The organism is Pseudothioclava arenosa, from assembly GCF_002358085.1.
GTDB classification, from domain to species: Bacteria; Pseudomonadota; Alphaproteobacteria; order Rhodobacterales; family Rhodobacteraceae; genus Pseudothioclava; species Pseudothioclava arenosa.
This window is the reverse complement of the sequence record NZ_NTJD01000001.1, coordinates 333,224-444,064: the sequence shown is the minus strand read 5'-3', so window position 1 is coordinate 444,064 and position 110,841 is coordinate 333,224. Positions and strand designations below refer to the sequence as shown.

107 protein-coding genes, 4 tRNA genes, 1 other RNA gene, 1 pseudogene and 1 riboswitch (1 of these 114 running past the window's edge) are annotated in these 110,841 nt (G+C 66.5%); of the genes and pseudogenes, 44 read left to right on the top strand and 69 right to left on the bottom strand.

All coding sequences use genetic code 11. The annotated features are described in order from the left end of the window. Positions 1-101 precede the first annotated feature (101 nt). The 15 genes from CLN94_RS02200 to CLN94_RS13890 form a co-directional block, all read right to left on the bottom strand. Complete coding sequence (locus CLN94_RS02200) at positions 102-326, bottom strand: helix-turn-helix transcriptional regulator (protein WP_096430634.1); 225 nt, start codon at positions 324-326, stop codon at positions 102-104. Positions 327-581: 255 nt separating this feature from the next. Next, positions 582-657: transfer RNA gene (locus tag CLN94_RS02195), tRNA-Phe, on the bottom strand. Positions 658-832: 175 nt separating this feature from the next. Next, entirely contained in the window at positions 833-1,018 is a 186-nt protein-coding gene (locus CLN94_RS02190) for a DNA gyrase inhibitor YacG (RefSeq protein ID WP_096430631.1), read from the bottom strand. Continuing rightward, complete coding sequence (locus CLN94_RS02185) at positions 1,015-2,055, bottom strand: ribonuclease E/G (protein WP_096430629.1); 1,041 nt, start codon at positions 2,053-2,055, stop codon at positions 1,015-1,017. Before CLN94_RS02185 ends, CLN94_RS02190 begins: the two co-directional genes overlap by 4 nt. After that, positions 2,052-2,624 carry a Maf family protein gene (locus CLN94_RS02180; protein WP_096430627.1) on the bottom strand — a complete coding sequence of 191 codons (573 nt, stop codon included), beginning with the start codon at positions 2,622-2,624 and terminating at the stop codon, positions 2,052-2,054. The genes CLN94_RS02185 and CLN94_RS02180 overlap by 4 nt, the downstream gene beginning before the upstream one ends. A gap of 5 nt (positions 2,625-2,629) precedes the next feature. After that, complete coding sequence (infA, locus tag CLN94_RS02175) at positions 2,630-2,848, bottom strand: translation initiation factor IF-1 (RefSeq protein ID WP_096430625.1); 219 nt, start codon at positions 2,846-2,848, stop codon at positions 2,630-2,632. An 81-nt stretch (positions 2,849-2,929) separates the two neighbouring features. Further along, the gene (locus CLN94_RS02170; RefSeq protein WP_096430623.1) at positions 2,930-3,832 is read right to left on the bottom strand and encodes a carbon-nitrogen hydrolase family protein; all 903 of its coding nucleotides are present in this window, start codon (positions 3,830-3,832) and stop codon (positions 2,930-2,932) included. Next, a complete protein-coding gene (locus tag CLN94_RS02165; RefSeq protein WP_096430621.1) occupies positions 3,829-4,416 on the bottom strand; it encodes a GNAT family N-acetyltransferase in 588 nt (195 codons plus the stop codon). The genes CLN94_RS02170 and CLN94_RS02165 overlap by 4 nt, the downstream gene beginning before the upstream one ends. Next, positions 4,416-4,823, bottom strand: a complete 408-nt coding sequence (locus CLN94_RS02160) for a ketosteroid isomerase-related protein (RefSeq protein WP_096430619.1) — start codon at positions 4,821-4,823, stop codon at positions 4,416-4,418. Before CLN94_RS02160 ends, CLN94_RS02165 begins: the two co-directional genes overlap by 1 nt. Positions 4,824-4,826: 3 nt before the next feature. Then, complete coding sequence (locus tag CLN94_RS02155) at positions 4,827-5,282, bottom strand: arsenate-mycothiol transferase ArsC (RefSeq protein WP_096430616.1); 456 nt, start codon at positions 5,280-5,282, stop codon at positions 4,827-4,829. A gap of 3 nt (positions 5,283-5,285) precedes the next feature. Further along, positions 5,286-5,765 (bottom strand): UPF0262 family protein, encoded by a 480-nt coding sequence (locus CLN94_RS02150; protein WP_096430736.1) that lies wholly within the window; start codon positions 5,763-5,765, stop codon positions 5,286-5,288. 1 nt (position 5,766) lies between these two features. After that, the gene (gene hisD, locus CLN94_RS02145) at positions 5,767-7,077 is read right to left on the bottom strand and encodes a histidinol dehydrogenase (RefSeq protein WP_096430613.1); all 1,311 of its coding nucleotides are present in this window, start codon (positions 7,075-7,077) and stop codon (positions 5,767-5,769) included. Between the two features lie 158 nt (positions 7,078-7,235). After that, positions 7,236-7,712, bottom strand: coding sequence for a DUF2948 family protein (locus CLN94_RS02140; RefSeq protein ID WP_096430610.1), 477 nt, complete (start codon positions 7,710-7,712; stop codon positions 7,236-7,238). Further along, positions 7,709-8,977 carry a UDP-N-acetylglucosamine 1-carboxyvinyltransferase gene (murA, locus tag CLN94_RS02135; protein ID WP_096430607.1) on the bottom strand — a complete coding sequence of 423 codons (1,269 nt, stop codon included), beginning with the start codon at positions 8,975-8,977 and terminating at the stop codon, positions 7,709-7,711. The genes CLN94_RS02140 and murA overlap by 4 nt, the downstream gene beginning before the upstream one ends. A gap of 4 nt (positions 8,978-8,981) precedes the next feature. Further along, positions 8,982-9,143 carry a hypothetical protein gene (locus tag CLN94_RS13890; RefSeq protein WP_179300206.1) on the bottom strand — a complete coding sequence of 54 codons (162 nt, stop codon included), beginning with the start codon at positions 9,141-9,143 and terminating at the stop codon, positions 8,982-8,984. Between the two features lie 115 nt (positions 9,144-9,258). Between CLN94_RS13890 and CLN94_RS02130 the strand changes: the two genes are divergently transcribed. Then, positions 9,259-9,333, top strand: a tRNA-Thr gene (locus CLN94_RS02130). Positions 9,334-9,494: 161 nt separating this feature from the next. On the opposite strand, the gene CLN94_RS02125 is transcribed toward CLN94_RS02130, so the two are convergent. From CLN94_RS02125 to gatC, 11 genes and pseudogenes are all read right to left on the bottom strand, one after another. Then, positions 9,495-10,568 (bottom strand): DUF1513 domain-containing protein, encoded by a 1,074-nt coding sequence (locus CLN94_RS02125; RefSeq protein WP_096430603.1) that lies wholly within the window; start codon positions 10,566-10,568, stop codon positions 9,495-9,497. A 9-nt stretch (positions 10,569-10,577) separates the two neighbouring features. Next, the gene (locus CLN94_RS02120; RefSeq protein WP_096430600.1) at positions 10,578-11,582 is read right to left on the bottom strand and encodes an imelysin family protein; all 1,005 of its coding nucleotides are present in this window, start codon (positions 11,580-11,582) and stop codon (positions 10,578-10,580) included. After that, on the bottom strand, positions 11,579-13,099 hold the full coding sequence (locus CLN94_RS02115) for a di-heme oxidoreductase family protein (RefSeq protein WP_096430597.1): 1,521 nt from the start codon (positions 13,097-13,099) through the stop codon (positions 11,579-11,581). The genes CLN94_RS02120 and CLN94_RS02115 overlap by 4 nt, the downstream gene beginning before the upstream one ends. A gap of 36 nt (positions 13,100-13,135) precedes the next feature. Then, positions 13,136-14,403, bottom strand: a pseudogene (locus tag CLN94_RS02110) (imelysin family protein). Positions 14,404-14,562: 159 nt separating this feature from the next. After that, entirely contained in the window at positions 14,563-14,730 is a 168-nt protein-coding gene (gene rpmG / locus CLN94_RS02105; protein ID WP_011750518.1) for a 50S ribosomal protein L33, read from the bottom strand. Positions 14,731-14,872: 142 nt separating this feature from the next. Further along, positions 14,873-15,583, bottom strand: coding sequence for a DUF533 domain-containing protein (locus CLN94_RS02100; protein WP_096430594.1), 711 nt, complete (start codon positions 15,581-15,583; stop codon positions 14,873-14,875). 76 nt (positions 15,584-15,659) lie between these two features. Next, an RNA gene (gene rnpB, locus CLN94_RS02095) (RNase P RNA component class A) lies at positions 15,660-16,070 on the bottom strand. A 129-nt stretch (positions 16,071-16,199) separates the two neighbouring features. Continuing rightward, the gene (locus tag CLN94_RS02090) at positions 16,200-16,883 is read right to left on the bottom strand and encodes an N-acetylmuramoyl-L-alanine amidase (RefSeq protein WP_096430591.1); all 684 of its coding nucleotides are present in this window, start codon (positions 16,881-16,883) and stop codon (positions 16,200-16,202) included. After that, on the bottom strand, positions 16,884-17,486 hold the full coding sequence (locus CLN94_RS02085) for a hypothetical protein (protein ID WP_096430588.1): 603 nt from the start codon (positions 17,484-17,486) through the stop codon (positions 16,884-16,886). A gap of 10 nt (positions 17,487-17,496) precedes the next feature. Next, complete coding sequence (gene gatA / locus CLN94_RS02080) at positions 17,497-18,975, bottom strand: Asp-tRNA(Asn)/Glu-tRNA(Gln) amidotransferase subunit GatA (protein ID WP_096430586.1); 1,479 nt, start codon at positions 18,973-18,975, stop codon at positions 17,497-17,499. Further along, positions 18,972-19,259 (bottom strand): Asp-tRNA(Asn)/Glu-tRNA(Gln) amidotransferase subunit GatC, encoded by a 288-nt coding sequence (gene gatC, locus CLN94_RS02075; RefSeq protein WP_096430584.1) that lies wholly within the window; start codon positions 19,257-19,259, stop codon positions 18,972-18,974. Before gatC ends, gatA begins: the two co-directional genes overlap by 4 nt. 139 nt (positions 19,260-19,398) lie before the next feature. Here gatC and CLN94_RS02070 point away from each other — a divergent pair, with 139 nt between their 5' ends. Next, positions 19,399-20,091 carry a metal-dependent hydrolase gene (locus CLN94_RS02070; RefSeq protein WP_096430581.1) on the top strand — a complete coding sequence of 231 codons (693 nt, stop codon included), beginning with the start codon at positions 19,399-19,401 and terminating at the stop codon, positions 20,089-20,091. A gap of 133 nt (positions 20,092-20,224) precedes the next feature. On the opposite strand, the gene CLN94_RS02065 is transcribed toward CLN94_RS02070, so the two are convergent. Both CLN94_RS02065 and CLN94_RS02060 read right to left on the bottom strand, forming a co-directional pair. Then, a complete protein-coding gene (locus tag CLN94_RS02065) occupies positions 20,225-20,665 on the bottom strand; it encodes a DsrE family protein (protein WP_245845024.1) in 441 nt (146 codons plus the stop codon). A gap of 106 nt (positions 20,666-20,771) precedes the next feature. Then, positions 20,772-21,221, bottom strand: a complete 450-nt coding sequence (locus tag CLN94_RS02060) for a nucleoside deaminase (protein ID WP_096430575.1) — start codon at positions 21,219-21,221, stop codon at positions 20,772-20,774. 117 nt (positions 21,222-21,338) lie between these two features. On the opposite strand from CLN94_RS02060, the gene CLN94_RS02055 reads away from it, so the two are divergent. The 8 genes from CLN94_RS02055 (at position 21,339) to CLN94_RS02020 (ending at position 30,619) form a co-directional block, all read left to right on the top strand. Beyond that, complete coding sequence (locus CLN94_RS02055; protein WP_096430572.1) at positions 21,339-23,189, top strand: pseudouridine synthase; 1,851 nt, start codon at positions 21,339-21,341, stop codon at positions 23,187-23,189. Between the two features lie 222 nt (positions 23,190-23,411). Beyond that, positions 23,412-24,341, top strand: a complete 930-nt coding sequence (locus CLN94_RS02050) for a 5-bromo-4-chloroindolyl phosphate hydrolysis family protein (protein WP_096430569.1) — start codon at positions 23,412-23,414, stop codon at positions 24,339-24,341. An 18-nt stretch (positions 24,342-24,359) separates the two neighbouring features. Continuing rightward, positions 24,360-25,526 (top strand): toxic anion resistance protein, encoded by a 1,167-nt coding sequence (locus tag CLN94_RS02045; RefSeq protein ID WP_096430567.1) that lies wholly within the window; start codon positions 24,360-24,362, stop codon positions 25,524-25,526. 30 nt (positions 25,527-25,556) lie between these two features. After that, entirely contained in the window at positions 25,557-26,510 is a 954-nt protein-coding gene (locus CLN94_RS02040; RefSeq protein ID WP_245845022.1) for a DUF2927 domain-containing protein, read from the top strand. 10 nt (positions 26,511-26,520) lie between these two features. Continuing rightward, positions 26,521-27,639, top strand: coding sequence for an SPFH domain-containing protein (locus CLN94_RS02035; RefSeq protein WP_096430561.1), 1,119 nt, complete (start codon positions 26,521-26,523; stop codon positions 27,637-27,639). Between the two features lie 6 nt (positions 27,640-27,645). Then, complete coding sequence (locus CLN94_RS02030) at positions 27,646-28,776, top strand: TFIIB-type zinc ribbon-containing protein (RefSeq protein WP_245845020.1); 1,131 nt, start codon at positions 27,646-27,648, stop codon at positions 28,774-28,776. Positions 28,777-28,786: 10 nt separating this feature from the next. Beyond that, on the top strand, positions 28,787-29,236 hold the full coding sequence (gene dtd, locus CLN94_RS02025; protein WP_096430559.1) for a D-aminoacyl-tRNA deacylase: 450 nt from the start codon (positions 28,787-28,789) through the stop codon (positions 29,234-29,236). Positions 29,237-29,287: 51 nt separating this feature from the next. Then, positions 29,288-30,619, top strand: coding sequence for a DEAD/DEAH box helicase (locus CLN94_RS02020; protein WP_096430556.1), 1,332 nt, complete (start codon positions 29,288-29,290; stop codon positions 30,617-30,619). Here the strand turns inward: CLN94_RS02020 and CLN94_RS02015 are convergent, their stop codons facing one another. Further along, complete coding sequence (locus CLN94_RS02015; protein WP_096430553.1) at positions 30,620-31,081, bottom strand: phage regulatory CII family protein; 462 nt, start codon at positions 31,079-31,081, stop codon at positions 30,620-30,622. 217 nt (positions 31,082-31,298) lie between these two features. On the opposite strand from CLN94_RS02015, the gene CLN94_RS02010 reads away from it, so the two are divergent. Then, entirely contained in the window at positions 31,299-31,880 is a 582-nt protein-coding gene (locus CLN94_RS02010) for a thymidine kinase (RefSeq protein WP_096430551.1), read from the top strand. An 88-nt stretch (positions 31,881-31,968) separates the two neighbouring features. Here CLN94_RS02010 and CLN94_RS02005 read toward each other — a convergent pair whose 3' ends face one another. From CLN94_RS02005 to gltX, 12 genes are all read right to left on the bottom strand, one after another. Beyond that, the gene (locus tag CLN94_RS02005) at positions 31,969-33,087 is read right to left on the bottom strand and encodes a beta-ketoacyl-ACP synthase III (RefSeq protein ID WP_096430549.1); all 1,119 of its coding nucleotides are present in this window, start codon (positions 33,085-33,087) and stop codon (positions 31,969-31,971) included. Between the two features lie 54 nt (positions 33,088-33,141). Continuing rightward, positions 33,142-34,083: a 2-hydroxyacid dehydrogenase gene (locus CLN94_RS02000; RefSeq protein ID WP_096430546.1), complete on the bottom strand. Its 942-nt coding sequence runs from the start codon at positions 34,081-34,083 to the stop codon at positions 33,142-33,144. After that, the gene (locus tag CLN94_RS01995) at positions 34,083-34,418 is read right to left on the bottom strand and encodes a tRNA-binding protein (protein ID WP_096430543.1); all 336 of its coding nucleotides are present in this window, start codon (positions 34,416-34,418) and stop codon (positions 34,083-34,085) included. Before CLN94_RS01995 ends, CLN94_RS02000 begins: the two co-directional genes overlap by 1 nt. Then, entirely contained in the window at positions 34,415-35,227 is an 813-nt protein-coding gene (gene proC, locus CLN94_RS01990; protein WP_096430540.1) for a pyrroline-5-carboxylate reductase, read from the bottom strand. Before proC ends, CLN94_RS01995 begins: the two co-directional genes overlap by 4 nt. A 26-nt stretch (positions 35,228-35,253) precedes the next feature. Beyond that, entirely contained in the window at positions 35,254-35,757 is a 504-nt protein-coding gene (locus tag CLN94_RS01985; RefSeq protein WP_096430537.1) for a type III secretion system chaperone family protein, read from the bottom strand. Positions 35,758-35,990: 233 nt separating this feature from the next. Further along, positions 35,991-36,755 carry an enoyl-ACP reductase FabI gene (gene fabI, locus CLN94_RS01980; RefSeq protein ID WP_096430534.1) on the bottom strand — a complete coding sequence of 255 codons (765 nt, stop codon included), beginning with the start codon at positions 36,753-36,755 and terminating at the stop codon, positions 35,991-35,993. 178 nt (positions 36,756-36,933) lie between these two features. After that, positions 36,934-37,009, bottom strand: a tRNA-Ala gene (locus tag CLN94_RS01975). A gap of 97 nt (positions 37,010-37,106) precedes the next feature. After that, on the bottom strand, positions 37,107-37,550 hold the full coding sequence (gene trxC / locus CLN94_RS01970; protein WP_096430532.1) for a thioredoxin TrxC: 444 nt from the start codon (positions 37,548-37,550) through the stop codon (positions 37,107-37,109). 139 nt (positions 37,551-37,689) lie between these two features. Next, positions 37,690-40,521: an aminomethyl-transferring glycine dehydrogenase gene (gene gcvP, locus CLN94_RS01965; RefSeq protein ID WP_425439432.1), complete on the bottom strand. Its 2,832-nt coding sequence runs from the start codon at positions 40,519-40,521 to the stop codon at positions 37,690-37,692. A gap of 10 nt (positions 40,522-40,531) precedes the next feature. Beyond that, positions 40,532-40,891: a glycine cleavage system protein GcvH gene (gene gcvH / locus CLN94_RS01960; protein WP_096430526.1), complete on the bottom strand. Its 360-nt coding sequence runs from the start codon at positions 40,889-40,891 to the stop codon at positions 40,532-40,534. Positions 40,892-40,902: 11 nt separating this feature from the next. Beyond that, positions 40,903-42,003: a glycine cleavage system aminomethyltransferase GcvT gene (gene gcvT, locus CLN94_RS01955; RefSeq protein ID WP_096430523.1), complete on the bottom strand. Its 1,101-nt coding sequence runs from the start codon at positions 42,001-42,003 to the stop codon at positions 40,903-40,905. 150 nt (positions 42,004-42,153) lie between these two features. Continuing rightward, positions 42,154-42,241: riboswitch (glycine riboswitch) on the bottom strand. A 186-nt stretch (positions 42,242-42,427) separates the two neighbouring features. Then, a complete protein-coding gene (gene gltX / locus CLN94_RS01950; protein WP_096430520.1) occupies positions 42,428-43,756 on the bottom strand; it encodes a glutamate--tRNA ligase in 1,329 nt (442 codons plus the stop codon). Between the two features lie 89 nt (positions 43,757-43,845). On the opposite strand from gltX, the gene CLN94_RS01945 reads away from it, so the two are divergent. From CLN94_RS01945 to CLN94_RS01935, 3 genes are all read left to right on the top strand, one after another. Continuing rightward, positions 43,846-44,250 carry a metallopeptidase family protein gene (locus CLN94_RS01945; RefSeq protein WP_096430517.1) on the top strand — a complete coding sequence of 135 codons (405 nt, stop codon included), beginning with the start codon at positions 43,846-43,848 and terminating at the stop codon, positions 44,248-44,250. 62 nt (positions 44,251-44,312) lie between these two features. Beyond that, the gene (locus tag CLN94_RS01940; protein WP_425439431.1) at positions 44,313-45,266 is read left to right on the top strand and encodes an MBL fold metallo-hydrolase; all 954 of its coding nucleotides are present in this window, start codon (positions 44,313-44,315) and stop codon (positions 45,264-45,266) included. Positions 45,267-45,366: 100 nt separating this feature from the next. After that, the gene (locus CLN94_RS01935; RefSeq protein WP_096430515.1) at positions 45,367-46,314 is read left to right on the top strand and encodes a 1-phosphofructokinase family hexose kinase; all 948 of its coding nucleotides are present in this window, start codon (positions 45,367-45,369) and stop codon (positions 46,312-46,314) included. Here the strand turns inward: CLN94_RS01935 and CLN94_RS01930 are convergent, their stop codons facing one another. Next, positions 46,315-47,973 (bottom strand): NAD+ synthase, encoded by a 1,659-nt coding sequence (locus CLN94_RS01930; protein WP_096430512.1) that lies wholly within the window; start codon positions 47,971-47,973, stop codon positions 46,315-46,317. It lies immediately after the preceding gene. A gap of 217 nt (positions 47,974-48,190) precedes the next feature. Between CLN94_RS01930 and CLN94_RS01925 the strand changes: the two genes are divergently transcribed. From CLN94_RS01925 to CLN94_RS01890, 8 genes are all read left to right on the top strand, one after another. After that, complete coding sequence (locus CLN94_RS01925; protein ID WP_096430509.1) at positions 48,191-49,558, top strand: MORN repeat-containing protein; 1,368 nt, start codon at positions 48,191-48,193, stop codon at positions 49,556-49,558. 299 nt (positions 49,559-49,857) lie between these two features. Further along, a complete protein-coding gene (locus CLN94_RS01920; RefSeq protein WP_096430732.1) occupies positions 49,858-51,417 on the top strand; it encodes a 2-isopropylmalate synthase in 1,560 nt (519 codons plus the stop codon). A gap of 299 nt (positions 51,418-51,716) precedes the next feature. After that, a complete protein-coding gene (locus tag CLN94_RS01915; RefSeq protein ID WP_096430506.1) occupies positions 51,717-52,754 on the top strand; it encodes a rod shape-determining protein in 1,038 nt (345 codons plus the stop codon). A gap of 69 nt (positions 52,755-52,823) precedes the next feature. Continuing rightward, positions 52,824-53,747 (top strand): rod shape-determining protein MreC, encoded by a 924-nt coding sequence (mreC, locus tag CLN94_RS01910; RefSeq protein WP_096430504.1) that lies wholly within the window; start codon positions 52,824-52,826, stop codon positions 53,745-53,747. After that, a complete protein-coding gene (locus tag CLN94_RS01905) occupies positions 53,740-54,279 on the top strand; it encodes a rod shape-determining protein MreD (protein WP_096430501.1) in 540 nt (179 codons plus the stop codon). The genes mreC and CLN94_RS01905 overlap by 8 nt, the downstream gene beginning before the upstream one ends. Before the next feature lie 9 nt (positions 54,280-54,288). Further along, on the top strand, positions 54,289-56,232 hold the full coding sequence (gene mrdA / locus CLN94_RS01900) for a penicillin-binding protein 2 (protein ID WP_096430498.1): 1,944 nt from the start codon (positions 54,289-54,291) through the stop codon (positions 56,230-56,232). Positions 56,233-56,241: 9 nt separating this feature from the next. Continuing rightward, positions 56,242-57,381 carry a rod shape-determining protein RodA gene (gene rodA, locus CLN94_RS01895; protein WP_096430495.1) on the top strand — a complete coding sequence of 380 codons (1,140 nt, stop codon included), beginning with the start codon at positions 56,242-56,244 and terminating at the stop codon, positions 57,379-57,381. Between the two features lie 3 nt (positions 57,382-57,384). Continuing rightward, positions 57,385-58,326 carry a 2-hydroxyacid dehydrogenase gene (locus CLN94_RS01890; protein WP_096430492.1) on the top strand — a complete coding sequence of 314 codons (942 nt, stop codon included), beginning with the start codon at positions 57,385-57,387 and terminating at the stop codon, positions 58,324-58,326. Positions 58,327-58,390: 64 nt separating this feature from the next. Here CLN94_RS01890 and hisG read toward each other — a convergent pair whose 3' ends face one another. From hisG to hisS, 3 genes are read right to left on the bottom strand one after another with little or no spacing between them, the layout of a single operon-like run. After that, a complete protein-coding gene (gene hisG / locus CLN94_RS01885; RefSeq protein WP_096430489.1) occupies positions 58,391-59,083 on the bottom strand; it encodes an ATP phosphoribosyltransferase in 693 nt (230 codons plus the stop codon). Continuing rightward, complete coding sequence (locus CLN94_RS01880; protein ID WP_096430486.1) at positions 59,080-60,150, bottom strand: ATP phosphoribosyltransferase regulatory subunit; 1,071 nt, start codon at positions 60,148-60,150, stop codon at positions 59,080-59,082. Before CLN94_RS01880 ends, hisG begins: the two co-directional genes overlap by 4 nt. 9 nt (positions 60,151-60,159) lie before the next feature. Continuing rightward, positions 60,160-61,659, bottom strand: coding sequence for a histidine--tRNA ligase (gene hisS / locus CLN94_RS01875; RefSeq protein WP_096430483.1), 1,500 nt, complete (start codon positions 61,657-61,659; stop codon positions 60,160-60,162). A gap of 123 nt (positions 61,660-61,782) precedes the next feature. On the opposite strand from hisS, the gene CLN94_RS01870 reads away from it, so the two are divergent. The 3 genes from CLN94_RS01870 to CLN94_RS01860 are packed head-to-tail and all read left to right on the top strand — an operon-like array spanning position 61,783 to position 63,532. Continuing rightward, a complete protein-coding gene (locus tag CLN94_RS01870) occupies positions 61,783-61,989 on the top strand; it encodes a SlyX family protein (protein WP_096430480.1) in 207 nt (68 codons plus the stop codon). A 4-nt stretch (positions 61,990-61,993) separates the two neighbouring features. Beyond that, positions 61,994-62,452, top strand: a complete 459-nt coding sequence (locus CLN94_RS01865; protein WP_096430477.1) for a hypothetical protein — start codon at positions 61,994-61,996, stop codon at positions 62,450-62,452. 12 nt (positions 62,453-62,464) lie between these two features. Further along, positions 62,465-63,532 carry an AbrB family transcriptional regulator gene (locus tag CLN94_RS01860; RefSeq protein WP_096430475.1) on the top strand — a complete coding sequence of 356 codons (1,068 nt, stop codon included), beginning with the start codon at positions 62,465-62,467 and terminating at the stop codon, positions 63,530-63,532. 2 nt (positions 63,533-63,534) lie between these two features. Here CLN94_RS01860 and dnaE read toward each other — a convergent pair whose 3' ends face one another. Beyond that, complete coding sequence (gene dnaE, locus CLN94_RS01855; RefSeq protein ID WP_096430472.1) at positions 63,535-67,053, bottom strand: DNA polymerase III subunit alpha; 3,519 nt, start codon at positions 67,051-67,053, stop codon at positions 63,535-63,537. Positions 67,054-67,275: 222 nt separating this feature from the next. Between dnaE and xdhA the strand changes: the two genes are divergently transcribed. The 8 genes from xdhA (at position 67,276) to CLN94_RS01815 (ending at position 78,128) form a co-directional block, all read left to right on the top strand. Then, the gene (gene xdhA, locus CLN94_RS01850) at positions 67,276-68,664 is read left to right on the top strand and encodes a xanthine dehydrogenase small subunit (protein ID WP_096430469.1); all 1,389 of its coding nucleotides are present in this window, start codon (positions 67,276-67,278) and stop codon (positions 68,662-68,664) included. Beyond that, the gene (gene xdhB, locus CLN94_RS01845) at positions 68,661-71,006 is read left to right on the top strand and encodes a xanthine dehydrogenase molybdopterin binding subunit (protein ID WP_096430466.1); all 2,346 of its coding nucleotides are present in this window, start codon (positions 68,661-68,663) and stop codon (positions 71,004-71,006) included. The genes xdhA and xdhB overlap by 4 nt, the downstream gene beginning before the upstream one ends. Beyond that, the gene (gene xdhC / locus CLN94_RS01840) at positions 71,003-71,944 is read left to right on the top strand and encodes a xanthine dehydrogenase accessory protein XdhC (RefSeq protein WP_096430463.1); all 942 of its coding nucleotides are present in this window, start codon (positions 71,003-71,005) and stop codon (positions 71,942-71,944) included. The genes xdhB and xdhC overlap by 4 nt, the downstream gene beginning before the upstream one ends. Then, a complete protein-coding gene (locus tag CLN94_RS01835; RefSeq protein WP_096430459.1) occupies positions 71,941-73,464 on the top strand; it encodes an ABC transporter ATP-binding protein in 1,524 nt (507 codons plus the stop codon). The genes xdhC and CLN94_RS01835 overlap by 4 nt, the downstream gene beginning before the upstream one ends. Next, positions 73,461-74,543, top strand: a complete 1,083-nt coding sequence (locus tag CLN94_RS01830) for an ABC transporter permease (protein WP_096430456.1) — start codon at positions 73,461-73,463, stop codon at positions 74,541-74,543. The genes CLN94_RS01835 and CLN94_RS01830 overlap by 4 nt, the downstream gene beginning before the upstream one ends. Further along, entirely contained in the window at positions 74,540-75,472 is a 933-nt protein-coding gene (locus tag CLN94_RS01825; protein ID WP_096430453.1) for an ABC transporter permease, read from the top strand. Before CLN94_RS01830 ends, CLN94_RS01825 begins: the two co-directional genes overlap by 4 nt. 72 nt (positions 75,473-75,544) lie before the next feature. Further along, a complete protein-coding gene (locus tag CLN94_RS01820; protein WP_096430450.1) occupies positions 75,545-76,627 on the top strand; it encodes a BMP family ABC transporter substrate-binding protein in 1,083 nt (360 codons plus the stop codon). Positions 76,628-76,844: 217 nt separating this feature from the next. Beyond that, positions 76,845-78,128 carry an NAD(P)/FAD-dependent oxidoreductase gene (locus tag CLN94_RS01815; RefSeq protein ID WP_096430448.1) on the top strand — a complete coding sequence of 428 codons (1,284 nt, stop codon included), beginning with the start codon at positions 76,845-76,847 and terminating at the stop codon, positions 78,126-78,128. A gap of 122 nt (positions 78,129-78,250) precedes the next feature. Here the strand turns inward: CLN94_RS01815 and CLN94_RS01810 are convergent. Beyond that, positions 78,251-78,327, bottom strand: a tRNA-Met gene (locus tag CLN94_RS01810). A 156-nt stretch (positions 78,328-78,483) separates the two neighbouring features. Here CLN94_RS01810 and CLN94_RS01805 point away from each other — a divergent pair. After that, positions 78,484-79,587: an FAD-dependent oxidoreductase gene (locus CLN94_RS01805; protein ID WP_096430446.1), complete on the top strand. Its 1,104-nt coding sequence runs from the start codon at positions 78,484-78,486 to the stop codon at positions 79,585-79,587. Here the strand turns inward: CLN94_RS01805 and CLN94_RS01800 are convergent. After that, a complete protein-coding gene (locus CLN94_RS01800; RefSeq protein WP_096430443.1) occupies positions 79,581-80,156 on the bottom strand; it encodes a L,D-transpeptidase in 576 nt (191 codons plus the stop codon). The two genes, CLN94_RS01805 and CLN94_RS01800, sit on opposite strands and share 7 nt — an antisense overlap. 86 nt (positions 80,157-80,242) lie before the next feature. Next, on the bottom strand, positions 80,243-80,446 hold the full coding sequence (locus tag CLN94_RS01795; RefSeq protein WP_096430440.1) for a YgaP family membrane protein: 204 nt from the start codon (positions 80,444-80,446) through the stop codon (positions 80,243-80,245). A gap of 139 nt (positions 80,447-80,585) precedes the next feature. Here CLN94_RS01795 and CLN94_RS01790 point away from each other — a divergent pair, with 139 nt between their 5' ends. Next, complete coding sequence (locus CLN94_RS01790) at positions 80,586-82,991, top strand: heavy metal translocating P-type ATPase (protein WP_096430437.1); 2,406 nt, start codon at positions 80,586-80,588, stop codon at positions 82,989-82,991. A gap of 92 nt (positions 82,992-83,083) precedes the next feature. Further along, the gene (locus CLN94_RS01785) at positions 83,084-83,569 is read left to right on the top strand and encodes a lytic transglycosylase domain-containing protein (RefSeq protein WP_096430434.1); all 486 of its coding nucleotides are present in this window, start codon (positions 83,084-83,086) and stop codon (positions 83,567-83,569) included. A 42-nt stretch (positions 83,570-83,611) separates the two neighbouring features. Here CLN94_RS01785 and CLN94_RS01780 read toward each other — a convergent pair whose 3' ends face one another. Together CLN94_RS01780 and CLN94_RS01775 are read right to left on the bottom strand one after the other, a co-directional pair. Then, positions 83,612-86,119 carry an ABC transporter permease gene (locus CLN94_RS01780; protein ID WP_096430432.1) on the bottom strand — a complete coding sequence of 836 codons (2,508 nt, stop codon included), beginning with the start codon at positions 86,117-86,119 and terminating at the stop codon, positions 83,612-83,614. Then, positions 86,116-86,784 carry an ABC transporter ATP-binding protein gene (locus CLN94_RS01775; RefSeq protein ID WP_096430430.1) on the bottom strand — a complete coding sequence of 223 codons (669 nt, stop codon included), beginning with the start codon at positions 86,782-86,784 and terminating at the stop codon, positions 86,116-86,118. The genes CLN94_RS01780 and CLN94_RS01775 overlap by 4 nt, the downstream gene beginning before the upstream one ends. On the opposite strand from CLN94_RS01775, the gene CLN94_RS01770 reads away from it, so the two are divergent. Then, complete coding sequence (locus CLN94_RS01770) at positions 86,783-87,484, top strand: arylesterase (RefSeq protein WP_179300205.1); 702 nt, start codon at positions 86,783-86,785, stop codon at positions 87,482-87,484. The genes CLN94_RS01775 and CLN94_RS01770 overlap by 2 nt on opposite strands. On the opposite strand, the gene CLN94_RS01765 is transcribed toward CLN94_RS01770, so the two are convergent. From CLN94_RS01765 to hemC, 3 genes are all read right to left on the bottom strand, one after another. Next, the gene (locus tag CLN94_RS01765) at positions 87,485-88,681 is read right to left on the bottom strand and encodes an MFS transporter (protein WP_143598861.1); all 1,197 of its coding nucleotides are present in this window, start codon (positions 88,679-88,681) and stop codon (positions 87,485-87,487) included. Positions 88,682-88,694: 13 nt separating this feature from the next. Continuing rightward, positions 88,695-90,065, bottom strand: coding sequence for an FAD-binding oxidoreductase (locus tag CLN94_RS01760; RefSeq protein ID WP_096430728.1), 1,371 nt, complete (start codon positions 90,063-90,065; stop codon positions 88,695-88,697). 138 nt (positions 90,066-90,203) lie between these two features. Beyond that, the gene (hemC, locus tag CLN94_RS01755; protein WP_425439434.1) at positions 90,204-91,148 is read right to left on the bottom strand and encodes a hydroxymethylbilane synthase; all 945 of its coding nucleotides are present in this window, start codon (positions 91,146-91,148) and stop codon (positions 90,204-90,206) included. Positions 91,149-91,253: 105 nt separating this feature from the next. Here hemC and hemE point away from each other — a divergent pair, with 105 nt between their 5' ends. Next, positions 91,254-92,285, top strand: a complete 1,032-nt coding sequence (hemE, locus tag CLN94_RS01750) for a uroporphyrinogen decarboxylase (protein ID WP_096430421.1) — start codon at positions 91,254-91,256, stop codon at positions 92,283-92,285. Positions 92,286-92,318: 33 nt separating this feature from the next. Here the strand turns inward: hemE and CLN94_RS01745 are convergent, their stop codons facing one another. Then, positions 92,319-92,927 (bottom strand): LysE family translocator, encoded by a 609-nt coding sequence (locus CLN94_RS01745; protein ID WP_096430418.1) that lies wholly within the window; start codon positions 92,925-92,927, stop codon positions 92,319-92,321. Between the two features lie 38 nt (positions 92,928-92,965). Beyond that, positions 92,966-93,868, bottom strand: coding sequence for an oxygen-dependent coproporphyrinogen oxidase (hemF, locus tag CLN94_RS01740; protein ID WP_096430415.1), 903 nt, complete (start codon positions 93,866-93,868; stop codon positions 92,966-92,968). A gap of 147 nt (positions 93,869-94,015) precedes the next feature. Here hemF and CLN94_RS01735 point away from each other — a divergent pair, with 147 nt between their 5' ends. Next, positions 94,016-94,417, top strand: a complete 402-nt coding sequence (locus tag CLN94_RS01735; RefSeq protein WP_096430413.1) for a hypothetical protein — start codon at positions 94,016-94,018, stop codon at positions 94,415-94,417. A 4-nt stretch (positions 94,418-94,421) separates the two neighbouring features. Here CLN94_RS01735 and CLN94_RS01730 read toward each other — a convergent pair whose 3' ends face one another. From CLN94_RS01730 to clpS, 3 genes are read right to left on the bottom strand one after another with little or no spacing between them, the layout of a single operon-like run. Further along, positions 94,422-95,231 carry an SDR family NAD(P)-dependent oxidoreductase gene (locus tag CLN94_RS01730; RefSeq protein WP_096430410.1) on the bottom strand — a complete coding sequence of 270 codons (810 nt, stop codon included), beginning with the start codon at positions 95,229-95,231 and terminating at the stop codon, positions 94,422-94,424. Positions 95,232-95,283: 52 nt separating this feature from the next. Further along, positions 95,284-96,354, bottom strand: coding sequence for a class I SAM-dependent methyltransferase (locus tag CLN94_RS01725; RefSeq protein WP_096430407.1), 1,071 nt, complete (start codon positions 96,352-96,354; stop codon positions 95,284-95,286). Between the two features lie 19 nt (positions 96,355-96,373). Next, the gene (clpS, locus tag CLN94_RS01720; protein WP_096430726.1) at positions 96,374-96,694 is read right to left on the bottom strand and encodes an ATP-dependent Clp protease adapter ClpS; all 321 of its coding nucleotides are present in this window, start codon (positions 96,692-96,694) and stop codon (positions 96,374-96,376) included. A gap of 155 nt (positions 96,695-96,849) precedes the next feature. On the opposite strand from clpS, the gene CLN94_RS01715 reads away from it, so the two are divergent. Then, positions 96,850-97,563 carry an HAD family hydrolase gene (locus tag CLN94_RS01715; protein ID WP_096430404.1) on the top strand — a complete coding sequence of 238 codons (714 nt, stop codon included), beginning with the start codon at positions 96,850-96,852 and terminating at the stop codon, positions 97,561-97,563. 207 nt (positions 97,564-97,770) lie between these two features. After that, complete coding sequence (locus tag CLN94_RS01710) at positions 97,771-99,636, top strand: D-alanyl-D-alanine carboxypeptidase family protein (RefSeq protein WP_096430401.1); 1,866 nt, start codon at positions 97,771-97,773, stop codon at positions 99,634-99,636. 76 nt (positions 99,637-99,712) lie between these two features. On the opposite strand, the gene ccoS is transcribed toward CLN94_RS01710, so the two are convergent. The 8 genes from ccoS to ccoN all read right to left on the bottom strand — a co-directional run bounded on the left by ccoS (position 99,713) and on the right by ccoN (position 107,961). Further along, complete coding sequence (gene ccoS / locus CLN94_RS01705; protein ID WP_096430398.1) at positions 99,713-99,874, bottom strand: cbb3-type cytochrome oxidase assembly protein CcoS; 162 nt, start codon at positions 99,872-99,874, stop codon at positions 99,713-99,715. Positions 99,875-99,881: 7 nt separating this feature from the next. Beyond that, a complete protein-coding gene (locus tag CLN94_RS01700) occupies positions 99,882-102,101 on the bottom strand; it encodes a heavy metal translocating P-type ATPase (protein ID WP_096430395.1) in 2,220 nt (739 codons plus the stop codon). 3 nt (positions 102,102-102,104) lie between these two features. Next, positions 102,105-102,560: a FixH family protein gene (locus CLN94_RS01695; RefSeq protein ID WP_096430392.1), complete on the bottom strand. Its 456-nt coding sequence runs from the start codon at positions 102,558-102,560 to the stop codon at positions 102,105-102,107. A 112-nt stretch (positions 102,561-102,672) separates the two neighbouring features. Further along, complete coding sequence (gene ccoG, locus CLN94_RS01690) at positions 102,673-104,124, bottom strand: cytochrome c oxidase accessory protein CcoG (protein WP_096430389.1); 1,452 nt, start codon at positions 104,122-104,124, stop codon at positions 102,673-102,675. 363 nt (positions 104,125-104,487) lie between these two features. Then, complete coding sequence (gene ccoP, locus CLN94_RS01685; RefSeq protein WP_096430386.1) at positions 104,488-105,366, bottom strand: cytochrome-c oxidase, cbb3-type subunit III; 879 nt, start codon at positions 105,364-105,366, stop codon at positions 104,488-104,490. A gap of 31 nt (positions 105,367-105,397) precedes the next feature. Next, a complete protein-coding gene (locus tag CLN94_RS01680) occupies positions 105,398-105,601 on the bottom strand; it encodes a cbb3-type cytochrome oxidase subunit 3 (protein WP_096430383.1) in 204 nt (67 codons plus the stop codon). A gap of 12 nt (positions 105,602-105,613) precedes the next feature. Then, complete coding sequence (gene ccoO, locus CLN94_RS01675) at positions 105,614-106,351, bottom strand: cytochrome-c oxidase, cbb3-type subunit II (protein ID WP_096430380.1); 738 nt, start codon at positions 106,349-106,351, stop codon at positions 105,614-105,616. 14 nt (positions 106,352-106,365) lie between these two features. Further along, the gene (gene ccoN / locus CLN94_RS01670) at positions 106,366-107,961 is read right to left on the bottom strand and encodes a cytochrome-c oxidase, cbb3-type subunit I (protein ID WP_096430376.1); all 1,596 of its coding nucleotides are present in this window, start codon (positions 107,959-107,961) and stop codon (positions 106,366-106,368) included. Between the two features lie 312 nt (positions 107,962-108,273). Here ccoN and CLN94_RS01665 point away from each other — a divergent pair, with 312 nt between their 5' ends. Further along, positions 108,274-109,113, top strand: coding sequence for a universal stress protein (locus CLN94_RS01665; RefSeq protein ID WP_096430373.1), 840 nt, complete (start codon positions 108,274-108,276; stop codon positions 109,111-109,113). 53 nt (positions 109,114-109,166) lie between these two features. On the opposite strand, the gene CLN94_RS01660 is transcribed toward CLN94_RS01665, so the two are convergent. After that, positions 109,167-109,556 carry a hypothetical protein gene (locus CLN94_RS01660; RefSeq protein WP_143598860.1) on the bottom strand — a complete coding sequence of 130 codons (390 nt, stop codon included), beginning with the start codon at positions 109,554-109,556 and terminating at the stop codon, positions 109,167-109,169. Between CLN94_RS01660 and CLN94_RS13885 the strand changes: the two genes are divergently transcribed. Beyond that, entirely contained in the window at positions 109,540-109,752 is a 213-nt protein-coding gene (locus tag CLN94_RS13885; RefSeq protein ID WP_179300204.1) for a hypothetical protein, read from the top strand. The genes CLN94_RS01660 and CLN94_RS13885 overlap by 17 nt on opposite strands. A gap of 42 nt (positions 109,753-109,794) precedes the next feature. On the opposite strand, the gene fnrL is transcribed toward CLN94_RS13885, so the two are convergent. Continuing rightward, complete coding sequence (gene fnrL, locus CLN94_RS01650; RefSeq protein ID WP_096430365.1) at positions 109,795-110,541, bottom strand: transcriptional regulator FnrL; 747 nt, start codon at positions 110,539-110,541, stop codon at positions 109,795-109,797. Between the two features lie 59 nt (positions 110,542-110,600). Between fnrL and hemN the strand changes: the two genes are divergently transcribed. Further along, on the top strand, positions 110,601-110,841 hold the 5' end (the start) of the coding sequence (gene hemN, locus CLN94_RS01645; RefSeq protein ID WP_096430363.1) for an oxygen-independent coproporphyrinogen III oxidase. Its footprint extends 1,115 nt past the window's final position; only the first 241 of its 1,356 coding nucleotides appear in the window; it begins with the start codon at positions 110,601-110,603; the stop codon falls past the right edge of the window.

The window sequence follows — 110,841 nt, the reverse complement described above, 5'->3', positions numbered from 1 at the left end:
CTGACCGCACTTCTGTCTTAGGCGCGGGACGCCGACTTAGGCGTATCAAGCCATTCCTTAGGGGCGGGGCGCAACCTCCGCCCCCAGAAACTGACGACTACTCAGGAAAAGGAGAAGCCGGCATCCATCGCGAAACAGGCCTGCAACGTCTCCTCATACTCCAGCAAGTCTGAAAGGCGCCAGCGCGTAGAACGATCTCCGATGCGGACCGGCGCAGGAAACGAGCCCTTGCTCCTCCAACGCCAGATGCTGTCGGTTGAGACGCCATAGCGGGTAGCGACCTGCTCAACGGACAGAAAAAATTGCTCGGGATTAGTAGCTTCCATGAAGTATATACTCAGACTTAGGCCAGACAATCCGCCCCTTCTGATCTACTTATTCGGCTGCAATTAGAGATTGTCGCATGGGAGCGCAAAAAATCGAGTTCCCGTAATGCACGATCCTGACGCGGGTAGGCATGTTAACTCCACGAGAAAGGCAACCAAGACCAGAATGTAGCCCCTATGTAGCCCAGCATGGCAACGGAATGGCACAGCCCTGATAGGGGCTAACGAACTTCTCTTATTTTTAAGGAGTTTTAGTGGTGCCCGGAGGCGGATTCGAACCACCGACACGCGGATTTTCAATCCGCTGCTCTACCAACTGAGCTATCCGGGCACTCGGGCCTCGCGGCCTTCGGTGGAGGGTTACTAGACGAGGGCGCGGGACCTGTCCAGAGGGTTTTCGGGATTTTTTTCATGTCGTGGCACACGACCGCAGAAGACTATGCGCGCGCCACTGACGGACCGCCCAAAGAGCGTCACTTAACGCATAAATAACAACGGGTTCCGCGTCAGTGCAGCGGCTTGTCGGGGTCGGCGGGGGCGCCCTCGGACGCGCGCTCTTCCTCTTCGGCGAGAGTGCCCGGGATCACGTAAGCCCCACGCAGCCAGCGCCCCAGATCGACATCGGCACAGCGTTTCGAGCAGAACGGGCGATATTTCGGATCGCTGCCCTTGGCGCAGATCGGGCAGCTCATTCCAGCCCCCTCAGCAGGGGCGCGCGGGCGATCCGGTCACGCTTGCGCTGCATCTCGAAATTGCCCAGCGGCGTCCACCCGGCCAGCGCGCTTTCCGCCTCGCCCTTGATCGAGACACGCATCTGCTGCTCGAGCACCTGGCGGTCGCGTTTCGGCATCGGCGCGAAGTCGATCACGATCTGCCCGCCAAGGCCGCGCAGCCGCAGCTGGCGCGGCAGCTCGCGCGCGGCGGCGATATTGGCCTTGAGCGCGGCGGCGGGCGAGGTGTCATTGCCGGTGTTCACATCGACCGCGATCAGCGCGCGCGTGGGCTCGATCATCATATGCGCGCCGCCTTGCAGCTCGACGCGCGGATCGGTCAGCGCCGCCACCGCATCAAGCACACCCAGCTCGGCAAAATCGCCCTCCAGCACCTCATCGGGTGCAGGATCGGCCCAGTCGCGCCAGGCCTCTTCGTGGGGACCGGGAGCATCGACCAGCAATTCGGGCGGACCTTCGAGGTCGGCCGTCACCGCTTCGGCCAGGCCCCGCATCGCGGCGATGTCTTCGGCGATCTCGGTCTCGGACGCATGTTCACAGGCCGAGCGCAGGATCAGGCCGAAATCGCAGCCGTCCATCACCTCGCCCGCCAGCGCCTGAAGCGCGGCGCGCGTATCTTCATCGCGAATGCGGCGCGAGACATTCAGCCCCGGCGCGCCGGGCGTCACGATCGCGAGGCGCGACTTGAACAGCACCCGAAGCGAAACCGGCAACGCCTTGCCCGGCTCGACCCCGCCAGTAACCTCGACGATCACGGTCTGACCCGGCGCAAGCCCCTTGACCTCGCGCAGGAAGCCGCGCGCGCCATCGGGCAGATCGACGAACACGCCGCCCTGCCCCTTCATCTGGCGGCCCACCTTGGCGCGGCAGATCGCTCCGGGCGCCAGCGGCACCAGGTCAGAGGCGTCGATCAGCAGGTCGTGCAACTCGCCATCAACCATCAGCGCCGCGGCCTCACGCCCGGCAACCTGACCCAGAATCACGGAACGGCCCTTCATGGCTGATCTCCTTGCAGGCCGGCGGCGGCCAGAAGCGCGGCGGTTTCAGCCAGCGGCAGCCCGACAACGCCGGTAAACGAGCCCTGAATCCACGGGATGAACGCCCCGGCATGGCCCTGAATCGCGTAGCCGCCCGCCTTGCCGTGCCATTCGCCCGAGGCGAGGTAGCCGTTCACATCGGCATTCGAGAGCGGACGAAACCGCACGACGGTATCGACGAGACGTTCGCGCAGACCGGAAGCCGTGCGCACCGCCACCGCCGTCAGCACATGGTGGCGCCGCCCCGAGAGGAGCCAGAGAAACTCGGCCGCCTGCTTTTCATCCTCGGGCTTGCCCAGAATGCGGCGGCCACAGGTTACGGTGGTATCGGCGGAGAGGATCACCTCAGCCTCGGCGCACTCAAGCGCCATCGCCTTTTCGCGCGCCATGCGGGCGACATAGTCGCGCGCGCGCTCGCCCCGTACCGGCGTTTCGTCGATATCGGCGGGGCGGATCTCGGCGGGGGTGTAGCCGATCTGGCCCAGCAACTCACGCCGTCGCGGGCTTGCGGATCCGAGGATCAGCTTCACGGTGCTTACTTGAAGCGGTAGTTGATGCGACCTTTCGAGAGGTCGTAGGTGTTCATTTCCACCTGAACCCGGTCGCCGGCCAGAACGCGGATGCGGTTCTTGCGCATCTTTCCTGCCATATGTGCGATGATCTCATGGCCGTTTTCCAGCTCGACCCGAAACGTCGCATTCGGCAGGAGTTCCTTCACGACACCGGGGAATTCGAGCATTTCTTCCTTGGCCATGGTCACTCCATTGTGCATCACCCGCGAAAGCTGCGGGCGTGGCCTAAATGCGCCCGGATCGCCCGGAATTCAAGGCAAATGTCAAGCGAGGGGGGCGGATTCGCACCGGATCGTGACGTGAGAGGCCTGCGCAGCCTGCTCGGGCCAGTGCGCGAAGGGCAAAACCGCGCCATCCGCGCGACTCAGAGCGACCAGATTCAAATCCACCTGTCCGACGACCCAGCCCGGCGCGTCCATCTCGCCTTCGGCGATGACGCCGGTCTCGGGCCAGCCGCGATCGGGCGGGCCGAAGATCGCCGCGGCGCCCCGGTTCTCGTCGATCGCGGGGCACCAGTCGGCCATGCCCACGGTCGGCGCCTGCACCACGACGCATTGGTTTTCCAACGCGCGCGCCATCGCGCCCACTCGCACCCGCGTATAGCCCGCGACCGTGTCGGTGCAGGAAGGTACCAGCAGCATCTCGGCCCCCGCCTCGCAAAGCGCACGCGCCAGCAGGGGAAATTCGCTGTCATAGCAGATCAGCACGCCGATCCGGCCCAGCGCGGTCTCGAAGAGCTGCAGCCCCTGCCCCGCCGAGATCGTCCAGTCTTCGCGCTCGAACCGGGTCATGATCGCCTTGTCCTGCGCCCCGATCGGCCCCGAGGGGCCATAAAGTGCGGCACGGTTCAGCCGCGTGTTGCCCGCCGCGACCGGACCCGACGGCGCAAGGATATAAAGCTCGAACTGACGCGCGAGCGACTCGAACAGGCGCTCCATCGCGGCACGGTGGCGCAGCACCTCGGCGAGCGAGGCCTCCAGATCGGCGGCGACGGCGGGGCCGCCAAGGCTCGCAAGCTCCATCGCGCCATATTCGGGAAAGACCAACAGGTCGGCACCATGCGCGGCGCCATGCCCGACCCAGGCGCGGATCTTGGCCTCATAGGCGCCCCAATCCTCCAGCCAGTCCAGCGGATAGGCCGCAGCGGCAATGGTAACCCGTCTCATAGTGCCCGCCCCCAGAATTGAAGCTGTTTCTCGGTCTGCTCAGCATCGCCCAGATCGGTCCAGCGGAACCGCGCCACCACGCCCGGCATCGGCGCATAGACCCGCGCGCGCCAGAACGGATCGAGCGGGCGGTAGCTGGCCGGACGCAGCGGGTGATCGGCGGGGCGGATCACCGAACAAAAGGCCGAAAAGCTGCGCCCCAGCGCACGGGCATGGGCCTCGCGCGCGTCGAAGAACGCGTGCCCCGCACCCTGCCCGCGATACTCGGGCAAGAGCACCGACTCGGCGCAATAGAACACGTCTTGCAGCTTGAGGCCGGTCGGCGCGAAGGCGGCGGCGAAATCGTCGGAATGATCTTCGAGCAGGGTACCCGTCGCCGCGCCCACCAGCCGCGCGCCATCGAATGCGCCAACCACCACCGCCGCCTCCGAATTACGGTAGCTCTCCAGATAGCGCCGCTCGTAGTCGAGCGAGCCGTCGTAGATATAGGGCCAGTCGCGAAACACCGCGATCCGCAGCCGCGCCACATCGTCAAGCGCCGCATCGAGCGCCGGACCGGTCAGCGTGCGGATCTCAAGTGCCATCAGCCGACCTGCGCGATCCAGTCGGCGAGGTTGTAATAGGTGGTGACGCGCTGAATGCGCCCGTCGCGCAGCGTGAAGAACGTGCCGGCGGGCAGAATATAGCTTTGGCCGCGCGCTTCGGGCAGACCGGCGTCGGTCTGCAGATAGACGCCGTTCACCACGAATTCGGCGGCCGCGCGCGTGCCCGCGTCATTGGCCATCACCACGATATCGGTCAGATTTTCACGGTAGCAGCGCGTCATATGGGCGTTGAATTCGCGGAATTTCTCCACGCCCTTGCGGATCTGGCCTTCGTTGACGTGATGCTCGAAATCATCGGTCAGAAGCGCCTCCATCGCGGCGGTATCGCCAGCGTTGAACGCGTCATAATAGTCGGAAATCGTGGCAAGGGCGGTCGCGCGGGGCATCGTTCAGTCCTGAGTTGGGGCGCCGAAACGCGCGATCATGCGCGCGCGGATCTCGTCGCGGGTATGGCGATAGGCCGACAGCTTGGCCTCGCGGTTTTCGCCGCAGCCGGTCGGGTCGGTGATCGGCCAGAAGTCGACCTCGATATGGTTGAAGCGCGCCAGTTCCTGCGCCTGGGCATGCGAGGCGGGCGACAGCGCGACCACCAGATCGAAGGTGCCCAGATCGTCGCCCATCTCGGAAAGCTGATCGAAGTTGCGCACGCGGTGGCGCGACAGGTCGACACCGATCTCATGCATCACCGAGATCGTGAAACCGTCGATATCCAGCTCGGCCTTCACCCCCACCGACTGCACGTAGCATTCGGTGCCGTAAAACTTCTTCATCATCCCCTCGGCCATCGGCGAACGAGTGGAGTTATGATCGCAGCAGAACAGCACCGCGTGGGGCAGATCGGGCATGGCTCAGTTCCTCGGCGTGAGCGCACAGACCAGAGTAAACAGTCGCCGCGCCGTGTCGATATCAATCTCTGCCTTGCCCTCAAGTCGCTCCTGCAAAACGCGCGCGCCTTCGTTGTGGATGCCGCGGCGCGCCATGTCGATCGCCTCGATCTGGCTCGGCGGCAGGCGTTTGACCGCCTCGAAATAGCTTTCGCAGATCTGGAAGTAATCCTTCACCACCTGCCGGAACGGGCCGAAGCTCAGGTGGAACTCCACCACTTTCTCGCCGGATTCGGTTTCGGTGTCGAAGACAAGGCGACCGTCGCGCACCGCAAGCGTCAGCGCAAAGGGGCCTTCGGGCGCGGGCATGTCATCGCGGCCGGGAATTGCGAAACTGTTGTCTTCAAGCAGGTCGAAAACGGCGACGCGACGTTCCTGCTCGATCTCGGGGGTGGGCGCGGGCAGGCCGCTGTCGTCGATCTCCAGCTTGACGATACGCGTCATCTCACTCGTCTCCTTCATTCAGCGCCGCCAGTCGCGCCCGCACAGAAAGCCCATGTGCCTCAAGGCTTTCCGAGCGCGCCAGAACCTCGGCCGAGGGCCCGATCGCCTTCAGAGCGGCCGGGGTCATCTTGGCAAGGGTCGTGCGCTTGAGAAAGTCCAGAACCGACAATCCCGAGGAAAACCGCGCCGAACGGGCGGTGGGCAGGACGTGGTTCGGACCGCCGATATAATCGCCGATCGCCTCGGGCGTGTAAGCGCCAAGGAAAATCGCACCCGCATGGGTGATCTGGTCAGACAGCGCATCCGGGTCCTCGACGCACAGCTCAAGGTGCTCGGGCGCCACGCGGTTCGAGAGCGCCGCCGCCTCGGCCAGATCGCGCGTGACCACCACCGCGCCGAAATCGCGCCAGCTCGGCCCCGCGATCGCGCGCCGTTCCAGCGTTTCGAGGCGTTTCTCGACCGCGGCGACCACGGCCCGGCCATGCGCGGCATCGGGGGTGATCAGGATCGACTGCGCGCTTTCGTCATGCTCGGCCTGGCTGAGCAGGTCGATGGCGATCCAGTCGGGGTCGGTCGAGCCGTCGGAAATCACCAGAATCTCGGAGGGGCCGGCGATCATGTCGATGCCAACCTTGCCAAAGACGCGGCGCTTGGCTGCGGCGACAAAGGCATTGCCGGGGCCGGTGATCTTGTCGACGGGCGCGATCGTCGCGGTGCCATAGGCCAGCGCCGCCACCGCCTGCGCGCCGCCGATCCGGTAGATCGCATCGACCCCCGCGATCCGCGCGGCCAGCAGAACCAGCGGGTTCACCACGCCGCCCGGCGTCGGGCAGACGACGACCAGCCGCTCGACCCCGGCGACCTTGGCAGGGATCGCGTTCATCAGCACCGAGGACGGGTAGCTCGCCAACCCGCCCGGCACATAAAGCCCCGCCGCCGAAACCGGCGTCCAGCGCCAGCCAAGCTCGGCGCCCGTCTCTTCGCGCCAGAGCGCGTCTTCGGGCATCTGGCGGACATGATAGGCGCGGATACGCTCCGCCGCGAGTTCCAGCGCCGCGCTCTCCTCGGGCGAGACCTTGGCGATCTCGGCCTCGATCTCGGCCTCGGAAAAGGCCAGCGTTTCGGGCGTCAGCGCGAGGCGGTCGAATTTCTCGGTCAGCTCGATCACCGCCGCATCGCCGCGCGCGCGCACATCCGCGATGATCCCCGCGACGACGGCATCGACATCGGGGCTGTCCTCGCGCTTCATGCCGAGCAACTCGGTGAAGCGGGTCTCGAAATCGGCGGCGCTGGTGTCGAGGAAATGCGGCATGACGGTCTCCTTGGTCCTGATCGGGGATAATGGCTTGCCGCCGCATCGGCAAGCGCCGAACCGCAAGCGGCGCTGGCACGCGGCAAATCTGCCGCGCCTGCCCGGTCGGGGCGCGGACGGCGCAGGCGCTGCGTATTTGGACCAAGAAGAAGGGAGGGTCAGTCCGGGTGGTGTGGCGCGTGGCCCGAGACCGCACGGTAAGGGCGCGTGACGTCGCGCAGGTCGACCTCGAGGCATTCGACGCGCGCGGCAATGGCGCCGTCGCCCGCGAGCGTGACGATCACCTGCCCCGCGCCGTCTTCGCCGGGCTCGAAGCCGAGATCGAGAATCGAGAGGATCATGTCGCGGTCATGGCGGTCGATGCCGGTCGAGGCGACGCCGGTTACGCCCGAGATCACCAGGAGCGACTGCACGCGTTCGAACGGGCGGCGCGCGGCCTCTGCCTGCGCCTGATCCTCCCAGCGGAAGCGGTTGACCAGGAAGGCGAGGCGGCGGGATTTGGCCTCCCACGAGATCTCGGTGATCGGCAGCACCGCGTCTTGGACCAGCGCCGCGATCACGCCGAGGTCTTCGGCGCTTTCGGCGCGGAGCGCGAGCGGGCTTTCGCCCGCGTCTTCGAAGCGCGCGTCACTCATTCCTCTTTCACCCGCTCGATCTTGGCGCCCACGCCCTTGAGCTTGCGCACCAGCCGTTCATAGCCGCGATCGAGGTGATAGACGCGGCGGACGATGGTTTCGCCCTCGGCGGCGAGGCCGGCAAGGATCAGCGACACCGAGGCCCGCAGGTCGGTCGCCATCACCGGCGCCCCCCTCAGCCGCTCGACGCCATGCACGGTCGCGTGGCCGCCATGGACCTCGATATGCGCGCCCATGCGGGCGAGTTCGGGGGCGTGCATGAAGCGGTTTTCGAAGATGGTTTCCTCGAGGACCGAGGTGCCCTCGGCGGTGCACAGAAGCGCCATCATCTGCGCCTGCAGGTCGGTCGGGAAACCGGGGAAAGGCTCGGTCACGATGTCGACGGCGCGGATGCGATCGCCCTTGCGCTTCACCTTGAGCCCGCGCGCGGTTTCCTCGACTGAGATCCCGGCGGCGTCGAGCTTTTCACAGAAGCTTTCGACCAGAGAAATCTTGCCGCCGAGGCATTCGACCTCGCCGCCGGCAATGGCGGGGGCGAGCATGTAGGTGCCCAGCTCGATGCGGTCGGTCACCACCGGGTGGGTCGCGCCATGCAGGCGGTCGACGCCCTGGATCTCGATGGTCGAGCTGCCGTCGCCCTCGATCTGCGCGCCCATCTTGCGCAGGCAATCGGCCAGATCGACGATTTCGGGTTCGCGCGCGGCGTTCTTGAGCACCGAAGTGCCCTTGGCCAGCACCGCCGCCATAAGGAAGTTCTCGGTCGCGCCGACCGAGGCGAAGCGCATTTCATGCACCGCACCGCGCAGCCCGCCCTGCGTCTTCGCATGCAGATAGCCGTCTTTCAGCTCGATCTGCGCGCCCAGCGCTTCGAGCGCGTCGATATGGATGTCCATCGGGCGCGCACCGATCGCGCATCCGCCCGGCAGCGACACCACCGCATGACCGAGCCGCGCCAGCAGCGGGCCGAGCACCAGATTCGAGGCGCGCATCTTGCGCACGATGTCGTAATCGGCATGCGGCGTGATCTCGCCATGGCTCGACATCGCCAGAACCTGACCGTCTTGCAACTGCGTCACCTCGGCGCCGAGCGAGGCCAGAAGCTGCTTCATCGTGGCGATATCCGAGAGCCGCGGCGCGTTGGTCAGCGTCAGCGGCTCGTCCGACAGGAGCGTCGCCGGCATCAGCGCGAGGCAGGCGTTCTTGGCCCCCGCGATCGGAATTTCGCCGCTCAGCGGGCCGTTGCCGTGAACAATGATCTGGTCCATGCGCTTACTCGTCCTCGTTCTCGCTGCCCGTATCCTCGGCCTGACGCGCGCGAGCCTGCGCCTTGCGGCGGTGCAGATTCGCCCGCAGCGCTGCGCGCAAACGCTCTTCGCGCTCGATCTCGGATTTCGACTTTCCGCCGCCGGCAGGGGTGTTGTTCTGGTTCATCGACCCCTCTCTAACGTCTTGGCAAAATCCTGTCGAGAGAAGTCGAGATTTGGGCTTGCACGCTCCGGCGAATGCCGCTAAATCCCCGCCCACGGTCGAAACAGACCGAACCGGCGCTGTGGTAGCTCAGTGGTAGAGCACTCCCTTGGTAAGGGAGAGGTCGAGAGTTCAATCCTCTCTCACAGCACCATCCTTCCCCAGATTGTTGAATTTTGGCACTGCGCTTTGCGGTGCTCAGGGGCGCTGCCCCTTTGGCCTGCGGCCATTCACCCCGGGATATTTTCGGCAAAATGAAGGGGATAGCGGCAGGAGCGCGGGACAGGCCGCGCCCCTGATGGATTGCTCGCGTGCTCAGAGCAGCGAGACGAGGTGATTGTCCCACGAGAGCGAGTCGCGTTCGAGGGGGTGCAGCGCGCCTTGATCGAGGCGGGCGACGAGGCCCTGCCCGTCGGTTGCGACAAAGCCGCCCTCGGTGCAGGGGCCAAGCCCGCAGATATCGGCGCGGGCGACCGACCAGAGTGGGTCGCCCTTGCGCGAGAAGGCCTGCACGCGGCCGCCACGCGGGCTGGTGATGGCGACCTCCTGGCCGCCCGGCGCGAAGGCGACGGACCCGGCATAGCCCTTCATCGCGAAAATCTCTTCGGGGGCGGGATCGCAGAGAATCGGCGCCTCGCCCCGACGATGGAGGCCCAGGAGCGGCACCGGCTCCATCAGGTCACCCTGCCATTGCATCGCGAAGGCCACGAGCCCGTCCGAGGCGATCCCGAGGTGGCGGATCGAGTTCTGCCACAGCTCGGGCAGCTCGACCTGTTCGAGCAGCGCGCCCTCGGGTGAGAGATAGGCGAGGTTTGGGCGCATCCGGTCGAGGTTGAGCGGCGTGCGGTCGCTCGGGTCGGTCTGGATGCCGCCGTTTGCGATGACCAGCGTTTCGGAGCCCGGCAGTCGCAAAATTTCATGCGGGCCGATGCCGCCGCTGGCGAATTCGCCGATGCGTTGGTAGCCGCGCGCCGCGTCCCAGACGCCGACGCGGCCCTCGGAGCCCTCGGCCACGACCTCGGAGGTGAAGAGCACTGCGCCATCGGCGGAATAGGCGCCGTGGCCGTTGAACTGGCGCCCCTCGGGCGGGGTCAGCCGGGCCGAGGTGGTGCCGCTTGCGCAATCGATGACCAGCGCGAAAGTGCCCGGGCGGCGGGCGAAGGCCACGGCCTCGGGGCGGGTCGGATGGGCGGTGGCGGCATGGCCGCGCCCGGGCATCGGCAGGCTGAACAGGCGCGCGCCTGCGGCGCTGATGCCGCAGAGGAAATAGGCCCCGGCCCCGTCTGCCGCCGCCGCCAGATAGGCGGGCGAGCCGGCATCGGCCCAGCTTGCGCGCGGCAGCGCGGTTGCGGCGGCCAGCGAGGCGAGGAAAGCGCGACGTTGCATCATGGGGTCCTTTCAGTCTCCGTCGGCGGCGTTAAACCCGGCCGACACGCCCAGCAGCCCGCCCAGTTCTTCCAGCGCGGCGTCGCGGGCGAGCCGGATCGACTGCTGCAGGATCTCGACCTTGAGCCGCCCGCCCGGATCGGCGACGGCGGCAAAGGCCGGGTCTTCGGGCCAGTCGGCCTGCGCCAGCGCGCGATCAAACGCGGCCTCGGTTTTCGGGATATCGCCGACGCCCTGCGCCAGCGCCCCGGCCAGCGCCTTCAGCGCAGCGAGCGACAGCGCGACATCGGCGCGGGCGCGTTGGGCGGGCAGCGCCTCGGCGCGTTCGGGGCGGGGTTTGTCGAAGCTGCCCAAGGGCCGCCCGAGCCGCTGGTCGGCGTTGAATTCGAGCCCCGAGATCAGCTGTGTGAACAGCGCCTGGCGCGCCTCTTCGGGGTTGAGGAAGGTGGTGTTACCCTCGGCGCCCGCGCTAAGCAGCAGCTCGGAATAGGGGCCCCAGTCGGTGACGATCTCGCCCGCCATCCGCGCCATGTCTTCGGCCAGCGCGCGGCGCAGGTCACAGACATAGGGCACCCCGTTTTCCATCTCGCCATGAAGGAGGCGACCCAGCCCGAACAGCCCGCGCGCCGCGACCGAGGCCTGCGCCAGCGCGCCGGGCTCAAGCAGGGCCGGATCGGCGGCCTCGATCATCTCGCGTTGCTTGCGCGCGCCGGTGGCCTTGGGGTCGGGCCAGAAGGCAATGGCAAGCGCCCGGCCCTGATCCTCGACCGGTCCAAGGCGCAGATGCGCAACCCCCATCCAGGCATCGAACGCCGCGTTCCAGGGGCCGCGCAGCGCCTCGGCGGAGCAATCCTGACGCGCGGCCTCGGCCAGTGTCTCAGAGGCCGCGGCAAAGGCCTGATAGCCGGGCAGGATTTCCTTGGAAATCGCCTCGGGCACATCTGCACCGGCGGGCGCAACCAGCGCGGCGACAAGCGCGGAAGAGGCGGCGAAACGGGCGAGAAGGGAACGGGTCATAGGCTCTCCAGAAATCGGATCAGGGCAGCGCGGGCCTCGCGCGCCATCGCGGCGACCCTATCACGGGCGGCTTCGGCTTCGCCACCGTGCCAAAGCGTCGCTTCGAGTAACGATCGCGCGCGCCCGTCATGCAGATAGGTCGCGGGCGGGCCGGTGACCTGCGCGCTCAGCCCGATGCCCCAAAGCGGCGGCGTGCGCCATTCCGAGGCAGAGGCCGCGCCCTCGGGCGCCGCAGCGGCGAGCTCCGGCCCCATGTCGTGCAACAGAAGGTCGGTATAGGGCCAGATCAGCTGGAAGCTGCGCGCGGGGTCGTCGACCAGCTGGTGGGTCAGCTGTTTCGGGCGGTGACAGGCAGCGCAGCCAGCGTCATGGAACGCGGCCTTGCCGGCCAGAACCTGCGGGTCGTCAACCGCGCGGCGGGCGGGCACGGCCAGCGCGCCGGCATAGCGGGTCAGCGCGGCGACGGCCTCGGCAGAGACTTCGCGCCCGTCGCGCAGGCCCGCGTCCTCGCCATCGGGAAGGGCCGCGCAGGCGGCACTGGCGCAATCGCCCTCGGGCTGCGGATAGAGCGGCGAGGACAGGCCCAGATCGTGGAACAGCGCCGAGGCGCTCATGTCGGCAAGCGTCGCGACCTGCGCCTTGTGGCCAAAGCGGCCCAGCATCGGCTGGCCGTGCTGGCGCGAGGGCGCAACCGCGGCGCGCCCCGAGATACCATCGCCATCGGCATCCTCCGGGTCGGCCTGCTCCAGGATCGCCGCCGCCGGGATCGCCTCCAGAAGGCCAAGCCCGATCATCTGCGGCGCGACGCGCAGGTCGACCCGGGTCTCGGGCGCAAGCGCGCCCTGCCCAGCATCCTTCACGCGGGCACGGGGGCGACGCAGATGGGCCACCTCACCGCCAGACAGCGAGACTTTTTCCTCGATCCAGTCGATCGACAGCTGCCCCTCGGGCGGCAATTCCGGCAGCGCCCGGGTGTTGAGCTGACGACCGAACACTGGGTCGCCACCGATCGGGTGCCACGCACCCAGCGCGACCAAATCGGGGTCGGGCGCCCCGGCTGCCGTCGGATTCGAGAGCCGCGCAACCAGCCCCGAGATGCCCTCAGGCTCGGGTCGCCCGCGCCCGCCGCCCGGATGACAGCCCGCGCAGGAGCGCGCATTGAAGACCGGCCCAAGCCCGTCCGAGGCGCGCGTGGTCGAGGGCGCCGCGACCCAGAGCTTGTCGAACAGCGCCTCGCCCAGCGTGGCCTGCATCCGGGCCTCGTCAGACAGGCCCGGCAGGATGTCGCGGAAGCTTTGGCCTTGGGTGGTGGCGACCCCGCCCGAATTGGCCTCGAAGGCTTCGGCCTGCCCGGTTTCGGGACCGGAAGCCAGAATCGCCTCGGCCCGCGCCGCCTGATCGGGCGCAAGCGGGCGCAGGGCCAGATGCGGCTCGTTCAGGCGCGGATCAGCGCCCCCCGCGCGCGGCAAGGCGGCAAGGGTCACGGCGATCAGCAGGGAGGCGGCAGGTTTGTTCATGGGGAAAAGGGCCCGGGCAGACCGGGCCCATTCAGGTCACTGGAACACGGCGTTCGGGTTATCGAGGCTGTCCGAGCCTTCCAGCTCGACCTCCCGCCCCAGCGCGGCCACGGCGCGCTCGATCGAGCGGGTCTGCGCGACCAACGCGGCCACCGCCCCTTCGATCAGCGCCTTGCCGCGCTCGTTGCCAAGGCCCAGCATCTGGTCATAGGCCATGCCCCCCTCGGCCGCCGCCTTCATCTCGCCCAGCGCCGCCACCGACGCATCCAGCTCGGCGCGCAGCTGCGCATCGACCTCGGGTGCCACCGCCGCCACCAGTTGCGACAGCGAAGGGCCTTCGACGGTCGAGCCATCGACGCGGGTATAGCGGCCGGTATAGACGTTCCGAATGCCGACGCCGTCGTAGTAATGCGACAGGTGGGTCATGTCGGAGAAGCAATCATGCTCTTCCTCGGGATCGTGCAGCATCAGCCCCAGCTTGATCCGCTCGCCCGCCAGCTCGCCATAGCTGAGCGAGCCCATCCCCGTCAGAATCGACGAAATCCCGCCCTCGGGGTCAGCCATCAGAGCGGCGCGCACGGCGCCATCGTCGGTCCAGTTCGCGGCCATCTCGGCAAGATCCGAGACCAGCAACGCGGTCGCCGCCGACAGATAGGCGCGCGGCGGTCGCAATTGCCGCCGGTGCAGCCCTCGCCCTGCACGAAATCGGTATAGGGGCGCGCGCCGGCGCCCGCGTCGGTGCCGTTCAGATCCTGCCCCCAGAGCAGGAATTCGATCGCGTGATACCCGGTGGCGACATTGGCCTCGATGCCCTCGGCCTCATGCAGCACCTCGCCCAGAAGAACCGGCGTGATCTCGGTCGCATCGACCTCGGTGCCGCCGATCGTCACCTTGGGATTGGCAATGATATTGAGCAGCGCGTAATCGTTTTCCTCATTCACCGCCGCCGAATCGAGATCAACATAATCGATCAGCCCTTCATCGAGCGGCCAGGCGTTCACGCGGCCTTCCCAGTCATCGACGATCGCATTGCCGAAGCGGAAGGCCTCGGTCTGCTGATAAGGCACGCGGGCGGCGACCCAGGCGGCCTTGGCACCCGCCAGCGTCTCGTCGGACGGCGCGGCAAGGAAAGCGGCCACGGCGGTTTGCAGCGCCTCGGCGGTGGCGAGACTGTCGGCATAGCCGGCCTCGGCAATATCGGCATAGGCGGTCATCACTTCGGCGGGCGCGGGCGCCTCGGCCAGGGCGGCGAGCGGCGCGGCCACCCAGCTGGCGGCGGCGCAGGCTGTCACGAATCGGAGCATTGTCATCCCTCGGTCTGTTTGTTCTCCCGAGTGGATAACTGACTTCTTTAGTCGGATTTGTAAACCCGATTCATTTAATAAACTATTTGACCCGACGTGACCCAAAGCAAAAGGCCGCCCCGAAAGGAGCGGCCCAAAGCTTGTCCGGTTGGCGCGATCTTACTTGATCTTGCCTTCCTTGTATTCGACGTGCTTGCGAACGACCGGATCGTATTTGTTCACGGTCATTTTTTCGGTCATGGTGCGGGCGTTCTTCTTGGTCACGTAGAAGTGCCCGGTGCCCGCCGTCGAGTTCAGACGGATCTTGATCGTCGTCGGCTTCGCCATTTTCTCTCTCCTAGAGTCGGGCCGTCGCGCAACGGGCGCGTTACCCTCGAATTCCTTGAAGCCCGCCTTTTAGCCAGCCGCAGGCAGGAGTCAACCTCGAAACCGGAGGAGAGGCGAAAATTTCCGCCTCTCCCACGCGCTGTTACATCAGAGGCTTGCCCATCGCGTTGTGGATCTCGGCCACGCGCGCGGTTTCAAGGCCCAGCGCCGAAGCGAGCTGCGCGAGATATTGCTTCTCATGCTCGGTATCGACCGAAATCGCCATCAGCGCCGCCGAATAGACCTGCGCCTTGGTGCTTTCGCTCGCGGCCTCGGCCAGAAGTGCCACATCGACCGGCGCATCCAACTCGGCCTGCACAAAGGCGATTTCCTCGTCCGAGGCATCGGCCAGATGATCGAGGATCTTCTCGCGCTCTTCGGCGTCGATCTCGCCATCGGCCTTGGCCGCCTGAATCATCGCACGGATCATCAGCTTGGCCTGCTCTTCCATGATCGTGTTGGTCGGCAGGTTCTGACCGACCGCCTCCATCATGTCGCCAAGCCCCTTGGCGCCCGCCGCAGCGGCCCCCGTCATCGCATTCATCAGGCTGCCCAGCCCAGCCTCGGTGGCCTCGGTCGCGGTCGCCGCCTGCGCACCAAAGCGGTTGAACATGTCGCGCACCGCCTGCTTGCCGCCGGGCATGCCGAATTTCTCGGCCATATCGCCCATCTGATCGGCGATCCCGCCTTCACTTCCGGCCGAGCGCAGCGCGTCCTTCATGCCATCAAGGCCACCCATCTTGCGAAACTTGTCGACGCCCTTCGCGGCGGCAAACCCGACCGCAAGCGTAGCCAGAGTTTTGACAAAGCTCATGTCTTCCCCCCTCGTAATTGAACAAAATCGGGGGGAGTGTGCGCGCTTTTTTCCAAAACGCCAAGATGGTTTAACGTCGCGCGGATGGCCTGTAAGCCGGATTCTGTCCGGGGGCCGAAGCCCCGTGGATGACCATTCCTCTGGCCCTGCGGTTGCCCGCAGGATCAAGCCGCCAACCCGGACCACTCGGGGCGAAGCTCCCCTGCCGGCCTTGCGGCGCGGCGCGTGGTCCCTATTCGGCGTTGCTCCCGGTGGGGCTTGCCGTGCCGGTCCTGTTGCCAGTCCCGCGGTGGGCTCTTACCCCACCGTTTCACCCTTACCCGCCCCCGAAGGCGCGGGCGGTCTGGTTCTCTGTGGCGCTTTCCCTAGGGTTACCCCCGCCGGGCGTTACCCGGCACCGATGCTTCATGGAGTCCGGACTTTCCTCGACCCCCCAGCTATCCGCCAAGGCGGAGCTATGGGCAGCCGCGGTCATCCGGCCATCCGCGCGCCCTGCCCTTACGCCGCGCGCCCCGATCAGGTCAAGCGAAAGGGCCAAAGGCACCACGTCCCTGCCCCTTCATTTTGCCAAAAATATCCCGGGGGGGGGGCGCGTCAGCGTGGGGGCGGAGCCCCCTCAGGCGCTGCGCCACGGGCCGCCATCGGCGCCAAAACGCGCGGCCAGATCCGCGATCATCGCCATGTCGGTCGCATCCAGAGCGCCCTGATGGCGCGGACGGAACCGCAGCCGGAACGCGGCCAGCAGGGTTTCGAGCGGCTGATCCGGGTAGCCAAACGCCCCCGCCAGCGCCGCGAAGGCGGCCGGATCGGGGCGCGGCGCGGGGCCACCCGCCTCGGGCCAGATCGCCAGCCCCTGCCGCGCCAACCGTCGCCAGTCGAAGCGCGGCCCCGGGTCGATCTTGCGCTCGGGCGCCATGTCGGAATGGCCGATCACCGCCTCGGGGCCCAGCCCCCAGCGGCTCAGGATGCCTGCCAGAACCCGCTCCAGCGCGGCCATCTGCGGCTCGGGAAAGGGCGCGTCGCCACTGTTCGCCAGCTCGATCCCGATCGAGCGCGAATTCACGTCGCCCCGCCCGCCCCAAGCGCCCGCGCCCGCGTGCCAGGCGCGCATCCCCTCGTCGACCAGCTGCTCGGCCTCGCCATCCTCGCCGATCAGCCAATGCGCAGAGACCTCGGCCTCGGGCAGGCAGAGCCGCTTGCGCGCCGAAGCGCAGCTGGGCATCGCGGTATAGTGAATCACCACCAGTTCGGGCCGCGCGCCATCGCGCCGCTCGCCGAAATTGGGCGATGGAAAGGCCATTTACTGCAGCGCCGCGCGGAACGGGCGCGGATCCCAGCCGCAGGCAAAGCCGTCACCATCGGGGTCGAGGTTCTTGCGATCCTGCTGCGGGCCGCCCGCTTCAAGGAAAGCGATCTGCGCCAGATCCGGCGAGACGAACCGCGCGCAGGCTTTCTCGGAGGACACCAGATGCATGCCGCCACGCGGATAGACCGGCGTGCCGGGCGCATGGCTGGCGGAAAGCGCATAGGCCGCAAGGTTCGGGCCCGCCGCCCCGCTGACCACCGGCGCGGGCGCCGCCACGGCAGGCGCGGGCGCCACGGGCTCGGCCAGCCCCAGAGAGGCCATCGCATCGGCCCCCACAGCCTCTTCGGGGGTCGAAGGCGCAGGCAGAGGCGCCGTTGCCGCGGGCGAAAGCGCGGAAAGTGGCGCACCGTTGGCGGGCGGCACGATCGGCGCGCCTTGCGGCAGCGCCGCCTGCGCCTGTTGCCCCCGCAGCTCGGCCTCGCGCCGCGCCGCGTAATCCACGTAATCCTCGAACCCGACCCCCGAGGCCGAATTCGGCATCTGCGGTTCGCAGGCGGCGACCAGAAGTGCCGGGATCACGAGGAGAAGTTTGCGCATCACACCGGCCTTACCACCATTTCGACGGCTTGGCCGAGAAGCCCGCCGCCTGTTCCAGCACATAGGCGTGGTTCAAGAGGTCACCTTCGGCCCAGGGGCGGCCGATCAGCTGCAGCCCCATCGGCAGGCCCTTGGCATCGAGCCCCACCGGCACCGAGATGCCCGGCAGGCCCGCGAGGTTGACGGTGACCGTGAACACGTCGTTCAGATACATCTCGACCGGATCGGCCGAGGCCATCTCGCCCAGACCGAAGGCCGAAGACGGCGTCGCGGGCGTCAGGATCGCGTCGATCCCATCGGCAAAGGCCAGATCGAAATCGCGCTTGATCAGCGCGCGCACACGCCGGGCGCGGTTGTAATAGGCGTCGTAGAAGCCGGCCGACAGCACATAGGTGCCGATCATCACGCGGCGCTGCACCTCGGGGCCGAAGCCCTCGGCGCGGGTCTTTTCATACATCTCTGTGATGCCGTCGCCCTTGCCCAGCTTGGCGCGGTGGCCATAGCGCACCCCGTCATAGCGCGCGAGGTTCGAAGAGGCCTCGGCCGGCGCGATCACGTAATAGGCGGGCAGCGCGTATTTCGTATGCGGCAGCGAGATGTCGACGATCTCGGCCCCTGCATCGCGCAGCATGGCGATACCGTCATTCCAGAGCTTCTCGATCTCGGCGGGCATGCCATCGAGGCGGTATTCGCGCGGAATGCCGATCTTCTTGCCGCGAATGTCGCCGGTCAGCGCCGCTTCGAAATCCGGTACCGGAATATCGGCGGAGGTCGAATCCTTGGGGTCGACCGAGGCCATCGCACCCAGCATGATCGCCGCGTCGCGCACGGATTTGGTCATCGGGCCGGCCTGATCGAGCGAAGAGGCAAAGGCCACCACGCCCCAGCGCGACACGCGGCCATAGGTCGGCTTGATGCCGACGATACCGGTGAAGGCCGCGGGCTGGCGGATCGAGCCGCCGGTGTCGGTGCCGGTCGCGGCCAGGCACAGGTCCGCCGCCACCGCCGAGGCCGAACCGCCCGACGAGCCACCCGGCGTCAGCTTGCGATCGTCGACCTTCCAGGGGTTCACCACCGGGCCGTAGCAGGCGGTTTCGTTCGACGAGCCCATCGCGAATTCGTCCATCGAGAGCTTGCCCAGCATCACCGCGCCCGCATCCCAGAGGTTCTGGGTCACGGTCGATTCATACTCGGGTTTGAAGCCCGCCAGAATGTTCGAGGCGGCCTGCGTGCCCACGCCCTTGGTCGCGAACAGGTCCTTGATGCCCAGCGGAATGCCGCACATCGCGGGCGCGTCACCGGCCTTGAGGCGCGCATCGGCGGCCTTGGCCTGTTCCAGCGCGATCTCGGGGGTCTTGGCGCAATAGGCATTGAGCGCATCCGCGCCCTCGATCGCCGCGATGCAGGCCTCGGTGATCTCGACCGAGGTCACGTCGCCCGCCTTCAGCGCGTCGCGCGCGGCGGCAATGGTCAGTTGGTTCAGGCTCATTCGACCACCTTCGGAACGGCAAAGAAACCCTCGCGGGCATCGGGGGCGTTTTTCAGGATCTTGTCCTGATAGCCGCCATCGGTCACCTCGTCGACGCGGCGCTTGAGGCGCATCGGCGTGACCGAGGTCATCGGCTCAATGCCCTCCACGTCCACCTCGTTGAGCTGCTCCATGAAGGTCAGGATGCCGGAAAGTTCGCGCGCAAGCTCGGGCAGGGCCTCTTCGGGCACCGCGATCCGGGCCAGATGCGCCACCTTGCGGGCGGTGTCGATATCAATGGACATATGGGTCTCCGCTGGTCTTGCGCCCGGGTTTAGCCGCAAGGCGGGCCGCTTTCAAGCCGCGCTTCCCCGAGTGGGCGGGTGCCGCGCTTTTCTTCGCGCCAATCTGCGCTAATCTCGGGCAAAACACCTGGAGGATGCGATGAACCTGACTTGGCTTGGCCATTCCGGCTTTCGGCTGGAAATCGAAGACGCGGTGATCCTGATCGACCCGTGGATGACCGGCAACCCGATGTTTCCCGAAACCGCGCGCGCCGAGGCGCTGGCGGGGGCGACCCATATCCTTCTGACCCACGGGCATGGCGATCATTCGGGCGACACGCTGGCGATTGCGAAGGACCTGAAGATCCCGGTCGTCGGGATCTACGACATCGTCAGCTTCTGGCAGGACACACAAGGCATCGACGGGGTCGGCTTCAACAAGGGCGGCACGGTGGATCTGGGCGGCGCAAAGGTGACGATGGTGCCCGCGAGCCACTCTTCTTCGCTCGGCTCACCTTCAGGGCCGGTCTATGCCGGCGGCGAGGCGGGCTACATGATCGCGGGCGAAGGCCATGTGATCTATGTCTCGGGCGACACCGGGATCATGGCCGACATGGGCTGGATGGGCGAGTATCACGCGCCCGACATCGGCATTCTCTGCGCGGGCGGGCATTTCACCATGGACATGAAGGCCGCCGCCTGGGCCGCGAAAAAATACTTCAACTTCAAGACGGTGATCCCCTGCCACTACCGCACCTTCCCGCTTCTGGAGCAATCCGCCGAGGCGTTGCGGGACGGGCTGCCCGGCGTGACCGTCATCGAGCCCGAGGTGATGACCCCGATCACGCTCTGAGGCAAAAGGGGCTCCGCCCCCGCGCTCGCGCGCTCCCCCGGGATATTTCGGGCAAAATGAAAGCCCTTTCATCGAGCTTGAAATACTCCGGGGGGCGTCCGAAGGACGGGGGGCAGCGCCCCCCTCCCTATTGTCACGGACGTAGGTAGCTGTAGCCTTGCTGTTGCAGCTCCATCAGGCGCACGGCGCCCGAGGGGACGGTGCTGGCCTCATCGAGCAGGGCAACGTCCTGCTGGGTCTTTTGCTTGATCGCCTCGACCGTATTGAGGCACGCCGAGAAGGTCAGGTTGTCATATTGCAGCGCCATCTGGGCGATGCGGTCCTTCACCGGCGAGGTATCGGCGCGGAGCATGTTCAGCCCCGGTCCGTAGGTGACGATCTCGATCGCGACCTCCTCGCCCTTGTCGGCATAGTATTTCTTGATATTCGCCGCATTGTTCAGCGCCATGTTCATGGTGCGCACACCGTCCTCGTCGACATGGATCGCAACCTTGGCCGAAGGCTCGGCCCAAACCGGGGCTGCAATAAGCCCCACGGCCAGCGCGAGCGCGGCCATTCCTCCCTTGAATGTCATCTGAGTCTCCCTTTCACAGATGACGCCAGCGTCCGGCGCATCCTTGCAAAAATCAAGAGTTTTGAATGTATCTTTGAAAATTCGCCCGATACCCGCGCCCGAGGGCCTAGCGGCGCTCGGCGAAGAACATCTTGAGCAGGCGTTCGGCCTCGGCGGCGGCGATGCCGTCATAGACCTCGGGGACGTGGTGGCATTGCGGATGGGCGAAGATCCGCGGGCCCTGCGCGACGCCGCCCGATTTCGGATCGGAGGCGCCGTAATAGATGCGGGCGATGCGCGCGTTCGACAGCGCCGCCGCGCACATCGGGCAGGGTTCGAGCGTCACGTAGAGATCATGGCCGGGCAGGCGCTCGGAGCCAGCGGCGGCGCAGGCGGCGCGCAGGGCCAGGATCTCGGCATGGGCTGTCGGGTCGCTGAGCTCGCGCGTGCGATTGCCTGCGCGCGCCACCACGCGCCCCTCGGGCGAGACGACGACGGCCCCCACCGGCACCTCGCCGCGCCGTGCCGCCGCGCGCGCCTCTTCCAGCGCCTGATCCATGAAAGACGTGAACACCATGGCCCTTCATCGCCTGCAACGCGGCACCGATCAAGCCGCTTTCCAAGTGCCTGCGAAAGGTGTATGGGGCGGCCTTCGCCCGCGATGAACGCGCGCCCCATCCCGTAGAAGGACAAGATGATGACCGATTCCCCCGCACGCCCCGAATCCGCCAAATCCGAACGCATCGCCAAGGTGATCGCGCGTTCGGGCCATGCTTCGCGCCGTGACGCCGAAAAGATGATCCTCGCTGGCCGCGTGACGCTGAACGGCAAGGTAATCGACACGCCCGCGATCGACGTGAGCCCGCGCGACAAGGTCGCCATCGACGGCAAGCCGATCGACGCGCCGCAGGAAACCCGCGTCTGGCTCTATTACAAGCCGCTGGGCCTGGTCACGACCGAGAAGGACGAACAGGGCCGCCGCACGATCTTCGACGAGATGCCCGAGGGCATGCCGCGCGTGCTCAATGTGGGGCGTCTTGACCTTAATTCCGAGGGCCTGCTGCTCCTGACCAACGATGGCGGGCTCAAGCGCCGCCTCGAGCTGCCCGAAACCGGCTGGCTGCGCAAATACCGCGTGCGCGTGAATGGCCGCCCGACCGAGCAGAGCTTTGACCCGCTGCGCGACGGCATCACCATCGACGGCGAGGAATTCCAGCCGATGGAGATTACCATCGACCGCCAGCAGGGCGCGAACGCTTGGCTGACCGTCGGCATCCGCGAGGGCAAGAACCGCGAGATCCGCCGCGCCATGACCGAGGTCGGGCTGACGGTGAACCGGCTGATCCGGATCAGCTACGGCCCGTTCCGCCTGAATGACATGAAGCCCGGCGACGTGTTCGAAGTGCGCCGCAAGGTGTTGCGCGACCAGCTCGGCGACCGGCTGCTGACCGGCGAAGGCGATGACGCGCCCGCACGCGCGCCGCGCGGCAAGTTCGGCGAGGGCGAGCGCCCGGCCCGCAAGCCGCGCTTTGGCGACCGGCCCGAGCGGGGGGAACGTGGCGATCGCGGCGAGCGTGGCGATCGCGGTGATCGTCCGGCGCGCGGCGAGCGGTTCGAGCGCGACGGCGGCGAGCGCAAGGGCTTTGGCCGCCAGCGCGATTTCGGCGCCCCGCGCGGGGACGCGCCGCCGCGCCCCGAGGGCGAAGAGCGCGCACGCAAGCCGCGCTGGGGCACGGACGACCGCAAGGACAGCCGTGGCCCGCGCCGCGAAGGCGCCGATGGCGAGGGCCGCAAGAGCTTTGGCGGGCCGAAGGGCAAGCCGCGCTCGGAAGGGTTCAAGGGCCATGGCGAGCGGTTCGACCGCGGCGAGGGCAAGCCGCGGCGCGAGTGGGAACCGCGCGGCGAGGGCAAACCGCGTTCGGAGGGCTTCAAGCCCCGTGGCGAGGGATACAAACCCCGCGGTGACAAACCCCGTGGCGATTGGGAACCGCGTGGCGAAGGCAAACCCCGCTCGGAGGGCTACAAGCCCCGTGGTGAGGACTACAAGCCCCGCAGCGACAAACCCCGTGGCGATTGGGAACCGCGTGGCGAAGGCAAACCCCGCTCGGAGGGCTACAAGCCCCGTGGTGAGGGCTACAAGCCCCGCAGCGACAAACCCCGTGGCGATTGGGAACCGCGTGGCGAAGGCAAACCCCGCTCGGAGGGCTACAAGCCCCGTGGTGAGGGCTACAAGCCCCGCAGCGACAAACCCCGTGGCGATTGGGAACCGCGTGGCGAAGGCAAACCGCGTTCGGAGGGCTTCAAGTCCCGTGGCGAAGGGTTCAAGCCGCGCGGTGACAAGCCGGGCGGCAAACCCGGCGGGAAATTCCGCTCGGAAGGCTACAAATCGCAAGGCGGCGAGGGCCGCAAAGACGGTGGCAAACCGCGCTCGGACGGCTTCCGCAGCCATGGCGGCAAGTCTGCCGGCGGCGACAAGCCGCGCTCTGGCGGGTTCAAGAGCCACGGCCCGAAATCCGGCCCGCGCGGCCCGCGCCGCGACGGATAAGCGAAACCCCGCGCAGGACCTGCCAAGGCACGGGCCGGGCGGCGTTTTTTCGCCCACGGCCCTAGCGCCCCTGCCCCCCTACCCCTATAGTTGAGGCGATTGGGTGGCGGGGCCGCCCGTTCTGGGGGCGGATATGTCACGCACGGCCATGCAGCGCATTGCCTTCTATCTCCTTCTGGCGCTGACGCTGTCGGTCGCCCTGACCGGAGGCGTGTGAGGGCGATGGCGGAACGCTTCGGCGGCAAATACAGCCCGCAACCCGGCCCCGGGCGCGACTCTGGCGCGCGCGATCTGGGCGGGCGCGAGATCGCGGCAAAGCCCCCCGCGCCACCACGCCATCCGCATGAAAACCGCCCGTTCTGGATTACGCTGGCCGCCGCGCCCGTCCTGTTCACGGCCTTCGGCTCGGGCCCCGAGTGGCTCGCGCGTGCGATCGGCGCCTTTGTGCTGATCGGTCTCGCCGCGATGCTGACCCGCGAAGGGCTGCGCGCCGAGGCCGCCTATGACGCGCGCCGTGTCGCACGCCGCCCCGCCTTTCCGCGCAAGATCCTCGGCGCGATCCTGTTCGGGCTGGGGCTTGGGCTGGGCGCGCAATCCCCCGACATGGGGCTGATCGGCGCGCTCGCCGTGGGCGTGATCGGCGCGGGGCTGGGCCTTGCCGCCTTTGGCCTCGATCCGATGAAGAACAAGGGCCTCGAAGGGGTCGACGAATTTCAGCAAGAGCGCGTCGCGCGGATCGTCGCCGAGGGCGAGAAATACCTCGACTCGATGCGCGAGGTGATCGCGGGCACCCGCGACCGCGACCTTGGCGCGCGGGTCGAACGCTTTGGCGCCACCGCGCGCGAGCTGTTCCGCGCCGTCGAAGAAGACCCCGCCGACCTCTCCGCCGCGCGGCGCTACATGGGCGTCTATCTGATGGGCGCGCGTGACGCGAGCGTGAAGTTCGTGGAGTTCTGGGGCCAAACCCGCGATGCTCAGGCGCGCGCCGATTACGTGGCGTTGCTGGATGACCTGGAAGCCAATTTCACCGCTCGCACCCGTTCACTGATCGCCAATGGCCGCGAGGGGCTCGAGATCGAAATCGACGTGCTGCGCGACCGGCTCGCCCGCGAGGGGCTGGCACTGGCGCCCCGGCGCAGCCCGCAAGAGTAAAACCCGAAGGAGGGATTGATGAGTGACACCATCCGCACCAAGGCCGAGACCGCGCTGGCCGAGATCGAGGCCGTAACCGCCGTGGTCCTGCCCGAGCCCACCGCCGCCAATGCGGTGGTGCCGCTGGCCGAGGCCACGCCCGATCTGGCCGAGGGCATCCGCGCCCGCATGGCCGAGATCGACCTGACCGACTCGGGCTCGATCGTGCGCTTCGGCTCGCGCGCGCAGGGCGAATTGCAGGTGATCAGCCAGGCGATGCTTTCCGACGTGAAGAACAAGGATGTCGGCCCCGCCGGCGACAGCCTGCGCGGGATCGTGACCACGCTGCGCGGCTTCTCGGTCTCGGAACTGGACGTGCGCCGCGAACGCTCGTGGTGGGAAAAAGTGATCGGGCGCGCGGCACCCTTCGCCAAGTTCCTCGCCCGTTTCGAAGAGGTGCAGGGCCAGATCGACCGCATCACCGACGAGCTGCTGGGCCACGAGCACAAGCTGCTGAAAGACATCAAGTCGCTCGACCTGCTCTATGACAAGACGCTGAATTTCTACGACGAACTCGCACTTTACATCGCCGCGGGCGAGGAAAAGCTGAAACAGATCGACGCGACCGACATCCCGGCGAAAGAGGCCGCAATCGAAGGCGCCGCGGAGAACGACAAGATCCTGCGCGCGCAGGAACTGCGCGACCTGCGCGCCGCGCGCGATGATCTGGAACGCCGCGTCCATGACCTGAAGCTGACGCGGCAGGTGACGATGCAGTCGCTGCCCTCGATCCGGCTGGTGCAGGAAAACGACAAATCGCTGGTGACCAAGATCAACTCGACTCTGGTCAACACCGTGCCGCTTTGGGAAACCCAGCTGGCGCAGGCGGTGACGATCCAGCGCTCGCGCGAGGCGGCCGAAGCCGTACGCGAGGCGGGCGATCTGACCAACGAGCTGCTGACCGCAAATGCGAAGAACCTGCGTCAGACCAATGAGGTCGTGCGCACCGAAATGGAGCGCGGCGTTTTCGACATCGAGGCGGTGAAAACCGCCAATGCCGAGCTGATCGCCACGATCGAGGACAGCCTGCGCATCGCCGACGAGGGCAAGCGCAAGCGCGCCGAGGCCGAGACCGAGCTGGTCGCGCTCGAGGCGAAGCTGCGCGACACGCTGGCCTCGGCCCGTGCCGGCGGCGGGGCTGCCTGATCCATGCGCGCGGGGGTGTTCGCAGCTCTGATGCGCGCGGCAAGCGTTGTGGCGCTCGCCGGGCTGCTCGCGGGCTGCGAGGGCATGCCCTTCGGCGCGCCCCCGACCGCGCCCAAGACCTCGCCGCTGCCCACGCCTGCCCCCGGCGGCGCGCGTGACGGCGAGGTGGTGCCGCCCTCGGCGGAAAGCGCGGCGATGCGCGAATATCTGACGCGCGTCGGCCGGGCGCTGGAATCGCAGGGCCTGCTGCGCCAGGACGTGGCACCGCGCGACGCGCCCTTTACCGCGCGCCAGCTCGCCGAGGATTTCATCCGCATCGCGCTTTATGACGAATATTCCGCGCGTGGTGGCGGGTTTGTCGCGGAACAGCAGGCCTCGCGCCTGCGCCGCTGGGTCAAACCCGTGCGCATGAGCGTCGAGTTCGGCCCCTCGATCCCGCTGGCGCAACGCCGCGCCGACCGCAGCGCGATCTCGGCCTATGCCGGGCAGTTGCGCCGCGCCTCGGGGCATCCGGTCAGCTTCGGCTCGGGCCCCGGCAACTTCACCGTGCTGGTGCTGAACGAGGACGAACGCCGCGCCGCTGCCCCGCGTCTGCGCCAACTGGTGCCGGGGATCGACGATGCCTCGGTCTCCGCGATCACCGGGCTCGCGCCCACCACCTTCTGCGTGGCCTTCGCGTTTTCCTCGGGCAATTCGCCCGAGTACGACCGCGTCGTCGCCGTGATCCGTGGCGAGCATCCCGACCGCATGCGCATCTCGTGCATCCACGAAGAACTGGCGCAGGGCATGGGGCTGGCCAATGACAGCCCGCGCGCGCGCCCCTCGATCTTCAACGATGACGAGGAATTCGCGCTGCTGACGCGCCATGACGAGTTGTTGCTGCGCATGCTTTACGACCCGCGCCTGACCCCCGGCATGACCGAGGCCGAGGCGCGCCCGATTGTCCAGACGATTGCCGCCGAACTGATGGGCGGCGAAAGCTAAGGAGGCCCCGATGGGTATTCTCGATTTTCTCACCGGCGAATTCATCGACGTGATCCACTGGGTCGACGACAGCCGCGACACGATGGTCTGGCGGTTCGAGCGCGAAGGCCACGCGATCAAATACGGCGCCAAGCTGACGGTGCGCGAGGGTCAGGCGGCGGTTTTCGTCCATGAAGGCCAGATCGCCGATGTCTTCGGCCCCGGGCTCTACATGCTGGAAACCAACAACATGCCGGTGCTGACGACGCTGCAGCACTGGGATCACGGCTTCCGCTCGCCCTTCAAATCCGAGATCTATTTCGTCAACACCACCCGCTTCAACAACCTGAAATGGGGCACGAAAAACCCGATCATCTGCCGCGACCCCGAGTTCGGCCCGGTCCGCCTGCGCGCCTTCGGCACCTATTCGATGCGGGTCTCGGACCCGGCGAAATTCATGACCGAAATCGTCGGCACGGATGGCGAGTTCACCGCCGACGAGATCAGCTTCCAGATCCGCAACGTGATCGTGCAGGAATTCTCGCGGGTGATCGCGCGGGCCAATATTCCGGTGCTCGATATGGCGGCGAACACCGCCGATCTGGGCAAGATGATCGCCACGGCGATTGCCCCGACGATCGGCGGATACGGCCTCACGATCCCGGAATTCTACATCGAAAACATCAGCTTGCCCGAGGCCGTCGAGGCGGTTCTGGACAAGCGCACCTCGATGGGGATTGTGGGCGACCTGGGCCGCTACATGCTGTTCAACGCCGCCGAGGGGCTGGCGCAGCCGGGCTCGGGCGTGGGGGCCGCGATCGGCGCGGGGCTTGGGCTGGGCATCGGCCAGCAGATGGCCGGGCAGGTTGCCGGGCCTTGGGGCGCGCAGCCGCAAATCGCCGCCCAACCGACCCAGATCGCGCCGCCGCCGCTGCCGCCCGCCGTTGAAAAGGTCTGGCACGTGGCGGCGAATGGCGCGGCCACCGGGCCTTTCGGGCGCGGGCATCTGGGCCGGATGGTCTCGGACGGCAGCCTGACCCGCGACACGCTGGTCTGGACGCCCGGGCAGGACGGCTGGCTCAAGGCCGATGACATCGCCGAACTCGCGCAACTTTTCACCATCCAGCCGCCGCCCCCGCCCGCGGGGTAAGCCGCGATGAGCGCGCCGGGGCCTCAGGCCGAGCACCATTATCCCTGCGATTCCTGCGGGGCCGATCTGCGGTTCCAGCCGGGGCAGACCCGGCTGATCTGCGATCATTGCGGCCATGTGCAGGATATTCCGCGCGCGACCGGGCGCGGGATGGCGGTGCTGGCCGAACTGCCGCTGGAGGATGGGCTGACCGCGCGCCTGCCTGAAAGTGCGAGCGAGGAGCAACGCACTGCCTCCTGCCCGAATTGCGGCGCGACGATCGAGTTCGAGGGCGAGCATCACGCCACCGAATGCCCCTATTGCGCGACGCCTGTCGTGACCGACACCGGCACGCGGCGGCTGCTGAAGCCGCAGGGCGTGCTGCCCTTCGTGCTGAGCGAGGAAGAGGCGCGCAAGGCGCTGTCGCGCTGGCTCGGGCGGCTGTGGTTCGCGCCCTCGGGGCTCGCGCAATACGCGCGCAAGGGGCGGCGGATGCGCGGCATCTACGCCCCGTTCTGGACCTTCGACGCCGACAGCCGCGCCAGCTACACCGGCCAGCGCGGCGATTACTACTATGAGACGCGGCAGCGCCAGGTGCGGGTGAATGGCCGCTCCGAGATGCGCAGCGAGCGGGTGCGCCGCGTGCGCTGGAGCTTTGCGCAGGGCCGCGTCGCGCGGTTCTTCGACGATGTGCTGATCTATGCCGCGCGCTCGCTGCCGCCCGAATATATCGACGCGCTGCGGCCCTGGGATCTGTCGGCGCTGGCGCCCTACCAGCCCGATTACCTCGCCGGCTTCGAGGCCGAGGGCTACACGGTCGACCTGCACGAGGCCCATCATCTGGCCCGCGCCGAGATGTTTCATGTGCTCCAGTCCGACGTGCGCCGCGACATCGGCGGCGACGAGCAGCGCATCACCCATCTCGACCCGGAGTTTCGCGCCGAAACCTTCAAGCACGTGCTGCTGCCGATCTGGACCGCGGCCTACAAATACCGCGGTCGCAGCTTTCGCTTCGTGGTCAATGCGCAGACCGGGCAGGTGCGTGGCGACCGGCCCTGGTCGGCCTGGAAGATCGCCTTCGCGGTGCTGGCGCTGGCGCTCCTGATCGGCGGCGCGACCTATCTGAATTACCTCAACGAAAGCGGCGCCCTGCGCTAGGAAGACCCAGATGCGAGCACTTATCCAACGTGTAACTCAGGCAAGCGTCACGGTTGATGGCGAGAAAACCGGAGAAATCGAACAAGGGCTCCTGATCCTTGTGTGCGCGATGGCGGGTGATGGAGAGGCCGAGGCAGAAAAACTCGCCGCGCGGATCTCGAAGCTGCGGATCTTCAAGGACGAGGCCGGCAAGATGAACCGCTCGGTCGCAGATATCGGCGGCGGCTGCCTTGTCGTCAGCCAGTTCACGCTCGCCGCCGATACTTCGCGCGGCAACCGGCCCGGCTTTTCGCAAGCCGCCCCGCCCGCCGATGGCGAGCGGCTGTACCTGCATTTCTCGCAGGCGCTGCGCGATCTGGGGCTGCAGGTTGAAAACGGCCGCTTCGGTGCCGATATGGACGTCAGCCTGCTCAATCAGGGGCCAGTCACGATCTGGATGGATACCGCCGAGCGCGCTTGACTTCCCCTGCCCCCTCGCCCATGAGCGGTGCCTTAACTGCGCGAAAGGCAGATGATGAGCTTTGAAAACCTGGGCCTCGCGCCGATCCTCGTGGAGAACCTGACCAAGATGGGGTTCACCCGGCCGACCCCGATCCAGACCAAGGCGATCCCGCATGTGGTGAAGGGGCGCGACCTGCTGGGTCTGGCGCAGACCGGCACCGGCAAGACCGCCGCCTTCGGCCTGCCGATGATCACGCGCATCCTCGCCTTTGGCAAACGCCCCGCGCCGAAAACCGTGCGCGCGCTGGTGCTCGCGCCGACGCGCGAGTTGGCCAGCCAGATCCACGAGAACCTCGCCGCTTTCGCCGAGGACGCGCCGGTCTCGATCCAGCGCGTGGTGGGCGGCGCCTCGCTCAACAAGCAGGAACAGGCGCTGGCGCGCGGCACTGATGTGCTGATCGCGACGCCCGGGCGCCTGCTTGATCTGCTCGACCGCCGCGCGCTGGTGCTGTCCGAGACGCGCTATCTGGTTCTGGACGAGGCCGACCAGATGCTCGACATCGGGTTTATCCACGCGCTGCGCAAGATCGCCAAGCTGATCCCGGAAGAGCGCCAGACGCTCCTGTTCTCGGCGACGATGCCGCCCCTGATGGAAGAACTGGCGCGCACCTACCTGAGCGATCCGGTCCGGGTCGAGGCCGCGCCGCCCGGCAAGGTCGCCGACAAGATCGAGCAGGGCGTACATTTCACCACGCAAAAAGAAAAGGCGACGCTGCTGGCCGAATATCTGGGCAGCCACCAGGGCGAACATGCACTGGTGTTTTCGCGCACGAAACACGGCGCCGACAAGCTCGCGCGGCTGCTGGAGAACTGGGGCTTCTCGGTCGCGGCGATCCATGGCAACAAGTCGCAAAACCAGCGCGAGCGCGCGCTGGCGGCCTTCCGCTCGGGCGATCTGGCGGTGCTGGTCGCAACCGACGTGGCGGCGCGGGGACTCGATATTCCGCTGGTCGCGCATGTCTATAACTACGACCTGCCGAACGTGCCCGAAAACTACGTCCACCGCATCGGCCGCACCGCGCGGGCGGGGCGTGACGGGCGGGCGGTCGCGCTCTGCGGGCCGATGGAAATGGGCGACCTGCGCGCGATCGAAAAAGCGATGGGCGCCAAGATTCCGGTGATCGGCGGCACGCCGCACGAAGACCCCGAGGGAATGCGCCCGAATGCGCGCAACCGCGCCTCGCAGCAAAAACGCGCCGCGGAAAAGGCCAATGTCGGCAAGCGCAAGCCGAAAGCGCCGAAGCCCGCCGCGAGCGAGGCCGCGAAACCCGCCGCGAAGAAACCCGTGCGGCGCAGCCAGAAACCCGCGGGCGGCTCGGCGCCGCCGCGGCGCAAGGGCTGATCAGATCGCGGATTCATCCTCGAGGCGCAGCTTCATCTCGAGCAGCACGCGCTGAAGCGCCTGGGTCTCGGCCAGCAGGCGCTTGGCCTCGTTCACCGAGATCAGGTTGTCGGCGATCGACTGGTGATACTCGCTCATCAGCGTGGCAAAGCGCTGGCTCAACTCGACGATATCCGAGTTCAGATGCCCGTTGGTTGGCTCGTTCTTGCCATTCTCGAATGACAGAGTGACGCCGGACAGATCCGCCAGCGCATGGGTCACATGCGGAAAGCTCGCCGCAGCCTCAAGCCGCGCCACCACGTCGACGGGCATGTAACGCTCGGCATTATCGGTATCGGAGGAGTAATAGCGCCCCAGCGTCGCCTTCGACTTGCCGCAGATTTCGGCCGCGCGCTCGATCCCGAGGTCCTTGACCAGCGCCTCTGTGTGTTTCTTGAGATAAGAGCCAATACGGTCGCCCACGGCGCGCCCTCCTTGGGGGAATTCGTTAATCTCTTTCCCCTTAGACAAGTCACAGGGAAATGTCACCTTCCAAGCGTCGGATCGCCGGACCGACGCGTGTGAGTGCAGTGGCGTCACAAGTGCATGAGTACCGGAGCGGGGGGCTGGCGCCTCCGCTCCACCCTTCCGGGCCATCCGGAAACTTGCCAGTCCGCCAGGCTCGGGCTAAGCCCTTGGCATGGCCAAGCTCTATTTCCATTACTCGACGATGAATGCCGGCAAGAGCACGATCCTCCTGCAGGCCTCCTACAATTACATTGAGCGGGGCATGCAGACCTTCCTCGTCACCGCCGAGCTTGATCACCGCGCAGGCGAGGCCCGCATCGCCAGCCGGATCGGCATCGGCGCCGAAGCCGCGACCTTCACCCCAGAAACCGACATGCTCGCGCTGATCGAGGCGCGGCTCGCCCAAGGCCCCTGCGCCTGCATCTTCATTGACGAGGCGCAATTCCTGACCGAGGCGCAGGTCTGGCAACTCGCGCGCGCGGTCGACGACCTCGGCGTGCCGATCATGTGCTACGGGCTGCGCGTGGATTTTCAGGGCCACCTGTTCCCCGGCTCGGCGGCGCTCCTCGCGCTGGCCGACGAGATGCGCGAGGTCCGCACGATCTGCCATTGCGGTAAGAAGGCCACGATGGTGGTGCGCAAGGGCGCCGACGGGCACGCGCTGCGCGAAGGTGCGCAGGTGCAGGTGGGTGGCAACGAAACCTATGTCTCGCTCTGCCGGCGGCACTGGCGCGAGGAAATGGGCGACCTCTGAACGCGCACAGGCGGCAGCCTCGGAATGCGTATTTTTCCCAAGAAGAAACTGCGGGCTTCTTCTTGGAGAAAATACGCGAGGCGCAGCGTCAGTATTTCACGACGATGACGGAGCCGACCGAATAGCCCGCGCCGAAGGAGCAGATCAGCCCCTTGTCGCCGGGCTCCATGTCATCCGAGTAGCGCGCGAAGGCGATGATCGAGCCCGCCGAGGAGGTATTGGCGAATTCCTGAAGGATATTGGGCTGCTCGCCGGGCTCGGGGTCACGGCCCAGCACCTTGCGGCCGATGAAGTCGTTCATCGTCTTGTTCGCCTGGTGCAGCCAGAGCCGGCGCAGGTCGGTGGCCGCGATGCCGTCTTCGGCCAGATGCCCGAGGATATGCGCGCTGACCATCGGCAGCACTTCCTTGAAGACCTTGCGGCCCTCTTGCATGAACTGCATGTCGCGCCGGTCGACCACGCCATCGGGGCGGGTGCGGCGCAGGAAGCCGTTGTTATTGCGGATGTTGTTGGAAAACTCGGTGGCGCAGCGGGTCGAGAGGATCTCGAAGCCATGCGGCGCGTCTTCCTTGCGTTCGAGCAGCGTGGCGGTGGCGACATCGCCAAAGATGAAATGGCAATCGCGATCGCGCCATTCGAGGTGGCCCGAGGTGATCTCGGGGTTCACGACCAGCGCGCGGCGCACCGAGCCGGTGCGGATCATGTCGGCGGCGGCCTGAATGCCGAAGGTGGCCGATGAACACGCCACATTCATGTCGAAGGCAAAACCCGTAGCGCCCAGAAGTTTCTGAATCTCAATGGCGATCGCCGGATAGGCGCGTTCCATGTTGGAGGCTGCGCAGATCACCAGATCGACCTCGGCGCCTTTGCGGCCGGCCTGGGCCAGCGCCTTCTGGCAGGCATCGAGCGCCATTTCCGCCATGATCCCCGGCTCGTCGTCGCTGCGCTGACGCAGCGCCGGATACATGCGCGCGGGGTCCAGCACGCCCGACTTGTTCATCACATAGCGGCTCTCGATCCCCGAGGCCTTGAGGATGAACTCGGTCGAGGACTGCGGGATCGCCTCGGCCTCGCCTGCCGCAATCGCATCGGCATTCTCGGCATTCACCCGGTCGGCATAGGCGTTGAAGGCCTCGACCAGCTCTTCATTGGTGATCGTTTCGGGGGGCGTATAGACGCCGGTTCCGGTAATCGCAGCTGTGAACATCATATCCTCCGGTCTGGCGGAGTTTTTTGCCCGAGCAGCCGAAAGGTCAAGCTTTCAAAGCGCGTTCGGCGGCGGAGTGCCGTCACGGAATGCGCGCAGGTTGTCGAGCGCCATGAAGCCCATCGCGCTGCGCACCTCTTCGGCGGCAGTGCCCAGATGCGGCAGGAGCGTGACGTTTTCCAACGCGATCAACGCCTCGGGAACCTTCGGTTCGAACTCGTAGACATCGAGCCCGGCGCCCGCGATCCTGCGGGCCTGCAAAGCGGCAATAAGGTCGGATTCTTTCACGATATCGCCCCGCGCGATGTTGATGAGATGCGCATGAGGTTGCATTTGTGCAAGTGCAGCGGCGTCGATCATGTGGTGCGTCTCGGCCGTGGCAGGCACGGCGAGCACGACGATATCGGCGCCCAAAGCCTCCGGCAGCGCGACCTGCCGCGCCGGGCTGACCGGATCGGAGACCATCGAGCGGTTGAAGAACACGATCTCCATGCCGAAGCCGAAATGCGCGCGTTTCGCAATTGCCTTGCCGATCCGGCCCATGCCGATGATGCCGAGCCGCTTGCCGGTGACATGCAGGCCCAGCATCTGGGTCGGCTGCCAGCCGGTCCAGCGTCCGGCGCGCAGCATCCGTTCGCCCTCGCCGGCGCGGCGCGCGCTCATCAGAATCAGGGTCATCGCGATATCGGCGGTGGCGTCGGTCACAGCGCCGGGCGTGTTGGAGACGGTGACGCCCGCGGCGCGCGCGGCGGCGATGTCGATGTGGTTATAGCCCACACCGAAATTCGCCAGCATCTTCGCCCGCACCGGCCCGGAGAAAGCACCCGCGCCGAAGGAATCGCCCAAAGTCGGCAGGATCAGGTCAAACTCAGCCAGCGCCGCGCTCGCCTCGGCCTCGGTCAGCGGCCCCTCGTCATGGCGGAAACGCGCGTCGAACTCGGCGGCGATGGCGGCCTCGACGGCCTCGGTCTGACGGCGGGTGACCAGGAGCCGCATCAGAACATCCGCCCGCCCAGCGGCACCTCGAGATCGGGGGTAATCAGCACCACCTCGCCGTCGGCATCGGGCAGGCCGAGCACCAGCGCCTCGGACATGAAGGGGCCAATCTGGCGCGGCGGGAAATTGACGACGCCCAGCACGCGCCGCCCGATCAGCGCCTCGGGCGTGTAATGGCGGGTGATCTGCGCCGAGCTTTTCTTGACGCCGATCTCGGGGCCGTAATCGACCCAGAGCTTGATCGCGGGCTTGCGCGCCTCGGGGAAGGGCTCAGCCTGCACGACCTGGCCCACGCGGATGTCGACTTTCAGGAAATCATCGAAGGAAATCGTCATCCGGCCAGCTCCCGGTTGCGGCGGATATTGGCGGCGACGGCGCGCGATACGAGGCCCGGAAAGCCGGTTTCAGGTTCCATCAGCACTTCGAGCGCGGCGGCGGTGGTGCCGCCGGGGCTGGTCACGTTGATGCGCAATTGCGCGGGGCTTTCGTCGGATTGCTCGGCCAGCATGCCCGCGCCGCCGACGGTCGCCTTGGCCAGCTGCATCGCGAGCTCGGGCGAGAGGCCCTGCTCGACGCCAGCCGCCGCCATCGCCTCGATCAGGTGGAAGACATAGGCCGGGCCCGAGCCCGAAACGCCGATCACCGCATCCATCTGGCCTTCGTTTTCAAGGCGCACCACCTGCCCGACCGCGCGCAACAGCGCCTCGGCCAGATCGAGATGCGCTGGCGTCGCGGCCCCGTTGCCGACGATCGCGGTAATGCCGCGCCCGATCGCGGCGGGCGTGTTGGGCATCGCACGAATGAGCGGCGTGTCAGCCCCCAGAAGTTGCGCGTAGGTGTCGATGGTGATCCCCGCCGCGACGGTGACAAACAGCGTCTTGCCGCCGCCCATCGCCGCCAGTCGCGGCAGCGCATCGGCCATCATCTGCGGCTTGACCGCCAGCAGAACCACCGCCGGATCACCCGGCAGGCCCGCGTTGATATTCACGCCCGTAGCCTTGAGCCAGTCTGAGGGATGCGGGTCGATCACGTGCACCGATGCGGGCGGCAGCCCCCCGGCCAGCCAGCCCTGCAGCATCGCCGAGCCCATCTTGCCACAGCCCAGCAGAACCAGACCACGCGTTGCGATATCGGTAAAATCCATGGTGCCCCCTTTGTTCGGGGGGCAGATTAGGCGCGCCCGTAAGCCTCTGCAATGGCGACCTTCATCGCCTCTTCCGGCGACTGGTCGCCCCAGCAGGCGAGCTGGAAGGCGGGGTAGAAGCGCTCGGAGGCGACGACGGCGGCACCGATCAGACGGTCGATCTGATCGGCGGTGGCGCCCTGCCCACCCGCGAGCAACAGCCCGTAGCGCCAGACCATCAGCCGCTGCTCGCGCCAATAGGTGAAGGCGCCGGTCCAGCACATGTCATTGGCGCGGTTGAGCAGATCATGCAGCTCGGCCATGCGCTCCGAGGGAGGGTCCATCTCGAAGGTGGAAATCAGCCGCAGGGTTTCATCCTGCGCCGACCAGGCCAGCGTGATCGAATAGGTGCGCCATTGGCCCTCGACCGTCATCGCGATCTGGTCCTCGGTCACCCGGTCGAAATCCCAGTCATGGGCCTCGGCCAGATGCTCCACCACGTCGATCGGGTGAAGATCTTCGCTAAAGAGGAAGTCCTCGCTGAGTGCCATGCCTGTATCCCCCTGCTCTTTTAATGCCCCAGGATGCAACCCCTAGACCTTGATACTTGCACAAGCTGGCGCGTGGCAGCGCGCCGCCTATACCAGATATCGTGGGGCCGAATGAAGGATCTGTAAAGCAAATTGTCGTGGATAAGTCATGGCGCGGCCACACTATCTGGGGAAAAGCCCCACGCATGACAAAGGCCCGCCAAGGCGGGCCCTTGCAGCGGCCATGGCCGGGTTCAGGCGGTGATCGAATAGCCGCCGTCGATATCGTGCACGCCGCCGGTCAGGTTGCGCGCCTCGGGCGAGGCAAGGAAAGCCGCCATCGCGCCCACATCCTCGATCGTCGCGAGATGATGGGTGGGCGCGCGGCTCGCGGCCTCGGCCATCAACTCGTCGAAATGGTCGATCCCCGAAGCGGCCCGCGTCGCCAGAGGCCCGGGCGACAGCGCATGGACACGAATCCCCTTCTCGCCCAGTTCCGCCGCCGCATAGCGCACCGAGCTTTCCAGCGCCGCCTTGACCGGCCCCATCACGTTGTAATGGCGTACCACGCGGGTCGAGCCATGGAATGAGACCGACAGACAGGTGCCGCCCGCGGGCATCAGAGGCTCCGCCAGCCGGATCATCCGCAGGAAGGAATGCACCGAGACATCCATCGCCTTGGCAAAGCCCTCGGCCGAGCTGTCGATCACCCGCCCATGCAGATCATCGCGCGGAGCAAAGGCGATCGAATGCAGGATCGTATCAACCCGCCCCCAGGTCGCAACGATCTTGTCGAACACCTTCTCCAACTGCCCCGGCTGGCTGACATCGAGCGGCATCATGATCTCGGCGCCCAGGTCTTCCGCCAGCGGGCGAACATGCGGCTCGGCCTTGTCATTGAGCCAGGTCACCGCCAGATCGGCGCCCTGCGCGCGAAAGGCGCGCGCGCAGCCATAGGCGATGGAATGTTCATTGGCGATGCCAACGACGAGTATCTTCTGTCCCGCGAGGGAAAACATGGCGACCTCCGTGCATGTTACGCCCCCGTTCTGGCACGGTCGGGTTTCGAAAAGATGTCAAAATTGCTGCGGCGCGGCAAAAACTTTCACAACCCCGGCACAAAGCTGAAACTTTGCGCGCGGCGGGCAGGAAAACGGCAGCGCTTGGCCGCATCAGGTTTTACTTGAGGGGGGGGACTGGTGGAGTCGAGGGGGATCGAACCCCTGACCTCGTCATTGCGAACGACGCGCTCTCCCAACTGAGCTACGACCCCGTTTCCAGTGGCGGGTGTTTCGCGCAAGGCGGGCGGATTGTCAAGCGCCCGATGGGGGCTTTGCGACAAAAATTCCGCCCCGCCGCGCGCGCCGGTTTCAGGCCGCCGAGGGCAGCTTCGACTTCACGAATTCGACCAGCGCCGAGGCCGGTCGCGCGCCCGCGGCCCGCCCCATTTCGCGGCCCTTCCCGAACAGGATAAAGGCCGGAATGCCCTGAATGCGGTAGCGCTGCGTCGCCTGCGGATTGACCTGCGTATTCACCTTGGCCAGCCGCACATTCGGCGCCAGCGTCTTGGCAGCCGCCTGAAACTGCGGTGCCATCTGCCGGCAAGGCCCACACCAAGGCGCCCAGAAATCGACCAGCAAAGGTAGGTCGTCTTTTTCCGCCTTGGCCAGAATGCCCGCGTCGATTTCGGCGACCTTGCCGTTCACGAGGCTCGCGCCGCACGTGCCGCATTTCGGCCCGGAGCCGATCTTGTCGGCCGGAACCCGATTTGCCTGCCCGCAGTCAAGGCAGGTCACTCGATAGGATTGGGTCATCTTGCCCCTCCATCACATTCATCTTGCCGAAGATATCGGAACGCACGCCTCGCATTGCAAGGCGCCCCTTTCATCGAGCCGCAAATACTCCGGGGGTGAATTTGCCGGAACGGCAAAGAGGGGGCAGCGCCCCCTCCCCTCATTCGGCCGCGTAGCTTTCCACCGGCGGGCAGATGCAGATCAGGTTGCGGTCGCCATAGACGTTGTCGACGCGCCCGACCGGCGGCCAGTATTTGTCCTCGCGGAACGAGCCCGGCGGGAAGCAACCCTGCTCGCGCGTGTAGGGGCGGTCCCAGTCAGCCACGAGGTCCTCGACCGTGTGCGGCGCGCGGCGCAGCGGGCTTTCCTCGGCGGTGATCTCGCCGCGCTCGACGGCGGTGATTTCCTCGCGGATCGCCAGCATCGCGGTGATGAAGCGGTCGATCTCGGCCTTGGTCTCCGATTCGGTGGGCTCGACCATCAGCGTCCCGGCCACCGGCCAGCTCATCGTCGGCGCGTGGAAACCGTTGTCGATCAGGCGTTTGGCGATGTCGTCGACGGTCACGCCCATCTCGGCGAAGGGGCGGGTGTCAACGATGCATTCATGCGCCACGCGCCCACGGTTACCCATGAACAGGATCGGGTAGCCCACCTTGAGGCGCGCCGCGATATAGTTCGCGTTCAGGATCGCGACCTTGGTCGCCTGCGTCAGCCCCGCGCCGCCCATCATCAGGCAATAGGCCCAGGAAATCAGCAGGATCGAAGCCGAGCCATAGGGCGCGGCCGAGACCGGCCCTTCGGCGCCGCCACTGACCGGATGGCCCGGCAGGAAGGGCGCCAGATGCGCCTTCACCCCGATCGGCCCCATGCCCGGGCCGCCGCCTCCATGCGGGATGGCAAAGGTCTTGTGCAGGTTCAGGTGCGACACGTCCGAGCCGATCTCGCCCGGCTTCACCAGCCCCACCAGCGCGTTCATGTTCGCCCCGTCAAGATAGACCTGCCCGCCATGGCGATGGGTGATGTCGCAGATCGCGCGCACGGTTTCCTCGAACACGCCATGGGTCGAGGGATAGGTAATCATGCAGGCGGCAAGCTTGTCGCCCGCGGCCTCGGCCTTGGCAGTGAAATCCTCAAGGTCCACGTCGCCATTGGGCGCCGATTTCACCACCACCACCTTCATCCCCGCCATCTGTGCGGATGCCGGGTTGGTGCCATGGGCGGAAACCGGGATCAGGCAGACATCGCGATGCCCCTCGCCGCGCGCGCGGTGATAGGCGGCAATCGTCAGAAGCCCCGCATATTCGCCCTGCGCGCCCGAGTTGGGCTGCATCGAGAACGCGTCATAGCCGGTGATTTCGCAAAGCTTCTCGGTCAGGTCCGAGATCGCCTCGTGATAGCCCGCAGCCTGGTTATAGGGCGCGAACGGGTGCAGCGCGCCAAACTCCGGCCAGGTCAGCGGCATCATCTCAGCCGCCGCGTTCAGCTTCATCGTGCAGGACCCGAGCGGGATCATCGCGCGATCCAGCGCAAGGTCGCGGTCCGACAGGCGGCGCATGTAGCGCATCATCTCGGATTCGGCGCGGTTCATGTGGAACACCGGATGGGTCAGGTAGTCGCTCTCGCGCAGGAGCACGTCGGGGATCGCAAGGCCGCAGGACACCGCCGGCGGTTCCGTGATGCCGAAGGCGTCGAGCAGCCGCGCCAGCACGTCGTCATCGGTCAGCTCGTCGAGCGAGATACCGACGCGGTCGCGCCCGATCTTGCGCAGGTTGATGCCGCGCAGCTCGGCCGCGGCCAGAATGCCCAGCTGGCCCACGCCGACCTCAACAGTGATCGTGTCGAAGAACTGTTGCGGCGAAACCTTGGCGCCGGCGGCCACCAGCGCATCGCGCAGCCGCACCGCGTTGAAATGCACACGCTCGGCGATAGCGCGCAGCCCCTTGGGCCCGTGAAAGACGGCGTAGAAGCTCGCCATCACCGCCAAGAGCGCCTGCGCCGTGCAGACGTTCGAGGTGGCCTTCTCGCGGCGGATATGCTGTTCGCGCGTCTGCAGCGACAGCCGGTAGGCCGGGTCGCCGTGACTGTCGATCGAGACCCCCACAATCCGACCGGGCATCGCGCGTTTCAGCTCGTCGCGGCACGACATGAAGGCCGCGTGCGGGCCGCCATAGCCCATCGGCACGCCGAAGCGCTGCGCCGAACCCACAGCGATATCGGCGCCCATCGCGCCCGGCTCTTTCAACAGACACAGCGCCAAGAGGTCGGTCGCCATCACCGCCAGCGCCTTGGCGTCATGCAGCGCGGCAATCATGTCGGTGAAGTCGCGGATATGGCCGAAGCTGCCCGGGTATTGGAAGATCGCGCCGAACACCTCTTCGGGCTTCAGATCCTCGGGCTGGCCGCGGACAATCGAAATGCCCAAGGGCGCCGCGCGGGTCTCAATCACCGCGATGGTCTGCGGGTGCAGGTTGTCATCGACGAAAAACGCCCGCGCCTTCGACTTGGCCGAGCGCTCGGCCATCGTCATCGCCTCGGCCGCCGCGGTCGCCTCGTCCAAGAGGCTCGCGTTCGCGACCGGCAGCCCGGTTAGATCCGCGACCATCGTCTGGTAGTTCAAAAGCGCCTCAAGGCGGCCCTGCGCGATCTCGGGCTGATAGGGCGTGTAGGCGGTATACCACGCGGGGTTTTCCAGAATGTTGCGCTGGATCGCGGGCGGCGTGACCGTGCCGTAATAGCCCTGCCCGATCAACGAGGTCATCACCCGGTTCTTCGCCGCGACCTCGCGCAGCTTGGCCAGCATCGCGTGCTCGGTCATCGGCGCCCAGCTGAGCGGCGCGTCCTGGCGGATCGCGCGCGGCACGGTTTCATCGACCAGCTGGTCGAGGCTCTGCACCCCCACGGCTTTCAACATCTCGGCCATCTCGGCGGGGCTCGGCCCGATGTGACGGCGGTTGGCGAAATCGTAGGTGTCGTAATTCGTGGGGGTGAACATGATCCGGCCCTTACCCGATGAAGTCGTTATAGGCGTCTTCGTCCATGAACTCGTCGAGCTGGCTCATGTCGTCGAGCTTCATCTTGAAGAACCAGGCCGCGCCGAGCGGATCTTCGTTGACCAGCGCGGGGTTCTCGACGATCGCCTCGTTCACCTCGACGATCTCGCCATCGACCGGAGCCAGAATGTCCGACGCCGCCTTGACGCTTTCGATCACAGCGCAATCGTCGCCCTTGGCCACTTGCGTTTCGACCTCGGGCAGCTCGACGAACACCACGTCGCCCAGCTGCTCGCTGGCGTGTTCGGTGATGCCGACGACAACCAGATCGCCCTCGACGCGCAGCCATTCATGTTCTTCGGTGAATTTCATCGGGTAGCTCCTCAGCGTTTGTAGGAATGGGGATGGAAGGGCATAGGCACGACCTTCGCGGGCAGGCGCTTGCCGCGGACCTCGCCGTAAACGGTGGCGCCCTCGGGCAGGTCGGCGGGCAGATAGGCCATGGCCATCGGCGCCCCGATCGAGGGGCCGAAGCCGCCCGACGTCACGGTGCCGATCGGCGCACCACCCTCGGGGGTGGCAAAGATTTCAACGCCTTCGCGCATCGGCGCGCGCCCTTCGGGGGCAAGGCCACGGCGCAGACGTGCGGGGCCTGTTTCCAGTTCGGCCAGGATACGTTCGGCACCGGGGAAGCCGCCTTCGCGCGCGCCGCCCCTGCGGCGGATCTTCTGGATCGCCCAGCTCAGCCCCGCCTCGATGGGCGAAGTGGTGGTGTCGATGTCATGGCCGTAAAGGCACAGCCCGGCTTCCAGGCGCAGGCTGTCGCGCGCGCCAAGGCCGATCGGCGCCACGCCCGGCTCGGCCAGCAATTCGCGGGCGAAGTCCGCCGCGCGGTTGCCCGGCACCGAGATTTCATAGCCATCCTCGCCGGTATAGCCCGAGCGCGAGATCCACAGCTCCGTACCATCCCATTGGAAGGCGTCGATCTGCATGAAGCCCATCTTGGCCACGCCCGGCAAAAGCCGCGCCAGCGCCGCCTCGGCGCCCGGCCCCTGCAGCGCCAGAAGCCCGCGATCGGCGATCATCCGCGCCTCGGGGATCGCCGCCGAGATCAGCGTGAAATCGGCCTCCTTGCAGGCGGCATTGACCACCAGCAGAAGCTCTTCGCCCAGATGCGCGATCATCAGGTCGTCGCGGATCCCGCCCGCCTCATTGGTGAAGAACGCATAACGCTGGCGCCCGGGCGCGAGCCCCGCCACGCTGACCGGCACCAGCGCCTCAAGCGCCGCCGCAGCCGAGGCCGGCACCAGCACCTGCCCCATGTGGCCCACGTCGAACAGCCCGGCTTCGGCGCGCGTGTGCAGATGCTCTTTGAGCACGCCCATCGGGTATTGCACGGGCATCTCATAACCCGCGAAGGGCACCATCTTGGCGCCCAGCTCCAGATGCAGATCATACAGATCCGTCCGCTTCAGACCGCTCATCGCCGTCTCCCGTTCTGGCCGGATCTCCGGCATCGAATCCCATGGGCGCGTGCGCCCGCTCGATGCCCCCTCTGTCCTTGCCCGGGTTCTCCCAAGCGCCTGAGATCGTTATCCCTTCGGCGGGCGCCTCAGCGCCTCTCTCCAGAGTTCTCGACGGACCGGTCCTTTTGCCTGAGAGTTTACCGGGGCGGTTGCTCCTTCGGCACTGACATGGGCCAGATTCTCCCTTGTCCGTCTTGCTCCGGATAGCGCGCCCTGCGCGCGCCTGACAAGCCCAAAAACCGAAATCGACGCTTCGCAGCCGAAAACGACATCGCTCGCGTCGCATCCTGCCCGGCATTCGGGCAAAAGAAAAAGGCCGGGGAAATCCCCGGCCTTTCATCGAGCTTCAAATACTCATGCAACGCGGCCCAAGCCGCGCGGCTCAGCCCTTCGCGCCGACCTTCTGCAAAAGCGGCATCAGCTCGCTCATGTCAGGGCCATGATCGAGCCCCGTCAGCGCCTTGCGCAGCGGCATGAACAGCCCCTTGCCCTTGCGCCCGGTCTTCTCTTTCACCGCCTGCGTCCAGTCCTTCCAGGAGCTGTCCAAATAGGGCGGCGGCGGCAGCAGCGTCAGCGCCTCCGCGATGAACTCGGCGTCTTCCTCGGCCACCAGCGGTTCGGCGCCGTTCAGCACCAGATCGGCCCATTGGCCAAGGTCCGAGAGCTTGTCGATATTCTGCGAGGCGACGGCCCAGAACTTCTCACCCATTTCGGCCGGGATACCGAGGTCCGCGATCTGATCGGCCACCACCGCATAGGGCAGTTGCTGGTTGCGCGCACGGGTCAGCGGGATCAGGTCTTCGGGGTCGAATTTCGTGGGCGCCGCGCCGAATTGCGACAGTTCGAACCCTTCGGCGATTTCATCAAGGCTCATCCGCAGCTCGACCGGCTGGCTCGACCCCAGCCGCGCCATCAGGCTCAGCAGCGCCTCGGGCGCCACGCCATTCGCGCGCAGGTCGCGGATCGAGAGCGTGCCAAGGCGCTTCGACAGCTCTTCGCCATGCGCCCCGGTCAGAAGCGAATGGTGCGCGAAAGCGGGCGGCGTGCCGCCCAGCGCCTCGATGATCTGGATCTGCGTCGCGGTGTTGGTGACGTGGTCGCCACCGCGCACGATATGGGTCACGCCCATCTGGATGTCGTCGACCGACGACGCGAAGGTATAAAGCACCTGCCCGTCGGCGCGGATCAGCACCGGGTCCGAGACGCTCGCCGCATCAATCGACAGATCGCCAAGGATGCCGTCGGTCCATTCGATCCGGGTCTGGTTCAGCAAGAACCGCCAATAGCCATCGCGACCCTCTTCGCGCAGCCGCTCCTTGTCGAGATCGCTGAGGTTCAGCGCAGCGCGGTCATAGACCGGCGGGCGGTGCATGTTCAGCAGCTTCTTGCGCTTGAGATCCAGCTCGGTCGGGCTCTCGAAACATTCATAGAGCTTGCCCGAAAGCTTCAGGCTTTCCGCCGCCGCCTCGTAGCGATCGAGCCGCAGCGACTGACGCTCTTCGCGGTCCCAGGTCAAACCGAGCCATTCAAGGTCTTCCTTGATCGCATCCACATATTCCTGCTTCGAGCGTTCCTGGTCGGTATCGTCGAGGCGCAGAATGAAGGTGCCGCCGGTCTTGCGGGCGATCAGGTAGTTGAACAGCGCGGTGCGCAGGTTGCCGACATGGATAAAGCCGGTGGGCGAAGGCGCGAAGCGGGTAACGGTGGTCATCTGGGTGGTCTCCTGTCAGCGCCTGCTCTTTCATATGCGCGAAGTTTTGTCCATATCGGGCACGGGGTGCAACAGGATCGGAGGGCGCGATGCGCGATTGGAACAAGGCCGAGGCGCCGGGGCTGGACGAGATCGAAGCCATGGCCGAGGCTGCGCGCGCCACCCTGCCCGCGGCCTTTGCCGCCCGCGCCGCCGAGGTCGTGCTGCGCGTCGAGGATTTCGCGGCGCAAGAGATGCTTAAAGAACTGGGTATCGAGAACCCGTTCGAGCTGACCGGGCTTTACGAAGGCATCCCCCTGACCGAGAAATCGGTGATGGACCCGGGCGGGCCGGATGTGATCTGGCTGTTCCGCCGGCCGATCCTCGATGAATGGATCGACCGTGGCGATGTCGCACTGGGCGCGCTGGTCGCGCATGTCTACATCCACGAGCTGGCGCATCATTTCGGCTGGTCGGACGATGATATCGCCGTGATCGACCGCTGGTGGGAGTAGACGGATCGCCTTTCTGCGCTACCCTTTCGGGATCGGAGCATCCTCGACAGGGAGACAGAGAGATGACGAAGACCTTTTCCAATGACGTAAAGACCCGGGGCCTGAGCCGCCGCGCAGCGCTGTTCACCGCCGGGGCCGCGCTGGCCGCACCCGCCCTTGTGGCGCGCCCGACACCCGCGCGCGCCGAAACCATGCCCGCCCCCGCCGTCGCGCCCTATCGCCGGTTCGGGCTTGGCAATTTCACCGTGACGACGCTTCTGTCCGGCACCCGGCCGATGGAGGGGCCGCAGACGATCTTTGGCCTCAACGCCACCCCCGAAGAGTTCGGCGCGCTGGCCGAGGCGAATTTCATCCCCACCGACAAGATGATGATGAGCTTCGCCCCCGCGCTCGTGGATACCGGCGCCGAGGTGATCCTGTTCGACACCGGGCTCTCGTCCGATGGGATTCGCGCGGCACTTGCCGCCGCCGGGCGCAGCCCCGAGGAGGTGACGCTGGTGGTGCTGACCCATATGCATGGCGATCATATCGGCGGGCTGATGGCCGATGGCACGCCGACCTTCCCGAACGCGGTCTATGTGACCGGCCAGCAGGAATACGACCACTGGGCCGCGGCGGGCAACGAGGGGTTCGACACCAAGGTGCGTCCGCTCGCCGACAAGATGCGTTTCATCGGGGACGGCGACGAGGTGGTGGGCGGCATTCAGGGGATGCTGACCGCGGGCCACACGCCGGGCCACATGACCTATGCGCTGGAAAGCGAGGGCCAGACGCTGATGCTCGGGGCCGATACCACCAACCATTTCGTCTGGTCGCTGCAGCGCCCCGACTGGGAGGTGAAATTCGACATGGACAAGGCGATGGCCGCGGCGAGCCGCGCGCGCTTCCTCGACCGACTTGCAACCGACCGCATCCCCTTCATCGGCTATCACATGCCCTTCCCGGGGCTCGGCTATGTCGAGCGCTACGCCGACAGCTACCGCTTCGTGCCGGTGTCCTACCAGCTCGACCTGTAATCGCCGCACCCGGCCGGGCACCCCGGTCGGGGCGGACAACCCCTTGGCGCGGCGCCGCTTTTCGCCCAGAATAGCGTGAACCCAGCCGCGCGGGGCCGCGATGACACCGATCCTGACGATCACACTCAATCCCACCGTCGACCTTGCCGTCGACGCTGACGAGGTCCGCCCCGAGCGCAAGCTGCGCTGCTCGCGGCCGCTGACCAATCCGGGCGGGGGCGGCATCAACATCAGCCGCACGATCCTCGAACTGGGCGGGCAGTCGACGGCCTTCGTCGCGGTGGGCGACACCACCGGCGACAAGGTGATGCGGCTTCTGGCCGAGGCGGGCATCGGGCTCGTGCCTTTCCCGGCTCCGGGCGAGACGCGCCAGTCCATCACCGTGACCGACCGCCATTCGGGCGAGCAATACCGCTTTGTCATGCCCGGGCCGCATTGGGGCGCGCGCCAGTTGCGCCGCGCGCTCGACCGGATCGCGCGGGCGGCGCCGGAAAACGGCATCGTCGTGGTCTCGGGCAGCCATCCGCCGGGCGTACCCGACGATTTCACCGCGACGCTCGCCGCGCGGATCGCACGCACCAAGGCGCAGCTGGTGCTGGACACTTCGGGCAAGGCGCTGAAGCGGCTGGCGAGCGCACCGCTGAAACCCGCCGACGTGCTGCGCATGGACGAGGTCGAGGCCGAGGAGCTGGCCGGCCACCCCCTGCCCACGCGCTGCGACAGCGCCGATTTCGCGCAGACGCTGGTGCGTCATGGCGTGGCGCATGCGGTGATCGTGGCGCGCGGCGCGGACAGCAACCTGATCGCCACCGCCAAGGCCCGCTGGATCGCGGAAATCCCCGAGGTTCAGGTCGTCTCCAAGGTCGGCGCAGGCGACAGCTTTCTGGGCGCCTATACGCTGGGCCTCGCGCGCGGGCTCAGCCAGCCCGAGGCGCTGCAATTCGGCACGGCGGCGGCGGCAGCGGCGGTGATGACCCCCGCGACCGACCTTTGCCGCGCGCCGGATGTGCGCAAGCTCCTGCCGCTTTGCCCGGTCAGCGAGATCTGATCAGCTGCCGTCGCGCCAGCGGTTGACCATCGGATAGCGCCGATCAAGCCAGAAGGCGCGCGTCGTAAGCCGCGGCCCGGGCGCCGACTGGAAGCGTTTCCATTCGGAAATATACAGCAGGTGCTCGACCCGCTTGACCGTGGCGCGGTCATAGCCCGCCGCGACGATCTCAGCCACGGACTGATCCTCTTCGACCAGCCGTTCGAGGATCGCGTCGAGCACCTCGTAGGGCGGCAGGCTGTCCTGATCCTTCTGGTCGGGGCGCAGCTCGGCCGAGGGCGGCTTATCGATGATCGTGACCGGGATCACCTCGCCCGCCGGCGCCTTCATCCAGGGGCGGTGATTGGCGTTGCGCCAGCGGCAGGTCTCGAAGACGCGGGTTTTATAGAGATCCTTGATCGGGTTGTAGCCGCCCGCCATGTCGCCATAGATCGTGCAATAACCCACCGCGACCTCGGACTTGTTGCCCGTGGTCAAAAGCATGCCGCCGAACTTGTTCGAAATCGCCATCAGCATCAGCCCGCGCAGGCGCGACTGGACGTTTTCCTCGGTCACGTCAGGCTTGGTGCCCACCATCAGATGCGCGAGCGCCCCTTCGACGGCATCGCGCGCGCCCTCGATCGAAACCGTATCGAGCGGGCAGCCCAGCCGCCCGGCCAGATCGGCGGCGTCGTCCAGCGAGCCTTGCGAGGTATATTCCGAGGGCAGCATCACACAGCGCACATTTTCCGCGCCCAGCGCATCGGCCGCGATCGTCGCGACCAGCGCCGAGTCGATCCCACCCGAAAGCCCCAGCAGCACCTTGGAAAACCCGGATTTCGCCAGATAATCATGCAGGCCCATGACCATTGCGCGGTAATCCTGCTCGTAATCGCCGGGTTGCGCGTCCTTGCGGCCCTCGGCGGCGACCCAGCCCTCGGGCGTGCGGGTAAAATCGACATGGTCGATGATTTCCTCGAAGGGCGCGAATTGCACCGCCAGCGCCCCATGCGCGTTCAGCACGAAGCTTGCGCCGTCGAACAACTGGTCATCCTGCCCGCCCACGGCATTAAGATAGACGGTGGGCAGCCCGGTCTCGACCACGCGGCTGACAATCACATTCTGGCGCAGGTCGAGCTTGCGGCGGCGATAGGGCGAACCGTTCGGGATCAAGAGGATTTCGGCGCCGGTCTCGGCGAGGGTCTCGGCCACATCGGGGTGCCAGGCGTCCTCGCAGACGGGCGTGCCGATGCGTAGGGGCCCGATCCGGTAGGGCCCCGAAATCGGTCCCGAATCGAACAGACGCATCTCGTCGAACACATCGTCATGGGGCAGGTGATGCTTGAGCAGCCGCGCCACGACCTTGCCCTCTCGCAGCACCCAATAGGCGTTGTAATGGCCGGTCTCGTCCCAATAGGGGCCACCGATGCCCAGCGCCGGGCCATCGACGATCCGCGCGGCCAGCGCCTCCATTTGCGCCATCGCGTCCTGCACGAAGGCGGGTTTCAGCACCAGATCCTGCGTCTGATAACCGGTCAGGAACATCTCGGGCAGCGCCACCATCTGCGCGCCCGCGTCGCGCCCCACCTGCCAGGCGGCCAGCGCCTTCTCGGCATTGGCATCGAACGCCCCCACCGTCGGGTTGAGCTGCGCGAGCGTCAGGCGAAAGCTGTCGGCCATGGGCGAAAATCCTGCAAGGCTTCGGGTCTGTCCCTGATGTAGCGCCTCGGGGCGGCGCAGGGAAGCGCCCGGGGGGTGGAAAATCGCGCGCGCCTTCCCAGTGCCCCTGCCTGCGCGGTTTCGCGGCAGGCCCCGGCGCTTGTTCTTGGGCGCGGCGCGGCTTACCCTCCGGCGCAAGGCCCGACGGCGGGCGGTTCCGGGAGGCTTGGTCAGGCCCATGAAATCTTTTCAGATTCGCGATTTTGTTCTGGGCTTCACGCTGGTGGCCATGACGGCGGGCATCGCTCCGGCGCAAGAGGTGATGACCAAGCAATACGAGAATGGCGGCGTCTACGAGGGCCAGTTCCGCGATGGCAAGCAGCACGGGCAAGGCCGCTATTCGCTGCCGTCAGGCTATGAATACGAAGGCACCTGGGTCGAGGGCAAGATCGAGGGCGCGGGCCGGGCGCGCTATCCGAACGGCTCGACCTATATCGGCCAGTTCCACGCCAACAAGCCACATGGCACCGGGCAGATCACCTTCGCCGATGGCAGCATCTACGAAGGCGAGTGGCGCGCGGGTGAGATCGCCGGCACAGGCATTCTGCGCTATACCGACGGCGCGATCTACAGCGGCAGCTTCTCCAAGGGCCTGCCCGATGGCACCGGGACGCTCGAAGGCGCCGGCTATCGCTATGACGGCGCGTGGCAGGCGGGGGCCAAGAACGGCCCCGGCAAGATCACCTATGCCGATGGCGCGATCTACGAGGGCGAGTTTCGCGCCGATCAACGCGCGGGCCAGGGCAAGCTCGTGATGCCCGACGGGTTGATCTACGAAGGCGCCTGGGCCGGGGGGCAGATGAACGGCATCGGACGCCTCGAAGAACCCGATGGCGAAACCTACGAAGGCGAGATGCGCAATGGCCGCCGCCACGGGCAGGGCCGCGCCAGCTATATGAACGGTGATGTCTACGAGGGCGCCTTCGTCGAAGATCGCCGCAATGGCCACGGCAAGCTTCTGGGCCATGACGGCTATATCTACGAAGGCAACTGGACCGATGGCCGGATCGAGGGCAAAGGTCGAGCCGCCTATCCCGATGGCACCGTCTATGAGGGCCAATTCGTCAACGGCCAACCCCAAGGTTTTGGCGCGATCGCCTATCCGAACGGCACGATCTACGAAGGCGCGTTTCTTGCATCGCGCCCCCATGGCAAGGGCCGCATGGTCGCGCCCGATGGCTATGTCTATGACGGCGACTGGGCCGATGGCCAGCGCCATGGCAAAGGCCGCGCGACCTATGCCGAGGGCGACACCTATGAGGGCGAGTTCGAGGCGGGCCGGCGCGCCGGTCAGGGCAAGCTGATCCGCGCCAATGGCGAGACCTATGAAGGCAGCTGGCACGATGGCGTCATTGACGGTTTCGGCACGATGACCGCCACGAACGGCGACCGCTATGAAGGCGCCTTCGTGCAGGGCAAGCGCCAGGGCGCGGGCGTGATGCATTACACCTCGGGCCGGGTGATCGCGGGCACGTGGCGCGACGACGTGCTGGTCGAGGGCTCGGAAGTGCCGCCCGACGCCCCCGCCCCCGCCGAAACCCAGTGATGCCGCAGCGGCAATAAATCGGACCGAACCGGCCATTTTTTGCTTTTCATCGGCGTTCGCCTGCGTATAGTCCCCGCCATGGCACAGAGCTTTGCATATGTCTCGACCTCGGCGGCGCCCCTGCGCGGCCCGGCCCTCTGCGCCCTGCTTCTTCTTAGCCGCCTCTGAGCGTGCCTGCGGGCGCGACCGCTCGGAGGTAGCCAGCGCCCAACCCCGAAGCCCCAGGCGAAACGCTGGCCTTCGGCCCCCCGACACGCTAAGAGCCACAGCAAAGAGACAGTATATCCATGGCCCAGAACATGACCGACAAATCCCGCGTCCTGATTTTTGACACCACCCTGCGCGACGGCGAACAATCGCCCGGCGCCACCATGACCCATGACGAGAAGCTGGAGATTGCCATGCTGCTCGACGAGATGGGCGTGGACATCATCGAGGCCGGCTTTCCGATCGCCTCGGAAGGCGATTTCGAGGCGGTCTCCGAGATCGCGCGGCGCTCGAAAAACTCGGTGATCTGCGGGCTGTCGCGCGCGAATTACAAGGATATCGACCGCTGCTTCGAGGCGGTGAAACATGCCGCGCGCCCGCGTATCCACACCTTCATCGGCACCTCGCCCCTGCACCGCGGCATCACTGATCTCGATCAGGATCAGATGGTCGCGCGCATCCATGACACGGTGACCCACGCGCGCAATCTCTGCGAGGACGTGCAATGGTCGGCGATGGACGCGATCCGCACCGAGCGCGATTACCTCTGCCGCGTCGTGGAGACCGCGATCAAGGCGGGCGCCACCACGATCAACATCCCCGACACCGTGGGCTACACTCTGCCGCAGGAATCCGCCGACATCATCGCGATGCTGCTGGAGAAAGTTCCGGGCGCCGACGAGGTGATCTTTGCGACCCACTGCCACAACGACCTCGGCATGGCCACCGCGAACGCGCTGGCGGCGGTGTCGGCGGGCGCGCGCCAGATCGAATGCACGATCAACGGGCTGGGCGAGCGCGCGGGCAACACCGCGCTGGAAGAGGTGGTGATGGCGATCAAGGTCCGCAAGGACCTGATGCCCTACCAGACCGGCATCGACACTACGAAGATCATGCATCTCTCGCGCCGCGTCAGCCAGGTTTCGGGCTTCCCGGTGCAATACAACAAGGCGATCGTCGGCAAGAACGCCTTCTTGCACGAGTCGGGCATCCACCAGGATGGCGTGCTGAAGAATGTCGAAACCTTCGAGATCATGAAGCCCGCCGATATCGGCATCACCGAGACCAACATCGCGATGGGCAAACACTCGGGCCGCGCGGCGCTGCGTTCCAAGCTGAAAGAGCTGGGCTTCGATCTGGCCGATAACCAGCTGAACGACGTCTTCGTGCGCTTCAAGGCGCTGGCCGACCGCAAGAAGGAAATCTTCGACGAAGACCTGATCGCGCTGATGACCGACCAGGTCGCCAATACCGACCATGACTACCTGCAGGTGAAATGGCTGCGCGTGGTCTGCGGCAGCGACGGTCAGGAAGCCGAGCTGAAGATGCTGGTCGATGGCGAAGAGAAGACCGCGAAATGCTCGGGCGATGGCCCGGTCGATGCGGTGTTCCGCTGTGTGAAGTCGATCTACCCGAGCAAGGCGCGGCTCAAGCTCTATCAGGTGCAGGCGGTGACCGCCGGCACCGATGCGCAGGCCACCGTGATCGTGCGCCTCGAGGAAGAGGGACGCATCGCCTCGGGCTCGGCTGCCGATACCGACACCATCCTTGCTTCGGCCAAGGCCTATGTCGGCGCGCTGAACCGCCTGCGCGTGCGCAGCCAGAAAACTGCGCCCGACGCGGATGTGAAAACGGTCAGCTACAAGCTCTGATCCGCTGCTGACAGCGACCCGAAGGGCGGCCCACGGGCCGCCCTTTTCATTGCCCGTCGTGATTTTTGACAGAAACGTGAGATATTGGATTTCTGACAGACGATACCCGAAAACTACCGCTATTCTGATTCAAAATGTTGGAGAACTGCTAGCGCCTTCCAAGCCTGCGGCAAAGTTCCGCCCCTAGACCTGCTGGGCTTGGGGAATCCCCTTCCCCGATCTGCGCCATTTTACTATACGAGCCAGAGCTTCGCCCGGCCTCCGAGTCGGGTTTTCGGGATTTTCGGGACGGATAGAACATGATTGGACTGGGCGGGATCTTCTCCTCCGATATGGCGATCGACCTCGGCACGGCGAATACGCTGGTCTATGTGAAGGGCAAGGGGATCATCCTCAACGAGCCCTCGGTCGTGGCCTATCACGTGAAAGACGGCAAGAAGCAGGTGCTCGCCGTGGGCGAGGACGCCAAGCTGATGCTCGGCCGCACCCCCGGCTCGATCGAGGCGATCCGCCCGATGCGCGACGGCGTCATCGCCGATTTCGACAGCGCTGAGGAAATGATCAAGCATTTCATCCGCAAGGTTCACAAGCGCAACACCTTCTCGAAGCCGAAGGTCATCGTCTGCGTGCCGCATGGCGCGACCCCGGTCGAGAAACGCGCGATCCGCCAGTCGGTCCTCTCGGCGGGCGCCCGCCGAGCCGGGCTGATCGCGGAACCGATCGCGGCCGCCATCGGCGCGGGCATGCCGATCACCGACCCCACCGGCTCGATGGTCGTCGATATCGGCGGCGGCACCACCGAGGTGGCGGTGCTCAGCCTCGGCGACATCGTTTATGCGCGCTCGGTGCGCGTCGGCGGCGACCGCATGGACGAGGCGATCGTCTCCTACCTGCGCCGCAACATGAACCTGCTGGTGGGCGAGGCCACGGCTGAGCGCATCAAGACCACGATCGGCACCGCGCGCATGCCCGACGACGGCCGCGGCGTGAGCCTGATGGTGCGCGGGCGCGACCTGCTGAACGGCGTACCGAAAGAGGTCGAGATCAATCAGGCGCAGATCGCCGAGGCGCTGGCCGAACCGGTGCAGCAGATCTGCGACGCGGTGATGCAGGCGCTGGAAACCACGCCGCCCGACCTGGCCGCCGACATCGTCGATCGCGGCGTGATGCTGACCGGCGGTGGCGCGCTTCTGGGCGAGCTGGACCTCGCGCTGCGCGAGCAGACCGGCCTGTCGATCTCGATCGCCGACCAGTCGCTGAATTGTGTGGCGCTCGGCACCGGCAAGGCGCTTGAATATGAAAAGCAGCTGCGCCACGTCATCGATTACGACAGCTGAGACATGCGCGCGGGCGGGTTTCGGCCCGGCGCGTTTGCCCTGACGGACCCTGTTTGACCGGAGGCGCCTTTGGCGACGAACCGTGAGGAAGAGGATTTCATCGGTCCGCTGCGCCGCATCCTGATTGCGGTGCTGGTTCTTCTGCTGACCGGCGCCTTCCTGTTCTGGCGGATCGACAGCCCCCGCGCCGAGCGGATGCGCGCGCTGTTCATCGACCGCTTCGTGCCGACCTTCGACTGGGCGATGGTGCCGGTGACCAAGACGCTCGACATGATCGAGGGGTTCCAGTCCTACAACCGGATCTATGAGCAGAACCAGGAGCTGCGCCGCGAATTGCGCCGCGTCGAGAGCTGGGAAGAAGCCGCGGTGCAGCTGGAGCAGCAAAACGCCAAGCTGCGCGCTCTGAACAACCTGCGACTCGACCCCAAGCTGACCTCGGTCTCGGGCGTGGTGCTGGCGGATTCGGGCAGCCCGTTCCACCAGTCGGTGCTGCTGAATATCGGTTCGCGCGACGGCATCGTCGATGGCTGGGCGGCGGTGGACGGGCTTGGCCTTGTCGGGCGCATCGCGGGCGTGGGCGAAACCACGAGCCGCCTTCTGCTTCTGACCGACAGTTCCTCGCGGATTCCGGTCACGATCATGCCGGCGGGGCAGCGCGCAATCGTCTCGGGCGACAACTCGCGCTTTCCGCCGATCGACTTTCTCGTCAGCCCCGAGCTGGTGCGCCCCGGCGACCGGGTCGTGAGCTCGGGCGATGGCGGGGTGTTCCCCGGCGGGCTGCCGGTGGGCGAGGTGATGGAGACGCGCGACGGGCGGCTCAGGGTGCGGCTCAAGGCCGATTACGAGCAGCTCGATTTCGTGCGCGTCCTGCGCTCGCATCCGAAAGAGCGCGTTGAATCCGCGGGCGACCTGATTCTGCCCGAAGAGCCGGTGCAGCCGCCCGAGCCCGAAGCCCCCGCTGAGGAGGCCACGGCCGGAGGCGGCGATGGTTGATCCGCTGACCCGAAGCCGGGCCCTGCATCGGCTGCTCTACCTGGGGATCGCGGCGATCGTGCTGTTCCTGCGGCTCCTGCCGGTCAATGGCGGCGCGAGCAGTTTTCCGGGCCCCGACCTGATGCTGGCGCTGACCTTCGCCTGGGTGATGCGCCGCGACGATTATGTTCCCGCGCTGCTGATCGTGCTGGTCTACGTGGTCGAGGACATGGTGTTCTTCCGCCCGATCGGGCTCTGGCCGCTTTTGGTTCTGCTGGCGACCGAATGGCTGCGCCGGCGCGAGGAAAGCCTGCGCGACCTGCCCTTCCTGTTCGAGACGGCGCTGATCGGCGCGGTCTGGCTGGCGATGCTGGTGGCGCAGCGGCTGGTGCTGCTGGTCACCTTCGTCGAGCCTCTGCCGCTCGGCCTCGAATTGCTGCGGCTCCTGATGACGATCGCGGCCTATCCGCTGGTCGTGGCCTTTTCCAAGCTCGCCTTCGGCCTGCGCCGCGCGGCTTTGGGCGAGGTCGACGCCTTTGGCAACCGGCTCTGAGGGGGGATCATGCGAAAATCTCCTCGTGATACCGCCGAAAGCACCCGCGAAATTTCGCGCCGCGCGGCCCTTCTGGGCGGCGCGATGGGGGCGATCGTGGGCGTCCTCGGGCTGCGGATGCGCAAGATGCAGCTGGAGCAGGCCGACCAATATCGCACCCTGGCCGAGGGTAACTCGGTCAAGATCCGGCTGATCCCGCCCGCGCGCGGGCTGATCTATGACCGCAACGGCGTGCTGATCGCGGGCAACGAACAGAATTACCGCGTCACGATCACCCGCGAGTCCACCGACGACCTCGAACGCACTATCGCCGCCCTGCAGGAACTAATCCCGATCTCCGACAGCGAGGCGCTCGACATTCTGGCCGAGCTGCGCAAGCGGGCGCCGACGGTGCCGGTCACGGTAGCCGACCAGCTCAGCTGGGAGGAATTCTCGCGGCTCGCGGTCAACGCCCCCGCCCTGCCCGGCGTCACCCCCGAGGTCGGCCTGTCGCGCTCCTATCCGCAAGGGCCCGATTTCGCCCATGTCATCGGCTATGTCGGGCCGGTCTCGGACTATGACCTCAGTCGCATCGAAGACCCGGACCCGCTGCTGCGGATCCCGAAATTCCAGCTCGGCAAGCTGGGCATCGAGGCGAAATACGAAGAGAACCTGCGCGGACAGGCCGGGCAGCGCCGGGTCGAGGTGAACTCGGGCGGGCGTGAGATGCGCGAGCTGGGACGGCAAGAAGGCGATCCGGGCGCGAACCTGCAACTGACGCTGGATCATGCGCTGCAGAATTTCGCGCTGGCGCGGCTGGGCGATGAATCCGCTGCCGCCGTGGTGATGGATGTGACCAATGGCGATGTGATGGCGATCGCCTCGGCGCCCTCCTTCGACCCGAACCTCTTTGTGCGCGGCATCTCGAACGCCGATTACCGCGCTCTGACCGAAGACGATCACCGCCCGCTGGCCGACAAGACCGTGCAAGGGCAGTATCCGCCCGGCTCGACCTACAAGATGGTGGTGGCGCTGGCGGGGCTCGAGGCCGGGATCATCGGCCCCGGCGACACCGAATATTGCCCCGGCCATTTCACCGTCTCGGGGCGGCGGTTCCACTGCTGGAAACGCGGCGGGCATGGCACGGTGAACCTTGCGAAGAGCCTCGAGCAGAGCTGCGACGTGTTCTATTACGAGCTGGCGATGAAGGTCGGCATCGAGAAGATGTCGGAGATGGCCAAGCGCCTCGGCATCGGGGTGCGCCATGAACTGCCGATGTCGGCAGTGCGCGAGGGCGTGGCCCCGACCAAGGACTGGAAACAGCAGCGCTTCGACCAGCCCTGGCAGATCGGGGATTCGATCAACGCCTCGATCGGGCAAGGCTATGTGCTGGCGACGCCGCTGCAACTGGCGGTGATGACCTCGCGCATCGCCAGCGGCCGCGAGATTTCACCGCGGCTGGTCCGCGCCGTCGATGGCACCGAGTTGCCGCAGACCGAGGCGCCCGATCTGGGCCTCTCGGCGGCGGGGCTCGAACAGGTGCGCCGCGGCATGTTCCAGGTGGTGAATGGCAGCTCGGGCACGGCGCGCGGCTCGATGATCGCCGCCAAGGAATGGCGCATGGCCGGCAAGACCGGCACCAGCCAGGTGCGCAACATCACCGCCGCCGAGCGCGCCCGCGGCGTGGTCTCCAACGACGACCTGCCCTGGAACCGGCGCGACCACGCGCTGTTCGTTTGCTACGCCCCCTTCGATGCGCCGCGCTATGCGGTTGCGGTGGTGGTCGAGCATGGCGGCGGTGGCTCGACCGCGGCGGCACCGATCGCGCGCGATATCATGCTGTTCGCGCTGGCCGGTGGCCTGCCGCCTCTCTCGGCCTACCCGAAGGCGCAACAGGCGCGGATGCGCACGCTGCTCGAAGGGCTCGAACTGATCGCACCCGCGACGCCGGGCAACACGCGGACGCGGGTCTGAGGGGGGGCGATGAGCTATCTGGAAAGTCGCCTCAAGACCGTACCCACCGGGTTTTCCAAGGTCTTTTACCTGAGCTGGCCGCTGATCCTGCTGCTGACCGCGATTTCCGCGACCGGCTTCCTGATGCTTTACTCGGTCGCGGGCGGCACGCTGGACACATGGGCCGCGCCGCAGATGAAGCGCTTCGGCGTCGGCATGGTCGCGATGCTGATCGTCGCCTTCGTGCCGATCTGGTTCTGGCGCAACATGTCGCTGCTGGCCTATCTCTTCGCGCTGCTGCTGCTGATCGCGGTGGAGTTGTTCGGCGCGATCGGCATGGGCGCGCAACGCTGGCTGGAGATCGGCCCGCTGCGCATCCAGCCCTCGGAGCTAATGAAGATCGCGCTGGTGATGATCCTCGCCGCCTATTACGACTGGCTCGACCTTGAAAAAGTCTCAAAGCCGCAATGGGTTGCCCTGCCCGTGGCGATCATCTTGCTCCCCACCTTCCTGGTGCTGACCCAGCCCGACCTTGGCACCGCGGTGATGCTGGTGATGGGGGGCGGCATCGTGATGCTCGCCGCGGGGGTCAGCCTTTGGTATTTCGGCGGGGTGATCGCGCTGGTGGTGGCACTGGTCTTCGGCGTGATGGAGAGCCGCGGCACCGACTGGCAGCTGTTGCACGACTATCAGTACAAGCGCATCGACACTTTCCTCGATCCCAGCTCGGACCCGCTGGGCGCAGGCTACAACATCATGCAGGCGCAGATCGCGCTGGGGTCTGGCGGCTGGTCGGGGCGTGGATTCATGCAGGGCACGCAGTCGCGGCTGAACTTCCTGCCCGAGAAACACACCGACTTCATCTTTACCACGCTGGCCGAGGAGTTCGGCTTTGTCGGGGCGTTCTCGCTCTTGTTGCTTTACGCAGGGGTGATTGCGATCTGCCTCTATTCGGCGGTGATCAACCGGGACCGCTACTCCTCGCTGCTGACGATCGGGGTGGCGGGGTCGTTCTTTTTGTTCTTCGCGATCAACATGGCCATGGTGATGGGGCTGATGCCGGTGGTGGGCGTGCCGCTGCCCCTTGTGTCTTACGGCGGGACAGCGATGATGATCCTGCTTGCCGCCTTCGGGCTGGTGCAAAGCGCCCATGTCCACCGCCCGAGGTAGCCGATGCCCAACATCCTTTTTGCCGACCGGATCGAGAACTGGCCGCGCTATGAAGCGCCCCTGCACGCCGCGCTGACCGAAGCGGGGATCGAGGCCAAACTTTCCCTGCCCGGTGAAATCGACCCCGATCAGGTCGATTACATCGTCTACTCGCCGCGCGGCCCGGTGCAGGATTTCGCCCCCTTCACCCGCGCCCGCGCGGTGCTGAGCCTCTGGGCCGGGGTCGAGCGTATCGTCGGCAACCAGAGCCTGACGCAGCCGCTCTGCCGAATGGTCGACGAAGGCCTCTCGCGCGGGATGGTCGAATGGGTCGTCGGCCACGCGCTGCGCTATCACCTCGGCATCGACTTTTTTCGCGACCATCAGGACGGGGTCTGGCGGCAAGACGGGCATGTGCCGCCGCTCGCACGCGAACGCGGCGTGACGGTGCTGGGCCTGGGCGAACTGGGCGGCGCCTGCGCCTCGGCGCTGGCCAGCCTTGGCTTTCGCGTCACGGGCTGGAGCCGCAGCCAGAAATCGCTGCCGGGCGTTACCTGCCTTGCGGGCGAAACCGGGCTGTCAGACGCGCTCGCAGAGGCCGAGATCCTCGTGACCCTCCTGCCCAACACGCCCGAAACCACGAACCTGCTGAACGCCGAACGCCTCGCACAACTGCCCCGCGGCGCGGTGATCCTCAACCCCGGGCGCGGAAATTCCATCGACGATGACGCGCTTCTGGCCGCGCTGGACAGCGGGCGGGTCGCCGCCGCCACGCTCGACGTCTTCAAGACCGAACCGCTGCCGCCCGAGCATCCCTATTGGGCGCATCCCCGCGTCATCGTCACCCCCCATGTCGCCGCCGAAACGCGCCCGGCTTCGGCCGCCCGCGTCATCGCCGAAAACATCCGTCGCTCAGAGGCGGGCGAGCCGCTCCTGTTCCGCGTCGATCGCGCCAAGGGCTACTGACCCTTCATCGAGCCGAAAATACTCTGCGGGGGTCCGGGGGTGCAAAACCCCCGGCTTGGCGACGTTACAGCCCGAGCTGCGCCATCAGCGCCGCGCGCGGGCCTTCCAGCCCCGCCCAATCGGCGGCTTTCGAGGCAAACAGCGTCGCCTGCGACTGGTGGATCAACCCGTCCGACAGGATCTTGAGGTGGTTCGCGCGCAGCGTTTCCCCCGAGGAGGTGATATCCGCGATCGCCTCGGCGGTGAGGTTCTTCACCGTGCCCTCGGTCGCGCCCTGGCTGTCGACCAACTGGTAATCGGCCACGCCCTCGCGGGTCAGGAACTCGCGCACGAGCCGGTGGTACTTGGTCGCGATCCGCAGCCGGAACCCATGCGCCGCGCGAAACGCATGCGCCGCCGCGTCGAGGTCTTCAAGCGTATCGACATCCGCCCAGCAGGTCGGCACGGCGATGATCAGGTCGGCATGGCCAAAGCCCAGAGGCGCCAGATCGGTGACCAGCCCCTCCCAATCGGCCAGCTTGTCGCGCACGAGGTCCGAGCCGGTCACGCCCAGATGAATGCGCCCCGCCGCCAGCTCGCGCGGAATCTCGCCCGCCGACAAAAGCACCAGTTCGACCGCCTCGGCGCCCTCGACAGCCCCGGCATATTCGCGCTCCGAGCCGGTGCGCTTCAGCGTCACGCCGCGCGCCGCGAACCAGTCGAAGGTCTTTTCCATCAGCCGCCCCTTCGAGGGCACGCCCAGCTTGATCGTGCTCATGCCACGCCCTCCAGATCGGCCAGAAGGCCCGGACGGATCACGCCGCCCACCGCCGGAATTTCGCGCCCCTGCCCCAGCACGCGGGTCAGCGCGTCATAACGCCCGCCCGAGGCGACGGGCGGCAGGTCGGGGTCGGCGGCGGTGAAGGTAAAGACGAAGCCGTCGTAATATTCCATCGTCGTGCGGCCATGGCTCGCGTCGAAAATCAGCGCGCCCGTGTCGATGCCGCGCGCGACCAGTGCCGCAAGCCGCGCCTCAAGCCGGGCGATCGCAGGGGCAAGCCCCGCCAGCGCGATCGCGCGCAGGCGTTCGGGCGCCTCTGCCGCCGGGCAGCGCAGATCCAGGAGCGCCTCAAGCGCCGCGACAGTTTCAGCGGGCAGCGCGGGGGCTGCGGCATCGGCCTTAAGCCGCGCGATCCGGGCCTCCATCTCGGCACTGTCACGCAGGCCGATCCAGGGCGCCTCGGCCCGCGCGCCCGCCAAGAGCGCCGCGCGCGCCGCAGGCACCGGCACCTGGCCGGAATAGCGCAGCAGGAGCTTGTGGAAGCGCTGCGGGCGCCAGATGTGGCGCGCCAGCGCCGATTTGCGCGCGGGCAACGTGTCGAGCCCCTCGATCACCGCCGACAGGATGCCGATATCGCCGATCGTCGCGGTCAGCGGCAGATGTGCCAACTGCGCCGCGATCAGCGCGAAAACCTCGGCGTCAGCCGCCTCGGGCGAGGTGCGGTCAAACACCTCATAGCCCACTTGGTTGTATTCCGAGACCCGCTGCGCGCCGCGATGATCCTGCTTGCGGAACACCTCGCCGAGATAGCAATAGCGCGCGGGCTCGGCGCCGTTGGCCATGTGCTCCTGCACGACGGGCACGGTGAAATCGGGGCGCAGCATCTGCTCGCCGCGGATCGGGTCGGCAGTGACATAGGCGCGCGCGCGGATGTCCTCGCCGTAAAGATCCAGAAGCGTACCTGCAGGCTGCAGGATGTCGGGCTGGATCTCGGCGGCGCCGGCCGCGCGGAAGGCTTCGAGCAGTTGCGCGCCACGCGCCCGGGCTGCGGATTTGCTGGCCATCTTGCCCCCTCAGCCCGCGTAACGTGCGAGCAGTTCTTGCACTTTTGCAACCAGATCGCCGCGCGACACCTCGAATTGCGCGGGTTGGGATTTCCATTCTTCAACAGAAGCCGAGGCCGCGATCTTGGCACCAAGGATCAGGTCCTTGATCTGCAAGACGCCGCGTTCCGCCTCGTCGGCGCCCTGGATGATCGCCACCGGGCTTTCGCGCTTGTCGGCATATTTGAGCTGGTTGCCGAAGTTCTTCGGGTTGCCCAGATAGACCTCGGCGCGGATGCCGGCGGCGCGCAGCTCGGAGGCCATCGCCATGTAATCGCCCATCCGCTCGCGGTCCATCACGGTCACCACCACCGGGCCCGCCATGCGGCCTTCCAGCCGCCCCTTGGCGCGCAGCGCGGCCAAGAGCCGGTCAACCCCGATCGAGACACCCGTCGCGGGCACCGCCTGCCCGGTGAAACGCTTCACCAGGTCATCGTAACGCCCGCCCCCCGCGACCGAGCCGAACTGCCGCGCCCGGCCCTTTTCGTCGAGGATTTCAAAGGTCAGCTCGGCCTCGAACACCGGGCCGGTGTAATAGCCAAGCCCGCGCACGACCGACGGGTCGATCACGATCCGGTCGGGGCCGTAGCCCTGGCTTTCGAGCAGCGCGGCGATGGTTTCCAGCTCGTCCACGCCCTCAAGGCCCAGCGCCGAGCCACCGACCAGCTCGCGCAGCCGCGCGGCGGTGGCGGCGCCGGTGTCGCGCTTGGCCTCCATGAAGCCCATCACGATGTCGGCCTGTTCGTCCGTGAGCCCCGCGCCCTTGGTGAAATCGCCCGACTCGTCCATCCGGCCCTTGCCCATCAGCGCGCGCACGCCCGCCTCACCGAACTTGTCGAACTTGTCGATGGCGCGCAGGACGGTGCCACGCTCGGCCTCGAATTTCGTGGGGTCGGACGGGTCAAGAACGCCCGCGACCTCCATCACGCCGTTCAGCACCTTGCGATTGTTCACCCGCACGATGTAGTCGCCGCGATCAATGCCCACGGCCTCCAGCGCATCGGCCAGCATGCCGCAAATCTCGGCGTCCGCCGCGACCGAGGGCGCCCCCACGGTATCGGCATCGCATTGATAGAACTGGCGGAACCGCCCCGGCCCCGGCTTTTCGTTGCGCCAGACCGGACCCATCGTGTAGCGCCGATAGGGCGCGGGCAGATCGTTGCGGAACTGCGCGGCCACGCGTGCCAAGGGCGCCGTCATGTCATAGCGCAGCGCCAGCCACTTGCCGTCATCGTCCTCTTGCCAGGCGAAAACACCCTCGTTCGGACGATCGACATCGGGCAGGAACTTGCCCAGCGCCTCGACGGTTTCCACGGCCGAGGTTTCCAGCGGATCGAAGCCATGCGCGCGATAGACCTCGGCGATGCGGGCGAGCATATCCGCCCGCTCGGTCACTTCGGCGCCGAAATAGTCGCGGAACCCCTTGGGGGGCTCGGCTTTCGGGCGCGGCTGCTTTTTCTCTTTCGCCATGGCGGTCCTCGGGGGCCTTGTTCCTTTGGCTCGGGGCATAGCGGGTTCAGCCCCACGGGGCAAGGCGCGCCAAGGCTCGCGCCGGGGAAAAATCCGCGCTATGACAGCAGAAAGGAGAGCCTCATGAGCAACGATACGATCCGGCTGGAAGAACAACTGGCGCATCAGGAAAAGACGGTTCAGGACCTGTCCGATGTCGTCGCCGATCAGGCGCGGCGGATCCAGCGGCTCGAGCGGCAACTCCTGATCCTGATGGAGCGCGAGGCCGAGCGCGAATTCGAGGCGGGCGGGCAAGTACCGCTGGCCGATCAGAAGCCGCCGCATTGGTGATCGGATGCTGGTCTGGCTGTGGCGCATCGCATGGGGCTTCGTGCTGGCGCAGGCCGTGTTTTTCCTTGGCACGCTGATCTTCACGCCGGGCATTGAACTGGGCACGGTGATCCGCCGGTTGCAGCTCTGGCGCGAGCTGGGCGTGTTCTTCTGGCAGACGGCTTGGGGGGCGCCCACGCTTTTGCTGCTGATCGCCCTGATGCGCGAAAACGACCTGCGGATCAGCATTGCTGGCGTGCTGCTGGCCTCGGCGGGGGTGCTGGCGATCAGCCTCAATGAGCTGGTCACGCTGGGCGAAATGCTGCACCCGGACGGCGCCGGGGCCCATGCCCTGCGGGTGATGACGCTGCATCGGCTGGCCGAGGCGCTGCTGGCTCTGGCGGCCTTGGTGCTGATGCGGATTGCGCAGCGGCGCAGGGCGCTCTGTGCGACGCAGCCCATTGCCCCCGACCCCGGGCTTTGAGAGAAGCGCCAGATGACCCCGCCCGCCGCCCTTCGCTCGCATCACTGGCCGACCGTCGTGCTGACGATCGCGATCGGGACGCTGGGCGGGATTGCGGCCAAGTTTGCGCATCTGCCCCTGCCGATGTTGCTGGGGGCGCTTCTGGCGGTGGCGGCGGTGGCGCTGATCGGCTGGAAGCCGCTGGGGCGGCCTGTGCAATTCCCGGTGCGGCTGCGGTTCTGGTTCATCCCGATCCTCGGCGTCGCGATCGGCGCGAGCTTCACCCCCGCGATCCTCGATGAGGTGCAACTGTGGTGGCCCTCGCTGGTGGCGCTTTGCGTCTTCATCCCGCTCGCGCATTTCCTGAGCTTCAGCGCCGTGCGCGCCATGGGCGGGCTAGATCCGGTGACGGCGCTGTTCGGCACCGCGCCGGGCGGGCTCATCGAAACCGTGCAGATGGCCGAGGAGCGCGGTGGCGACGGCGCGATGGTGACGGTGCTGCAATTCATCCGCGTGATCGTGACGATCATCTCGGTGCCGCTGTTTTTCACCTGGCTGACCGGCCATGCGGTCGGCTCGGCCGGGGGCGCGACACTGGATCGCGCGGCCTTCACGCTGGCCGACCTGCCCTGGCTCGTCGCAGCGGCGGTGATCGGCGCGGGGGTCGGGCGGATCATTCGCCTGCCCGCAGGCTTCATGACCGGACCGATCCTGTGCTCGGGACTGTTTCACCTCTTGGGCTATGTCGAAAGCGCCCCGCCCGCGCTCTTGGTGCAGGCGACGCAGTTGATTATCGGCGTGTCGCTGGGCGTGCGCTTTGCCGGGATCGAGCGGCACCGGCTGCGCGCGGCGGCCCTGATGGCAACGGTCTCGACCGCGATTTCGCTGGCGCTGGCAGCCGTGATGGCTTTCGCCCTCGCGCCCCTGATCGACGAGCCGCGCACGGCTGTTTTCCTGGCCTTCGCGCCGGGCGGGCTGGCAGAGATGTCGCTGATCGCGCTGTCGATGCAAATGAGCATCGTCTACGTCACAGCCCATCACGCGATGCGCATCGTGCTCGCGGTTCTGGCGGCGAAATTTCTTGCGAAACGAACGCTTTAGCCTCAGATTTCCTCGACCATCGAGACCCCGCGCAGCGCGCGGATCGCGCCCTTGACCTGCGGGTTGACCGGGAACTGGCTGCCGGTGTCGATCTTGTACTGACAGCCACGCTCGGCATCGAAGACGTTGAAGGCCACTGGCCCGCGCGAACGCACCTTGCCCTCGGCGGCCAGCCGCTCAAGGATCGCCGCGACCGAGGGCACCGCCTCGGGCGTCTCAAGATGAATGAGCAGCCCCGCCCCCCCGGCATCCGCCGTCACCTGGTCGATCGGCTGCACGCCCTGCGCGACTAGGCGCACCGATTCCCCCTCGGGCTCGGCGCGCACCGTCATCACCAGAAGCCGCCCGTTTTCCAGATGCGCCCGCGCGCCATCCAGCGCATCCGACCAAAAGGTGACCTCAAAGGGCCCCGAGGCGTCGGAAAAGGCGATGAAGGCAAAGCGGTTGCCCTTGGCGGATTTGCGTTCGCGCATGGAGGCCAGCTCGCCCGCGACCTTGCAGACGAAGGGGCCATCGGCGGCGGCCTTCTTCTCGATCTCCTCGAAGGACATCACCTTCTTGCGGCGCAGCGCGGGCAGGTAATCCTCGATCGGGTGGGCCGAGAGATAGAAGCCGATCGCCTTGTGCTCTTCCGACAGACGTTCCGCCGGCAGCCAGTCGTCGGTATCGGCCAGACGCGGCGGCGGCAGGTCGTCGCCCGCATCGCCAAACAGCGACACCTGCGCCGAGGCCCGCGCCTCAAGCACCGCCGCCGACCAGGCCATCAGGCTTTCGAGGCTCTCAAAAACGCGCTTGCGGTTCGGGTCGATCTGATCGAAGGCCCCGGCGCGCGCGAGCATCTCAAGCGGCCGCTTGCCGATGCGTTTGAGGTCACAGCGCCGCGCGAAATCGGTGAGGCTGGCGAAGGGCACGTCGCGCCCGTCCACCTGCCGCGCCTCGACGATGAGCCGCATCGCGTCGAGCCCCACGTTTTTCAGCGCGCCGAGCGCATAGACCAGCTTCTGATCGACCACGTCGAAACTCGCGAGCGAGCGGTTCACGCAGGGCGGCACCACCTCGATATCAAGGCCGCGGCGCACCTCGTTGAGGTAAATCGCGAGCTTGTCGGTCAGGTGGATATCGCAGTTCATGACGCCCGCCATGAACTCGACCGGGTGGTTCGCCTTCAGCCAAGCGGTCTGGTAGGACACCACCGCATAGGCCGCCGCGTGCGATTTGTTGAAGCCGTAGTTCGCGAATTTCTCAAGCAGATCAAAGACTTCACCTGCCTTTTTCGCATCGACATTATGCGTGGCCTTGGCCCCCTCAAGGAATTTCGGCCGCTCCTTGGCCATTTCCTCGGCGATCTTTTTCCCCATCGCGCGGCGCAGCAGGTCAGCGCCGCCAAGCGAATAGCCCGCCATCACCTGGGCGATCTGCATCACCTGCTCCTGATAGACGATGATGCCCTGGGTTTCCTTCAGGATCGGGTCAATCGTGGGATGGAGCGATTCCAGCGGGCGGGTGCCGTGTTTCACCTCGCAATAGGTCGGAATGTTGTCCATCGGGCCCGGACGATACAGCGCCACCAGCGCCACCACATCCTCGATGCAGGTGGGCTTCATCTGGCGTAGCGCGTTCATCATCCCCGAGCTTTCCACCTGGAACACCGCGACCGTCCGCGCATCCGCGTAGAGACGGTAGGTTTTCGCGTCATCGAGCGGGATCGCGTTGATCTGGTTCTCGGCGCCCTCGGCAGGCTCGTAAAGCTCTGTGCCGTCCGCCGCGACATGCAAAGGCCGGCCCGATTTGAAGATCAGTTCCATCGCCGACTGAATCACCGTCAGCGTCTTGAGGCCCAGAAAGTCGAACTTCACCAGCCCCGCCTGCTCGACCCATTTCATATTGAACTGCGTCGCGGGCATGTCTGAGCGCGGGTCTTGATAGAGCGGCACCAAAGCATCCAGAGGCCGGTCGCCGATCACCACGCCCGCCGCGTGGGTCGAGGCGTTGCGCAGCAGCCCCTCGACCTGCTTGGCGTAGGTCAGGAGCCGCTCCACCACCTCTTCGGCACGCGCCGCTTCGCGCAGGCGCGGCTCGTCGGCCAGCGCCTTTTCGATGCTGACGGGCTTCACGCCCTCGACCGGGATCATTTTCGACAGCCGATCGACCTGACCGTAAGACATCTGCAGCACGCGCCCCACGTCGCGCACCGCTGCCTTGGACAGAAGCGCGCCGAAGGTGATGATCTGCGCAACCTTCTCGCGACCGTATTTCTCCTGCACGTAATGGATCACCTCTTCGCGGCGATCCATGCAGAAGTCGATGTCGAAGTCGGGCATCGAGACCCGTTCGGGGTTCAGAAACCGCTCGAACAGCAGCGAATAGCGCAGCGGGTCAAGGTCGGTGATGGTGAGCGCATAAGCCACAAGGCTGCCCGCCCCCGAGCCCCGCCCCGGCCCGACCGGAATGCCGTGATCCTTGGCCCATTTGATGAAATCGGCCACGATCAGGAAGTAGCCGGGAAAGCCCATCTGCTCGATGATGCCGAGCTCGAATTTCAGCCGCTCCTCATATTCCTCGACCGGGGCGGCATGGGGGATGACCGCAAGGCGCGCACGCAGGCCTTCCCAGGACTGGCGGCGCAGTTCCTCGACCTCGTCTTCGGCGAAACGCGGCAGGATCGGCTTGCGTTTATAGGCGGCAAAAGAGCAGCGTTTCGCGATCTCAACAGTGTTTTCCAGCGCCTCGGGCAGGTCCGCAAACAGCGCGCACATCTCGCCTTCGGACTTGAAATAATGCTGCGGCGTCAGGCGGCGGCGCGGCTCCTGCTGGTCGACATAGGCGCCCTCGGCGATGCAGATCAGCGCATCATGGGCCTCGAACATGTCGGATTTCGGGAAATAGACATCGTTGGTGGCGACCAGCGGCAGATGCAGATCATAGGCCATCTCGATGAAGGGCCGCTCGGTCGCGCGCTCGGCCTCGGGCAGGGCGCCGCCCTCGCCCGGATGGCGCTGCAGTTCGACGTAGAGCCGGTTGGGATAGATCGTGGCGAGGCGCTCCATCAAGAGCCGCGCCTTGCCCGGCTGCCCCGCCCGGATCAGCCGCCCCAGCGCCCCGTCAGCCCCGCCCGAGAGGCAGATCAGCCCCTCGGAATGGGCGGCCAGTTCGTCGACCGTCACCTCGATCATGCCGCCCGGCTTGTCGACGTAAAGGCAGGTCGAGAGCTTCATCAGGTTTTCATAGCCCGCCTCGTTCTGCGCCAGCAGCACCAGCGGCGCGGGCAGGCGCGGCTTTTCGCCGGGCGCGGCCGGATCATAGGCCACCGAGACCTGACAGCCGATGATCGGCTGCACCCCAGCGCCCTGCGCCAGCACCGAGAACTCCAGCGCCGCAAACAGCGCATTGGTGTCGGTCACGGCGACGGCCGGGATCTTGGCACCCTCGCAGAGCTTGATCAGCTTTTTCACCGGCACCGCCCCTTCGAGCAGCGAGTATTCGGTGTGCAGGCGCAGATGGATGAATCGGGGATCGGGCATGGGCCGAAGCTAGCCTTCGCCGCGCGCCTTGATAAGCCCCGATCGCCGCTTCACGCTGCTCGTTTTTTGGGCACCCGCCCGAAATCCACGCGTGGCGGGGCGCGGAAAAGCTTGTCAGCCCGGCGCTGATCGGCTTTGCTCGGAGAACCGGGAGGCCCCTCCGTTCTACGCCGCATCGAGCGGGGCGGGCGACTAATCAGGGTAACGCGGCGGACTTTTTCCATGGAGATCACGTTTCTTCTGAACGGAGAAACCCGGCATCTGCGCGATGTCGATCCAACGCAAACCCTGCTCGACTGGCTTCGGGCCCAAGGCCTGACCGGCACCAAGGAAGGCTGCAACGAAGGCGATTGCGGCGCCTGCACGGTGATGGTGACCGAGCCCGGCGCCGATCTTCCCAAGGCGATCAACGCCTGCATCCTGTTCATGGGGCAGATGCAGGGCCGCGCGCTGCGCACGGTCGAGGGGATCTCGGCGCCCGATGGCACGCTGCATCCGGTGCAAGAGGCGATGATCGCCCATCACGGCAGCCAATGCGGCTTTTGCACGCCGGGATTCGTCGCCTCGATGGCGGCGGGCCATGCGGCGGGGCGCGACGATCACGCCGATCTTCTGGCGGGCAATCTGTGCCGCTGCACCGGCTATGCGCCGATCCTGCGCGCGGCCAAGGCCGCCGCTGCGGCCCCCGCGCCCGCACATCTTGACGACCGCGCGGCACAGGCCGCCCTGCCCGCCCCGGCCGAGACAGAAGGCGCCCATGGCTGGCGCCCGCACGACCTTGACCGCTTCGCCGCTTGGTATGCCGAGAACCCCGGCGCCCAGCTGATCGCGGGCGCAACAGATGTCGGGCTCTGGGCGACGAAACAGCTGCGCGCGTTAGAGCAGGTCGTGTTCCTCTCCGGGCTTTCCGCGCTGGAAGGCGTGGAAACGCAGGGCGACGAGATCTGGATCGGCGCCAACACCACCATCGCCGCGCTGCGCAAGGCGATGGAAGGGCCGCACCCCACCTTTGCCGAACTTCTGCGCCGCTTTGCCTCCGAACAGATCCGGCAGGTCGCCACGATCGGCGGCAATATCGCCAATGGCTCCCCGATCGGAGACACGCCGCCCCTCTTGATCGCGATGGGGGCGCGGCTGGTCTTGCGGCGCGGCGCGGCGCGGCGCGAGCTGCCGCTGGAGGCGTTTTTCCTGGAGTATGGCAAGCAAGACCGCGCGCCGGGCGAGTTTATCGAGGCCGTGATCGTGCCGAAATCCGCGCCCGAACTTGCCTGCTACAAACTCTCGAAAAGGTTCGATCAGGACATTTCTGCGGTCTGCGGCGGCATCAATATCACCCGAGATGGTTCGAAAATTGTAAGTGCGCGCATCGCGTTCGGCGGCATGGCGGGGGTGCCGAAACGTGCCAAGGCGCTGGAAACCGCGCTGATCGGCCAGCCATTTACCGAGGCCGCCATCACAGCCGCCCTGCCGGCGCTGGAACAGGATTTTACGCCGATGTCCGACCTGCGCGCCTCGGCCCGCTACCGGATGGAGGCGGCGCGGGCGATGGTCCTGCGCTACCTGCGCGAGGCCGAGGGCGAAGCCACGTCGGTTCTGGAGGTGCGGGCATGAGTGTCGCGAAATCCCTGCCTCACGACTCGGCGCGCCTGCATGTGACGGGCGGCGCGCGCTATACCGACGACATCCCCTGCCCGGCCAACACCGCACATCTGGCCTTCGGGCTGAGCACCCGCGCTCATGCCGAGATCACCGCGATGGACCTTTCGGCGGTGCGCGCGGCGCCGGGCGTGATCGCGGTGCTGACCGCCGCCGACATGCCCTTTGCCAATGACGCCAGCCCCTCAGCCCATGACGAGCCGGTGCTGGCCGAGGGCGTCGTGCATTATCACGGCCAGCCGATTTTTCTGGTGGTGGCCGAGAGCCATCTGGCAGCGCGCAAGGCCGCGCGGCTCGGGCGGATCGACTATGCCGAGCGCCCCGCGATTCTGACCATCGACGCGGCGCTCGCGGCCGGGTCACTTTTCGAGGGCGGGCCGGTCGTCTGGAGCCGCGGCGATGCGGGCACGGCGCTGGCGGGCGCCGCGCATCTGGCCGAAGGCGAATTCGAGATCGGCGGGCAGGAGCATTTCTATCTGGAAAGCCAGGCGGCGCTGGCACTGCCGCTCGATCAGGGGGTCGAGATCAAGTGCTCGAGCCAGCACCCGAGCGAGATCCAGCACAAAGTCGCCGAGGCGCTGGGGCTCGGGCTACATGACGTGCGCGTCGAGATGCGGCGCATGGGCGGCGGCTTTGGCGGCAAGGAAAGCCAGGGCAACCATCTGGCGATCGCCTGCGCAGTGGCGGCGCGCGCCACGGGGCGGCCCTGCAAGATGCGCTATGACCGCGACGACGACATGGTCATCACCGGCAAGCGCCACGATTTCCGCATCCGCTACCGGCTGGGCTGCGACGCCGAGGGGCGGCTGGTGGGGGCGGACTTCGTGCAGATGGCGCGTTGCGGCTGGTCGATGGACCTGAGCCTGCCGGTCTGCGACCGCGCGATGCTGCATGCGGACAGCAGCTATTTCGTGCCCGCGATGCGGATCGAGAGCCACCGGCTGCGCACCAACACCCAGAGCGCCACCGCCTTTCGCGGCTTTGGCGGGCCGCAGGGCTTGTTGGGGATGGAGCGCGCGATGGACCATCTGGCCCACGTCGCGGGGATCGACCCGCTCGAACTGCGCCAGCGCAATTTCTATGCCCCGCCCGCCGAGGGGGCTCTGCCCCGCCGAGGCGAAGCCTCGGCCCCCCGGGATATTTCGGGCAAAATGAAGCCGCAGGAGACCCATTACGGCCAGCCCGTCGAGGATTGCGTGCTGGACGCGCTTGTGGCGCGGCTGGAAGCGAGCGCGGAGTACCGCGCGCGCAAGGCGGCGGTGGCGGAATGGAACGCGGCGCATCGGACGCTGAAGCGCGGGATCGCGCTGAGCCCGGTGAAATTCGGGATTTCCTTCACCCTGACCCATCTGAACCAGGCCGGTGCCCTGGTGCAGCTTTATACCGACGGCACGGTGCTGATGAACCATGGCGGCACCGAGATGGGGCAAGGCTTGCATCAGAAGTTGGCACAGGTGGCCTCGGAGGTGTTTGCGATCGGCCCCGAGGCGGTTCGGGTGAGCGCGACGGATACCTCGAAAGTGCCCAACACCTCGGCCACGGCGGCCTCGTCGGGGGCGGATCTGAACGGGATGGCGGTGAAGAACGCCTGTCTGGCGATCCGGGCCCGGCTGACTGAGTTTGCCGCCCATCGGGGCGGTTGCCCGGCGGAAGCGGTGGTTTTCGAGGCGGGCGAGGTGCGGGCGGGGACGCGGGTCTGGCGTTTCTCCAATCTGGTCGCCGAGGCCTATCAGGCGCGGATCAGCCTGTCGTCGAACGGGTTCTACGCCACGCCCAAGATCGAATGGGACCGTGTCGCCGGGCGCGGGCGGCCGTTTTTCTACTTTGCCTATGGCGCGGCGGTGACCGAGGTGGTGATCGACACGCTGACCGGCGAAAACCGGATCCTGCGCGCGGATATCCTGCATGACGCGGGCGCCTCGCTGAACCCGGCGCTGGATGTCGGGCAGATCGAGGGCGGCTATGTGCAGGGCGCGGGCTGGCTGACTACCGAAGAGCTGGTCTGGGACGAACAGGGGCGGCTGCGCAGTCATGCGCCCTCGACCTACAAGATCCCGGCGACCTCGGATGCGCCCGAAGTGTTCAACGTCTCGCTTTGGGATGAGCCCAATCGCGAGGACACGATCTACCGCTCAAAAGCGGTGGGTGAGCCGCCGTTCCTGCTGGGGATTTCGGCATGGCTTGCGCTGTCGGAGGCTTGCGCGGCTTGCGGGCCGCACTATCCGGACCTGCGCGCCCCCGCGACGCCCGAGGCGGTTCTCGCGGCGGTGCATCGCGCGCGGGGGGATGCGGCATGAGGCTCGATCTGCTGCGCGCAGCCCTGGCCCGGCGCGGGCCCTTCACCCGCGTGCTGGTGGCCGAGGTCAAGGGATCAACACCGCGCGAAGCGGGGGCGGAACTCTGGGTCTGGGCCGATGGGATCGAAGGCACGATCGGCGGCGGTCGGCTGGAGCATGACGCGATCGCGGCGGCGCGCCGGGGCGAAACCGGCAGCCAGCGCGTGGCGCTTGGCCCCGATGTCGGCCAGTGCTGCGGCGGCGCCCTCGTACTGGCGCTGGAGCGGGTCGATGCGGACTGGATCGCGCGCACTAAGGCGGCGGAGGTGTTCGCCCGTCCGCTGGGCGGCGCGCCCGAGATGCCGCTGGCGGTGCGCCGCGCGCTGGCCCGCGCCCGCGACCGGGGCGAGGCGCCGAAACGCTGGATCGAGGGCTGGCTGCTGGAGGCCCCCGCGCCCGCGCCGACGCCGCTTTGGATCTGGGGGGCGGGGCATGTCGGGCGCGCGCTGGTTTCGGTGCTTGCGCCCCTGCCCGCCTTCGAAATCACCTGGATCGACACCGCCGAAAACCGCTTTCCCGAAGGCGAGAACGGGCTGCGGCGGATCATCGCGCCCGAGCCCGCCCGCGCCGTCGCCCTTGCCCCGCGCGAGGCCGCGCATCTGATCCTGACCTATAGCCACGCGATTGATCTGGAGCTGTGCCACGCGCTTCTGGCTCACGGGTTTTCCCAAGCCGGGTTGATCGGGTCGGCGACAAAATGGGCACGCTTCCGGTCGCGGCTGCGGGCACTTGGCCATGGCGACGCACAAATTTCGCGCATTGCCTGCCCAATAGGCGATCCGACGTTGGGAAAGCACCCGCAGGCCATTGCCCTAGGGGTCGCCAGCGGGCTACTCAGAGAGAAACGCGCCACCGGGCCTGCCAGCTCGGGCCATGAACAAGAAGGACGCGCCGGGTGACGGGGGATGCAAAACTTCTGCGGATCGAGGGCCTGACCAAGGCCTATCCGGGCGTCAAAGCCAATGACAACGTGAGCTTTTCGATCGCGCCCGGCGAGGTCCATGCGCTTTTGGGCGAGAACGGCGCGGGCAAGTCGACGCTGGTCAAGATGATCTACGGGCTGGTCAAGCCCGATGCCGGGACGATGGAACTGAACGGTGCGCCCTTCGCCCCGCCCGAGCCGCGCGCGGCACGGGCCGCAGGCGTCGCGATGGTGTTTCAGCATTTCTCGCTTTTTGAGGCGCTGAACGTGGCCGAAAACGTCGCGCTTGGCATGGAAAACCCGCCTCCGATGCGCGAACTTTCCGCCCGCATCCGGGAAATCTCAACGACTTACGGGCTGCCTTTAGACCCTGCGCGCCTTGTCGGCGACCTGTCCGCGGGTGAGCGTCAGCGCGTCGAGATCGTGCGCTGCCTGTTGCAGGACCCGAAGCTCCTGATCATGGACGAGCCGACCTCGGTGCTGACGCCGCAAGAGGTGGAGATTCTGTTCCACACGCTGCGCAAGCTCTCGGCCGAGGGCACGGCGATCCTCTATATTTCGCACAAGCTCGAAGAGATCCGCGCGCTTTGTGACGGCGCGACGATCCTGCGCGGTGGCAAGGTCGTCGACAGCTGCACCCCGCGCGAGAAAACCGCGCGCGAGCTGGCCGAGATGATGGTCGGCGCCGAGTTCAAGTCGGCCGATCGCGCAGGCCGCAGCCTTGGCGAGGAATTGCTGGTGGTCGAGGGGCTTTCACTGCCGCCGATGTCGCAATTCGGGCCCTCTCTGAAAGAGGTCTCGCTGCGACTGCGGGCGGGCGAGGTGCTGGGCATCGGGGGCGTGGCCGGGAACGGGCAAGAGGAACTGCTCGCGACACTCTCGGGCGAGCGACCTTCCGAGCCGGGCACCGTGCGGCTTATGGGCGAAGATATCTCGGGGCTCGGCCCCGATCCGCGCCGCGCCAAGGGCGTGCTGGCCGCGCCCGAGGAACGGCTGGGCCATGCCGCCGTGCCGGCGATGAGCCTGACGGAAAACGCGCTTCTGACCGGGACCGTGCGCAAGTCTCTGGCGAAAAAAGGGTTCATCGACATGGGCGCCGCGCGGCGCTTTGCCGAAGAGGTGATCGCCGCGTTCGACGTGCGCACGCCGGGGCCGCATGTGGCGGCGCGGGCGCTGTCGGGGGGGAACCTGCAGAAATACGTGATCGGTCGCGAAGTGCTGCAAGAGCCGCGCGTGCTGGTCGTGAACCAGCCGACCTGGGGCGTGGATGCGGCGGCGGCGGCCTCGATCCGGCAGTCGCTCCTCGACCTCGCAGGGCGCGGGGCCGCGGTGATCGTGATCTCGCAGGATCTCGATGAGCTGATGGAAATCGCCGATAATTTCGCCGCGCTGAACGAAGGCCGGCTGAGCGCGCCGCGCCCGACCGAAGGCCTGACCATCGACGAGGTCGGCCTGATGCTGGGCGGCGCGCATGGCATGCAGGAGGCGGCGCTGTGATTACGCTGATCAAACGTCCGACACCCTCGAAGACCTGGAGCTGGGCCACGCCGATCGTCGCCATTCTGGCAACAATGATCGCGGGTGGCTTTCTGTTCGCCGCGCTCGGCAAGAACCCGGTCGAGGCGATCCGCGTGATCTTCTGGGACCCGCTCTTTGGCCCCAACGCGGCCTATTTCCGCGGCCAGCTTCTGGTCAAGGCGGCGCCGCTGATCCTGATCGCGGCGGGGCTCGCCGTGGGCTTTCGCGCGGGCATCTGGAACATCGGCGCCGAGGGCCAGTACATCATCGGTGCGATTTGCGGCGCGGGGCTGGCGCTTGCGGTCTATCCAGCGGAAAGCGTTTGGCTTTTCCCCGCTATGGTGGTGCTGGGCGCGCTCGGCGGGCTGCTCTGGGGGATGATCCCGGCGCTGCTCAAGATCTGGTTCAACACCTCCGAGATCCTGGTCTCACTGATGCTGGTCTATGTGGCGCAGAACCTCCTGGCCTACATGGCCTTCGGGCCGATGAAGAACCCGCAGGGCTTCGGCTTTCCGGGCTCGCGCAACCTGCAGCAATACGCCTCGGCCCATAACCCCGAGCTGATCGCGGGCACCGGCGCGCATTGGGGGGTGATGGCCGCGATTGTTGCCGTTATCGCAACCTACATCCTGATGCACCGCCACCTTGCAGGCTTTCGCATCCGCGTCGCGGGCGAGGCACCGCGGGCGGCGCGCTTTGCCGGGGTGAACCCGTCGCGGCTGGTGATGGTCTGCCTGATGCTCTCGGGGGCGCTGGCGGGGATGGCGGGGCTGTTTGAAGTGGCGGGCCCGAACGGGCAGATCACCGACGGGTTCAATTCGGGCTACGGATTCACCGCGATCATCGTGGCCTTCCTTGGCCGGCTGCACCCGATCGGCATCCTCTTGGCGGGGCTGCTGATGGCACTGACCTATATCGGTGGCGACATGGCGCAGCTGATGCTGCAACTGCCTGCCGCCGCGATCCAGGTGTTTCAGGGGATGCTCCTGTTCTTCCTGCTGGGCTTCGACGTGCTCACCAACTACCGCATTCGCATCGGCAAGGGGGCCAAGGCATGACACTCGGTGGCATTGATATCATCGCGCTGACGGCCATGCTGATGACAGCCTCGACGCCCGTGCTGCTGGCCGCGACGGGCGAGCTGGTGGCCGAGAAATCCGGCGTTCTGAACCTGGGCGTAGAGGGGATGATGATCATGGGCGCGGTCGGCGGCTTTGCGGTCGCGGTCGCCACCGGAAACCCGGTTCTGGGCTTTGCGGCGGGCGCGCTGGCCGGCGCGGCGCTGGCGCTCTTGTTCGCGATCCTCACGCAGGTGTTCCTGTCGAACCAGGTCGGCACCGGGCTTGCGCTGACGCTGTTCGGGCTGGGCCTCTCGGCGCTGATCGGCAAGAGCTATGAGGGCATCCGCCCGCCCGCGACGACCAAGCTCGACTTTGGCCCGCTCTCCGAGCTGCCGGTGCTGGGGCGCGTGCTGTTTTCTCACGACTGGATGGTGTACCTGTCGCTCGGGCTTGTCGCGGCGACCTGGTATGTTCTGAACAAGACGCGCGTCGGGCTGGTCCTGCGTGCCGTGGGCGAAAACCATGACGCGGCGCATGCGCTGGGCTACCGGGTGATCGCCGTGCGCATCGCGGCGCTGGCTTTTGGGGGCGCGCTGGCGGGGCTCGGCGGCGCCTACCTGAGCCTCGTGCGGGTGCCGCAATGGACCGAGGGCATGACCGCGGGCGCGGGCTGGATCGCGCTGGCGATCGTGGTCTTCGCCAGCTGGCGCGCCGAGCGCGTGCTGATCGGGGCCTATCTGTTCGGCGGCATCACGGCCTTGCAATTGCAGCTGCAAGCGGCTGAATATTCGATCCCGGTGCACCTGCTGTCGATGGCGCCCTATGTCATCACGATTGTGGTGCTGGTGATCCTGTCGGCGGTGCATCGCCATGGCGTACAGGCGGCACCCGCCGCCCTTGGCAAATCTTTCCACGCCTCGAGCTAAGGCGTCGTGACCTGCCCCGCAAGGGGCCAAATCAGACCCGGGCCACAGGCCCACAACCAACGGGGAGTTCCCATGAAGCGTAGATCCTTCCTTATCACCACCGCCGCCACCGCGATGATCGCCTCGGCCGGCCTGCCGGCCTTCGCCGAAGAGCCGCTGAAAGTTGGCTTCATCTATGTCGGCCCGGTGGGCGACATGGGCTGGTCCTATCAGCACGATCAGGGCCGTCAGGCGATCGAGGCAGAATATGGCGACAAAGTGCAGACCACCTTCATGGAATCGGTTCCCGAAGGCCCCGACGCCGAGCGCGCGCTGACCCAGCTCGCGCTGGAAGGCAACAACCTGATCTTCGCGACCTCGTTCGGCTACATGGACGCGGTGATGAATGTCGCGGCCAAGTTCCCCGATGTGAAATTCGAGCACGCCACCGGCTACAAGACCGCCGACAACGTCGCCGTCTATGACGCTAAATTCTTCCAGGGCCGCGCCATTCAAGGCACCATCGCGGGCCGCATGACCAAGTCGAACAAGATCGGCTACATCGCCTCCTTCCCGATCCCGGAAGTGATCCAGGGCATCAACTCGGCTTATCTCCACGCGAAAAAGGTCAACCCCGATGTCGAGATGAAAGTGGTCTGGGCCTACACCTGGTTCGACCCGGCGAAAGAGGCCGATGCCGCCGCCGCGCTGATCGCCGAGGGCGTGGACGTGGTGATGCAGCACACCGACTCGACCGCGCCGCAAGCCAAGGCGCAAGAGGCCGGCAACGTGATCACCTTTGGTCAGGCCTCCGACATGGGTGCCTTTGCGCCGATGCCGCGCGTGACCTCGACGATCGACAACTGGGCGCCCTATTACGTGCAGCGCGTCGGCGCGATGCTCGACGGCAGCTGGGCCTCGGGCGCGACCTGGGGCGGCATCGACACCGGCATGGTCGAAATCGGCGAGATTTCGGACGCGGTTCCGGCTGAGGTGAAGGCCGAAGCGCTGGCGCTGAAGGATGCGATCGCGGCGGGCACCTACCACCCGTTCACCGGGCCGCTGAACAAGCAGGACGGTTCGGCCTGGCTGGCCGAGGGCGTGACCGCCGAGGATGGCGAACTGGCCGGCATGAACTTCTATGTCGAAGGCATCACCGCCGAACTGCCGCAGTAACATGCAGCGGGCCTGCCCGCCTGCAACAAAACCACGAACGGGCCGGATTTCCGGCCCGTTTTTCGTTCTAGCAACGATCCTGCGCCAAACCCCTAGAAAATATGGTAAGATTGCGCGGCAGATTTGCGGAATCTCTTGACGCAACGCAGCGTCATATTCAAGGTTACGCATATTTTGAGAACGGTCCGGTTCCGAAACCGGCAGAGGGGGAAAGATCATGGCACATATCGTGGTTCTGGGCGCCGGCCTTGGCGGCGCCATCCAAGCCTACGAGCTGCGCGAATCCGTGCGCAAGGAAGACAAGATCACCGTCATCACGAAGGATCCGAAGTATCACTTCGTGCCCTCGAACCCGTGGGTGGCCGTGGGCTGGCGCGACCGCAAGGATATCACCGTCGATCTCGAACCGACGATGAAGCGCAAGAACATCGATTTCATCCCGGTGCCCGCGACCAAGCTGATCCCCGACGAGAACCGGGTCGAACTCGAGAATGGCGAGTCGGTCAGCTACGACTACCTCGTAATCGCGACCGGCCCCGAGCTGGCCTTTGACGAGATCGAAGGGCTCGGGCCGAACGGCTTCACCCAGTCGATCTGCCACGTCGATCACGCCGAAGAGGCGCGTGTGGCCTTCGACCGCTTCTGCGAAAACCCGGGGCCGATCATCGTCGGCGCAGTGCAGGGCGCGTCCTGCTACGGCCCGGCCTATGAGTTCACCTTCATCCTCGACACCGCGCTGCGTCGCGCGAAGATCCGCGATCAGGTGCCGATCACCTTCGTGACCTCGGAGCCCTATGTCGGCCACCTCGGGCTCGATGGCGTGGGCGACACCAAGGGGCTGCTCGAATCCGCGATGCGCGACAAGCACATCAAATGGATGACCTCCTCGCGCATCAAGAAGGTCGAAGACGGCGTGATGCATGTCGAGGAAATCGCCGAGGACGGCTCGGTCAAGGCGACGCATGAAATGCCCTTCGGCTACTCGATGCTGCTGCCCGCCTTCCGCGGCATTCCGGCGGTCTCGGGCATCGAAGGGCTGTCGAACCCGCGCGGCTTTACCATCGTCGACAAGTATCAGCGCAACCCGAAATACCAGAACATCTTCGCCATCGGCGTCTGCGTCGCGATCCCGCCGATCGCGCCGACCCCGGTGCCCTGTGGCGTGCCGAAAACCGGCTTCATGATCGAATCGATGGTCACCGCGACCGCCCATAACCTCGGGCGGATCGTGCGCGGGCAAGAGCCCGACGAGGTCGGCACCTGGAACGCCGTCTGCCTCGCCGATTTCGGCGATCAGGGCATCGCCTTCGTCGCCCAGCCGCAGATCCCGCCGCGCAACGTGAACTGGTCGAGCCAGGGCAAATGGGTGCACTGGGCCAAGGCCGGCTTCGAGAAATACTTCATGCACAAGCTCCGCAAGGGCACGTCCGAGACCTTCTACGAAGCCTTCGCGATGAAGCTTCTGGGCATCGACAAGCTGAAGGCCACCAAGAAGGGCTGAGGCCTTCGGGAAAACCAGAAAGGCGGGCTCCAGGCCCGCCTTTTTCATGCGCGGCCGCCAAAGCCGCCAGCCGAACACGCGAAATCGCCCCGTAAGGGCGCCACGTTTCTAAAGGGGGAAGATGGTGGCGAGGGGGGGACTTGAACCCCCGACCCCACGATTATGAGTCGTGTGCTCTAACCAACTGAGCTACCTAGCCACTGGGGGCGGGAACTAAGCCAGAGCGCGGCAAGCGTCAAGGCCCTAATCGGGAAAAAATCACTCGGAGACGGGCGCGGGAGGCGCGCGGCCCTGCGGCAGGCTGCGCGATTGGCAGCGGCGCCGTTTCGGCTTAGCTCTGAGGCAGGAGGTGACGATGGATCGCGGCAAGACAGGCAAGCGGATCGTGCTGGTGGGCGGCGGGCATGCCCATGCGCTGGTGCTGCGCGCGCTGGCGCAAGAGCCGATCGCGGGGGCCGAGCTGGTGCTGCTCAACCCGACGCCGCAGGCCGCCTATTCGGGGATGCTGCCGGGCCATATCGCGGGGCATTACCCGTTCGAGGCCCTGCGCATCGACCTGGCTGGTCTGGCCGCGCGCGCGGGCGCCCGGCTGGTGCTGGCCCGGGCCACCGGGATCGACCGCGCGGCGCGTCTTCTGCGCCTTGGTGACGGCACGACCCTGCCCTATGACATCGCCTCGATCGACATCGGTATTACCTCGGAAATGCCGCAGGTTCCGGGATTTTCCCAAGCTGTGACACCCGCGAAGCCGCTGGAAGATTTCGCCGCCCGCTGGGCCGCCTTTGTTACCGCTCCGCCGCCCACGCCGCGCGTGGCGGTGATCGGCGGCGGCGTGGCCGGGGTGGAGCTTGCGCTGGCCTGCAAGCATCGCCTGCCACAGGCCGAGGTCACCGTCTACGAGGCCGCGCCGCAGGTCCTGGGCGCGGTTGGGCGCGGCGCGCGGGCGCGGCTCCTGCGCCATTGCGGGCGGCTGGGTGTGAACCTTGAGACCGGCGCGCGGCTGGTGTCCGCAGCGCCGGGGCGCTTGCGATTTGCAGACGGGCGCGAGGCCGAGGCGCAGTTCGTCATCGGCACCGGCGCGACCAAACCCGCCGACTGGCTGACGGAAACCGGGCTGGAGCTGCACGAAGGGTTCATCACGGTCGGGCCAAGCCTGCAAAGCTCGGACCCGGCGATCTTTGCCGCCGGAGATATCGCGCATCTCTCGCATGCGCCGCGCCCCAAGGCGGGCGTTTTCGCGGTGCGCGAGGCGCCGGTGCTGGCCGCCAACCTGCGCGCCGCCGTTCTGGGCGGAGCAATGCAGGGCTATCAGCCGCAGCGCGACTATCTGAAACTGATCTCGACAGGCGACAAGCGCGCGGTAGCCGACAAATGGGGCCTGCCGCTCGACGGTGCCTGGCTCTGGCGGCTGAAAGACCGGATCGACCGGCGCTTCATGGCCGGGGTCAATGGTCAGTAGACCGTGACGGGCGTCCCCACCGGCACCTTTTCGAACAGCGCGATCACATGATCGTTCACCATCCGCAGGCAGCCGTTCGACACCGCATGCCCGATCGAGCTCGGCTCGGTCGTGCCGTGAATGCGGATCGCCGTGTCATGGCCGTTCTGATAGAGATACATCGCCCGCGCGCCCAAGGGGTTCTTCGGGCCGCCCGGCATCCCGTCGGCATATTTGGCGTATTTCTGCGGGCTGCGCGCGATCATCTCGGGCGTGGGCTTCCAGCTCGGCCATTCGACCTTGCGCCCCACCACCGCCTGACCGCGGAATTTCAACTCGTCGCGGCCCACGGCCACGCCGTAGCGCATCGCCCGCCCGGGCGCGATCACGTGATACAGGTAGAATTTGTCCGAGAGCACGATGATCGACCCCACCGCCAGCTCGGGTTTCACCCGCACTTCGCGCGGATAGAAACGCTCCGCGATCGGCCAGTTCGGCGCCTCGGAGGCGGTCTCGATCGCATGGGAAACACCGGGCGCCCCGATCAGGGGCACCACGGCAAGACTTGTCAAAAGGGCACGGCGACGCATCGCATTCTCCGATCTGTTCACGTTCAGGCTACCAAAGCACCAAAACGTGAACAACCAACGAAACCGCGAGGAGCTGCCGCTTTGGCTTATTTGAAGGCGCAGCCGACCGGCAGGCCGAGCTTCGAGAAGATCTTGGCGGCCGGGCAGAAGCCGGTGAAAGCCGACTGGAACAGGTTGGCGCCGATGAAGACGGTGAACCACATGAAGCCGGGGTGGACGAACTGGGTCAGCACGACGCTGAGCAGAACCATGGCGCCGGCAAAGGCGAACATCGCGCGATCAATGGACATGGGAGGACTCCTGGAAAACGGGTTGATCTGATCCGCGAGATAGCATTTCCTCATATTAAATTCAAGATTTCGAATGTGACTTCCGCTGCTTGACCCCGGCAGCCCCCCGCGCCAAGTCATTGGGCGAAAGGGGCGCCTCATGAACCAGACCACCTTCATCATCGACGCCATGCATTGCGGGGCCTGCACCGGACGGGTCGAGCGCGCGTTGAGCGCCGAGACCGGCGTGCAGGATGCTTCGGCGAACCTGATGGCGCGTTCGGCGCGGGTGAGCTTCGAAGCCCCGGCAACGCCCGCCTCGCTGGCGGCGGCGCTTGAGGCTGCGGGCTATCCGCCCGCCCGCGCCCAGGCCCTGATCCACCCCGAGGGCGATGCGGCCAAGGCGGCCGAGATATTGGCGGCGCAATCGGGCGTGTTCTCGGTGACGCCTGCGTCCGAGGGGCTGCAGGTTTCTTACGCCCAGGGCGCGATTGCGCCTTCGGAATTGATCCGGGCGCTCCAGGACGCAGGCGTCACCGCGACGCTCGCCTCGGGTGGCGCCGCCCCCGCCCCGGTGACCGAGAAACAGGCCGCCGAGGCCGCCCGGCTCAAGCGTGATGTGATCCTCTCGGCCGTCCTGACCACGCCGGTTTTCGTGCTGGCGATGGGCGCGCATACGATCCCGGGCTTTCACCAAGCGATCATGAATTCGATCGGGATGCAGGCGAGTTGGTGGATCCAGTTCGTCCTCACGGCGCTGGTGCTGGCGCTGCCGGGGCGGGTGTTCCTGCGGCTCGGCTTCCCGGCTCTGTTGCGCGGCGCGCCCGAGATGAACTCGCTCGTGGCGATGGGCGCCTCGGCGGCGTTTCTCTACTCGGCGCTCGTCGTGCTGGTGCCGGGCCTGTTCCCGCCCGAGGCGCGCGAGGTTTATTTCGAGGCGGCCGCCGTGATCGTCACGCTGATCCTCGTCGGGCGCTGGCTTGAAGCGCGCGCCAAGGGCCGCGCGGGCGAGGCAATCTCGCGCCTCGTCGCGCTGCGCCCCACTTCGGCGCGTGTCCAGCGCGAAGACGGCGTGATCGAGCTCCCCGTCGATGAACTGGCGCCGGGCGATATCGTGCTGCTGAACCCCGGCGAGCGCGTCGCGGTGGATGGCGTCGTGACCGAGGGCCACGGCTGGATCGACGAAAGCATGCTGACGGGTGAACCTGCCCCCATCGAGAAAACCGAAGGCGCGCCGGTCACCGGCGGCACCGTCAACGGCCAGTCGGCGCTTGCCTATCGCGTCACCGCGACGGGCGGCGACACGGTCTTGTCGCGGATCATCGCGCTGGTCGAAGAGGCGCAGGGCCAGAAGCTGCCCGTGCAGGCGCTGGTCGACAAGGTGACGCGGGTGTTTGTGCCCGCGGTGATGGCGCTTTCGGTGCTGACCTTCGCGCTCTGGATGCTGGCGGGTCAGGGCTTCACCCCCGCCTTCATCGCCGCCGTCTCGGTGATGATCATCGCCTGCCCCTGCGCGATGGGGCTGGCGACGCCGGTCTCGATCCTCGTCGGCACCGGGCGCGGCGCGGAACTGGGCCTCCTGTTCCGGCGCGGCGACGCGCTGCAACGGCTTTCCGAAGTGAAAATCGTGGGCTTCGACAAGACCGGCACGCTGACCATGGGCGCCCCGGCCCTGACTGATCTGATCGCAGCCCCCGGCATGGATGGCAACGAGGCGCTGGCCCGTGCCGCCGCCGCCGAGGCGCGCTCGGAGCATCCGCTGGCCCATGCGATCCTCGCTGAAGCCGCCGCGCGCGCCCTACCGGAGCGCCAGGCCAAGCGCATCAAGGCGCTGACCGGGCGCGGGCTGTCGGCACAGGTCGAGGGCGCGCCCTTCCTGATCGGCAATACCCGCGCGATGGACGAGGCGGGTATCGACACCGCGCCTCTGGCCGCGCAGGCCGCCGATCTGGCCGGGGCGGGGAAAACCCCGATCTGGATCGCGATCGACGGGCGGTTGGCGGCGCTAATCGCGGTCTCGGACCCGGTGAAAGATAGTGCCAAACAGGCAATCGCTGCGCTGCATCAGGCGGGCGTTGAAACCGCGATGGTCTCGGGCGACACGCGGCGCACCGCCGAGGCCGTAGGCCGCACGCTCGGCATCGACCGCGTCATCGCCGAGGTCCTGCCCGAGGGCAAGGTCGCGGCGGTCACAGAGCTCGGTCGCGCAGGCGCCGTGGCCTTTGTCGGCGACGGCATCAATGATGCGCCCGCGCTCGCCGCCGCCGATGTCGGCATCGCGATTGGCACCGGAACCGATGTCGCGATCGAGGCCGCCGAGGTCGTGCTGATGGGCGGTGATCCTCAGGGGGTGGCGCGCGCGCTGGTGCTGTCACGCGCGGTGATGCGCAACATCCGCCAGAACCTGTTCTGGGCCTTCGCCTATAACACCGCGCTGATCCCGGTGGCGATGGGGGTGCTGAAGCCCTTCGGCGGCCCCGGCCTCTCGCCGATGCTGGCGGCGGGGGCGATGGCGTTTTCCTCGGTCTTCGTGGTCACCAACGCGCTGCGCCTGCGCCGCGCCTGACATCGGCAATCGGGCGCCGATGCCGAAATCCCCGGCTTTGCACGGGGCACAAACCATGGCTAAGTCGCATCGACCCAGTTTTCGGAGGCTCCATGCTCCTGTCTCGCCGCGCCCTTTGTCTCTCCGCCCTGTCGCTCGCCGCCTGCGGCCAGCCCGCGGGGCGTGAAAGCTCCAAATCCTCCGCGCGCGAGGGGACGCGCCACAACCCGCCCCTTTACCCGGGCGAAACCGCCGAATTGCGCAAGCTTATCAACCATTACGCCGATCGTTACGAGGTGCCGCGCAGCCTCGTGCACCGAGTCGTCCAGCGCGAAAGCAACTATCGCCCCGGCGCGCGCAACGGCCCCTATTACGGGTTGATGCAGATCCTGCCGCAAACCGCGCGCGGCATGGGCTTCAAGGGCAAACCGCATGATCTGCTCGATGCGGACACCAACCTGAAATACGCGGTGAAATACCTGCGCGGCGCGTGGATGTGCGCCGATGGCTCCGAAGAGCGCGCGGTGATGTGGTATGCCAAGGGCTATTACTACGAGGCCAAACGGCGCGGCATCCTCAAGGAAACCGGGCTGCGCTAAGCCCTTTCATCGAGCCAAAAATACTCCCGCCGGAGGCCTCCGTCATTCCCGCGCGCGCAAGATCCGGGCCGGACGCGCCGCGAGCGGACGCAGCGCGAACACCAGCCCCGCCGTCAGCGTGACCAGCACACCGCCCAGCACGATCGCGAGCGCCGGCAGCGGCGCAAAGCGATACTGCGCCTCCATCACCCATTCGAGCACGGCATAACCCGCCAGCGCCCCGAAGCCGATCGCGACAAGCCCTGCCGCCGCCCCCATCAAGGCGGCCCGCAGCGCGAAAGAGCGCAAGATCGTCGCCCGCGTCGCGCCCAGGGTCTTGAGCATCGCGGCCTCCCAGTTGCGCGCGCCCTCGCCCGCAGCCGCGGCGCCGATCAGGACGACAAAGCCCGTCAACAGCGTCACCCCCGCCGCCAGCGAGGTCGCCCGCGCAATCGTGCCCAGGGCCTCCGAGACCCGCGCGATCGCATCGCGCACCCGGATCGCGGTCACGTTCGGATACTCCTGCGCGACCCTGCGCAGGATCGCGGCCTCATCCTCGGGCGCAGCATAGATCGTCGCGATATGGACATGCGGCGCGCCCTGCAGGGCGGCCGGGTTCAGCGTCAGCACAAAGCCGATCCCGGCGGTCGAGAAATCCACGTCACGCAGCGAGGTGATCGCGGCCTCGATGTCGCGACCAAGGATATTGACGGTGATCTTGTCGCCGAGTTTCAGGCCGAGTTCCTGTGCCTCTTTCGCGGCAAACGAGGCCTGCGGCGGGCCCGCGTAATCCTCGGGCCAGAAGGTACCCGCCGTCAGCGCCTCGCGCGGGGTGGTCGCATAGGTCACGCCCCGGTCACCGCGCAGCACCCAATGCTCGCCCGCCACCTCGCGCGCGGGCTGGCCGTTGATCTCGGTGATGACGCCACGCAGCATCGGCGCGGTCTCGACCTTGTCCACCGTGCCAAGCGTGTCGAGGGTCGTCAGAAACTCGGGCAACTGGCTGTTCTGGATGTCGATCATGAAATAGGCGGGCGCGACATCGGGCAAGTCGCGCTGAATGGCCGAGCGCAGCGCCGCATCGACCTGCCCCACCGCCGCCAGCACCGACAGCCCGAGCCCCAGCGACAAGATCACCGGCGCCGCCTCGGAGCGCGGGGCGCCGATCGCTGCCAGGGCTGCCCGCAGAGCCGGACGGCCCCGCGACAGATGCGCCGCCCGGCGCGCCAGAAGCCGCAGCCCGAAGGCTGCCAGCCACAGCAACACCAGCGCGCCCACGACCCCGCCAAACGTGCCCAGCGTCAGCCCGACAAGGCCGGAAAACGCCACCGCCGCCGCCAAGAGCACCGCCACCAACACCGCCATCAAGACCAGCGCGGGCCAGGACGGCCAGCGCCGCCCACGCCCTGCCCGATACAGCGCGCCCGAGCGCGTCGTGGCCATCCGCGCCAGCGGCCAGAGCGCGAAGATCGCCGCGACCAGCGCGCCGTAAACCGCCGCCTCAAGCATCGGCCCGGCGCTCAGCGCGATGGTGACGGGGATCGGCAAAGCCGCCTCGATCACGCCTGCGGCCAGCACCACCACAAGCGCCGCAAGGCCCAGCCCCGCAACGATGCCAAGCGCACTCAGCGCCGCGAGCTGCCACAGGAAAATCGCGCGGATCGTGCCCCCCGCGGCGCCAAGCGCGCGCAGGGTCGCGACGGTTTCGGCCTTGCGCTCGATCCAGGCCGAAACCGTGGCCGAGATGCCGACTCCCCCCACCGCAAGCCCGGCCAGACCGACCAGCACAAGGAACGACCCGAGCCGGTCCACGAACCGATCCGCGCCGGGCGCGGCGCGGCGGCTGTCGGACCAGCGCATGCCCGCGCCCTCGAACCGCGCCTCGGCGGCAGTTTTGGCAGCATCGAGATCCGTGCCCTCGGGCAGGATCACGCGATATTCGGTCTCATAGAGCGAACCCGGCGCAAGGATCGGCGTCGCCTCGATTGCCGAGAGCGCCACGATCGAACGCGGCCCGAGCCCGATGCCCGCGCCGGTCGAGTCGGGCTCGCGGGTAATCGCGGCGCGATAGGCAAAGGGCTGGCCCGCAAGCTGCACGGTATCGCCCGGCGCAAGGCCCAGCCGGTCGGCCAAAATCTGGTCGAGGAAAATGCCCGGCAAGCCCCCCTCGGGGCCAAGCGCGCCCATCGGCACTGGCGGATCCAGCACCAGCGCGCCAATCAGCGGATGCGCGCCATCCACCGCCTTGACCTGCGTCAGCGCGGTTTCCAGCGCATCGCCAGCCCCGCGCGTCAGCATCGAACGGAACTCGATCACCTCGGACACGGCCGCCGCGTGATCGTCGATCCAGGCGCGCTCCTCGGGGGTCGCGCGGCGATAGGTGAAGTCATATTGCGCGTCGCCGCCCAAGAGCATCGCCCCCTGATCGGACAGCGCCTCGCGGATCGCGCCACGCACCAGACCGACCGAGGCAATTGCCGCCACGCCCAGCATCAGGCAGAGCAGGAACACCCGAAACCCCCGGATGCCGCCGCGCAGCTCGCGCGCCGCGATACGCGCCGAAAGCATCATGCCAGCGCCCCGTCGCTGAGCTGCACGACCCGGTCGCACCGCGCCGCCAGCTCGGGCGCGTGGGTCACCAGAACCAGCGTGGCGCCGTGGCGCTCCTGCAAACCGAACAACAGGTCCATGATCGCCGCGCCATTGGCCGCATCGAGGTTCCCCGTCGGCTCATCGGCCAGCAGGACCGCGGGGCGCGTCACCACCGCGCGAGCCAGCGCCACGCGCTGTTGCTCGCCGCCCGACATCTCGGAGGGGTAGTGATGGCCGCGATGGCCAAGCCCCACGGCGGCCAGCTCGGCCTCGGCACGGGCGAATGCATCGGCCTCTCCCATGATTTCCAGCGGCAGCGCCACGTTCTCCAGCGCGGTCATCGTCGGCACAAGATGGAAAGATTGGAACACGATGCCCATCCGCCCGCGCCGAAACCGCGCGAGTTGATCCTCGTCCATCGCGCCAAGATCCTGGCCAAGCACCTGGATCGAGCCCCGCGTCGCGCGTTCAAGCCCCCCCATCAGCATCAGGAGCGAGGATTTGCCCGAGCCCGACGGACCGGTCAGCCCGACCGAGCTGCCCTGCTCAATATCCAGTGAGATGCCCTGCAAAATCTCGACGGGGCCGGCATTCCCGTCCAAGGTAAGCCCAACGTCCGAAAGGGAAAGGATCGTATCCGTCATGAAAATCCGCCTGCCTCTGCTTACCCTTCGATATGGTCCCTGCGCGCGCCTGTGCAAGCTGATCGCGACGGGTTTTCTGGTTTTCGCCCTGCCCTTTGGCCAGCGCGCCGAGGCCGAGGCGGTCGAAGTGGTGGCCTTGGGGGATTCGATCACGCAGGGCTATGGGCTGAACCCCGGCGAAGGCCTTGTCGACCAGCTGCGTGGCTGGTTGTTCACGCAGGGCGCCGAGGTGCGCGTGGTCAACGCGGGCGTCTCGGGCGACACCACGGCAGGCGGGCGCGAGCGGCTGGCCTGGTCGCTGACCGGGGGAACGGATGCGGTCATTCTGGAGCTTGGGGGCAATGACATGCTGCGTGGGTTGCCCCCGGCGCAGGCGCGCGAGAACCTCTCGGCGATGCTCGATGAGCTGAAGGCGCGCGAGGTGCCGGTGCTCTTGGTCGGGCTGGAGGCGCCGGGCAATTACGGGCCCGCCTACAAGACCGAGTTCGATGCGCTCTGGCCCGAACTGGCGGCGCGCTACGATACGCTCCTGCTGGAAAACATCTATGCGCCGATCATGGCCTACCCGCCGCAGGAACGCGCGGCGCTGGGGCTGATGCAGGGCGACGGGATACATCCCTCGCCGGAGGGCGTGGCGCTGATCATCCGCGAGCTGGGGCCGAAAGTGCTTGAGCTGATCGCGCGGGCAAAGGCGGGCTGATCACGCCAAGGGATCGGCGCGCCGGTCCATCGCCCAAAGCGCCACCGCCCCCGCCACCGCCAGCCCCGCCCCCATCAGCGCGGCCAGTTCGTAGCCCGCGATCCAGGTGCCAAGTGCAAAGGTGCCCGCGCAGATCGCGTCTCCGGCCAGTTTCTGCAAGGCCATCAGCGAGGCCCCCGCCCCGGGCCGCGTGCCCATCAGGTCCTGCAGATAGGCCATCGGCTGGGTCAGGATCACTGCGCCGCCCATCGCGCCGGGCAGGATCAGCGCCCAGACGAAAGGCGTCTCCGCCAGAAGCGGCAAGCCCGCCAGGTGGATCGCGTAAAGCACCATGCCCGCGACGATCATTCCCTGCCGCGGCAGCCGTCCGATGATCCGCGGCAGCGCCAGCATGAAGGGCACCTCGACGCCCCCCAGAAGCCCCGCGTAAAGCGCCACATCCTGCGCGCCGCGCCCCGGCGTCGCGGTAAACACCAGCCCCAGCACCACCATATAAAGCATCACCGAGCCATGCACCGGCCCCAATGCCAGAACCCGCGCCAACACCGCCGGGTGGCCGATCTCGCGCAGCGACTGGCGAAAGCTCAGACCCGATTTCGGATCGGGCCAGCGCGTCGCGCCATCGCGCGGCCAGAACAGCCAGCTCAGACCCAGAAAGCCCAGCGCCAGCGCCAGCCCGACCGGATAGACGATCATCAGCGAGGCGCCGCCCTGAAACACCACCGACCAGATCGGTAAGACGACGACCCAAGGCAGCGCGAAAACCGCACGCAGCGTTGCCTGAATCGCCGGGCGCTCGGCCTCGGGGCGGGTCGAGGCGGCGAGCCGCGACAGCGCGAAGAGCTGGCCAAAGATCGAGCCCGACAGCGGCAGGATCAGTGCCGAGGCCAGCACGAAGGCCCAGGGCGCGCCCGTGCTCAGGATCAGCCCCTGCCCCAGCGCCAGCATCGCCCCAGAAAACAGCGCGATCCCGCGCCGGTTCGCACGCTGATCGGCCAGAATGCCAAGCCCCACCGAGGACGACACCGCCACCGTAGACGCCACCACCAGCACCAGCGAATAGGCGCGCTCCGAAAGGCCGAAAACCGTCACAGCCAGCGCCGACGTATAGGGCGCCATCGTTGCGGCATAACTGCCGAACAGGAGCATCAGCGCCGCCGAAAGGCCCAGCGCCGGATCTTGGAGGAAGGGACGCAAGGGGCCGCGCATCTCAGGGCAGGACCTTGCCGGGATTGAGGATATTCTTGGGATCGAGCGCGGCCTTGATCGCGCGCATGACCTCGAGCGCGACCGGATCCTTATGCGCGGCCATCGTCGCGCGTTTCGACACGCCCACGCCATGCTCGGCCGAGAACGACCCGCCCAAGGCCACCGCCTCTTCGGCCACGGCGGCGCGGATCACGGGTTTCAGCGCCGGGTCCGACGGATAGGCCGCGTAATGGATATTGCCGTCACCCAGATGCGCGACCGACAGCTCGCGCGCGCCCGGGTCGATCGCCAAAAGCCGCGCGTGCATTCGGCTCAGAAAGGTCTCCAGCCGATCCAGCGGCAGCGCGACATCGGTATCGACCAGATCCGGCTCGGTAAAGGTGATCTCGGCCGCCGCCTCACGCATCGCCCAGAGCTTACGCCGCTGCGCCTCCGACCCCGCCAGCACCGCCTCCGAAATCTGCCCGGCCTCGAAAGCCTCGGCCAAAAGCGCCTCGAGCCGCGCCTGCGGGTCTTCGCCCGCCATCGTCGTCGCGGTCTCGATCAGGATGTTCACCGGCTGCGGCGCGAAGGGGCAGGCCAGATCGGGTTTCAGCGCCCCGAGCCGCTCCATGAAGGCGGCGGGCATGAATTCAAAGGCCTCGACCGCAGCGCCTGTGCCCGCCTGCAGCGCATTCAACAGATCAAGCGCAGCACCAAGGCTCTCCATCCCCAGAAGCGCCGTGGCATAGGCCCGCGGCGCCGGCACCAGCCGCAGCACCGCTGCCGTGATCACGCCCAGCGTGCCCTCGGCCCCGATCATCAGGTCGCGCAGGTCATAGCCGGTGTTATCCTTGTGCAGCGCGCTCATCAGGTTCATCACCCGGCCATCGGCCAGCACCACTTCGAGCCCAAGGCAAAGCGCCCGCGCCGAGCCGTAGCGCAGCACGTTCGAGCCCCCCGCGTTCGTCGAAAGAAACCCGCCCACCGTGGCGGAGCCCTTGGCGCCGAAGGTCAGCGGAAAGGAAAGGCCCTCGACCGCCGCGACCTCATGCAAGGCTTCAAGCACGACACCTGCCTCGGCCACGATCGTGCGCGCGGGCGCGTTCAGCTCGCGAATGCGATTGAGCCGCGCTAGCGAGAGCATCAGCGCGCCCTCGGCCATCGTCCCGCCATTCAGCCCGGTATTCCCGCCCAAAGGCACCACCGGCACCCCCTCGGCATTGGCCAGCCGCAAGACGCCCGCGACCTCCTCGGTCGAGCCGGGCCGCAGCACTGCCAGCGGCGTCCAGCGGTAATGCCCCGTCCATTCGCGCCCGAACCCCGCCGCGTCATCGCCGGTCAGCACATGGCCGGGCCCGAGCAGATCGCGCAGCCTGTCGAGGATCGCCATTTCCACCTCCATGGCGCAAGCGGCCCCGACAGATGCCTCCGGCGGGGATATTTCTTGCAAAATGAAGAGCTTTCACTTTGCTTCAAATATCCCCCGCGGAGCGTCCCGACGGAGCAAGAGGCGTGGCGGCGCGGGCCGTCAGCGCCAGTCGAAAAAGTCTTTGGGCGCGCGGGCCAGAAGCTTGCGCGCGATATCGGCGCCCAGTTCGGCGGCATCCGAGATCGCGGCGCGGCCTTCTTCGAAAAGCGCATCCGAGCCATCGGGGCGCAGCACCTCGCCACGCAGCCAGATCTGGTCGCCCTCGAGCATCGCGAGCCCCGCGATCGGGGTTTCGCAGGAGCCATCGAGCGTCGCCAGATAGGCGCGTTCGGCGGCGAGGCGGTGACCCGCGTCGACATTATGGATCGCGGCCAGCATCTCGGCGGCGCGCGCATCGTTTTCGCGCCGTTCGATGCCGATGCAGCCCTGCGCCACGGCGGGCAGCATGTCTTCGGGCTCGATCGCCGAGCGGGCGACCTCGGCCATGCCCAGCCGGTTCAGCCCCGCCATCGCGAGGAAGGTCGCGGTGGCCACGCCGTCTTCGAGCTTTTTCAGGCGCGTCTGCACATTGCCGCGGAACTCGACCAGCTTGAGGTCGGGGCGGCGAAAATGCAGCTGCGCGCGGCGGCGCAGGCTCGACGAGCCAACGACGGCGCCTTCGGGCAGGTCGTGGATCGAGCCGTAATTCAGGCTGACGAAGGCGTCGCGCGTGTCTTCGCGCGGCAGGTAGCAATCGAGCAACAGCCCCTCGGGCTGCTTGACCGGCATGTCCTTCATCGAATGCACGGCGATGTCGATGCGGCTTTCCAGCATCGCCTCTTCGATTTCCTTGGTGAACAGGCCCTTGCCGCCCAGTTCCTTGAGCGGCTTGTCGGCGTCGATCAGGGTCCGGTCGTCGCCGGTGGTCTTGATCACCACGATCTCGAAGGCCTCTTCGGGCAGATCATGGGCCGCCATCAGGCGGGCGCGGGTTTCATAGGCCTGCGCCAGCGCCAGGGGGCTGCCGCGGGTGCCGATTTTCAGGGGCGAGGTCGCATTGGGCATCTGTGTCATGAGGCCTTCGTAGCCGCGTCAAAAGGCCCGCGCAAGCGCCTCGCGCTTGACATTGCGCCGCAGGACAAATTCAAGGGGGCAAAGAGGAGAAGCGCGATGACCGAAAAGACGATCCTGCGGGCCCTGAAAGGCGAGGTTCTGCCCACCCCTCCGATCTGGATGATGCGGCAGGCGGGGCGCTATCTGCCCGAGTATCGTGCGACGCGTGCCGAAGCCGGCGATTTCCTGTCGCTGTGCTACAATTCCGATCTGGCCGCCGAGGTCACGCTGCAACCGATCCGCCGTTACGGGTTCGACGCGGCGATCCTGTTTGCCGATATTCTGCTTCTGCCGCAGGCGCTTGGCGCGGATCTGTGGTTTGAAACCGGCGAAGGCCCGCGGCTTTCGACGATCACCGGGCCCGAAGGGCTGGCGAAGCTCAAGGGCCGCGACGACATCCACGACCACCTCGCGCCGGTCTATGAAACCGTGCGCATCCTGTCGCGCGAGCTGCCCAAGGAAACCACGCTGATCGGCTTTGCCGGCGCGCCCTGGACGGTGGCGACCTACATGATCGCCGGCCGCGGCACGAAAGATCAGGGCCCCGCGCATGCGCTCAAGGCCGAAGACCGCGCGACCTTCCAGGGGATCATCGACCTCCTGACCGAAGCGACGATCGAATATCTCGCGAAGCAGGTCGAGGCAGGCGCCGAGGTCGTGAAGATCTTTGATAGCTGGGCGGGCAGCCTCAAGGGGCAGGATTTCGAGGATTTCGCGGTCGAGCCCGCGCGGCGCATCATCGCCGCGATGAAGGCGCGCTTCCCGGGCCTTCCGGTCATCGCCTTCCCGCGCGAGGCGGGCGACGGCTATATCGGGTTCCACGAGAAGACCGGCGCGGATTGCGTGGCGATCGACAATTCGGTCACCCCGGAATGGGCGGCGGCGAACGTGCAGAAGTCGGGCTGCGTGCAGGGCAACCTCGATCCGCGCCACATGGTGACGGGCGGCGAGGAGCTGGTCGCGGCGACGCGGCGCGTGGTCGAGGCGTTCAAGAACGGCCCGCATATCTTCAACCTCGGCCATGGCATCACCCCCGATGCCGACCCCGAGAATGTCGCGCTGATGATCGAAACGGTCCGCAAGGGCTGAGGAAAGGGGCCGGAAGGCCCCTTTTTCATGGGCTCAGCGCGCGGTCTTGAAGGCGAACCAGATCGCCACCAGGGCGAGTGCGACCGCCAGCGTGCGGCGCAGGATGCGTTCGCGCTTCGGGTCTTCGAAAAGTGCCCGCGCCGCCCCCGCAAGCGTCACGATCGTGCCATGCACCGCCGTCGCGACGCCGACGTAGATCGCGGACAGCCACAGCGTTTCCTGCAAAATCGCGCCGGGCGTCAGGAAGGTCGGCAGGACCGCGACATAGAAGGCCGCCGCCTTCGGGTTGAGCAGGTTGGTGATCAGGCCGCGGCGGAAATAGCGCCAGTTCGACGAGCCAAGCGGCGCGTGCTCGATCGCCTCGGAGCCATCGCGCCAGCCGTCCCAGGCCAGCCAGAGCATGTAGACCACCCCCGCCCAGCGCAGCGCCTGATAAAGCGGCTCAGAAGCCGAAACGATCGCCGCGACGCCAATCGCGGCCAGCGCGCCGACGATGCCCAGCCCCAGCGCCACCCCCGCCACCGCCGCATAGCCCGGACGGCGGCCCTGCGTTGCCGCCACCACCGCCAGATAGGCCATGTTCGGGCCCGGCGTCAGCTCGATGATGAACGAGGTGAAGGCAAAGGCCCAAAGCGCGTCCATGCGCCACTCTCCGAAATGTCAGGCGCCAAGGCCCGCGTTCAGTACCATTTGGCGATCGGCGGCAGGCTCATCAGAACCGCATTCGCGTTATGGCCGGTTTCGAGGCCGAATTTCGTGCCCCGGTCATAGACGAGGTTGTATTCGGCATAGAGGCCGCGATGGCGGAACTGGGTTTCGCGGTCGTCCTCGGTCCAGGGCTGGTTGCGGCGCCGCTCGGTCACCGGCACGAAAGCGGGCAGGAAGGCCGCGCCCACGTCGCGGGTAAAGGCGAAATCCGCCTCCCAGTCGCCGGTGTTCAGATCATCGTAGAAAATCCCGCCGACACCGCGCGCGCGGCCCCGGTGCGGGACAAAGAAATACTCGTCTGCCCAGGCCTTGAACTTCGGGTAATAGCCCGGGTCATGGGCGTCGCAGGCGGCGCGCAGCGTGTCGTGGAAAAACGCGGTGTCCTCGGCATATTCGATGCAGGGGTTGAGGTCGGCACCGCCGCCGAACCACCACGCGCCCGGCGTCCAGAACATCCGCGTGTTCATGTGCACCGCCGGCGTATGCGGGTTTTGCATATGCGCGACAAGGCTGATCCCCGAGGCCCAGAAGCGCGGATCCTCGGCCATGCCCGGCACGCCCCGCGCGGCCATCGCCGCCTGCGCGCGCGGCGCCAGCGTACCCCAGACCGTCGAGATATTCACGCCCACCTTTTCAAAAACGCGCCCACCGCGCATCACGCTCATCTTGCCGCCGCCCTGATCTTCGCCATCGGGGCCGGTGCGCGTGGTCGGCGTAACCTCAAAGCGGCCAGCGGGCAGCCCGGCATGGGGGCCTTCGGTCTGGGTATCTTCCAGCGCCTCGAAAGCGGCCACGATCCGGTCGCGCAGCTCCGAGAACCAGGCGCTGGCGCGCTCCTTGCGGGCGTCGAACGGATCGGTGTTTTGCTCTTGCATACGGGCTCCTCCTCGGGTCGGCCCGTGATAGCATCGCCACCGGGCAAGGCAAAGGCGAATGCGCCAAACCGCGCCTGCGGCAAAGCGTGATTTGTCTCGGCGCGGGCGGCGCGCTAGGCTCGGGCCAGATTTGCCCAGGAGGTTTTCATGCGTGCCCGTCTTGCCCTCTTCGCCCTGATCGCTCTGGCTGCCTGCGGCACGCCGCAAGAGCAATGCATCAACCGCGAAAGCCGCGAGTTGCGCACGGTCGAGCGGCTGATCGCCGAGGTCGAGGGCAATCTGGCGCGCGGCTATGCCTATGAAGAATACGAAGTCCCGGTGCGGGATTGGGACCCGTGCGGCGTGCGCGAGATCACCCTGCCCGACGGCACCGTCAAGCATAAGACCGTGATGTGCCTTGAAACGCGCTGGGAAACCCGCGAACGCAAGGTCGCGATCGACCCCGAGGCCGAGAAGCGCAAACTTGCCGGGCTGCAGGCCAAACGCAAGGAATTGCTGCCGAAAGTGGATGCCGCGATCACCGCCTGCAAGCAGGCCTACCCGGAATGACGCCCTAGAAAGCGAGCAGGCGCGGGGCGCTGCCAAGGCCGCGCCCGCCGTCGACGGTCACGATCTGCCCGGTCACGAACCCCGCCCCCGAGGAAGCCAGGAATTGCACGGTTTCGGCCAGTTCCGAGGGCGGAGCGATGCGGCCCAGCGGCGTTGCCTTGATCAGATCGCCGCGCCATTCGGGATGGTCGCGCAGATGGTTTTGCAGGTTCGCGCTCATGACCGAGGCGAAGTTCACACCATTCACGCGGATATGCTTGGGCGCCAGAACCAGCGCGAGGCTGCGCGTCATCTGCTCCTGCGCGGCCGAGGCGATCGCGTAGGCCATGGTCTCGGGATGCGCGCAGGCGGCGGGCGGGGTCGAAATATTGACGATGCAGCCCGCCTCACCGGTCTTGTTGCCCTCGTCCTCCGCCTGTTTGATCATGCGATTGGCGGTCATCTGCGAGAGCCGCAGCATCCCCTTCATGTTGAGCTGCAACATCTCATCAAGGACGGTCTGGTCGGTATCGAGCGGATCGGCTGGCTTGATGCAGCGCGCGGCGTTGACGAGGATGTCGATACGTTCGAACGCATCCACCGTGGCGGACAGCAGGTTTTTCACGCAGAGCTTCTGGCACAGATCGCCCGCGAAATAGCGCGCCGGACCATCCGATTTCGCATCATCGCCCAGCTCGTCGGCAAGGCGCGCCTCGTCGATATCGGCGAACATCACTTGCGCGCCGCGATCAAGCAGATGCCGCGCGATCGCGAGGCCGATGCCGTGGGCCGCACCGGTGACGATGGCGGTCTTGCCGGAAATGGACAGGGTCATGCAGGTCTCCGTGGCGGATCAGGCTTGGCGGATCAGGGGAAAATAGCGCGGATCAGCGCCGTTTGCGAGCGACAGATCGGCGCGGTGCGGCAGCGGCAGCGGCTTTCTGCGCGGCGGCCATCTGGTTCGACGAGAGCGGGCGCGCGGCCCGGATGATGCGAAACCGGCTTGAGGGGCCACCCGGCGGGGTGATTTCCTCGACCTCGTGGAAGCACTCGCGCAGCGTCGGCTCATAGGGCAAATGCCGGTTCGCCACCATCCAGAGCGTGCCCGACAGCGATAGCATCGCACGCGCCGCCCGGATAAAGGCATGGCCCAGCGCCGGGTCCGCCTCGCGCGAGGTATGGAACGGCGGGTTCATCACCACCGCGCCATAGCGTTCAGCGGGCTCGAACCGGGTCGCATCGGCCCAGTGAAACGCCGCGCGCGGGTCGGTGATATTGCGCCGCGCACAGTCCAGTGCGGCATGGTCGGCCTCGATCAGGTCAAGCTGCTCGACGCCCTTGCGCGCCAGAACCTGCGCCGACAGCCAGCCCCAGCCCGCGCCCAGATCGGCCACCCGCGCGGGCAGCGCCTCGGGCAGGCAAGCCGCCAAAAGCGCCGAGCCCTCGTCGATTTCCTCGGCAGAGAACACGCCCGGCATCGTCGCAAAGCCCGGCGCGGGCGTGATCGGGCGCGCGGCCCAATCGGCCAGCGGCGCGGGATCGGCGGCAAAGGCGAAAATCTTGCCATGCGCCTTCGCCAGCGCGGGCGACACGTCAATGCGCGCGCGCAAGTCCTTGTAGAGCGAGTCGATCCCGTCGGACTTCGCGCCATCGACCCAGATCGGCCCGCCGGGCACGACCTCGGCCGCCGCCTCGGCCAAAAGCGCGCGCGCCTCGGCCTTGGCGCGGGGCACGAACACGATCGCCGCGGCAAACGGACCCTTGGCAGCGGGCGCCACCTCGATCCCGCGGGCGGCCAGCGCATCATGATCGGGTTTGAACCCCTGCACGGCAATCAGCCGCTCTCGCGGCAGATCCGACAGATCGGTCTCGGCGCGCGGACGGAAAAGCGCGATCCGCCCGTCAGCGGGCAGCGCATCGGGCGCGGAAAGCGCAAGGGACAGTCGGGGATGACTCATGGCAGCGGACGCGGGCGCGTCACTCCTTTTCCATCGTGCATTGCAGGGGATGTTGATGGCGGCGCGCGAAATCCATCACCTGGGTAACCTTGGTCTCGGCCACCTCGAAGGAATAGACGCCGACCACCGCCAGCCCCTTCTTGTGCACGGTCAACATGATGTCGAAGGCCTCGGCGTGGCTTTTGCCAAAGAACCGCTCGAGGATGTGCACAACGAATTCCATCGGCGTGTAATCGTCATTCAGCAAGAGCACCTTGTACATCCGCGGCCGCTGCGTCTTGGCACGCGTCTTGGTCGCGACACCGGCATCCCCATCGGCATCGTCCTCGCGGCCGGCCATCATGTGAAGCGGGTGAAGCAAACTGCCCTCGTGGAATCGCTGAACGTCGTTTCGCGAATATAGGCGGATCGCGCGCCATGAAAACCCTGTAACACCCGCGCGATTGCCAAGCAGGCGGGGTTTGTCCATGCTGGCGACCCAATTCCGGAGGCGCCATGCAACTGACCACGATCGGCTTCGATGCGGATGACACGCTTTGGCACAACGAGCGGTTTTTCACGCTGACACAAGACCGTTTCACCGAGCTGATGCGCGATCACGCCCCCGCTGAACACCTGGCCGAACGGCTTCTGGCGGCCGAGCGGCGCAACATCGGACATTACGGTTTTGGCGTGAAGGGCTTTACGCTCTCGATGATCGAAACCGCGATCGAGGTCAGCGAGGGTCGCGTCCCGGGCTCGGTCATTGCCGAGATCATGGCCGCCGGCCGCGAGATGCTGAGCCACCCGATCGAGCTTTTGCCCGGCGCACGCGACACGATCGACGCGCTCGCCGGGCGCTACCGGCTTTTGCTGATCACCAAGGGCGACCTGCTCGATCAGGAACGCAAGCTGGCGCAATCGGGGCTTGGCGATTTCTTTGACGCGGTCGAGATCGTCTCCGACAAGACCGCCGCGATCTATACCGGCGCCTTTACGCGCCACGGAAGCGGTGCGGCGCAGGGGATGATGGTCGGCAACTCTCTGAAATCCGACGTGAATCCGATGCTCGACGCGGGCGGTTGGGCGGTGCATGTGCCCCACGATCTGACCTGGCCGCTCGAACATGCCGAGGCACGAGACACCGACCCGCGCTTTCACCGGATCGAGGCGCTTTCGCTCCTGCCCGGGCTGATCCGGCAAATCGAGATGTCTTTCATCGAGCCCTAAATACTCCCGCCGGAGGCTCCGCCCGCACCCCCGGGCACCCCTCGATCTATAGTGGCGCGCCCGCTCCCACCCACGACATCTTGCGGTAGTGCAGGAAAGCCGCAGATCACCGTGTTGAAACTTAACGGTTTTCAGCTTTCGAGCCTCATGTTAGGCTGATCGAATAAGCCCCAAATCACCAAACAAACCGGGGCACGAGGCAGAGACATGGCAATTACCGCGACCAAGCTGATGGGCTGGGTCCGCTTCGGGCTATTTGCCCTGATTTTGGCGGCCCTTCCCGTGCGTGTTTTCGCTGCGCCCTATGCGGCGCTGGTGATGGATATGCGCTCGGGCGAGATTCTGTATTCAAAGAACGCCGACACCCGGCTGCACCCGGCCTCTCTGACCAAGATGATGACGCTCTACATCACCTTCCAGGCGGTGGAGCGCGGCGAGATCAGCCTCGATCAGATGGTCACCGTTTCGGCCAATGCGGCGAGCCAGCCGCCCTCGCGGCTCGGGCTGCGGGCGGGGCAGAAGATCGCCGTGCGCTACCTGATCCGCGCGGCCGCGGTGAAATCCGCCAATGACGCGGCCGCAGCCTTGGGCGATGCGATCGGCGGCAATCAGGCGCGCTTTGCCGAGCGTATGAACCGCACCGCCAAGGCGCTTGGCATGCGCAACACCACCTTTCGCAATGCCAACGGGCTGACGCAGGCCGGGCACCTCTCGACCGCCAGCGACATGACCATCCTGGGGCGCCACCTGTTCTACGATTTCCCTCAATATTACAACATCTTCTCGCGCAAGACCGCTGATGCGGGCATGGCCAAGGTCTATAACACCAACCGCCGTTTCCTGAACGATTATGAGGGCGCCGACGGGATCAAGACGGGCTACACGGTGGCCGCGGGCTTCAACCTGACCGCCTCGGCCAAGCGCGGCAACAAGCGCATCATCGCGACCGTCTTTGGCGGCTCCTCGACGGCGCAGCGCAACGCGAAAATGGCGGAATTGCTGGATCTGGGCTTCAAGCGCGCCTCGGGCCGCTCCCCCGAGAACCGCCCCAGCGCGCCCGCCGCCGATACCCAGATGCTGATGGCCTCGAACGCCGGATCGACCTCCGGGCTGAGCGCGCAGCGCATTCGTGTTTCGGGCGCGGTCTCAAAATCGCCCTTCCCGAAACGCCGCCCGGGTGTGCCGGGGGCGGATGCCGATGCGATCCAGATGGCGCTGGCGCAGGCTCAGGCCGAGGCGCAGGCCCGTGCGCTGGCCGAGAAGATCGCCGCCGATGTGACGGTCGAGCCCGAAGCCGTGGCCGCGAAACTCGCGGAGGCCGACGCAAAACCAGAACCGGAAGCCGAAATCCAGTTGGCCGAGGCCATCGCGCCTGCGACCGGGCCGCGCCCGATGCCGCGCCCGCGCCATATCGCGGCACTTGCTCCCGCCCCGGTCGAGCCTGAGGCCACGCGGATTGCCGCGACCGAGCCGGTCGAGGCGCCGGTCGAGGACGAGGCCACCGCGCTTGCGGCGCTGGCGGTCGAAGCCCCCGTCGCCCAGACCGAAATCGCGGCGCTCGCGCCTGCCCCGGCCCCCGAGCCGAGCGGCTTTGCCCAATCGACCGAGCCGCAACCCGAGACGCTCCGCCTCGCCTCGGCGATGATGGATGACATCTTGCGCAACGAGGCCGATGTCGAGGCGCAGGGCGATGCCGAACCGGCCTTCGTCCAGTCCACCGAACCGCAGCCCGAAACCCGTGCCGCGCGCAGCGACAAGGTTATTCTGGCCGCGCTGACGCCCCCTGCCCCGGCGCCGCATCAACAGCCCAAGGTGGTGGCGCGCGCCTCCAGCTCGGGCGGGCGCGGGCATGGCGTGAGCCTCGGTTATTACAATTCGAAATTCGCCGCCGAACGCGCGCTGCTGACGATCGCGCTGATGGAGACCGACACGCTGGGCGAGGCGCTGCGCAAGGTTGCCAGCCGCCCGAAAGGCTTCGAGGCGAATTTCGTCGGCATGAGCCGCGATATGGCCGAACTGGCCTGTGCCCGGCTCACCGCCCGCGCGCAGAAATGCTCGGTGATCGGGCCCTGAGTTTCCTCCCCCAAAGACGGGAAAGGCCGCGCCTCGGGCAACCGGGCGCGGCCTTTTCACTTGCCGGGGACGGGTTTCAGTCCTGTTTCGGGCGATCGTCATACTCATCCGACAGGATGCGCTGCGAGTCGCCCTTGGGGTCTTCGTACTGGCGCGTCTTCACCGCCCAGAAGAAGGCCACCAGCCCCACGCCGCCCATGAACAGCGAAATCGGGATGAGGAAGGTCAGGATTTCCATTGGGGCCTCACTTGAGCCGCAGCGAATTGAGCGAAACGGTGATCGACGACAGCGACATCGCCAGCGCCGCCGCGAGCGGCGTGGCCAGCCCGATCAGCGCAATCGGAACCGCGATCACGTTGTAGAGGATCGAGATACCAAAGTTTTCCTTGATCCGGCGGCGTGCCTGCGTGGCGATGCGCGCGGCATCGGCGACGGGGGCCAGATCGGCGCCCAGAAGCACGATATCCGACGCGGTGCGGGCCGCATCCAGCGCCGAGGCCGGTGAAACCGAAACATGGGCCGAGGCCAGCGCGGCGGTATCGTTCAGCCCGTCGCCCACCATCAGCACATGCTTGCCCGCGCCCGAGAGGAACTGCACCAGCTCGGCTTTTTCATGGGGCAGCACGCCCGCGCGGTAATTCGAGATGCCCAGACGCGCGGCCAGATCGGCCACCGCCCCCTCGACATCGCCCGAGACCAGCCAGATCTCGGAGCCCTGACGGGCGAAGGCGGCGACGGCCTCTTCGGCACCGGGGCGCAGGCTGTCGTGGAACCGGATCGAAGCCGGCGCGGCCTCGCCGATCTTGAGATGGGTGGCGGTGGTGTCGCCCGCCTCGGCGCCGATCCAGTCGGCGCGGCCAAGGCGCACCAGCTGCCCCTGCCATTTGCCCTCGATGCCGAAGCCCGGCACTTCGCGCAGATCGTCCAGCGTCGCGGGCACGCAGCCCTGCGCCAGCGCAACCTCGTGGAGCGCACGCGCGAGCGGATGCGACGAGGCCCCCGCCAGCGCCGCGGCCACAGAAAGCTGCTCGGGCGTCAGGTCGGAGAGGTTCTCGGGGCGCGGCGCGCCCATCGTCAGCGTGCCGGTCTTGTCGAAAACCACGGTGTCGACCTCGGCCATACGCTCAAGCGCGGTGCCATCCTTGATCAGGAGCCCCTTGCGGAACAGCTTGCCCGAAGCGGCGGTGACCACGGCCGGCACGGCCAGACCCAGCGCGCAGGGACAGGTGATGATCAGCACCGCCGCCGAGATATTCAGCGCGTGGCGCACATCGCCTCCGGTCAGATAGAGCCAGGTCACGAAAGACGTGAACGACAGCATATGCACGATCGGCGCATAGGCGCGCGCGGCACGCTCGGCCAGCGAGGTATATTTCGTCTTGGCGCTTTCAGCGGCGGCCACCAGATCGGCCATCCGGTGCAGGGAGCTATCCTTGCCCGCCGCCGTCACCGAGAGCGTCAGCGGCCCGGTCAGGTTGACCTCGCCGGTCGACAGAACCGAGCCCGGCCCGGCATAGACCGGCAGCGATTCCCCCGTCAGCAGCGAGCGGTCGGTTTCCGAAGTGCCCTCGGTCACGGTGCCGTCCGCCGGGATCCGCCCGCCCGGACGCACGCGCACCAGATCGCCCAGGCGCAGCTCAGCCACGGGCACGGTTTCCTCGCCGGTGTCAGTGAGGCGGGTGGCGCGCGGCACCTCCAGCGCGGCCAGCTCTTCGGCGGCCGAGCGCGCGGTGGCGCGGGTGCGGTAATCGAGATAGCGGCCGACCAGCAGGAAGAAGGTCAGCATCACCGCGGCGTCGAAATAGGCGTGGCGCCCCGATTGCGAGGTTTCGTAAAGCGAAATCGCCGTGGCGAGGATGATCGCCAGCGAGATCGGCACATCCATGCCCAGCCGCCGGGCGCGCAGCGCCGCCCAGGCGTTCGAGAAGAACGGCCGCCCGGCGAACAGCACCGTCGGGATCGCGATCGCGCCGGAAATCCAGTGGAACATGTCGCGCGTCGAATCCTCGGCCCCGGACCAAACCGAGATCGACAGGAGCATGATGTTCATCATCGCGAAGCCCGCGACGCCGATGCGCATCAGCAGGTCGCGGCCGCGCTTGTCGTTCTCGGTGGCCGAGAGCATCCCGGCGTCCAGCTCATGCGCCTCGTAGCCGATCCGGTCCAACGCCGAGATCAGCGCGCCGGCCTCGACGCCCGGTTCCGCATCGACGGAAACCCGCTTCAGCGTCAGGTTCACCCGCGCCGATTTCACGCCCGGTTGTTTGTGCAGTTCACGTTCGACATCCGAAATGCAGACCGCGCAATGTGCCGTCGGCAGCGAGAGCATCAGCCGCGCGCCCTTGATATCGCCCGATTTTGCAAGTTGCTCGGCCGAAGGCGCCGCAAGGCAGGCCGGGCAGGCCGAAGCGGAAACGTGCTCGTCCTGCGGGGCGGTGCCGTCGATGTCCGAACTCAGCGCCATAGGTCAGCCATCCACGAAGAAATCGAGGCGTTTGCGGAAGGGCGTGCCATCGGCGGCGGTCGCCTCGAGATGGATCAGCCAGGCGCCGGGCTCAAGCGCGAGCGGCGCGATGAACAGCCCGCCCTTATAGGCGAATTCGGGTTCGACATCATCGCCAGAAAATGTGGTGCGGCCGACGACGGCCTTCAGCTCGGAAACGCGCGCGGGCAGGCCCTGCGCGTCCCGGATCACCAGCGACAGGAAGCCGTTTTCATAGGTCGGCTCAACACGCCAGCCAAGCGCCTCTTGCGCGGCACGGTCGGCGTCGAAGGTCTGCGAGGCAACATAGGAATTCTCGGTCTCAAGCCCCGGAAAGGTGCCGATCGCCTTGTAGGCCATGAAGATGTTCACGGCGATAATCAGGCCGAAAGCGCCGACGAATCCGCCCAGAACGTGTTTGCCGTTGATTTCCTTGGCCATTGCCGTTCCCCGATTGCTGGTCCGATTTCCCTGCCCCGTTCATACGCATTTCGGCGAGGCGGGAAAAGCCCGGGGCCGCACAATGGCGGCCCCGCACGTTAATTTGAGGCGCTCACTCTCCGGTCCCGTTGAACACGGTCTCGGTCGAGACACGGTCGGTGGAGCCGGTGTCCTCGATCCAGAGGCGCAGGCTGGTCCGGTCGGCCTTGGCAAGCGGCGTGTTCGGCGCGGCCTCGATATAGAGGCGCTGGGTCAGCGTTTCATCGGGCAGCGCGGTGACGGTGTCACTTTCCGCCCCCTCAAGCGCGACATGCAGGCCTTCGATCGGCTGACCATCGGTGCCGACGATCGAGACCCGGAAGGTCGTGTCTTCACCCTGCTTGTTGCGCAGACGCAGCGTGTAGATGTTGCGCACGGTGCCATCGCCCTGGATCACATAGAGCGGATCGCGGTTGGGCGTGATGTTGAAGTCGATCGGAGAGCGCATGAACAGCGCCACGACCAGACCCACACCGATCGCCGCCCAGAGCGTGAAGTAGATCATCGTGCGCACCCGGAAGATGTGCTTCCAGATGTTGCGCGGATGGCCACCGGCCCGCTCTTCTTCCTCGTCCTTCAGCGCCATGTAACCGATCAGGCCACGCGGCTTGCCGATCTTGTCCATCATCTCGTCGCAGGCGTCGATGCACAGGCCGCAGGTGATGCATTCCAGCTGCTGGCCGTTGCGGATGTCGATCCCCATCGGACAGACCGCGAAACAGGCGTTACAGTCGATGCAATCGCCCTGACCTTCAACCGTGTCCTGGCCCTTTTTCAGCTTGCCACGCGGCTCGCCGCGCCATTCGCGATAGGCGATGACCAGCGTATCCTCGTCCATCATCGCGGCTTGAATCCGCGGCCACGGGCAGGCGTAGATACAGATCTGTTCGCGCGCGAAACCACCGAAGGCGAAGGTCGTCAGCGTCATCACCAGGATCGTGGTATAGGCGACCGGGTGGGCCTGGCCGGTGACGAGGTCATGCAAAAGTTGCGGCGCGTCGGTGAAATAGAACACCCAAGCCCCGCCCGTCGCGACCGAAATCACGAGCCACAGGATCCATTTGGTGATCCGTTTGCGGGTCTTTTCAAGGTCCCATTTCTGGCGCAGCAGACGAATCCGGGCGTTGCGGTCACCCTCGACCCAGCGCTCGACCAGAATGAAAAGGTCGGTCCAGACGGTCTGCGGGCAGGCATAGCCGCACCAGACGCGCCCCGCCGCCGAGGTAAACAGGAACAGGCCGAGACCCGCCATGATCAGAAGGCCCGCGACGAAATAGAATTCATGCGGCCAGATCTCGATCATGAAGAAGAAGAACCGGCGGTTCGCCAGATCCAGCAGCACCGCCTGATCGGGCAGCGCCGGGCCACGATCCCAGCGGATGAAGGGGGCGATATAGTAGACGCCGAGCATCAGCGCCATCAGCACCCATTTCAGCGTACGGAAATTCCCCGAGACACGCTTCGGGAAGACCGGCTCACGCGCGGCGTAAAGGGGGGGCGGATCGGCTTGTTCGGTGGAGCTCACGACTCTCTCCGTTGGCTAGACTTGCTGTTGGGTTTCTTCTGATATGGAACGTTTCAAAAAACTTTGACATGCGTCAAAAAGGCAGATTTCCGATGCAGCATTTCGGAACCATCTGATTTCATTGATCAGAAAGCCATTTCCAGCGCGAGGAATCCCGGGATTGCAGAGGGATTGCAGAGGGAAGGGGCGGCGCGGGCGATAGATTCTCCCTTGCCAAAGATTCGCGCGATATGCATCATTTTTCCACGGCCTGCCTCACCCTCTCGGGCATGCCGGAAAAAGACACCGGCGCCCCCAGGAAACGCGCGAACAGGACGGGGCGCCGGTGCTACTCGAGGGGGCCGGAGCCCCCCCGAATTTCGATTATTCACCGCCACCGAGGCTGTGGACGTAGGACGCCACAGCGCGGATCTCGGCTTCCGAGAGGCGGGTGTTCCAGTTCGGCATCACGCCGAAGCGGGCGTTCGCCACGGTCTCGGTCAGGGTGTCGACATCGCCACCATAGAGCCAGATCGCGTCGGTCAGGTTCGGCGCGCCCTGCGCGCGGTCACCGGTACCGTCTTCGGCATGGCACGACGAGCAGTTGTCAGCGAAGAGAACTTCGCCTTCACCCATCGCCGCCGCGTCAAACTCCTGGCCCGAAATCTTGCGGACGTATTGCACGACCTGCGCGATTTCCTCGTTACTCAACAGCTCATCCGCGCCGAAAGCCGGCATCTGCGAGAAGCGTGCTTCACCTTCCGGGTCATCCTCGTTGCGGATGCCGTGGGTCACGGTGAAGTGGATGTCCTCGATCGAACCACCCCAGAGCCAGTCCTGGTCCAGAAGGTTCGGGTAGCCGAGGCGCTTCTGACCACCGGCACCAGCGCCGTGGCACTGGGCACACCAGGTCCGGAAGACCGCCGCGCCCGCGTTGCGGGTGAAGTTGGCCAGTTCCGGGTCGTTGGCGATCTCGGTCAGCTCGACAGAAGCCAGTTTCGCTTCGATCGGCTTGTTCATCGCGTCATAGCGCTCGATCTCGGACAGCACGTCGCCACGCTGGCTGGCGCCAAGCATGCCGGGGGTGTTGCCGTTGAACAGCGGCCATGCAGGCATCGCCACAGAATAGGCGATCCCCCAGACGATGGTCACGTAGAAGGTCCACAGCCACCAGCGGGGCAGCGGGTTGTTATACTCGGAAATGCCGTCCCACTCGTGACCCGTGGTCTGGACTTCCACCTTTTTCGTCGGTTTTTTGCTCATTTCGTCCACGCCTCCTTACAACGTGGCGCCGTCATCCCTGCTGATCCTGCCCGGAGGCAGGATCCTGCAAGGGACTGGCGGGTTTGTCATCGTGACGGAAGGGGATGTTGGCCACATCCTCGTGGATCTTGCGGGAGCCGGGACGGAACGCCCAGACCACAGCGCCGATGAACACGGCGAAGATGGCGAGCATCGCCCAGCTGTCCGCGAATTCCCTAAGAATGTGATAATCCATTCCCATTCCTCCTTAGCGACTTGCCCGGGCTTCCTCGTCGGAGAAGGTCGAGAAATCGACCATCGTGCCGAGAACCTGGAGATAGGCGACCAGTGCATCCATTTCCGTGACCGCCGTCTGGCCGTCAAAGTTACGGATGGTGACCTTGTCACCGTAACGCTCGAGGAGGCCGTCCGTGTCGGCGTCCGGATCGAGTTGAGCGAAGAAGTCTTCCTTCGCCGCGGCGATCATTTCCGAGGTGTAGGGCACGCCCACGAGCGCATCGGTGCTCAGACGATCTTCGATGTATTTCGCATCGATCTCGCGATTGAGCAGGAAGCCGTATTTCGGCATCACCGATTCCGGAACGACGGCCTGCGGGTTCACCAGGTGATCCACATGCCAAGCGTCCGAGTAGCGCCCACCGACGCGGGCGAGGTCAGGCCCCGTCCGCTTCGAGCCCCACTGGAACGGGTGGTCATACATCGACTCGGCAGCGAGCGAGAAGTGACCGTAGCGTTCCACCTCGTCGCGCATCGGACGGATCATCTGCGAGTGGCAAACATAGCAGCCCTCGCGGATGTAAACGTCGCGACCCGTCAGTTCGAGCGGCGTGTAGGGACGCACCCCTTCGACTTTCTCGATGGTGTTATCGAGATAGAAGAGCGGAGCGATCTCCACGATGCCGCCGATCGTGACGACGAGGAAGGAGAAGATCAGAAGGAGAGTGGCGTTCTTTTCAAGAACGACGTGTTTGTCGATAAGAGCCATTGTGTCTCTCCTCCTTATTCGGCCGGAACGGCAACCGCCGACGACGCAGTGCGCGGCTGGCGGGCAACCGTTGCCCAGAGGTTGTAGGCCATGATGCAGGCACCGGTCAGGTACATCACACCACCGAGGCCGCGAACCACATACATCGGGAATTTCGCTTTCACGGTGTCAGCGAAGGCGTTCACGAGGAAGCCCTGGCTGTCGACTTCGCGCCACATCAGGCCTTCCATGATGCCGGTCACCCACATCGACGCCGCGTAGAGCACGATGCCGATGGTGGCGAGCCAGAAGTGCCACGACACGAGTTTCAGCGAGTAGAGGCGTTCACGACCCCACAGACGCGGCGTCAGGTAGTACAGCGCGCCGAAGGTGATCATGCCGTTCCAGCCCAGAGCACCCGAGTGCACGTGGCCAATGGTCCAGTCGGTGTAGTGCGACAGCGAGTTCACCGCGCGGATCGACATCATCGGGCCTTCGAAGGTCGACATGCCGTAGAAGCCGATCGACACAACCATCATGCGGATGATCGGGTCGGTGCGCAGTTTGTCCCAGGCGCCCGAAAGCGTCATCAGGCCGTTGATCATGCCACCCCAGGACGGCATCCACAGGATGATCGACATCACCATGCCGAGGGTCGAGGCCCACTGCGGCAGGGCGGTGTAGTGCAGGTGGTGCGGGCCAGCCCAGATGTAAATGAAGATCAGCGCCCAGAAGTGCACGATCGACAGTTTATACGAGTAAACCGGACGTTCAGCCTGCTTCGGCACGAAGTAATACATCATGCCCAGGAAGCCCGAGGTCAGGAAGAAGCCCACAGCGTTGTGGCCGTACCACCACTGGGTCATCGCGTCCTGCACACCCGAGAACACCTGAACCGACTTCGACCCGAAGAGCGAAACCGGGATCGCGAGGTTGTTCATGATGTGCAGCATCGCGATGGTCACGATGAACGACAGGTAGAACCAGTTGGCCACGTAGATGTGGGGTTCTTTGCGTTTGAAGATCGTGCCGAGGAAGACGACCAGGTAGAACACCCAGACGATGGTCAGCCACCAGTCAACCATCCACTCCGGCTCGGCGTATTCTTTCGAATGGGTGGCGCCCAGGATGTAGCCGGTCGCGGCAAGCACGATCACCAGCTGGTACCCCCAGAACACGAACCAGCCCATGTTGCCGCCGAACAGGCGCGCAGCCGAAGTCCGCTGCACAACATAGAAAGACGAGGCAATGAGCGCGTTGCCACCGAAGGCGAAAATAACCGCCGAGGTGTGCAGCGGGCGCAGCTTGCCGAAGTTCAGATAACCCTGCGCGATCTCGAGGTTCAGCGCCGGGAAGGCAAGCTGGAACGCGATGATGACCGCGACCAGAAACCCGACGACGCCCCAGAAGGTCGTCGCGATGACGCCGGCGCGAACCACGCCGTCGTTGTATTCATTCGCCGGGGCCGGAGCCGACCCCATGGTGCGAAGCACCCAGATGAACGCGATGACCGCGGCCAGGAAGACCTCGATCGCGTTCACCGTATATGCAAGATCGCGCCCGTAATTGGCGGCAATGGCGGCAAGAACCGCCACGACGCCAAGCGCGATCAGCTTGAAATAATCCCACATGTTGTGCGTCCCTTCGTCTTGTCTGTCCCCCGCTATATCCGGGAATCGGAATCCGGGCAGGGGGTTTCGACTGTAGCCCTTGTGGTCCGGGGGTATGCCCGATGCATTGATCTGCATCAAATATTCCTGCCCTACCTGCGCCGTTTCGTCGCAGTTCACAAGCTCGTGGCGCTAACAATTGTCAAGGCCGCCCCGGAACCGCCTGATTATCTGGCGGCTTTCTCTTCTTGCGGCTTGATCCGCGTCAAGGTCGCGCACCCCTGCCGGGATTAGCCTGCACCTAGGAAGATCTCTCAGCGGGAGGGCCCAGTGATGGCCTATAAGACGATTTTGACGATTGTGACCGATGTCGACGCCTCCAAGGCACAGATCGAGGCCGCGATCGCGCTGGCCCGGCGTGAGGATGCGCATCTCGACGTGCTCTGCATGGGCGTGGACCGCACCCAGACCGGCTATTACTACGCCGGCGCCACGGCCTTCGTGCAGCAGGAAACCATGGATCGCGCACAGGATGACGCGCGCAAGCTCGAGGCGGCGCTGACCGAGCGACTGACCCCCGAGGACGTGCGCTGGAGCGTGGAATCGATCGTCGCGCAGATCGGCGCGATCTCGACCGCGGTCGGGCTGCGCGCGCGCTTCTCGGATGTGGTCGTGGCGGGCCTGCCCTATGGCGAAGGCCGCGGCCCCGAGGTCGAAGCGGCGGTCGAGGCAGCGCTGTTCGAGGGCCAGGTGCCCGTGCTGATCGTCCCGGACGGTTACACCACGCCGCCCAGCGGCAAGCGCATCGTGGTCGCCTGGAACCAGTCGAGCGAGGCGATGAACGCGATCCGCAAGGCCCTGCCCGAGCTTAAGGCCGCGGAAATGGTCGACATCACCATCGTCGATCCGCCCGCCCATGGCCCCGAGCGCTCGGACCCGGGCGGCGCGCTGAGCCAGATGCTGTCGCGCCATGGCGTGCATGCCGAGGTCTCGGTTCTGGCCAAAACGCTGCCGCGCGTCTCGGACGTGATCAACCGCCACGTGCGCGACACCAAGGCCGATATGGTGGTGATGGGCGCTTACGGGCATTCGCGCTTCCGCGAGGCGATCCTCGGCGGCGCCACCCGCTCGATGCTGGAAAAAGCCGAAGTGCCGGTGCTGATGGCGCACTGACGCCGCTTGGGCGATTGTGATCAAGGGCGGCTTTCGGGCCGCCCTTTTGCATTCTATTCGAAACTGATCCCGCGCGAGCGGCCCAGCGAGCCGCAATAATTCACCCAGTCGCGGAACTCCTCGTTGAGCACCGCAAAGTCGGATTTTCCACGCCAGGTCTCCAGCATCGCGAAAAGATGCCCGGCCACGAATTCGGCCGGCTTGCCCTGCCCCTCGGCCTGCGCCTGCCGCAAGGCCTCGCCCCGCCAGATCGTCGCCATCTGCGCGAGCTTCTGCTGCCGCTCGGGCGCCGAGACACGCTCGGACATCCAGACATGCAGCCCCGCGCATTGCGCCATCGACTGGCTGAGCGGCTGCGCCAAGACCGGGCCGGCGACGCCGCCAGCGAGAACGCCAGCGAGCAGGCACGCCCCCAAAAAGGGCTTAATGACAGTGAACGACACCAGCCTTCCGATCCATGTGGCAGCATTTACCCGCTGGGGAATCCTTGCGGCAACCGCCGCCATGGGCGATCGCATCGCCCTGCCCGGCAAGCACCGCGCCTTGCGAAACCGCAGCCGCTGTCGGCAGCGGGGCCGCCATCAATACGCAAATGAAAATTGTCCTGAGCATGGCTTCAACCTCGTTAAGAAAGGTTAAAGCATCACCCGGATCAGGTTTTCGATCAAGCGCGCGGTTGGATCAGACGAGGAAGCCGCCGTCGCTGTCGTCCCCGGCCTCACTCAGCAGCCGATCCATATCAGGCACGCTCACATGGCGCTTGCCTTCCAGCGCGATCACGCCGTCGCGTTTCAGCGCCGAGATCTGGCGCGACACGGTTTCCAGCGTCAGGCCAAGATAATCGGCCATCGCTTCGCGGGTCAGCGGCAGTTCGAAATTCATCGAGCCTTGCGCCGGCTGCATCTTGATCGAGGCATCGCGGCGCGCCACGATCGACAGAAGCGAGGCGATCTTTTCGCGCGCGGTCTTGCGGCCCAGCAGCAGCATCCACTCACGCGCCGCATCCAGCTCGTCCAGCGTCATCTGCAAGAGCCGCTGCGCGATATGGGGCGTGCGCTCCATCATCTCTTCGAAGGGCTTCTTGCGGAAACAGCACATCATCACATTGGTCGTCGCGGTGACGTTATAGGCGGCCGTGTTGCGCCCCGGACGGCCCACGAAATCCGACGGCAGCAAAAGCCCCACCATCTGTGTGCGCCCGTCTTCCAGCGTCTGCGTCAGCGTCGCGATCCCGGTCACCACCGAGGCCACGAAATCCATTCGGTCGCCGGCCCAGATGATCGTCTGACCAGCCTCGAAGGAGCGGTAATATTTGATTTCTTCGAGCCGATCGAGCTCGTCCGTTTCACAGCGCGCACAAACCGCGCGGTGGCGGATCGGGCAGTCACTACAATGCAGCGACACCGTATCCATGTCTTCACAGGCCATGGGAGCTTTCTTGACTTGGGTCAAATTCTGTTGCGCGTCTTATCGCTAAACATACCTCCATGGAACAGGAATCGCAACTCACCCGGCTCGGGCTTTTCGACGCACGGGTGCCCCGCTACACGAGCTACCCCACCGCGCCCCACTTCTCGAAAGAGGTGGGACCCGAAACGTTCGCCGAATGGATCGAAGCGATCCCGGCCGGGGCCTCGATCTCTCTCTACATGCACGTGCCGTTCTGCCGCCGGTTGTGCTGGTTCTGCGCCTGCCGCACGCAGGGCACGCAGAGCGACGATCCGGTGC

Bases quoted from the DNA above. Each gene is read 5' to 3' on its own strand.
- CLN94_RS02200 (WP_096430634.1), bottom strand. From the start codon at position 326: ATGGAAGCTACTAATCCCGAGCAATTTTTTCTGTCCGTTGAGCAGGTC.
- CLN94_RS02190 (WP_096430631.1), bottom strand. From the start codon at position 1,018: ATGAGCTGCCCGATCTGCGCCAAGGGCAGCGATCCGAAATATCGCCCG.
- CLN94_RS02185 (WP_096430629.1), bottom strand. From the start codon at position 2,055: ATGAAGGGCCGTTCCGTGATTCTGGGTCAGGTTGCCGGGCGTGAGGCC.
- infA (WP_096430625.1), bottom strand. From the start codon at position 2,848: ATGGCCAAGGAAGAAATGCTCGAATTCCCCGGTGTCGTGAAGGAACTC.
- CLN94_RS02170 (WP_096430623.1), bottom strand. From the start codon at position 3,832: ATGAGACGGGTTACCATTGCCGCTGCGGCCTATCCGCTGGACTGGCTG.
- CLN94_RS02165 (WP_096430621.1), bottom strand. From the start codon at position 4,416: ATGGCACTTGAGATCCGCACGCTGACCGGTCCGGCGCTCGATGCGGCG.
- CLN94_RS02160 (WP_096430619.1), bottom strand. From the start codon at position 4,823: ATGCCCCGCGCGACCGCCCTTGCCACGATTTCCGACTATTATGACGCG.
- CLN94_RS02155 (WP_096430616.1), bottom strand. From the start codon at position 5,282: ATGCCCGATCTGCCCCACGCGGTGCTGTTCTGCTGCGATCATAACTCC.
- CLN94_RS02150 (WP_096430736.1), bottom strand. From the start codon at position 5,765: ATGACGCGTATCGTCAAGCTGGAGATCGACGACAGCGGCCTGCCCGCG.
- hisD (WP_096430613.1), bottom strand. From the start codon at position 7,077: ATGCCGCATTTCCTCGACACCAGCGCCGCCGATTTCGAGACCCGCTTC.
- CLN94_RS02140 (WP_096430610.1), bottom strand. From the start codon at position 7,712: ATGAGTGACGCGCGCTTCGAAGACGCGGGCGAAAGCCCGCTCGCGCTC.
- murA (WP_096430607.1), bottom strand. From the start codon at position 8,977: ATGGACCAGATCATTGTTCACGGCAACGGCCCGCTGAGCGGCGAAATT.
- CLN94_RS13890 (WP_179300206.1), bottom strand. From the start codon at position 9,143: ATGAACCAGAACAACACCCCTGCCGGCGGCGGAAAGTCGAAATCCGAG.
- CLN94_RS02125 (WP_096430603.1), bottom strand. From the start codon at position 10,568: ATGATGCAACGTCGCGCTTTCCTCGCCTCGCTGGCCGCCGCAACCGCG.
- CLN94_RS02120 (WP_096430600.1), bottom strand. From the start codon at position 11,582: ATGACCCGTTCCCTTCTCGCCCGTTTCGCCGCCTCTTCCGCGCTTGTC.
- CLN94_RS02115 (WP_096430597.1), bottom strand. From the start codon at position 13,099: ATGAACAAACCTGCCGCCTCCCTGCTGATCGCCGTGACCCTTGCCGCC.
- rpmG (WP_011750518.1), bottom strand. From the start codon at position 14,730: ATGGCGAAGCCGACGACGATCAAGATCCGTCTGAACTCGACGGCGGGC.
- CLN94_RS02100 (WP_096430594.1), bottom strand. From the start codon at position 15,583: ATGAGCTTTGTCAAAACTCTGGCTACGCTTGCGGTCGGGTTTGCCGCC.
- CLN94_RS02090 (WP_096430591.1), bottom strand. From the start codon at position 16,883: ATGGCCTTTCCATCGCCCAATTTCGGCGAGCGGCGCGATGGCGCGCGG.
- CLN94_RS02085 (WP_096430588.1), bottom strand. From the start codon at position 17,486: ATGCGCAAACTTCTCCTCGTGATCCCGGCACTTCTGGTCGCCGCCTGC.
- gatA (WP_096430586.1), bottom strand. From the start codon at position 18,975: ATGAGCCTGAACCAACTGACCATTGCCGCCGCGCGCGACGCGCTGAAG.
- gatC (WP_096430584.1), bottom strand. From the start codon at position 19,259: ATGTCCATTGATATCGACACCGCCCGCAAGGTGGCGCATCTGGCCCGG.
- CLN94_RS02070 (WP_096430581.1), top strand. From the start codon at position 19,399: ATGAACCTGACTTGGCTTGGCCATTCCGGCTTTCGGCTGGAAATCGAA.
- CLN94_RS02065 (WP_245845024.1), bottom strand. From the start codon at position 20,665: ATGACATTCAAGGGAGGAATGGCCGCGCTCGCGCTGGCCGTGGGGCTT.
- CLN94_RS02060 (WP_096430575.1), bottom strand. From the start codon at position 21,221: ATGGTGTTCACGTCTTTCATGGATCAGGCGCTGGAAGAGGCGCGCGCG.
- CLN94_RS02055 (WP_096430572.1), top strand. From the start codon at position 21,339: ATGATGACCGATTCCCCCGCACGCCCCGAATCCGCCAAATCCGAACGC.
- CLN94_RS02050 (WP_096430569.1), top strand. From the start codon at position 23,412: ATGGCGGAACGCTTCGGCGGCAAATACAGCCCGCAACCCGGCCCCGGG.
- CLN94_RS02045 (WP_096430567.1), top strand. From the start codon at position 24,360: ATGAGTGACACCATCCGCACCAAGGCCGAGACCGCGCTGGCCGAGATC.
- CLN94_RS02040 (WP_245845022.1), top strand. From the start codon at position 25,557: ATGCGCGCGGCAAGCGTTGTGGCGCTCGCCGGGCTGCTCGCGGGCTGC.
- CLN94_RS02035 (WP_096430561.1), top strand. From the start codon at position 26,521: ATGGGTATTCTCGATTTTCTCACCGGCGAATTCATCGACGTGATCCAC.
- CLN94_RS02030 (WP_245845020.1), top strand. From the start codon at position 27,646: ATGAGCGCGCCGGGGCCTCAGGCCGAGCACCATTATCCCTGCGATTCC.
- dtd (WP_096430559.1), top strand. From the start codon at position 28,787: ATGCGAGCACTTATCCAACGTGTAACTCAGGCAAGCGTCACGGTTGAT.
- CLN94_RS02020 (WP_096430556.1), top strand. From the start codon at position 29,288: ATGATGAGCTTTGAAAACCTGGGCCTCGCGCCGATCCTCGTGGAGAAC.
- CLN94_RS02010 (WP_096430551.1), top strand. From the start codon at position 31,299: ATGGCCAAGCTCTATTTCCATTACTCGACGATGAATGCCGGCAAGAGC.
- CLN94_RS02005 (WP_096430549.1), bottom strand. From the start codon at position 33,087: ATGTTCACAGCTGCGATTACCGGAACCGGCGTCTATACGCCCCCCGAA.
- CLN94_RS02000 (WP_096430546.1), bottom strand. From the start codon at position 34,083: ATGCGGCTCCTGGTCACCCGCCGTCAGACCGAGGCCGTCGAGGCCGCC.
- CLN94_RS01995 (WP_096430543.1), bottom strand. From the start codon at position 34,418: ATGACGATTTCCTTCGATGATTTCCTGAAAGTCGACATCCGCGTGGGC.
- proC (WP_096430540.1), bottom strand. From the start codon at position 35,227: ATGGATTTTACCGATATCGCAACGCGTGGTCTGGTTCTGCTGGGCTGT.
- CLN94_RS01985 (WP_096430537.1), bottom strand. From the start codon at position 35,757: ATGGCACTCAGCGAGGACTTCCTCTTTAGCGAAGATCTTCACCCGATC.
- fabI (WP_096430534.1), bottom strand. From the start codon at position 36,755: ATGTTTTCCCTCGCGGGACAGAAGATACTCGTCGTTGGCATCGCCAAT.
- trxC (WP_096430532.1), bottom strand. From the start codon at position 37,550: ATGACCCAATCCTATCGAGTGACCTGCCTTGACTGCGGGCAGGCAAAT.
- gcvP (WP_425439432.1), bottom strand. From the start codon at position 40,521: ATGTTCACCCCCACGAATTACGACACCTACGATTTCGCCAACCGCCGT.
- gcvH (WP_096430526.1), bottom strand. From the start codon at position 40,891: ATGAAATTCACCGAAGAACATGAATGGCTGCGCGTCGAGGGCGATCTG.
- gcvT (WP_096430523.1), bottom strand. From the start codon at position 42,003: ATGAGCGGTCTGAAGCGGACGGATCTGTATGATCTGCATCTGGAGCTG.
- gltX (WP_096430520.1), bottom strand. From the start codon at position 43,756: ATGACCACCGTTACCCGCTTCGCGCCTTCGCCCACCGGCTTTATCCAT.
- CLN94_RS01945 (WP_096430517.1), top strand. From the start codon at position 43,846: ATGCGCGATTGGAACAAGGCCGAGGCGCCGGGGCTGGACGAGATCGAA.
- CLN94_RS01940 (WP_425439431.1), top strand. From the start codon at position 44,313: ATGACGAAGACCTTTTCCAATGACGTAAAGACCCGGGGCCTGAGCCGC.
- CLN94_RS01935 (WP_096430515.1), top strand. From the start codon at position 45,367: ATGACACCGATCCTGACGATCACACTCAATCCCACCGTCGACCTTGCC.
- CLN94_RS01930 (WP_096430512.1), bottom strand. From the start codon at position 47,973: ATGGCCGACAGCTTTCGCCTGACGCTCGCGCAGCTCAACCCGACGGTG.
- CLN94_RS01925 (WP_096430509.1), top strand. From the start codon at position 48,191: ATGAAATCTTTTCAGATTCGCGATTTTGTTCTGGGCTTCACGCTGGTG.
- CLN94_RS01920 (WP_096430732.1), top strand. From the start codon at position 49,858: ATGACCGACAAATCCCGCGTCCTGATTTTTGACACCACCCTGCGCGAC.
- CLN94_RS01915 (WP_096430506.1), top strand. From the start codon at position 51,717: ATGATTGGACTGGGCGGGATCTTCTCCTCCGATATGGCGATCGACCTC.
- CLN94_RS01905 (WP_096430501.1), top strand. From the start codon at position 53,740: ATGGTTGATCCGCTGACCCGAAGCCGGGCCCTGCATCGGCTGCTCTAC.
- mrdA (WP_096430498.1), top strand. From the start codon at position 54,289: ATGCGAAAATCTCCTCGTGATACCGCCGAAAGCACCCGCGAAATTTCG.
- rodA (WP_096430495.1), top strand. From the start codon at position 56,242: ATGAGCTATCTGGAAAGTCGCCTCAAGACCGTACCCACCGGGTTTTCC.
- CLN94_RS01890 (WP_096430492.1), top strand. From the start codon at position 57,385: ATGCCCAACATCCTTTTTGCCGACCGGATCGAGAACTGGCCGCGCTAT.
- hisG (WP_096430489.1), bottom strand. From the start codon at position 59,083: ATGAGCACGATCAAGCTGGGCGTGCCCTCGAAGGGGCGGCTGATGGAA.
- CLN94_RS01880 (WP_096430486.1), bottom strand. From the start codon at position 60,150: ATGGCCAGCAAATCCGCAGCCCGGGCGCGTGGCGCGCAACTGCTCGAA.
- hisS (WP_096430483.1), bottom strand. From the start codon at position 61,659: ATGGCGAAAGAGAAAAAGCAGCCGCGCCCGAAAGCCGAGCCCCCCAAG.
- CLN94_RS01870 (WP_096430480.1), top strand. From the start codon at position 61,783: ATGAGCAACGATACGATCCGGCTGGAAGAACAACTGGCGCATCAGGAA.
- CLN94_RS01865 (WP_096430477.1), top strand. From the start codon at position 61,994: ATGCTGGTCTGGCTGTGGCGCATCGCATGGGGCTTCGTGCTGGCGCAG.
- CLN94_RS01860 (WP_096430475.1), top strand. From the start codon at position 62,465: ATGACCCCGCCCGCCGCCCTTCGCTCGCATCACTGGCCGACCGTCGTG.
- dnaE (WP_096430472.1), bottom strand. From the start codon at position 67,053: ATGCCCGATCCCCGATTCATCCATCTGCGCCTGCACACCGAATACTCG.
- xdhA (WP_096430469.1), top strand. From the start codon at position 67,276: ATGGAGATCACGTTTCTTCTGAACGGAGAAACCCGGCATCTGCGCGAT.
- xdhB (WP_096430466.1), top strand. From the start codon at position 68,661: ATGAGTGTCGCGAAATCCCTGCCTCACGACTCGGCGCGCCTGCATGTG.
- xdhC (WP_096430463.1), top strand. From the start codon at position 71,003: ATGAGGCTCGATCTGCTGCGCGCAGCCCTGGCCCGGCGCGGGCCCTTC.
- CLN94_RS01825 (WP_096430453.1), top strand. From the start codon at position 74,540: ATGACACTCGGTGGCATTGATATCATCGCGCTGACGGCCATGCTGATG.
- CLN94_RS01820 (WP_096430450.1), top strand. From the start codon at position 75,545: ATGAAGCGTAGATCCTTCCTTATCACCACCGCCGCCACCGCGATGATC.
- CLN94_RS01815 (WP_096430448.1), top strand. From the start codon at position 76,845: ATGGCACATATCGTGGTTCTGGGCGCCGGCCTTGGCGGCGCCATCCAA.
- CLN94_RS01805 (WP_096430446.1), top strand. From the start codon at position 78,484: ATGGATCGCGGCAAGACAGGCAAGCGGATCGTGCTGGTGGGCGGCGGG.
- CLN94_RS01800 (WP_096430443.1), bottom strand. From the start codon at position 80,156: ATGCGTCGCCGTGCCCTTTTGACAAGTCTTGCCGTGGTGCCCCTGATC.
- CLN94_RS01795 (WP_096430440.1), bottom strand. From the start codon at position 80,446: ATGTCCATTGATCGCGCGATGTTCGCCTTTGCCGGCGCCATGGTTCTG.
- CLN94_RS01790 (WP_096430437.1), top strand. From the start codon at position 80,586: ATGAACCAGACCACCTTCATCATCGACGCCATGCATTGCGGGGCCTGC.
- CLN94_RS01785 (WP_096430434.1), top strand. From the start codon at position 83,084: ATGCTCCTGTCTCGCCGCGCCCTTTGTCTCTCCGCCCTGTCGCTCGCC.
- CLN94_RS01780 (WP_096430432.1), bottom strand. From the start codon at position 86,119: ATGATGCTTTCGGCGCGTATCGCGGCGCGCGAGCTGCGCGGCGGCATC.
- CLN94_RS01770 (WP_179300205.1), top strand. From the start codon at position 86,783: ATGAAAATCCGCCTGCCTCTGCTTACCCTTCGATATGGTCCCTGCGCG.
- CLN94_RS01775 (WP_096430430.1), bottom strand. From the start codon at position 86,784: ATGACGGATACGATCCTTTCCCTTTCGGACGTTGGGCTTACCTTGGAC.
- CLN94_RS01760 (WP_096430728.1), bottom strand. From the start codon at position 90,065: ATGGCGATCCTCGACAGGCTGCGCGATCTGCTCGGGCCCGGCCATGTG.
- hemC (WP_425439434.1), bottom strand. From the start codon at position 91,148: ATGCCCAATGCGACCTCGCCCCTGAAAATCGGCACCCGCGGCAGCCCC.
- hemE (WP_096430421.1), top strand. From the start codon at position 91,254: ATGACCGAAAAGACGATCCTGCGGGCCCTGAAAGGCGAGGTTCTGCCC.
- CLN94_RS01745 (WP_096430418.1), bottom strand. From the start codon at position 92,927: ATGGACGCGCTTTGGGCCTTTGCCTTCACCTCGTTCATCATCGAGCTG.
- hemF (WP_096430415.1), bottom strand. From the start codon at position 93,868: ATGCAAGAGCAAAACACCGATCCGTTCGACGCCCGCAAGGAGCGCGCC.
- CLN94_RS01735 (WP_096430413.1), top strand. From the start codon at position 94,016: ATGCGTGCCCGTCTTGCCCTCTTCGCCCTGATCGCTCTGGCTGCCTGC.
- CLN94_RS01730 (WP_096430410.1), bottom strand. From the start codon at position 95,231: ATGACCCTGTCCATTTCCGGCAAGACCGCCATCGTCACCGGTGCGGCC.
- CLN94_RS01725 (WP_096430407.1), bottom strand. From the start codon at position 96,354: ATGAGTCATCCCCGACTGTCCCTTGCGCTTTCCGCGCCCGATGCGCTG.
- clpS (WP_096430726.1), bottom strand. From the start codon at position 96,694: ATGGCCGGCCGCGAGGACGATGCCGATGGGGATGCCGGTGTCGCGACC.
- CLN94_RS01715 (WP_096430404.1), top strand. From the start codon at position 96,850: ATGCAACTGACCACGATCGGCTTCGATGCGGATGACACGCTTTGGCAC.
- CLN94_RS01710 (WP_096430401.1), top strand. From the start codon at position 97,771: ATGGCAATTACCGCGACCAAGCTGATGGGCTGGGTCCGCTTCGGGCTA.
- ccoS (WP_096430398.1), bottom strand. From the start codon at position 99,874: ATGGAAATCCTGACCTTCCTCATCCCGATTTCGCTGTTCATGGGCGGC.
- CLN94_RS01700 (WP_096430395.1), bottom strand. From the start codon at position 102,101: ATGGCGCTGAGTTCGGACATCGACGGCACCGCCCCGCAGGACGAGCAC.
- CLN94_RS01695 (WP_096430392.1), bottom strand. From the start codon at position 102,560: ATGGCCAAGGAAATCAACGGCAAACACGTTCTGGGCGGATTCGTCGGC.
- ccoP (WP_096430386.1), bottom strand. From the start codon at position 105,366: ATGAGCAAAAAACCGACGAAAAAGGTGGAAGTCCAGACCACGGGTCAC.
- CLN94_RS01680 (WP_096430383.1), bottom strand. From the start codon at position 105,601: ATGGATTATCACATTCTTAGGGAATTCGCGGACAGCTGGGCGATGCTC.
- ccoO (WP_096430380.1), bottom strand. From the start codon at position 106,351: ATGGCTCTTATCGACAAACACGTCGTTCTTGAAAAGAACGCCACTCTC.
- ccoN (WP_096430376.1), bottom strand. From the start codon at position 107,961: ATGTGGGATTATTTCAAGCTGATCGCGCTTGGCGTCGTGGCGGTTCTT.
- CLN94_RS01665 (WP_096430373.1), top strand. From the start codon at position 108,274: ATGGCCTATAAGACGATTTTGACGATTGTGACCGATGTCGACGCCTCC.
- CLN94_RS13885 (WP_179300204.1), top strand. From the start codon at position 109,540: ATGACAGTGAACGACACCAGCCTTCCGATCCATGTGGCAGCATTTACC.
- fnrL (WP_096430365.1), bottom strand. From the start codon at position 110,541: ATGGCCTGTGAAGACATGGATACGGTGTCGCTGCATTGTAGTGACTGC.